We start from the raw sequence: 115343 nt of genomic DNA, 5'->3' as shown, positions 1-115343 counted from the left end.
ACGCGCGCGTCGGCCCGGTCAGCGAAGATCGTGGATGAGCTTGCCGATGATCGCGTCCACCTTGTCCGAGTCGAACGACTCCGAGCCGATCAGCAGGGTCACGGCCCGCCGGCCGTCGTCGGTGACGGCGTTACGGAATTTGTGGCCGGACTCCATATGGCCGCTGTGCCCCCAGGTGACAAAACCCGGGACGGTTTCATAGCGCTCGACTCCCAGGCCGTACCGCTCACTCGGGAAGGCGTCCGCGACGGTCTTCTTCATCTCGGCGAGCTGGGCCGGGGCCAGCAGCTTTCCGGACAGCAGCGCGGTCCAGAACGTGGTCGCGTCGGCGCTGGTGGAGACCAGCGCACCCGAAGCGTCGGCCCCGGAGGTGTTCCATTCCGTCCGGTCCACCGGTTTCCCGTCCCGGTCCACATAACCGCGCATGTCCGGCTTGGGCAGCGTGGTCCGGTCGCCGGGCCAGAAAGTGTGCCGCAGCCCGAGCGGTTCGATGAGCCGCTGTTCGATCTCGGTGCCGATGTCGCGGCCGGTGATCTCCTGGACGATCAGGCCGACCAGGTTGTAATTGGTGTTGGAGTAGGCGAAGCCGCCGGGCGTCCGGTCGTCGGGCGGGGGCAGCGTCAGCGCCTGCTCGACCGTCTCCAGGGGCTCCATGTGCTCCCAGCGGTGCGCCTCCAGGTCGTCCCACGCGTCCAGGTAGTCGGGCAGGCCGCTGGTGTGCTGCAACAACTGCCGGATCGTGATCTTGCGCCCGTCGTAGTGCTCGGTGCGGACGAGGCCGGGCAGATACCGGTCCACGGTGTCGTCCAGCTTCAGCTTGCCCTCACCGACGAGCTGGAGCACGACCGTGGCCGTCCAGGTCTTGGTGTTGCTGGCGATACGGCCGTGCTCCTTGCCGACGGCCGCACGGCCCGTCCTGAGGTCGGCGAGGCCGACACCGCCGTGCCATGTGCCGCAGCGAGGGCTTTTCACCGTGACGCTGATTCCCGAGGCGCCGACATGCTTCAGTGCTTGTAGCGCGGTCTGGACGGGCCGGGTGTCGCACCGAGGTGCCGCGGCCGACGCGGCAGGCGCCGCTGTGATCAGAGAGGCGGTGAATGCCAAAGCCACGGCGCTGGTCCCGTATCGCATAACGTTCGAGGTCTCCTTCGGTACGACAGATGCGTGCAGCGCCCGGTCGGTTCCACCCCGTGTGTCGCTCGCTCGCTGCACAGCGTGGGAACTCGTTGAAACTCACTGGAACGCGCCGAAACTCGCTGGAATGTGCGTGCGGACAGCGTTACCGCTGTCCTGACCGGGTGCATGCGACGTCCGTACAGAGATTGCGCACATGTTTTGTGCGTCCGGCCAAAGGGAGACGCGCTATCGCTTCCTGGCCGTGAGGAAGGGGGCGAGACAGCGCGTAGTAGGCCACCCCGACGCCGACCGCGGCGGAGTTGGCCGGCATCACCAGCCGGCGCGCACCGGCGCGCAGGTCGACGAGGGGGCCTGGCCGCACATCTCCAGGACGCCGACCCCGGCCAGCAGTACGGCCGCGCCCAGCAACAGACCGACGGTGGCGGCACCGGTCCAGCCATAGGCGCTGCCGTTGATGACGGCCAGCAGAAGACACACCAGGGCCACCGACAGGACGAGCGCACCGGCGCAGTCGAACCGGCCGTCGGCGTCGGCGGGGGTGCGCGGCACCACCGTCATGACCAGGAGACCGGAGACGGCACCGAGCAGGGCGGTGACCACGAACAGGAGGTGCCAGTCGGCGTGCTGGGCGAGGAAGGCCGCTCCCGGCAGGCAGAGGGCGCCGCCGATGCCGACCGAGGAACTCATCAGCCCGGTCGCGGTCGGCAGCCGGTGGGCGGGCAGCGCGTCCCGCATTGCCGATGCCCAGCGGGACGGCCCCGATGGCCATGCCTTGCAGAGCGCGGGCGACGATCATCGGTACCAGGCCGGACGTGACCGCGGCCAGCGCGGAACCCGCGACCATGAAGGTCAGGCAGGCCATCAGCAGGCGGCGCTTGCCGTACAGGTCTCCCAGACGGCCGGTGACCGGGGTCGACACGGCCGCCGCCAGGAGGGTGACCGTGGTGGCCCAGGCCGCGTCCCGTGCCGAGGTGCTGAGCAGGTGCGGCAGCTGGGCCACGATCGGCAGCAGGAGTGACTGGATGACGGCGACGCACACGCAGGCGAAGGCCGGCGCGGCGATCGTGGCGGCGTCTCCGCCGCGCCGGTGGGAGTGCGTGTGGGTGTCCGGGGGAGTGGCGCCGAGCTGGAAGGTCGCGGTGGGCGGTGTCATGGTGCTTCCGAGGGGGCGTGAGTGGTGTGGTGTGCGGCTGGGCACGTTCAGGCGTCGGGCCGCACCCGTCACACGTGCGACCCGATCCCTGAACGTGCTGGTCTAGGACCGGCGGGCCCTGTCGAGTGCGGCCGGGGCGGCGCCGAGCCACCAGTCGGGGTCGGCGGTGCCGTCGGCCGTGGTGCCGTCGCGGCGTACGTAGTGCCGTACGTCCCGGCCGGGCTCCCGCAGCGCTCCGTTCAAGGCGCGTTCGACCCACTCGGCGCCGAAGCCGAAGATCTCGGCGGCGACCCCGCCCAAGGGGTGGAACTCGTTCTCGTAGACGCGCATCTCCTTGGGGGCCCGGATGCGCTCATAGGTGGCCAACGCCTGCTCCAGCGGCGTCAGTTCGTCGAACTCGCCGATGCCGAGCAGTACCGGCCGGGTGAGGCGGGTGACGAGGTCGCCCAGCGGCATCAGCGCGGCGAGTTCCCGGTCGAAGCGCTCCTCGTCGCTGAAGCCGGACATGTACATGTAGTTGTGCTTGAAGGTGGGCTGGGCCCGGCCGAAGATGGTGTCGAAGTCGCCGGTGACGGCCTCGAAGGCGGCCAGCGCGGCCAGGCGCGGGTCGGCCGCGGCCGCCCGCAGGCCCCAGTAGCCGCTCATGCTGATGCCGAACATGCCGATGCGCCGGGCGTCGACCTCCGGCAGGGCGGCGAGGTGGTCGATGCAGCGGCTGATGGCCCGCTCGTAGTTGGTCAGGTCGACCGTGAGGCCGTTGGCGCGGGTCTCTCCCTGGCCGGGGCCTTCGATGGACAGGGCCACGATGCCGTGGGACGTGTAGTGGCGCTCCGCGGCCTGGAGGTAGTCCTCCTTGATCATGTCCATGCCTGGCCCGAGGATCACCGCGGGGGCGTCGCGCACCGGCCCGGCCGGCAGGTGCAGCAGTGCGTAGAGGTGCTGCCCCTCGAAGTCCAGCACCACGCGGCGCACCCGGTCCCCGCGCAGGCTGCCGAGGCGGGCGACGCAGTGGTCGGTGTGTGCGCGGAAGGCTGCCTTGCGGGGGTCGTCCGCGTCGAAGACGGAGTACTGGGCGCGGCCCCACATCACCGCGGCACGCAGGTAGAGATCGGCGGCGGTACGCGCGAAGCCCTCCCGCTCGTGGTGGGCGGCGCGCCGCTCGGCCTGGCCGGCGACGGTCGCCCAGGCCTTGGGGAGCATGGCTCCGCTCTTGACGAGCGCGAAGACCTTGTCGAAGTCGGCGGGGTCGTGGCCGAGCTGCTCCATGGTGCCCTTGGCCTCGGGGTGCAGGGCGTCGAAACCGCCCTGTGCCAGCGCGATGTCCAGGCTCCAGCTCTGGCCGGTGGAGCGTGCGGTCATGGGACGTCCTCCTCTGTGGCGGCAACGCGAGACATCAAAGTAAGTACTTACCTTCTTTTCATTAAGTACTTACCCTAAGATGTCTGTCAACCGCAGCCTCGCCCGGAGAGAGACGCCGCATGCCCCCTCGTCACCCGCAGACCGACTCCGAGCGCAAGCTCGCCCTGGACGAGCTGGCCCGGGCCGCCTACAGCCTCAGCGCAGCCGACGCCCGACTGCGGGGCCGCGCCACCCGCACGCCGGGCGCACTCTCCCTCACCCACGCACGCGCCCTACGGGTGCTCGCCCAGAACGGCCCTCTCTCCATCCGCGAACTGGCCGCCGCGACGGAGACCACGCCCCCCGGCGCCACTCAACTGGTCAACGGCCTTGTCGCGGCCGGCTACGTCACCCGCGAACAGGTCCCGGGCCGCAAGGCCGTCGCCGTCACCCTCACAGCCAAAGGCCGAGAACGCCACGACGAACGCCAGGCGCTCCTGCAACAGGCCCTGGACACCGCCCTCGCCGACTACGACGCGGCCGCGCTCGACTCGGCGGCGGAGGTGCTGCGACAACTGTCGGTCATCTACGACCGGCTCTGACGCGGCCGCGCCTTGCCGGGGCCGCTTCCAGCCATCAACTCCGCCAGTTCCCCCTGGTAGGGAAACGACCCGGGTTCGTAGCCGCACCACGGTTCCTCGGCGTGCGGGTCGCCGGTGACGGCGTGGGCGCGGGAGCGGGAGCCTCCGCAGAGGTGGCGGAACTCGCAACGGCCGCAGCGGCCGAGGAGTTGGCCGGGGTCGCGCAGGGCGGTGAAGAGGTCCGAGTCGCGGTAGATCTCCGTCAGGGGGCGGGTACGTACGTTGCCCGTCGAGAGGGGGAGGAAGCCGCTGGGGTGCACGGTGCCGGTGTGGGAGACGAAGACGAAGCCCCGGCCGGCGTTGACGTCCAGGGGAGGGCGGCGGGTCCGGCGTGGGCCGGTGCAGAGGTTCAGTTCTTCGGCGCGCCGGCGGAGTTGGCGGTACAGCGGGCCGAGGTGGAGGGCCTGGACGTGGTTCGCGCCCTCGGCTGTCAGAATCGCGCGTTGCAGGGCGACGCGGCGGAAGTGGTGAGCTTCGGTGGTCTTCACGGGTACGGACAGGCCGACGTCGTAGAGGAAGTTGAGGACGTCCTCGGTTTCCGCCGGGTCGAGTGCGGCCAGCCGGCTGCCGCGTCCGGTCGGGACGAGGAAGAAGGCGCTCCACAGCATGACCCCGTGTTCGCGGACCAGGGCCGCGGTCTCCGGCAGGTCGTGCAGGTTGTGCCGGCTGACCGTGGTGTTGATCTGGACCTTCATGCCCAGGCGGCGGGCGGTGTCCCAGGCGTCCAGGGTCCAGCGGTAGACGCCGGGGACACCGCGGAAGCCGTCGTGGAGTGCGGCGGTGGAGCCGTCCAGGCTCAGGGACAGGCCCACCGCCCCGGCCTCGTGCACGGCGCGCAGGTTCGGTGCGGTCAGGGTCGGGGTGCCCGAGGGGGAGACCGCGACCCTTACCCCGGTCCGCGTGCCGTAAACGATCAGTTCCAGCAGATCGGGGCGCTGGAAGGGGTCGCCGCCGGTGACGACGAACAGGGGAGCCGGCCGTCCGAAGGCGGCTACCTGGTCGATCAGGTCTTTGGCGGCCTGGGTGTCCAGCTCGCGCGGGTCACGGCCGGGGGTCGCGGTCGCCCGGCAGTGCAGGCAGGCCAGCGGGCAGGCGCGGGTCGATTCCCAGATGACGATGAACGGTCTGTCCGCCACCGCCTGGTGCTGCCGGCGGACCGGGCGGGCGCCGGTCACCGGGGCGGACACGGGACGGGACGGGCGGCCGGCCGCCGGGGCGGACACGGGGCGGGGCGGGTTGCCTGCCGCCGGGAGTGGTCGTACATGAGGGGTACCTCCGGTGTGCTCACCCCCAGCATGCGGCCGGGGAGGCGTCCGCCGCCGGGGGCGGGGCGGCCCCGGCGCAGGGTCGTTGGTCCCGTGTGGCCGAAAACATTCGGGGTCCTGTGGCCCTGCGGCGCGGGACGCTTCGCCCACCGTGCCCCGCACAACCCCGAATTAGGTTCTGTTGCATGGAGAACAAGAAGCTCAGCGGCCCGTCGGCGGCTGATGAAGCACGCGGCTGGCCGCTGGCCGGCCGGCGGCTGCTCGACCGCCGTGAGGTGAGTGACGACGGGCGCGCCGTGTTCGGCACGGGGGACCCGCGGTGGGAGGGCTTCTACCGCGACCGCTGGGCCCACGACAAGGTCGTCCGCTCCACCCACGGGGTCAACTGCACCGGGTCCTGCTCGTGGATGGTCTACGTCAAGGACGGGATCATCACCTGGGAGCACCAGGCCACCGACTACCCGTCGATCGGTGCCGACTGCCCCGAGTACGAGCCGCGGGGCTGTCCGCGCGGCGCGTCGTTCTCCTGGTACACCTACTCGCCCAGCCGGGTCCGCTACCCCTACGTACGCGGCACGCTGCTGAAGATGTGGCGGGAGGCGCGCCGCCGGCTCGGCGACCCGGTGGCCGCCTGGGCGGAGATCACCGGGGACCCGGCCAAGGCCCGCGCGTACAAGAAGGCCCGGGGCAAGGGCGGGCTGGTGCGCGCCGACTGGGACGAGGTGGCCGAACTGGTCGCCGCGGCCCAGGTGCACACCGTCAAGACGTACGGTCCGGACCGGGTGGCCGGGTTCTCGCCGATCCCCGCGATGTCGATGGCGTCCTTCGCCGCGGGGGCGCGGTTCCACTCGCTGATCGGCGGCACCCTGCTGTCGTTCTACGACTGGTACGCGGACCTCCCCGTCGCCTCGCCCCAGGTCTTCGGTGACCAGACGGACGTGCCGGAGGCCGCCGACTGGTGGAACGCCGGGTACCTGATCATGTGGGGCTCCAACATCCCCGTCACCCGGACCCCGGACGCCCACTTCCTGACCGAGACGCGTTACAACGGCACCAAGGTCGTCGCCGTCAGCCCCGACTACGCCGACAACGTCAAGCACGCCGACGAGTGGCTGGCGCCGCACCCGGGGACGGACGGAGCCCTGGCGATGGCGATGGGGCACGTCATCCTGCGGGAGTTCCTGGTCGACCGCGGCACGCCCTACTTCGAGAACTATCTGCGCCGGTTCACCGACGCCCCGTTCCTGGTCACGCTGCGCGAGCGGGACGGCGATGTGGTGCCGGACCGCTTCCTGACGGCGGCCGACCTCGGCGACACCGACGAGAACGCGCGCTTCAAGACCGTCCTGGTCGACCGCGGCAGTGGGCGGCCGGTGGTCCCCAACGGGTCGCTCGGCTTCCGCTGGGGCGAGGAGGGCAAGGGCCGGTGGAACCTCGAACTGGGCGATACGGAACCGGAGCTGAGCCTGCTGGAACGGGCGGAGGACACGGCCACCGTGGCGCTGCCGCGCTTCGACGAGGGGCCCACCGAGGGCGGTGACGTGATGGTGCGCGGCGTCCCGGTCCGCCGGATCGGCGGCCGGCAGGTGACCACCGTCTTCGACCTGATGCTGGCCCAGTACGGCGTGCGCCGCCCCGGGCTGCCCGGCACGTGGCCGGCCTCGTACGACGACGCCTCCCAGCCGTACACCCCGGCCTGGCAGGAGACCGTCACCTCGGTCCCCGCGGCCCAGGCGGCCCGTATCGCCCGGGAGTTTGCCCGCAACGCCGAGCGCACCGAGGGCCGCTCGATGATCGCCATGGGGGCCGGTACGAACCACTGGTTCCACTCCGACACCATCTACCGCGCCTTCCTGGCCCTCACCACCATGACGGGCTGCCAGGGCGTCAACGGCGGTGGTTGGGCCCACTACGTCGGCCAGGAGAAGGTCCGGCCCGTCACCGGTCTGCAACACCTGGCGTTCGCCTTCGACTGGCAGCGGCCCACCCGGCACATGGCCGGTACGTCCTACTGGTACCTGGCCACCGACCAGTGGCGTTACGAGGCGTTCGGACCGGACGAGCTGGCCTCCCCGCTGGGCGAGGGGCGGTTCGCCGGCCGCGCCACCGCCGACTGTCTGGCCCAGGCCGTCCGCATGGGCTGGACCCCCGGCCACCCCGGCTTCAACCGCAACCCGCTGGACCTGGCCGACGAGGCGGCTGCCGCGGGCCGCCCGGTGGCCGAGCACATCGTCGAGGAGCTGACGTCCGGCTCCCTGCGTTTCGCCGCCGAGGATCCGGACGACCCGGCCAACTTCCCGCGCGTACTGACCGTGTGGCGGGCCAACCTGCTGGGCTCCTCCGGCAAGGGCAACGAGTACTTCCTGCGCCATCTGCTGGGCACGGATGCGGCCGTGCGCTCCGAGGAGACGCCGCCGGAGAAGCGGCCCCGGGAGGTCGTCTGGCACGAGGAGGCCCCTGAAGGCAAGCTCGACCTCCTGGTCAGCATGGACTTCCGGATGACCTCCACCGGGCTGTTCGCCGACGTCGTGCTGCCGGCCGCCACCTGGTACGAGAAGGACGACCTGTCCAGCACCGACATGCACCCCTTCGTGCACGCCTTCACCCCGGCCATCGCGCCGCCCTGGCAGGCACGGACCGACCACGACACCTTCCTGACCATCGCCGACCGCTTCAGCGAACTGGCCGAGGAGCACCTCGGCACCCGTACCGACGTCCTGGCCGTGCCCCTCCAGCACGACACCCCCGACGAGATGGCCCAGCCCGGCGGCATCGTCGCCGACTGGAAGGCCGGCGAGTGCGCGCCGGTTCCCGGGCGCACCATGCCCAGGCTGGTGACCGTCGAGCGGGACTACGCGGCGGTGGCGGACAAGATGCGCGCCGTCGGCCCGCTCCTCGACCGGCTCGGGACCACCACGAAGGGCGTCACGGTCCGTCCGGACGAGGAACTGGAGCGGCTGCGGCGGACCAACGGGGTACGGCGCGGCGGCGCGGCGGACGGCCGGCCCTCGCTGGCCACCGCGACAGACATGTGCGAGGCGATCCTCGCCCTGTCCGGCACCACCAACGGAAGGCTGGCCACCGAGGGCTTCAGGGCACTGGAGGAACGGACCGGCACGGAGCTGGCGCACCTGTCCGCCGAGCGGGAGGCGGAACGCATCACCTTCGCCGACACCCGTGTCCAGCCGCGCTCGGTGATCACGTCCTACGAATGGTCCGGCAGCGAGACCGGCGGCCGCCGCTACTCCCCGTTCGTCATCAACGTCGAGCACCGCAAGCCCTGGCACACCCTCACCGGCCGTCAGCACTTCTTCGTCGACCACGACTGGATGGCCGAACTCGGTGAACAACTTCCGGTCTACCGCCCCCCGTTGAACACCGCCAGGCATTACGGCGACGAGCACCTGGGCGAGGACGGCCGCGCCGAGGTGACGGTCCGCTACCTCACCCCGCACTCCAAGTGGTCCATCCATTCCGAGTACCAGGACAACGCCTACATGCTCGCGCTGTCCCGCGGCGGCCCGGTGATCTGGATGAGCACCGCCGACGCGGAGAAGATCGGCGTCAAGGACAACGAGTGGATCGAGGCGTACAACCGCAACGGCGTCGTGGCGGCCCGCGCGGTGGTCACCCACCGGATGCCCGAGGGCACGGTGTACATGTACCACGCCAAGGACCGCACGGTGAACGTGCCGAAGACGGAGGTCAGCGGCAAGCGCGGCGGGATGCACAACTCCCTGACCCGGCTGCTGCTCAAGCCGTCGCACCTGGCCGGCGGCTACGCCCAGTTCACCTACGCCTTCAACTACTACGGCCCCACCGGCAACCAGCGCGACGAAGTCACCGTCATCCGCCGCCGCGGCCAGGATGTGGAGTACTGACATGCGCGTCATGGCCCAAGTGGCGATGGTGATGAACCTCGACAAGTGCATCGGCTGCCACACCTGCTCGGTCACCTGCAAGCAGACCTGGACCAACCGCACCGGCGTGGAGTACGCCTGGTTCAACAACGTCGAGACCAAGCCCGGCGTCGGCTATCCCCGCCGCTACGAGGACCAGCGGCAGTGGAAGGGCGGCTGGGAGCTGGACCGGCGCGGGCGCCTGGTGCTGCGTTCCGGCGGCCGCCTCAAGCGCCTGGCCTCCCTGTTCTCCAACCCCGACCTGCCGGCCATCGAGGACTACTACGAGCCGGTCACCTACGACTACGACAACCTCGTCAGCGCCCCCGCCGGCCAGGACGTGCCCGTCGCCCGCCCCCGCTCGGTGCTCACGGGCAAGCCGACCGCCATCACCTGGGGCGCCAACTGGGAGGACGGCCTCGGCGGCGCGGCCGAGACGGCGGCCGGCGACCCCAACCTGAGCGGCGACCTGGCCGAGAAGGTGAAGTTCGAGTTCGAGCAGACCTTCCTGTTCCACCTGCCGCGGCTGTGCGAGCACTGCCTCAACCCGGCCTGCGTCTCCGCCTGCCCGTCCGGGGCGATGTACAAGCGGGCCGAGGACGGCATCGTCCTCGTCGACCAGGACCGCTGCCGCGGCTGGCGGATGTGCGTCACCGCCTGCCCGTACAAGAAGGTCTACGTCAACCACGCCACCGGCAAGGCCGAGAAGTGCACCTTCTGCTTCCCGCGCATCGAGGCCGGACAGCCCACCGTCTGCTCCGAAACCTGCGTCGGACGCCTGCGCTACCTCGGCCTGGTGCTCTACGACGCCGACCGGGTCGGCGAGGCCGCCGCCGTGGCCGACGAGCAGGACCTGCTGGACGCCCAGCGGAACGTCTTCCTCGACCCGGCCGATCCCGAAGTCCGCGACGCCGCCCGGCGGTCCGGCATCCCCGAGGACTGGATCGACGCCGCCCGCCGCTCACCCGTACGCGCCCTGATCAGCGAGTACAAGGTGGCCCTGCCGCTGCACCCGGAGTACCGCACGCTGCCCATGGTCTGGTACGTGCCGCCGCTGTCCCCGGTCCTGGACGCCGTCGGCGAGGCGGGCGGCAACGCCGAGGACCCCGACCACGTCTTCGCCGCCGTCACCCGGCTGCGCATCCCGCTGGACTACCTGGCCAACCTCTTCGCTGCCGGAGACACCGACGTCGTCGCCGGGGTCCTGATGAAACTGACCGCGCTCCGCAGCCACATGCGGCAGCGCACCCTCGGCGAACAGGGCGACGAGAGCGCCCTCAAGGCCGTCGGCCTCACATCCGCGCAGGCCGAGGACCTGCACCGGCTGCTGGCCGTCGCCAAGTACGCCGACCGGTACGTGGTCCCCGCAGCCCACCGGGAGGACGCCGCCGCGCTCAGCGCGATGGAAGACCGCTGCCCCGTGGAGAGCTCCGACGCCCCGTCCGGCACCGACCGCAAGGTCATGCTCGGGATTCCGGCCCTGCGGCGACGCACCACCACCTCCGACAACCTCGCGGGAGACACCGCATGAGCACCCTGCGCACGCGCATCCGCCCGGCGGCCGGGCGCGGAGCCCGCCCCGGCCCCGAAGAGGCCGCACAGCGCGCGCTCCTGCTGCGGCTGCTGTCGCTCCTGTTGCAGTACCCGGACGCCGAACTGACCGCAGAACGGCCCGCGCTGGGCGCCGCCGTGGACGCGCTGCCGCCCTCGCCCGCTGCCGACGAGCTGGCTGCCTTCACCACCTGGTTCGCGGCCCAGCCCGCCGAGGCACTGGAGAGCCACTACGTGGAAATCTTCGACCTGCGCCGTAAAAGCAGCCTCTACCTCACCTACTACTTGCATGGCGACACCCGCCGACGAGGCATGGCCCTGCTGACCCTCGCCCAGACCTACCGGGCCGCCGGCTGGAGCGCCGACGGCGGCGAACTCCCCGACCACCTGCCCGTCGTCCTGGAATTCGCCGCACTGGCCGGCCCGCGCGCGGGAGAAGCGCCGCTGCGCCGCCACCGGCGCGGCCTGGAACTCATCCACCACGCCCTGTCCGACGTGCGGTCCCCCTACGCCGGACTGCTGACGGCGCTGCTGTCCCTGCTGCCGCCGGCCAGCGACGCGGAGCTGGCGGAGGTGGCGAAGCTGGCCGCCGAAGGGCCGCCCGCCGAGGACGTCGGCCTCGACCCGTACAGCGGCACCGGCTTCGCCCCGCCCGGCACCTTCGTACCGCCCACACCGGCCCAGCCGACGCTGATGCCCCCTCTGACCGGTCCCATGGATTCGGATGCCCGCCGATGAGCGCCTCCAGCAGCCCCCTCACCGCGATGAACGGCACCGACCTGCTGCTGTGGGTCGCCGTCCCCTACATCTGCCTGGCCGTCTTCGCCGTCGGACACGTCTGGCGGTTCCGCAAGGACCAGTTCGGCTGGACCAGCCGCACCAGCCAGCTGCTGGAACACCGCTGGCTGCGCTGGGGCAGCCCGCTGTTCCACCTCGGCGCGTTCGCCGTGATCGCCGGACATGTCGTGGGTCTGGCCGTCCCCGCGTCCTGGACCGAGGCGGTGGGCATCGGCGAGCACACGTACCACACCGTGGCGGTCGCCCTCGGCTCCGTGGCCGGTGCGGCCATGGTCGTGGGCCTGGGCATGCTCAGCGCCCGCCGCCTGCTCGCCCCGCGCATCCGCACCCGGACCAGCTCCAGCGACAAGATGCTCTTCCCGCTGCTGGCCGCCACCGTGCTGCTGGGCATCGCCGCCACCGTCGTCCACAACATCGCCGGCGGCGGATACGACTACCGCTCCACCGTCTCGGTCTGGTTCCGCGGACTGTTCCTGCTGCAACCGCAGCCCGTGGCCATGTCCGGCGCGCCCCTGCTGTTCCAGCTGCACGCCCTGACCGCGTGTCTGCTGTTCGCGGCCTGGCCCTTCACCCGCCTCGTCCACGTGTGGAGCGCCCCCGTCGGCTATCTGCGCCGCCCGTACCTGGTCTACCGGCGGAAGACGGCCACCCGGCCGTACGACCGGCACTCCGGCGTCCCCGCCGGTGCCCGCCGCGAGCTGACCGGACCCAAGGCGCCCCGGTAACACCGCCTTCCGCGAGGGCGCTCGCGACGAATGGCCCGTCCCCCGATGGGCGGGTTCGATGAAGCGGAAAGACGGGAGCCGCGTGAAGGCGGCGGGATGCAGATCCCGCGCCGGACGGCTTCCGGAACGACTCGAACGAGAGGTACCCGATGTGCCCGCTTGAGGAATCCGTCCGCGCCGTGCCGGCGCAGGCGACAGGCCGCACTTCCCCGGCCGGCCGCCCGGCGATCATGCTCACCCTGGCCACGCTGGGCTTCGCGGTGAACTTCTGGGCGTGGGCGCTGCTGAGCCCGCTGGGCCCGCGCTTCAAGGAGACCCTGGCGCTCAGCTCGTTCGAGCAGTCCCTGCTGGTGGCGGTGCCGGTCGTGGTCGGGTCGCTGGGCCGGATCCCGGTGGGCGCGCTGACCGACCGGTTCGGCGGCCGGGTGATGTTCCCCCTGGTGTCCGCCGCGACGATCGTGCCGGTGCTCTACCTGGGCCTGTTCGGCCATTCCTCGCTGGTCGCCCTGCTGGTCGGCGGGTTCTTCCTGGGCATCGGCGGCACGGCCTTCGCCGTCGGCGTGCCGTTCGTCAGCGGCTGGTACCCGCCGGAGCGGCGCGGGCTGGCGATCGGCGTCTTCGGCGCGGGTATGGGCGGCACCGCCATCAGCGCGCTGACCACCGTCAAGCTGGTCGACGCGCACAGTATGGCCAACCCGTTCCTGATCACCGCCGCGGCGCTGGCCGTCTACGCCGTGCTGGCCGCCGTACTGCTGCGGGACGCGCCCGGCCGTACCGTACCGACCGAGCCGCTGGCCCGCCGTCTCGCCGACACCTCCCGCCTGTCCGTCACCTGGCAGGCTTCCGCCCTGTACGCCGTGGCGTTCGGCGGCTACGTCGCCTTCTCGGTCTACCTGCCGACCTACCTGAAGACCGGTTACGGACTCGGCCAGGCCGACGCCGCCAACCGGATGGCCGGCTTCGTCCTGCTGGCGGTGGCCATGCGTCCGGTCGGCGGCTGGCTGTCGGACCGGCTGGGCTCGGTCCGCGTCCTCGCCGGATCGCTGGCGGTGGTCGTCGTGGGGGCCGCCGTGCAGTCGGCGACCCCGGCGCTCGCTCCGGTGGGCACCATCGCCTTCCTGGCCATGGCCGCCGCGCTCGGCGCGGGCAGCGGTGCCACCTTCGCCCTGGTGGCGCAGCTCGCCCCGGCGAACAAGGTGGGTTCGGTCACCGGCGTGGTCGGCGCCGCGGGCGGCCTGGGCGGGTTCATTCCTCCGCTGGTGATGGGCGCGATCTTCAGTGCCTCCGGGAGTTACGCCCTGGGCCTGCTCCTGCTGGCCCTGGTCTCGGCCGTCGCGCTGGCGTTCACCGTCACCCGGGTCCGGCGGGACGCCGCCCGTTCCGGCACCGCCGCGGGCACCACGTGAGCGCGCCGACACCCCGTCATCTCGATGGCGGAACCGGTGCGGCGAATCTCCGACGGTCCCTTGAACGTCCCTGAAACCCCCTCAGAAAGGCAGCGCCTCCCGATGAACGCCACCAGCGTCCCGCGCCCACGACCTGCCTCCGCGCCGCCCGGTCCGGAGGCGGCCCGGCCGCACGTCGTGGTGGTCGGCGGCGGCATCGCCGGACTGGCCGCCGCCGCTCGCCTCAGCGGCGTCGCGGAAGGCGCCGGAACCGGCTGCCGGGTGACGCTGCTGGAGTCCGCGGACCGGCTCGGAGGCAAGCTCCTGAGCGGTGAGGTGGGCGGCGTCCCCGTGGACCTGGGCGCCGAAGCGGTGTTCGTCCGGCAGCCGTCCGTCCTGGAACTGGCCCGGGAGGCCGGGCTGGGGGACGAGCTGGAGCCGCCGGTCACGACGGAAGCCTCCCTGTGGACCCGCGGCGCGCTCCGCCCCCTGCCCCGGGGCCACCTGATGGGCATACCCGCCGACCTCGACTCCCTCGCCGCTTGCGGCGTGCTGTCCGACGACGGCCTCGCGCGCGCCCGCCAGGACCTGTCGCTCCCGCGTACGGAGGTGGGCGACGACATCGCCGTCGGCCGGTACGTGGCCGCCCGGCTGGGACAGGAAGTGGTCGACCGGCTCGTCGAACCCCTGCTCGGCGGCGTCTACGCCGGGCAGGCCGACCGCATCTCCCTGCGTGCCGCCCTGCCGCACCTGCTTCCCGTCGCCCGCGAGGAGCGGTCCCTGCTGGAAGGCATCCGCTCCCTGCGGACACCGGCGCCCGCCGCGCCCAAGTCCGGGGCGGCCGCGCCCCCGTTCCGGAGCGTACGGGGCGGACTGGGCCGGCTGCCCCTGGCCGTCGCCCAGGCGTGCCGGGCCGCGGGCGTGGACATCCGCACCGCCACCGCCGCCCGCGCGCTGCGCCGTACCGGACACGGGTGGCGGCTGACGGTACGGAACACAGGCGGCGAACAGCGGCTCGAAGCGGACGCCGTGGTACTCGCCGTACCCGCGCCCGCCGCCGCCCGGCTGCTGGCCGACGAGGTACCGGCCGCGGCCGCCGCGCTGCGCACCGTCGAGTACGCCGACATGGCACTGGTCACCCTGGTCTACGACCGGACGGACCTGCCGGACGGCCTGCCGGGCAGCGGCTTCCTGGTCCCGCCGGTGGACGGGCGCCTCATCAAGGCGGCCACGTTCCTGACCGGCAAATGGGCGTGGCCGGGCCGGTGCGCGCCCGGCAAGGCCGTGGTGCGCACCTCGGTCGGCCGGCACGGGGAGGACACCGCCCTGCGCCTCGACGACAAGGAACTGGTGGCCCGTTCGCGCACCGAGCTGTCCGCCGCGACCGGCTTGACGGCCGTCCCGTACGCCACCGCCGTCACCCGTTGGGCCACCGGTCTGCCCCAGTACACCGTCGGCCACGTCGCCCGGATGGACCGCGTACGGGAGCACGTGGGACAGCTCGGCACGCTGGCGGTCTGCGGGGCCGCGTACGACGGTGTCGGCATCACCAGTTGCGTCGAGAGCGCTCAGCGGGCGGCCGAAGCGATCACGGCGGAACTCGGCGCCCGTCGCCGAGGGTGAGGAATTCCGGCGCCGTACTCGTGGTGAGGTCGCCCCGCTTTGCGTGGACAGTGACCTGTAGTCGCTAGCGGCGAACCGATCGCGATGCGAATGGGCGGGCGTGCCCGGAAGCGGAGCGGCGCGGTGAGTACCGCACCTATCCGGACCAACGCACGGGCCTGGACGGCACGCTGACCGAGGCGCTGGTGAACAGCCGCCGCTTCTTCACCAGGGTGCGGGTGTCGGACGACGAGCGCGCGCTGTACCGGATCGGCGGGCGCGCGGCGGACACCTTCTGCCGGGACCGCTGGTCGCACGACAAGGTGGTGCGCTCCACGCACGGCGTGAACTGCACCGGCTCCTCCTCGTGGAAGGTGCCCGTCTGGTACACGGACCTGCCCGTCGCCTCGCCGCAGGTCTTCGGCGACCAGACGGACGTCCCCGAGTCCGGTGGCTGGTGGGACGCCGGTTACCTGATCATGTGGGGTTCCAACCTGCCGGTGTCCCGCACCCCCGACGCGCACGGGATGGCCGAGGCCGGCTACCGGGGCCAGAAGGTCGTCGCGGTGGCCCCGGACTACGCGGACGACGTGAAGTTCGCCGACGAGTGGCTCTCCGCCCGGCCCGGCACCGACGGCGCGCTGGCCATGGCCGACGAACTCCCCGACCACCTCGCCGTCGTCCTGGAATTCGCCGCGGCCGAGCCCGAACCGGGCCGGCGCCTGCTGCTGGACCACCCGCTCGTCCCAGCCCTACGAGAACCGCCTGCTGCGCATCGGCAGCCCGCTGTTCCACTTCGGCATCCTGCTGGTGGCCGTCGGCCATGTCGTCGCCCTGTTGATCCCGCACGGCTGGAGCGAAGCCGCCGGAATCACCGAGCACACCTACCGTGTGACCGCCGTCGCCCTGGGCACCGTCGCGGGCGTGTGCACGCTCGGCGGACTGGCCGTCCTCGTCTGCCGGCGGCGCACCGTCGGCCCGGTCTTCAGCGCCACCACACACAACGACAAGCTGATGTACGTCATGCTCACGCTCGCCCTGGTACTGGGGCTGACCGCCACGGCGGACGCCAACATCGCCGGCGCGGGGTACGACTACCGCACCACCGTCTCCCCCTGGTTCCGGTCCATCTTCTCCTTCCGGCCCGACCCCGCCCTGATGAGCGGCCTGCCGCTGCTGTCCCAGCTCCACGTGCTCAGCGCGCCGGCCTTGTTCGCCGTCTGGCCGTTCACCCGGCTCGCCCACCTGCTCACCGCGCCCCTGGGGTACCTCACCCGCCCGTACATCGTCTACCGCAGCCGGGACGCGCAACTCGGCGCACGCCCTCCCCGGCGGGGCTGGGAACGCGTCCGGTGAACCGCGGGACCTTCGGCCCTTCCGGAGCGGGGGCCCGGCAGGACCCGGGCCGAAGGACCGGCAAGAAGGGCCGACCGGCCCTGGCTCTTCGGCCCTGGTGTGCGGCAGGCTGCACGTGGCACCGCCCGCGGGGGCGGGCCGCACCAGGAACATCGGAGCTGTGTGATGACGGAGAACCCTGCCGACGCCCGGACGAAGGCACCGGTCAGCGTCTTCCTGCTCGACGACCACGAGGTGGTGCGCCGCGGCGTGCACGACCTGCTGGACGCCGAACCGGATCTGACCGTGGTGGGGGAGGCGAACACCGCCGAACAGGCGCTGGTGCGCATCCCCGCCCTGCGCCCGCAGGTGGCGGTCCTGGACGTCCGGCTGCCCGACGGCGACGGGGTGAGCGTCTGCCGCGAGCTGCGCTCGCGCATGCCCGACCTGGTGTGCCTGATGCTGACCTCCTTCGACGACGAGGAGGCCCTGCTGGACGCGATCATGGCGGGCGCCGCCGGGTACGTGCTCAAGCAGATCACCGGCACCGACCTGGTCAACGCCGTACGGACGGTGGCCGCGGGCCAGTCGCTGCTGGACGCCGGCGCCACCGCGCGCGTCATGGCCCGGCTGCGCGGCGAGACCCACCAGGAGGAACCGAAGCCGGGCCTGCCGGGGCTGAGCGAGCGGGAACGGGAGATCCTGGCGCTGGTGGGCGAGGGGCTGACCAACCGGGAGATCGGCAAGCGGCTCTACCTCGCGGAGAAGACGGTCAAGAACAACATCTCCCGCCTGCTGGCCAAGCTCGGCGTGGAACGCCGGGTCCAGGCCGCGGTCATCGCCGCCCAGGCGCTCGCCGCCGTCCCGGAGCCCCGCACAGGGGCTGCCTCCGCGGCGCCGCGCGCGGGTGGTCCGCGGGTCTGAGGGGGCGACGGTTCCCGGTGCGTGAGCGACGGGAACGGTGCAGCCGGCGGGGACGACGGAGCTGTCGGGGCAGGTGAGGCCAGTGGGGCCACTGGATCGGCAGGACCGGCGGAACCGTCGGGGCCGACGGACCGACGGGACCGGCTCCCCGACCGGACGGCGTGACGCCGCGCGCGGCCGGGGACCGGTCACTCCCGCGTGCGCCGTAACGGCTCTCCGTACGGGCCACCGTTGTCACCCTCGCGCGCGACGAGGCGGCTGACCACGCCCACCACCCCGTCCACCCGCCAGGTCAGACCGATCGCGGCCGGGATGTCGTCCTCGTGCGCGAGAGTCCCCCGCAGGGTCACCAGACCGTCCCGTACCGACACCCGTACCTCGTCCGGCGGCACGTCCAGGGCACGGCCCAGCACCTCGCCGACCACCTCCACGAGGATCTGCTCGTCCGGCCGCAGAAACACCCGCAGCAGGTCCCGGCGGGTGGTGATGCCGATGAGCCGGTCCTCCTCGTCCACGACGGGCAGCCGGTCGACGTGCCGGCGTTGCATGAGGCGCGCGGCGTCCGCGACGCGGTGCTCCGGGTGCACGGTGACCGCCGGTGTCGTCATCACGTCGCCCGCGGTCGTCGCCCCGTCGGCCGCGCGGGGGCCGGCCGGGCGGCGCGGTACCGGGTGCGGCGGCCACGCGGCCGGACCTCCGGGCCGGTCACCGGGGAGCGCGGGCAGGTCCGTACGGGACACCACCCCCATGACCTTGTCGTCGCCGTCCACCACCGGCAGGCCGCTGATCCGGTGGACGTCGAGCAGCCGGGCCAGCTCCTTGGCCGGGGTGTCCGGGCGGGCCTGTACGACCTCCCACGTCATCACCTCGGCCACGGTGCGGTTCTGCACGGCGGTACCTCCCCTCCTTCGGTGCCTCACGGAACCGGCCTCCGGGCCGGCCGCTTTCTCCCCGCCGGTCGAGTCTCGCCGAGGCCGGAGCCCGGGAGCAGGGCCCATCCGCCTCCGTCCGAGGGCCACTCGCCCCCGATACGTCACATGGCACCCCGGCACGTCGTCCGTCACTCCCGAAACGTCCCGCGCGCGGCTTGCGCGGGAGCGGGCGGCCACCGGGGTCCGATGGCGGTGTTCGAACAGGGATACGCTGGCCGGGTACGGCGGGCGACCGAAGAAGGAGGGCCGGTGGGCACGCAGGAGCCGTTGTCGCGGATGCCGCAGATGCGACTGGACGAGTTGCTGGAGGAACTGCAGGCACGCATCGACGCCGCGCGCGGCACCCGGGACCGGGTGCACAGCCTCCTGGAGGCCGTGGTCTCGGTCGGGCGGGAACTGGACCTGCCCCAGGTGCTCCGGCGTATCGTCGAAGCCGCGGCGCTGCTGGTCGATGCCCAGTACGCGGCGCTGGGCGTGATCGGCCCGGACGGCAAGCGGCTGTCGCAGTTCCTCACCGTCGGCCTGACCCCCGAGGAGATCGCCGCGATCGGGCCGCTGCCGGCCGGCCACGGCCTGCTGGGCGAACTGATCCGTCACCCCGAGCCGTTGCGGCTCTCCGATCTCGGTACCCACCCGTCCTCGTACGGGTTCCCCGCCCACCACCCGCCGATGCGCACCTTCCTGGGCGTGCCGATCCGGGTACGGGACGAGGTCTTCGGCAATCTGTATCTGACCGACAAGCGTGGCGGGCACGACTTCGACGCGGAGGACGAGTCGGTGATCTCCACGCTGTCGGTCGCCGCCGGTGTGGCCATCGACAACGCCCGGCTCTACGAGGGCGCGCAGCGTCAGCAGCGCTGGCTGAAGGCGGGCGCGGAGATCACCAACAGTCTGTTCTCCGGCATACCGCGCCTGGAGGTGCTGGAGCTGATCGCCCGCCGGGCCCAGGAGATCACCCGGGCGCAGCTCGCCGACGTCTGCGTCCCGATGCACGACACCGGAGACCTGGTCGTCGAGCTGGCGCTCGGCGGGCACGGCGAGAAGCGCCGCGGTCTGGTGGTGCCGGTCGACGGCACGCTGTCCGGCGCCGCCCTCACCGCCGGGAGACCGGTCACCACGTCCGCCCTGGCGGGCGACGACCGGTACGCCGCCGGGCCCCGGCGGTTCGACGGTCTGGGCCCGGCGGTGGCCGTGCCGTTGGACAGCGAGGGCGGCAGCGCCCGAGGCGTGCTGCTGCTGGCGCGCGCCGAGGGCGAGGCGGTGTTCACCGAGGGGGAGCTGGACCCGCTGCACGCGTTCGCCGGGCAGGCGGCCCTCGCCCTGGAACTGGCCGAGCGCCGGCGCGACGCCGAACAGCTCGCGCTGCTGGAGGACCGCGACCGGATCGCCCGCGACCTGCACGACCTGGCCATCCAGCGCCTGTTCGCCACCGGTATGACGCTGCAGAGCGCCGCCCGGCTGGTCGAGCACGCCGGCGCCGCGGAGCGGGTCACCCGGGCGGTGGGCGACCTGGACGAGACCATCAAGATCATCCGTTCGACGATCTTCGGTCTGCGGGTCAGGGAGGAGGACGCGGGCCCGAGCCTGCGGGCCCGGGTGGCGCGCGCCGTGGGGGAGGCCGGCACGGCGCTGGGCTTCCCGCCCCGGCTGAGCATGGAGGGCCTGCTGGACACCGACGTGCCGGCCCAGGTCGCCGACCACGTCGTGGCGGCCCTCACCGAACTGCTGAGCAACGCGGCCCGGCACGCGCACGCGACCCGGGTCGAGGTGGCGTTGCAGGCCACCGGCGACGAGGTCGTGCTGACCGTGACGGACAACGGCAGGGGCATCCCGGAGGGCGGCCGGCGCAGCGGACTGACCAACCTGGCCGAACGGGCGGACCGGGTGGACGGGACGATGGAGCTCCGTACGCCCGACGACGGCGGCAGCCAGGTGGTGTGGCGCGCTCCGCTGGCCGCGGGCGTTTGACGGGCCGTCGGCCGCCCTGGCCCGGGCCCGGTTCAGGGCCCGCCGACGGCTGACCCGTTGCTTGCCTACCTGAGATCCACGGGCGTCGTCGGCGCCCCCTTCTCCCGTACGGCGGCGAGCAGTTCGGGCAGCTGCGGCGGCCACAACGGCTCGGTGGTGGCGGACAGCTCGTCCGGCGACCTCCAGCGCCACCGGAGAATCCCGTCCGCCGCGTGCACGGCCACGAGGTCCCCGACCGGGTCCCGGCGGGGATTGCGGGCGAGGACAATCCGCTCATGCTGACGGACCGGCACCCGGCCCGGGTGAAGTCGTGTCATGGTGCGGGGGACCTTGATGCCGGTCCACCCGGCCTCCTCACGCAGTTCGCGCCCTGCCGCCTGCGGAGGTGACTCGCCCGGGTCCAGACCGCCGCCGGGTGTCGCCCAGTGGACGCCGACTTCCTCGTTGTCGTACCGGAACACGAAGACCGCACCGGTCGGATCGAGGACGGCGGCTCTGGCTGCTCTTCGGGGAGTGCGGGGTCATGCGCATCGCGTCAGCCCTTCCCTCGCTATGGCGTCGAGGGAGGCCTCATGGTCGGCAGCCTGCACGGCGCACCTCTTCCCGGCCGCGGCAGCCGGGCCTGGTAGCGGCCCGGCAGCCGACACCATCTCGTCCTGACCTCCTGACCAACCGCACGGCATGGGCCCATGACCGGCGCTGGGCCGGCCAGACACCTGTCATGCTCGATCACGGTGGCGAGGAAGTCCCGCGCGATCAGGTCCGCCCCGGCGACATCATCCACTACGAGCAGGCCGGCGACAACGAGGAGATCGGCAAGGGCAACACCCACCATGCCGCCGGCGGCCCTGCACGCACTGCCTTGTGGGTACCCGTCCTGGTGGCCCTCGGCATCGCAGGCCTCGTCGTCCACGACGCGGCGGAGAAAGCCCACCTGAAAGCCGCATGGGTACATTGCGACGACACGGCAGCACACCGTTGAGAGGCCGGCGTGGCGGCGTCGTAGTGGCCTCCGCTCTCCTGGGGCTCCTGCCGCTGCTGGCCCAGGTCGTCATCGTGTGGCACCTGCACCAGCCAGCCCCTGGCGGCACCATCAGCTGTGTGTGATCCACCGCCGTTCGGCGCCGTGGCGACCTGGGTGTACGGCCGAGCAGATGGCGTGGACGACTTCGGAGCCGAACAGCGTCTTGCTGCGAGGCTGTGCCAGTCGCCGTCGCCGTCGCCGTCGCCGTCGCCGTCGCCGTCGCCGTCGCCGTCGCCGTCGGTGGCTCCGGCGAAGGCGGTGGCGTTTCGGGTGCCGCCGTTGTGCCACGTCAGCTTGCCTGTGCGCTGCCAGGCGGGACGGGGGCACCCAAGACGCTGTCCACGAGCAGTCCGGTGAGGATGCGGGCGGCGGCTTGGGAACCCCGCCTGTGCCGTTTCGTCACCGACCCGGACACGTGCGCTTCTCATTCGCCGCGGTCCGACGCCGCGGAGGGCGCGCGCTGAGGCCCGCTCCGGGCGTGGCGGTGCCGTTCGCCGTCCTTCGCCGTGCGCAGCGCCAGCAGGTGGCGGACGAGGGCGAGTACGGCGAGCAGGGCGACGAGTGCGCACACGCCTCGCCAGCCGGCCTGTCCCCAGACGCGTACACCGAGCCAGGAACCCGCGCTGCCGCCCAGGTAGGCGCAGGTCATGTAGGCGGTGTTGAGTCTGCTGCGGGCGTCGGCGCGTACCGCGTAGACGCGTACTTGGTTGGCGACCATGCCGGACTGCATCGTGACGTCGAGGAGCAGGGTGCCCAGGACCAGGGTGGCCAGTCCCAGGGCGCCGCCCCGGGCCCCGGCGGTGAGGACCGCCGCCGAGACGAGAACGCCGAGCAGGCAGACGAGGTTCACCGGATCGGGGCCGTGGCGGTCCACCAGGCGGCCGGCGAGCGGGGTGCAGAGCATGGTCGCCGCGCCGACCAGGGCGATCAGTCCTACCGCTCGGGCGTCCAGCCCGTAGGCCGGGCCGGCGAGCAGGAGGGCCAGGCAGGTCCACACCGCGGAGAACCCGGCGAAGACGGTTGCCTGGTAGAAGCACGAGCGGCGCAGGCCCGGTTCGGTGCGCAGCAGACGCAGCGGCTCGGCCAGCAGGGACCCGTACCGCTGACGGGAGGACGGAGTCGTGGCCGGTACCGCGAACGCCAGGACGCCGGCCAGGAGCAGGGCCAGGACCGCGGCGACCAGGTAGGGGGCACGCCAGCCCAGCCATTCGCCGAGCGTGCCGCTGAAGGTCCGGGCCAGCAGCATGCCGCCGGTCGATCCGCTCAGCAGGGTGCCGAGCACTGCTCCCTGACGGTCGGCGCCCACGGAACCGGCCACCAGGGGACCGATGATCTGCGCGCCCACCGTGGTCAGACCGACCAGGGCGCCGGCGGCGACGAGGGGCGGCAGCGCCGGCGCACAGCCCGCGGCGAGCAGGGCCAGGCCCGTCAGGGCGAGCAGGGTGACCAGGAACGGGCGGTGCGGCAGCCGGTCGCCGAGCGGGACGAGCAGGACCGTACCGGCCGTGTAGCCGATCTGGGTGGCGGTCACCACCACGGCGGCCGCGTCGGGCGGCACGTGCAGTCCGGAGGCGACCAGCGGACCGATGGCCTGCGGGAAGTAGATGTTGCCGACCGCCACGGCACAGGTGACCGCCAGGAGGAGGACCGTCCGACGGTTCATTCTCCGGTCCCCCGGGGGAGACCGGCCATCCTGGCCGCGCCGATGCCGCATTCCGCCCCGGCGGCAAACGCCGCCCACCGCCCAAGAGTTGTGCAGGTCATGGGTGAAAGTCCACGGCATCGACGTCGCGCCGCCAATCGATGTAGCGTACGGCTTAATGATCAGCTTCGTGCTCGGCGTCGAAGACCTCGCGGACACCCGGTTCGCCCTGTCGCCCCTGCACGAGCCCCTGTTCAGCCTGCGGGTGCTCCAGGACCCGGGCCTGTCCGCGCTACATCTGCCCTGGCGCAGGTCCGTACTCGGCAAGCTGGGCGCGCTCGACACCGGCCTGCTGATGTCCTTGGTCGCGCAGCGGCGCACCCTCCCCGACTTCCTGACACCGAACCCCACGAGCTTCACCCCGGCCTTCGAGGAGCAACTGGCCCTCGTCCGCCAGGTGTCCGCCGCCCGGGTCCGCCACGACCTGCTGCTCACCCACGCGCCCGACCCGCTTCCCGAGGCCCTGGGCGACGTCCCCCTCGCCGACGACGCGTCCCTCGCCGCTCTCCGCGACGCCCTCTGCGATCTCCTACGGCAGTACTGGCGCATCGCCGTCGAGCCGCTGTGGCCGCAGATCCGGCTGGTGCTGGAAGCCGACATGACCTACCGCGCCCGCCGGCTCGCCCTGGGAGGCGCCCGGCTGCTCTTCGCCGGCATGCACCCGAATCTGCGCTGGCAGGACGGCGAGCTGTACATCCACCAGATGATCAGCCGGCACCGGGTGGAGGCGTCCGGCCGGGGGCTGCTGCTCCTCCCGTCCGTCTTCGCGCACAAGCCCGCGCCCCCGGTCGGTCCGGACGAGGCGCCGAGTCTCGTCTACCCCAGCCGTGGAGTGGCCACCCTGTGGGGTCCGGACGTGCCGGTCGTCAGCTCGGCCGCTCTCGTGTCCCTGCTCGGCGCGGCCCGGGCCAGGCTGCTCAGCCTCCTCGAAGAGCCGCTGCCGACCGTCGAGCTGGCCCGCCGCCTGCGGGTCACCCCGAGCGCCGTCTCCCAGCACCTGCGCGTCCTGCACGCCACCGGACTGGTCACCCGGACCCGGGACGGACGGCATGTGCTGTACCGGAGGAGCGCGCTCGGCGACCGGCTCACGGGCACCGCCGAGGGAGCGCCGGCCGACGACCGCTGAGCGGCGGCCGGAGCCGGGTACGGGCCCCGCCCGGCACCGGGCCTCGTCGCCGGGAGCCGCCGCCTCACCTCCTCGCGCAGCCCTCCACCGTCCTTGGCCGTCCCTCGCCGCTCGCGGCGTACACCGCGACCGCGGGCTGCGCCACCAGCCGGAAACCGGTGACCAGGTCGGGATGGATACGCAGCACGCCGTTCATGGTCTGCGCCACCCACGGCCGCAGCAGATCCTCGTAGCGGGCCACCTGCGCCGGATCGGCCACCAGTTGGGCGAACCCGGTGACGATGACGCTCCAGCCCAGGCGGGTGTGCGGATCGATGGCATCGGCCTCGTACGCGACCACCAGGCCCGCCTCGCCCGCGGGCGGCGCGATCGAGGTCAGGGTCGCCCCGTCGTTGAGCCGGACGACGATGTCCTCCCCGTCGAGGAGGTGATTGACCGGGCGGATGGCCGGCAGGGCGTTCTGGGTGAACACGAGCCGGCCGAGCGGGACACTGCCCAGCAGCCGCAGTGATTCCTCCCGGGGCAGCTGCTGCATCCCCCGGGCCGCCGGCTCACGGCGTACCTCGACATGCTGTGTGTCTTCGTCGTTCATGCTGCACACTCTCTGCTCCGGCGGCGCTCGTCCGGGCACTCGTTGCCTGACTGCCAGCCTCTCCGGAGCGGGCTCCCGGCGACAGGGCCGAACGGGCCCTGGTACGGGCCATTTCGGCGGTGACCGCGGGAGAGCCCCACCTCGTGAGAGCCCGCGGCCGGGGCCGTGCCCTCACGGGTGAGGCACCACGGCCACCGGGCACGGCGCGTGGTGCAGCGCCGCGTGCGCGACCGCGCCGATCTTCCGCAGGTCGTGACGGCCCGGGCTGCGACGTCCGACGACCAGGAGCGAGGCCCGCGCGCTGCCGGCCAGCAGCACCTGTCCCGCGCCACCCATCTCGACGTGCTCGACAACCTTCACCTGGGGAAAGCGCTCCCGCCACGGCCGCAGGGCGTCGGCCAGCCGCTTCCGCTCCAGCGGCTCCAGGCCACCGGCGTCGTCGGCCGCCCGCATGGCTTCGCCGCCCCACACCAGGACCGGCGGGATGTTCCAGGCCCGTACCGCCCGCAGGCCCGCCCCCTGAGCCGCGGCGGCTGTGAAGGCGAACTCCAGCACCGGCCCGCTCTCCCGCTCGTCCTGCACCCCCACCACCACCTCGTCCCTAGGCTGCTCCGCCTCCTCAGGGCGCGGGCTGCGCACGAGGACCACCGGCGAGGCCGCCTGCCGCAGCACGTGCAGCCCCACCGAGCCCAGCAGATAGCCGACCAGCGTGCCGTGCCCGCGCGAGCCCAGCACGAGCAGGTCCGCCGCGGCCGCCTCGGCGATCAGGGCCGGTACGGTCTCGGCCGCCAGGATCTCCCTGGTGACGGGCAGCGCGGGGAAGTCCTCCGCCACCCGGTCGGCGGCCTCCCGCAGCACGCCCGCGGCCCAGCGGCGCTGCACCTCCTCGTCCGCCGCGACCGGCACGTCCAGGGGACGCCAGATCCACGCGTGCACCAGCCGCAGCCGCGCTCCGCGCCGCGTGGCCTCGGCGGCGGCCCAGCGGGCGGCGGCGAGGCTGTGGTCGGTTCCGTCCAGGCCGACGGTGACGATGCCGGGCATACGGGCCTCCTGAGGAAGGAACGGAAGTACGTCCGCCCCCCCACTCTCGGGGCACGACGGGCACCCCGGGCACGGCCCCAAGGTCCCGCCCCCGGGGACCAACGGCCTTCCGGCGCGCGGGCCACCGCCCGCCGAGGGCCCTTCGGCCTCCGGTTCGGGACCAACGCCGACCTCGGCGGACGTGCCGCGGCAGTGCAATGGGGGCGAGTGCGGGCACCGCACTCACAGCACTTCGGAAGGCACGCACCATGACCGCGACACCCGTGGAGAAGACGACCGGCGGTACGGCTTGGGAGGGGTTCGGCGGCGGCCCGTGGCGGGACGCCATCGACGTCCGCGACTTCGTCCAGCGCCACCACGTCCCGTACGAGGGCGGCGGCTCCTTCCTCGCGGGCCCGACCGAGCGCACCACCGCGGTGTGGCAGAAGCTGCTCGGCATGTTCCCGCAGGAGCGGGCCCGGGGCGTGTACGACGTGGACACCCGCACCCCGTCCCGCATCGACGCGTTCGCGCCCGGCTACATCGACGAGGAACGCGACCTCGTCGTCGGCCTCCAGACCGACGCCCCGCTCAAGCGCGCCATCATGCCCAACGGCGGCTGGCGGATGGTCGAGGGCGCCCTCGCGGCGTACGGGTACGAGGCCGACCCGGCGGTCAAGGAGATCTACACCCGGCTGCGCAAGACCCACAACGACGGCGTCTTCGACGCGTACACCCCCGAGATCCGCGCCTGCCGCTCCGCGGGCATCATCACCGGCCTGCCCGACGCCTACGGCCGGGGCCGCATCATCGGCGACTACCGCCGCGTCGCGCTCTACGGCGTCGACCGGCTCATCGAGGACAAGCAGGCCGCCAAGGCCGAGGCGGACGCGCAGTGGCCGACCGAGGACGTGATCCGCGAGCGCGAGGAGATCGCCGAGCAGATCAAGGCGCTCGGCGAACTGAAGGCCATGGCGGCCTCGTACGGCTACGACGTCTCCCGGCCCGCCGCCACCGGCCGCGAGGCCGTGCAGTGGCTCTACTTCGGCTACCTGGCCGCCGTCAAGGAGCAAAACGGCGCGGCCATGTCGATCGGCCGCATCGACACCTTCCTCGACATCTACCTGCGGCGTGATATCGAACGCGGCCTCCTGGACGAGCAGCGGGCGCAGGAGCTGATCGACGACTTCGTGATCAAGCTGCGTATCGTACGGTTCCTGCGCACCCCTGAATACAACGAGCTGTATTCGGGCGATCCCACCTGGGTCACCTGGTCGCTGGCCGGAATCGGCGAGGACGGCCGCCCGCTCGTCTCCCGTACGACCTTCCGCGCCCTCCAGACGCTGTACAACCTGGGCCCGGCGCCCGAGCCCAACCTGACCGTCTTCTGGTCGCCGCGCCTGCCGCGCGGCTTCAAGGAGTTCGCCGCGAAGACCGCCGTCGACACCTCCGCCCTCCAGTTCGAGTCCGACGACCTGATGCGGCCGAAGTACGGGGACGACACGGCCATCGCCTGCTGTGTGTCGGCCATGGCGGTCGGCAAGCAGATGCAGTTCTTCGGCGCCCGCGTCAACGTCGCCAAGGCCCTGCTGTACGCCATCAACGGCGGCCGGGACGAGGTGACCGGGAAGGCCGTGGTGGCGGGCTTCGAGCCGGTCGAGGGCGAGTACCTGGATTACGCCACCGTCGCCGAACGCTACGACGCGATGCTGGAGTGGCTGGCCGAGACCTACGTCCACGCGCTGAACGTCATCCACTACATGCACGACAAGTACGCCTACGAACGCCTCGAAATGGCCCTGCACGACCGCACCGTGCTGCGCACCATGGCCTGCGGCATCGCCGGTCTGTCCGTCGCCGCGGACTCGCTGTCGGCCCTCAAGTACGCCCGGGTGCGCGCCGTCCGCGACGCAACCGGGCTGGTCACGGGCTACGAGACCGAGGGCACGTACCCGGCGTACGGCAACAACGACGACCGGGCCGACGCGATCGCCAGGGACATCGTCCACACGTTCATGCAGAAGGTGCGCAAGCACCCCACCTACCGGGGCGCCGTGCACACCCAGTCGGTGCTGACCATCACCTCCAACGTCGTCTACGGGAGGAAGACCGGCGCCACACCGGACGGCCGTCCGGCGGGCGCGCCCTTCGCGCCCGGCGCCAACCCGATGAACGGCCGCGACGAGCACGGCTACCTCGCCTCCGCCCTGTCGGTCGCCAAGCTGCCGTACGACGACGCCGAGGACGGCATCTCGCTGACCAACACCATCACTCCGGACGCGCTGGGCCGCACCGAGCAGGAGCGGATCGCGAACCTGGCGGGTGTGCTGGACGGCTACACGGCCGGCGGCGGCTTCCACATGAACGTCAACGTGCTGGACAGGGCAACCCTGGAAGACGCCATGGAGCACCCCGAGAAGCACCCGCAGCTGACGATCCGGGTGTCCGGCTACGCGGTGAACTTCGTCCGGCTGACGCGCGAGCAGCAGCTCGACGTCATCAACCGCACCTTCCACGGAGCCCTGTGATGGCCCCCGAGACCGCGGTACCCCTCGCCGGAGCGAGAACGGCCCCGGCAGCCGCGACGCCGGCCGGTGCGGTCGGGCACCGGCCGGTCGCCGGCTCGGTGCACTCCTGGGACCTGTCCACGGGCGTCGACGGGCCCGGCATCCGCTTCGTGCCGTTCCTGGCGGGCTGCCCCCTGGCCTGCCTGTACTGCCACAACCCCGACACCTGGAAGATGCGCGACGGCAAGCGGGTACTGGCCGGCGACCTGGTGGCCGAAGCGGCGAAGTACCAGGCGTTCATCCGGGCCGCGGGCGGCGGCGCCACGCTCAGCGGCGGCGAACCACTCCTCCAGCCCGTCTTCGCCGGTGAACTCCTGCACCGCTTCAAGCACGAACTCGGCCTGCACACCGCCCTGGACACCTCCGGCTACCTCGGCGTCCGTGCCACCGACGCGCTGTTGCGCGACACCGATCTCGTGCTGCTGGACATCAAGGCCTGGGAACCCGCCCTCTACCAGAGGCTCACGGGTCGGCAACTGCGCCCGACCCTGGACTTCGCCCGGCGGCTGGCCCGGCTGGACAAGGAGGTGTGGGTACGCTTCGTCCTCGTTCCGGGGCTGACCGACGCCCCCGCGAACATCGAGGGCGTGGCCTCCTTCGTCGCCTCGCTCGGCAACGTGACCCGGGCCGACGTACTGCCTTTCCACAAACTCGGCGCCTCCAAGTGGGAACGCCTGGGGCTTGACTTCACGCTGCGGGACACTCCGGTTCCCACCGCGCCGGAAGTGGCGGCCGCACGCGGGATATTCGAGGAATACGGCCTGCCGGCAGTGTGAAACCCGCACTTTCCGTCAGCCGAACCGCACACTCGCAAAAGCCGCCGCGCGCGGCGCCTGCTTTCCCGGAGCGAGCGGGACGGCCCGCCCCTTGCACTTCTTGCCCGAGAAAAGGACGGCCGGTGTCTTCGTGGCGTTGCGGGCACCGTGGGCCCGCTGCTGCATCGTCAGGCACCGGCCGTTCGGCGGATTCTCGACCAGGTACGACTTGCCCTCCGGGCCCAGCCAGATGAACGACCCCTTCGCGGCGGACGCCTCGCCCGTGAAGAGGGTCGCGGCGAAAGTGAGTCCCGCGAGAGCTACGGCGACTGGACGGAAGACACGCATCGTTCATCCTCTTTCTGGAACGGTTTCCGGAACGGCCGGCCGGGCCGGTCTGTGTCCGGTCAACGACGCCCAGCGGTGTCCGACACGCCTGATACGTCCCATCGGGCCACCCGGGCGCCCGCACCGCCCTCCGTCCCCGCAAGCCCGGCGCAGGCGTCGTAACGGGCGAGCACGAGGCGGGCCATGGCGTCCTGGGCGCCGAGGGGGCGGGCGGTGATCACGCACCCCGCCCGGCCGGCCTCCACGCCGAGGCGGTCGGAGAAGCGGCCGGAGGCCATCAGGTAGGGCACCACCGCGATGCGGGTACGGCCGTCGGCACGCAGGTCAGCGACCGTACGGGCCAAGGACAGGCTGTCCGCGGCACCGTCGCACAGGACAGCCGGCCGTACCGGAACGGGGGCGCCCCGCCGGCCGCGCAGTGCCGCGCCCAGGTCCCGGGCGGCGGTGCGGCAGCTGTCGTTGCCGCCCGGACGACGCGAGCCGGCGGCGGCCAGGACGACGGCGTCCGCCGGAAAACCGGCGCGTGACTCGGCCTCCCGGAGGCGGTGCGCGAGTGCCTCGATGAGCAGCGGATGCGGAGCCAGCGGTTGCGCGGCGCGAGCGGGCCCGAGCAGCGCGGGCAGGTCCACGGAGAAATGAAAGCCCGTGCCCAGCAACAAAGGCACCACGATCGCGGGCACGCCGTGCAGGGCGGCCACAACTTCGTCGACCGTGGGACGGTGAATGTCGAAGAACGCGGTTTCCACCCGCAGCGCCGGACGCAGTGCGCGCACATGCGCCAGCAACTCGTATGTTTCCGTCTGCGCCCGGGCCTCGCGACTGCCATGAGCGGCGGCAATCAGTACAGGGAAAAGGGAGGCCATGCGGTCACGCTAAGCGCGCCCGCCCGCCGTCGTAAGGAACTGCTGGTCCCGGCTGCACCGGGACGACAGGCCCTGGTCAAAGGGCCGTTCGGCGCCGGGGGCGGGTGCGCGGCGGGCATAGCCTGAAAGCGCTGCGGCCCGGGAAGGCGGCGGGCTCGGGCGGCAGCGGTGGAAAACGGAAAACCGCGTCCCGTCGCCAAGCAGCTGGCAGGAGTGCTCTCATGGTGTCATCCACCGACCGGCCCACCCTTGTTCTCGTCGGTCACGGAATGGTCGGCCAACGGCTGCTGGAAGAACTCGCTGCACGGGACGCGCTCGCCGGACCGGACGGCCGAGGCGGGCCGGACGGGCCGGGCAGCCCGGGCGGCGGCGGGCGATGGCGCGTCGTGGTCCTCGCCGAGGAAGAGCGCCGCGCCTACGACCGCGTCCACCTCTCCTCGCTGTTCACCGGGACCACCCCGGAGGAACTGAACCTCGCCGACCCCGGCTTCTTCGCGCAGCACGACATCACGCTGCGCCTCGGCGACCCCGCCACCGCCGTCGACACCGCCGCCCGTACGGTGACCACGCGCCGGGGCGCCACGTGGCACTACGACGCACTGGTCCTGGCCACCGGCTCGTACGCCTTCGTGCCACCGGTCCCCGGCCGCGACGCGCCAGGGTGCTTCGTCTACCGCACCGTCGAAGACGTCCGCGACATCCAGGAGGCGGCGCGCGGCGCCCGCACCGCGGCCGTCGTCGGCGGCGGGCTGCTCGGCCTGGAGGCGGTCGGCGCCCTGCGCTCGCTCGGCCTGGAGACCAGTGTGGTGGAGGCCGCGCCCCGGCTGATGCCCGGTCAGGTGGACACGGGCGGGGCCGACGTCCTGGCCCACACCGTCGAGGCGATGGGCGTCCACGTGCACACGGACGCGGCGATCACCGAGGTCTGGACCGGCGTGGACGGCCGGGTGCGCGGCCTGTCGCTGTCGGACGGCAGCAGCGTCCAGGCCGACATCATCGTCTTCTCCGTGGGCGTACGGCCCCGCGACGAACTCGCCAGAACGGCCGGGCTCGACGTCGCGGACCGCGGCGGCATCGTGATCGACACCCGGTGCCGCACCTCGGCGCCGGAGGTCTACGCCCTCGGCGAGTGCGCCCGCGCCGCCGACGGCAACGTCTACGGGCTGGTCGCGCCCGGCTACCGGATGGCGGAAGCCCTGGCGGACACCCTGACCGGCAAGGAGGGCAGCTTCACCGGCGCCGACACCTCCACCAAGCTCAAACTGCTGGGCGCGGACGTCGCCTCCTTCGGCGACCCCTTCGCCCCGGACGCCGGCGGCTCGGTGCTCTGGGCCGACTCCGGCTCCGGGGTCTACAAGAAGCTGGTGCTCGGCCCGGACGGGCAGCTGATGGGCGGCATCCTGGTCGGGGACGCGGACGCGTACGGCACCCTGCGGCCCCTCGTCGGCGCCCGACTGCCCGGCCCGGCGGCCTCGTTCCTGCTGCCCGCCGACGCGTCGGGCCCGGTGGACACCACCGCGGTGCTCCCGGACGACGCGGTGATCTGCTCGTGCAACGGGGTCACCAAGAAGACGCTGCGCGACGCGGTGCGGGGCGGCGCGCACGACCTGGCCGCGGTGAAGAAGCGCACCGGCGCCGGCACCCAGTGCGGCGGCTGCGTCGGCGCCGTCACCTCCATCATGGAGGCGCAGCTGGCGGCCGAAGGCGTCGAGACGGGCCCCGGCGGCCTGTGCCCGGACTTCACGCAGACCCGCCGGGAACTGTACGAGATCATCCGGGTGACCGGCACCGACAGCTTCTCCCGGCTGGCCCGCGAGTACGGCGTACCCGGCCCGGACGGCAAGCCGCCGCACGGCTGCGCGGTCTGCCGCCCGACCGTCGCCTCGCTGCTCGCCACCCTCGGCCCGGAACTGGGCCTGCACCACATCCTGGACGGCGAGCAGGCCGCGCTCCAGGACACCAACGACCTCTTCCTCGCCAACCTCCAGAAGGACGGCACCTACTCCGTGGTGCCCCGCCTGCCGGCCGGCGAGATCAGCCCGGAACACCTCGTCGTGCTCGGCGAGGTCGCCCGCGACTTCGGCCTCTACACCAAGCTCACCGGCGGCCAGCGGATCGACCTGTTCGGTGCCACCGTCGACCAGCTCCCGGACATCTGGCGCCGGCTGGTCGACGCCGGTCTCGAATCGGGCCACGCGTACGGCAAGTCCCTGCGCACCGCGAAATCCTGTGCCGGTTCCCGCTGGTGCCGCTTCGGGCAGCGCGACTCGGTCGGCATGGCCGTGGAGCTGGAACTGCGGTACCGCGGCCTGCGGTCCCCGCACAAGCTGAAGCTGGCGGCCTCCGGCTGTGTCCGCGAGTGCGCCGAGGCGCAGAGCAAGGACGTCGGCGTCATCGCCACGGCCAAGGGCTGGAACCTCTACGTGGGCGGCAACGGCGGCGTCAAACCCCGCCACGGCGACCTCCTCGCCCAGGACCTCGGCGACGAGGAACTGATCCGGGTCGTCGACCGTTTCCTGATGTTCTACATCCGCACCGCGGACCGCCTGGAGCGCACCGCGGCCTGGCTGGAGCGGATCGACGGCGGTGTCGGACACGTACGGGACGTCGTCCTGCACGACTCCCTCGGGCTGGCCGACGAGCTGGAGTCCCAGATGCAGCGGCACGTGGCGGCCTACCGCGACGAATGGCAGGCCGTCCTGGACGACCCGGCGAAGCTGCGCCGCTTCACCAGTTGCTTCCCCGCCCCGGCCGGCCCGGCCGCGCCCGGCCACGTCCAGGTCCGTACGCACGAGGGCGAGTGGCAGTCCGTCTGCCTGCTGGAAGACCTGGAGCCGGGGCGCGGCATACCGGTCCGTGTCGGCGACGAGGCGGCAGCGGTCGCGCTCTTCCGCTCACCGGACGGCGAGGTCTTCGCCGTCTCCGACACCGACCCCGTCTCCCGGGCCGGTGTCATCTCCCGCGGCATCTACGGGGCGGTCGACGGAGTCCCGGTGGTGACCTCACCCATGTACAAGCAGCGCTTCGACCTGCGTACCGGCGCCTGCCTGGACGACGAGAGCCGGCACCTGCCCGTGCACGCGGTCCGGGTGCTGTAACCCGGCGGAGACGCTGACCGGGCCGGGCGCCCGGGTGGGGCGGGACGCTCCCGCCCCCTCGGGCGCACGCCCCGCCCCGGAATGCGCTCTCCGCGCGCCTGCCGTTCGCCTTTCGCGCCCCGCGTTCCCTGGCGTCACCCGCCGCCGTTCTGGGCACTGTCCGCAGTGGATCACTCGCACCGGGTCACCAGCCCGGTGCATCGCCCGAAAGGAACCCGACCCACCATGCGTCTTGCCCCACGCCTCACCGCCGCCCTCAGCGGTCTCGCCCTCGCCCTCGGCGGCGTCGTCGCCGCAGCCCCGGCCGTCCACGCGACCCCGCAGAACTGCTTCTACTACGTGATGGAGCAGCATCCCGACGCCGACCCCGAGGTGGTCGAACGAGGCTGTCTCCTCGGCGCCAAGGGAACCAGGGAGAGCCACCGCGCCTGCTACATGGAGCTGCGGCGGGCTTACGTCCCCGCGAAGATCGCCTACGACGGCTGCCGCCGCGCCGGCCAGAAGTAGCGGACGGGCGGACCCGGCCCGTCAGGGAGCAGGCGGATCACGGGCCCAGGGGCTACCGGAGCACCCCTGGGCCCGGCTTTTCGTGGGCCGGCGGCCCGGGATCAGCAGGCGCCGTGCAGCCGGGACAGCAGACGTTCGTGCGTCGCGGTGAAGTGCTTCCGTCCGGTGCCCGCCGCGATGTCGTCGGCGTCGGAGGCGGGCGGGGGAAGCGCCGAGATGAGGGACTGGACGGGGCCGGGGTGGTCGAGGGCGTGGAGGAGGCGGGCGAGGGCCTGCTCGCGGGCGTACGCGGTGCCGCCGAGTGCGGGACCGGCGAGTTCCTCGTGGCTGAGGACGCAGACGGCGGGGTGGTGCAAGAGCCATTGGCTGCGGCGCGCTTCGCGCATACCGGGGAAGCCGGGGTCGGTGAGGGCCAGGGTGATCTTGGCGTCCAGGGTGGGCTGCGCGGCGAGGATGTCGTGGTAGACGAGGTGTCCGGGCGGCGAGCCGTGCCGGTCCAGGGGCTGGGACAGGGCGTGGATCTGGCTGATGACGCGGTCGCGGAGGTCACGGTGGTGGAAGACGATGGGCGGCCGGCCGTCGGCGTGCCAGGCGCGCAGGAGCCCCGCGTCCACCGTGTGCAGGTCCAGGCCGGTGAGGTACCAGCAGCCCCGGCCCGGCAGCAGGCCGAGCAGTTCGGCTTCCGGCAGGCCCGCCAGGCGGGCCTCGATGTCCGGGGCGACGGAGGAGGCGGGCGTCGTCGGCTGGCCCAGACGCATCCACCACACCCGCCACAGGGCGCTGACCGCGTCCTGGAAGGCGTTCTGCAGGGCGGAGTTCCGGATCCGGTCGGCCGGGTTCAGCAAAAGCGCGGCGCGGTCGGCGCCGTAGGCCGCGCGCAGCAGCGGGTAGACCTCGCCCCGCCCGAGTTGTCCGGCCGGGGTGCGCGGGTCGCCGCTCATCGTGCCGTACGAGGTGTAGCCGAGCGCGGTGGTGACGTCGGCCAGGAGCGGGGTGCCGCTGCCGGGCAGCGAGACGACGATCAGCTGGGGCACGGCCATGGAACATCTCCGTCCAAAGGAAGGCAGAGCGGCCGGAAGGCGGCTCCGGGGAGTCGTCGGCCTGGCGGCGGGCGGCCGGGTGGGCCGGGCGGTCGGGCGGAGCGGTCGGCCGGGCCACCGCGCCGGGTGATCAGAACGGCCCGGGTGCCGGGACGGATGCACAGGTGGTGAGCAGCAGGTCCTCGTAGACGTGGTGCCGGCGGCCGGCCGTGCGGTGGCGCAGCAGCCGGGCAGCGTGCTCGTACGCGCCGGCTCCGGCCAGGGCACGGGCGAGGGTGTCCTGGATGATCTCGCGTTCCATCCGCACCCCGCCGATCCGCCGCATGCGCTCGCCCAGCGCGCCGAGCAGACCGGCCGCCGCCGCGGGGCGGCCCGCGGTGAGCTGCGCCAGGGCCTGGACCACCGGCGTCAGGACGTCGCGGAAGTCGGGCCGGTGGTCGGCGGCCGTACGGTAGGCCAGGGCGTGCAGGTCGTCGGTGGCCGCTTCGACGGCCAGGGCCAGGGCGAGATGGAAGGTGGGGAAGACCTCCGCCGTCCCGCCCGGCGCGGCGAGCAGGGCCCGCACCTGCTCCACGTCGCTGCGCCCGGCCGGTGTCTGTCCGGCCAGCAGCAGCCGCCAGTTCACCCCGGCCCGCATCCCCACGTCGCCGCGCTCCAGCGCCGTGTCGGCCCGTCGGCGTGCGTCGGGGAAGTCGCCGCAGGCGATCGAGTGCAGCGCGGCGTGCCAGTTCAGGTGCCGCGCCTGTACGGCGTGCGGGTCCGCGGCGAGCCATTCGTCCAGGTGCTCGACGCCGGCGCGGCCGGCACCCAGTTCGTGCTCGGCGTGCGCGAGAGCGTGCACGGCCACGCCCGAGCGGGGGTGGATCTCCAGCGCCTGCCGGGCCAGCCGGTGTGCCTCCCGTACGCGTCCCTGTTCCGCCCTGGTCATGGCCAGCCAGCCCGTCCAGGCCCAGCTGTCCGGGCCGGCCAGCGCCGACTGCTCCTCGACCAGGGCGTCACCGTGAGCGCGGTAGGCGGCTTCCCCGCAGGCGGGAAACGCGCCGAGCAGCAGGCCGGCCACCTCGTCGGCGGGCCACCGGGCGAAGTGCGCGATCAGGTGGTCGGCGGTCAGCCGGAACTGCCGGTGGGTGTGGAGGTACACCCCGTACACCAGGCTAGCCGCGCACTCGCCTGCCGCCTGCGCGTCCCGGTGCGCGACCACCAACTGGTCCTTCAGCGCCACGTCGGTCAGGCTGTCGGAGGTCGCCAGGGTCAGCAGCGCCCGTGCCACACCGTTGCCCGGGTCCTCGGCCGTCCACCGCCGCAGCAGGGGCAGCGCTCGCCCGCTCAGGGCCAGCAGCTCGGTCACCGCCTGGTCCTGCAGCCACGTACCCGCCGCCACCTTCACCGCAGTCACTTCCGCCGCTGCCATTTCAGCCGCCGCCATTTCCGCCGCCGTCCGCCCGTCTCGCCGTAGCCGTTCCGCCAGGTCGGATGGCTGACATGCAGCCCGCACGCCCGCCGTCCCCACCACGCCACCCGAACGCCGTGCTCACGTGTCCACCGCACTTCTCCTCTGTCCGTGACGGTAATCCCGGGCCCGCATCAGCCTGGCTGGTCCCCCCTTTCCCGGCCCACACGCGGATCAACGATCCAACCCGGCCCACGACACGTGCTCATTCATTGCGAGCCAGCCGGAAAGGCGATACGTCAGGCAGGCGAAGCCTTCCGCGACGGAAGGCATTGTCATACCCGCGGCGGTAGCCGCAGTTGGCGAAGTAGTAGGTCATTGCAGGGCTGCGTGACATCCGGACAGCCGCCCGTCGGCAGGGAGAACGCGCCGGTGGAGCCGGTGAGAAGGGTTCTGCCGGAACGAGAAGTGGCCACCATGCCCTCCCGGGACGAGGCGGACGGTGTTCGGCCCACGGAAGGCGAAGCAGATCATATGTAGGCTGTGCGGCCTCATCTCAGCAGGCATTGCACGAAGTTGACACGGCACTCGAAGCGTACGACGGGTTTGCTTGTCGGCCATCGGACGCTCTGCTCTCACTTGCTCTCTTCGCCGTTCACATTCGGCTGCCCAGAGATCGAGAGATTCGCGCGTCCGAAGTGTGCGACGGCGACACAAAAATGAAGGCGACACAAAAATGCATAAGAGAGGTTTGATCAGATGAAACGGAGACCGTTGCCGAAGAGGTCCCCATGGGGTCTCAGGGGTGTACCCCGAGCGGTCAAGGGAGCGTTCTGGCAGCGTGGCGTGGGTGCCACGCTGCTGTCCGTGTCGCTGCTGGCGGGGGTTCTGGGAACTGCGCCCGCCGTTGCGGACGAAGCCGTTGACCGGGACAACGCGCTCTTCATGCGCGGGCAGGTAGTTGACTACTGGACGGATGGCGGTACCGGTATCAAGGCGGCGGCGGAGCAGGCGCTGCTGGGCACGGACGAGGACATCGAGAAGTTCTTCGCCGAGAAGGACAGCATTGAGTTCGACGACGACTATGTGGCCGCCAGCCGGATGATCAGCGCCGGAGGGCCTGGACTCGGCGAGGCGGCCAAGAATGCCCTCAAGGCCAGCAAGCGCGACAATCCGGAGCCCTTACGGACCTTCCTGAGGGAGGGCTGGCAGGCGCCGTTGCGGCAGGACAACGAGGTCGAGGCCTCCAAGGTCATCAACTTCGGTGGCTACGGGGTCAAGGAGGCCGGTAAGGCGGCGCTGCGGGGCGGTCCGGAGGCGGTCAGTGCGTTCCTGGACAAGGGCCAGTACGCGGCGCGGCGTCAGGACAACGAGGTCGAGGTCTCGGCGCTGATCAACTCCGGTGGCCCGGCGGTCAAGGCGGCCGGGAAGGTGGCGCTCAAGGGCACGGCGGAGGACATCGCCGAGTTCCTGGAGATCGGGCAGTTCACCGCGCGGGCCCGTGACGAGGAGCACGCGACCATCGCCGAGCTGGCCGAGCAGGCCGCCAAGGCCGGTAAGCGGGCCGAGGACGAGACGGACAAGGCCAAGGACGCCTCCGACCGTGCGGTGAAGGCCGCGGAGGCAGCCAAGGAAGCCGCCGCTGAGGCGGCCAGTCAGACCGAGCTGGCCAAGAACGACTCGAAGCGTGCGGCCGTCAAGGCCAAGCAGGCCGCGGATGCGGCCCGGGGTGCTGCCGCGGCGGCCCAGCAGGCCATCGGTGCGGCCAACGCCGCCAACCGGGCGGCGCGCATCGCCGCGATGGCCGCCGCGCAGACCGCGGCGGCCGCCGCCAACGCGGCGAACGCGGCCAACGCCGCCTACAACGCCTCCATCGCCGCCGCCTCCGATGCGGGCAAGGCCGGGCACGCCCGGGACATGGCGAAGAAGGCGCACGACGCGGCCAAGATGGCCCGTAACTCCGTCGAAGCCGCCAAGAAGGCCAGCGCGGCCTCCCGGGCCTCCGGTGATGCGGCCCGGGCGGCGCTGAGCGCCAGCGACAACGCGGACTCGGCCGCCGACTCCGCCGAGCGCGCCAACCGCTTCGCCGATCAGGCCGGGGTCCACTCCGGCGAGGCCCGGAACGCCGCGATCGAAGCGCGCCGGCACGCGAATGAGTCCCGTCGGGCGGCCAACGCCGCCCAGGCGCTGGCCTACCGCTCGGCCGACGCCGCCGACGGGGCCCGGGCCGCCGCGGAGTCCGCGGCCAACCACGCGGAGAAGGCCGCGCTGGCGGCCGACGAAGCCGCCAAGCACGCGGGTGAGGCCGCCGACGCCGCGGCGGAGGCCACCAAGCACGCCAAGGCTGCCGAGGAAGCCGCCAAGGCGTCCGACGCCGCGGCCGCGGCCGCTACGAAGGTCTTCGACATCGCCCGCGCCACCGAGGCCGAAGACCTGGCCACCCGCACCGCCGCCGCCATCGAAGAAGCCCGGACCAGCAAGGCCCAGGTCGGCGAGCTGACCTCCGCCTCGGCCGCCGCCGCGGTCGAGGCCAAGTCGCTGGACGCCACCGCCGCCGAACTGGCCACCGAAGCCGCCAAGCCCGACGCCGACACCAAGGCCCTCGCGGCCAAGGGCCGGACACTGGCGATGCAAGCGCTGAAGCTGCGCGGCCCCTGGAGCCAGGAGGCGGCCACCCGGGCGCTGTCCGGCTCCGACGAGGACGTACTGGAGTACCTGCGCAGCGGCTGGCACAAGGCCGGGCTGGAGGAGATCCGCGAACGGGTCTTCCAGCTGAGCACCCAGAGCGAGTACGAGGTGGTGCGCACCGGTGCCGCCGCGGCGTTGAAGGGCTCGGACCAGCAGGTCAGGGACTTTTACACCACCGGTCAGTACGAGGTGGCCGTCACCGACCTGTCGGTGCGCGTCTCGCAGATCAACAACGCCGGCGGGCCGGGCGTCAAGGAGGCGTCCAAGGTCGCCCTGCGCGACGGCCGGGGCAAGGTGCTGGCCGCTTTCATCGCCACCGGCCAGTACGCCGCCCAGCACTCGGACGAGGCGGTCGACGCCTCCAAGCTGGTCAACACCGGCGGGCCGGAGGTCAAGGCCGCAGCGAAGGTCGCGCTGGCGGGTCCGGCGGAGGAGGTGCACGACTTCGTCGCGCTCGGTCAGTACATGGCCGACCGCAAGGACCAGCTCGCCGCCACCCACATCGCCCAGGTCCAGTCACTGGTCGCCGACGCCCAGCGCGTCGCCGCCCAGGCCCAGCACAACCGCTGGATCGCCGCCGGCGCAGCCGCCGAGGCCAACCGTGCCTCCGACGACGCCGCCAAGGCCGCCGCCGAAGCCAAGAAGAACGCCAAACTCGCCGACGGCTACCGCATCGACGCAGACAGGGCCGCCGACAGCGCCGAAGCCAGCGCCGCCCAGGCCGCCAAATCCGCCAAGGTCGCCCGCAACGCCGCCGACAACGCCCAACGCGACGCCGCCGACGCCGACCGCTCCGCGGCCCGGGCAGAATTCTCCGCCAACTACGCGCGGAATTCAGCCTTTGCCGCCGATGCGGCTGCCGATGAAGCCCGTGAATCCGCACTGGAGGCCGGGAAGAGCTCGGACGAAGCCTCCGCTCTCGCTTCCCAGGCGTGGGGTGAGGTGAAGAAGAAGCGGGAGGCCGAGGAGGCCGAGGCGCGCCGTAAGGCCGAGGAGGAGCGCAAGCAGAAGGAGAAGGAGCAGTCCGAGCAGAAGATCTGCTACGAACACCCCACCCGCGAGACCGCCGTCCTGCCCTGCCTGGCCGCCGGCGGCAAGCTCAAGCAGATCGAGATCGACCCCACATTGAAAGCCATCGTGTGGGAACTCGCCGACATCGACACCGCTTTGAACTGCGTGAAGGACCCCAATCTCGTCGACTGCGGGTCCTTCGTCATCGGCGTCACCCCCTGGGGCAAGGGCGCCAAGCTGGCTGGCAAGTTCATCAAGGCAGGCAGCAAAACGGCTGAACGCATAGCCAAGGGCACGCGGGCCGGGAAAGCAGCTCACTGCTTCCAATGCTTCCCGGCCGGCACCAAGGTGCTCATGGCCGACGGGTCGACAAAAAATATCGAAGCAGCGAAAATCGGCGACTCGGTGCTCGCCACCGATCCGGTCAGCGGAAAGACGGAACGTCATGCGGTGACCGCTCTCGTCATCACTGAGCACGACAAGCAGTTCAACGAACTCACCATAACCACCCCGCAGGGCGCCGGACACCTCACGGCTACCGGCGAGCACCCGTTCTGGTCTCCCTCTCGGGGGGACTGGGTCGAAGCCTCCCGGCTTCGGCCCGGAACGACACTTCGCACTTCCGATGGCGGCGAGACCAGGATCGAGGAGAATCGCTCCTTCGCCGGCAACGCGAGAACGTACAACCTGACAGTCGCGAACCTGCATACGTACTATGTGCTGGCCGGTGCCACGCCAGTCCTTGTACACAATTCCACCTGCTCCATGTCGTCGGCCATCGGAGACGACTCTCTGCTGACGAAACTCGCGGAGAAGTCGGTGAAGAACGATGAGGTTCAGGAGGATCTGGACAAGCTCTTCAAGCAGTTGGCCCAGGGGAACATGAACCCTGGGATCGGCGGCAAGGCGCTCAGCGGTACGGATGTCACCTATGCGCGTGGCTCCAACGGTGGCCGACTGTTCTTCAGGAACGTCAGCGGCGGCATCCAGATCGTGGGGAAATCGGACAAGAAGTACGAGAAAAGGGTCATAGCGAGGTTGATGCAGCTTTATGGAAAATAGTCCATTTTACACCATAAAGGAAGCCCAGTTCGACGTTACGTTCATCCTGGGCGCCGATGACGACAGCGATACCGTCGAGAACATCGACGCCGAGGTCGTACTGGCCGACGGAACCAGATGGAGCGCCACGTTCCTCACGCTTCACGAGATCTCCCGGATCATGGATCGCTGGTCCACGACGGGGGAGAGCTTGCACGGCGCATATTTCCAATGTCCGGACCTGGTGATCACCCGAAAAGGTGGGATCGATGCGATGGTCGATGTTCTCCGGGAGATGATCGAGACAGGTGGTCCGGAGGGAAAGCTCGGCAAGCTGACCTAGTGACACGCATCGTCCGCCGGTCCGAAAGGAGCAGGACAGAGGCGGACCGGCGGGTGCGTTCTCCCGTCGGGTAGAACGTCACCCCGGCAGGACTCCTCGGGGGGTGAAGGGCCCGGTCCTGGCCCTTCACCCCCGCCCCGGAGGCACAGGCCGGGAACCGTCACGTGACCAGGCGCAGCCAGGCCTCCGCGAGTGCGGCGTGACCGGCCGGGGTCGGGTGGACGCCGTCCTCGGCCCAGTACTCCGGGCCGGTCGTCGTGGCGAGTTCGGTGAACATGCGGTCGGCCGGGAGCAGCTGCGCCTCGTAGGCGCGGGCGAGTTCGCGTACGGCCTGGATCTTCGGGTCCAGGTCGGCGCGCCATCGTTCGCGCTCTTCCGGCCCGATGCGCGCGGTACCGGCTCCGGCCTCGACGACGCCGTGGACCGGGAGCAGGAACGGTTCGACGAGGATCAGCTCCGTGCCGGCCGCGGCGAGGGGCGCGAGCAGGCGGTCGTAACCCGCCGCGAACTCCTCCACGGGAATCACGTACCCCTCCGGGTCCAGGGTGTGCCAGCCCATGTCGTTGACGCCGACGAGGATCGACACCACGTCCGGGCGCGCGTCGAGCACGTCCGTCTGCCACCGGGGTTCGAGGTCCCGTACCTTGTGGCCCGCGATCGCGGAGTTCAGCCAGGTCACGGGCCGGTCCGGGTGCCGCAGGCCCCACTCGCCCGCGATGCGCAGCGGGTAGCCGAAGCCGAGGCCGTCCTCGCTCGTCAGCCGCCGGCTGTCGGTGATCGAGTCGCCGGTGAACAGCACGGTGGCTCCCGGGCGAAGGGTGATCGTCATGGGTGCTCCTGGAAGAGAAGGGCGGAGGGAACGAGGACTTGGGCGGTTCAGGCTGCCGGGATGCCGAACCACTGGTCGGCGGCCCGTTCGAACGCGTGCGGGTCGAAGCCGCGACCGCCCGCCCAGGCGACGATGCCGTCCGGGCGGATGAGCACGGCGTCCAGGCCGAGGTCGTTCTTCGCCGTCCCGGCTGTGTGACGCAGGCGGCCCGGCCGGCCCGTCGCCGCATCGCGCAGGCGGCGTTCGGTGCTCAGATCGAGGGCGACACCGCGTCCGTCCCGCAACAGCTCCCCGAGCCGGGTGCCGTCTTCGAGGCGGAGGTCCGGGGCGCTGCGGCCGGTCAGCGGGTGCTCGCCGCCGAGGTCGTAGCGGATCGACGCGCCCGACACCTTCGCGAACACCTGGGTCGTCCCGTCACGGGTTCCGAGCAGGTCGCGCAGCACCGACTGGATGGCCCGGCCGTGCGGACCCGGCCGCATCACCGCCGTTTGGGCGCGTGTCCAGTCGAGCACCGCCGCGCCGACCGGGTGCCGTTCGCGGGTGTAGGTGTCGAGAAGTCCGTCCGGCGCGTGCCCGTGCACGGTCGCCGCGAGCTTCCACCCCAGGTTCACGGCGTCGCCGATGCCGAGGTTGAGCCCCTGCCCGCCGAGGGGGGAGTGGATGTGCGCGGCGTCGCCCGCGAGCAGGACGCGCCCGAGCCGGTAGACCGTCGTCTGCATCGCCCGGTCGGTGAAGTCCGAGACGAGACGGACGTCGCTCAGCGTCACACCGGTGCCGGACACGCGGCGCAGCACCGTCTGGAGGTGGTCGAGAGAAGGCCGCCGCGAGCGGTCGAACGCACCGCCGTCGAAGTCCGTCATGCCGATGTACTCCTGGGCGGGCATCCGGAGGTACATGCCGGCCGGCGTCAGGTTGAACCCGGGAGCCAGCTCGTCGGGGCCGGCGACCGTGGCGAGCATGACGTAGCCGGTGAACAGCGGTTCGGTGCCGACGAACGGGAATCCGGCGAGCCCGCGCACCGTGCTGCGTCCGCCGTCGCAGCCGACGAGCCAGCGCGCCGCGTACGGGTGCTCGCCGGCGTACGCGACCACGCCCTCGTCGTCCTGCGTGACGGCCGAGACCGTGACACCGCGCCTGATCTCCACGCCGAGCCGGGACGCCCGCTCGGACAGCACCGCCTCGATCGTTTCGAGGCTCGTCAGCATGCCGCCCGCCGCCGGGCCGGGAAGCCGGAACGGCAGGGCGTCGAAGTCGACCTTGGCCGGATCGAGCATCATGCCGGCGAAGTGGCCCACGCCGGGAGGGGGAGAAGATTGGTCCGTTGCGGGTGCTGCGCCGGGGCGCGTGCCTGGGGCGTCGTGTACGCCCGACCTTGTGTGCAGCGGGTCCAGCATCCCGCGGCGGTAGAACGCCTCGACCGACGCGGCGGACAGGCCCCGCATCCCGAGCGGGGCCGCCTTCCACGGGGAGCGGGGCTCCGGCTCCCGTTCGAGCACCAGGACGGAGCAGCCTGCGAGGCCGAGTTCGCAGGCAAGGAACAGGCCTACCGGGCCGGCGCCCACAATGAGTACGTCATGCATGAGGTTTCCTCGTCTTCGGGATGTCAGGCATCGGAAGACTGCCGCCGGTCACTCACACGGGGCGCACACGGCGCTGACAGCCCTGCACAGGGCGTTGACGCTCCGAGTGCAGGCATCGCCCGAGTCAGGCGGCCCCGCCCTGGCCGTGTCAGTAAGTCGGGGCTCTGGTCCGCCAGTAAGCGGCGACCAGGAGCACGCGGTCCTCTCATCCGGCGACCAGCAGTTGCGGGACAGCCCTCAGGGTTCGTCGGTGTGCGCGAAGTCGGGAGAGAGGCCGGTGTCGCGGCGCGGGCAAGGCGCGTCGGCGACACCGGCCGGTCCGCTCGGGGGTGTTCGGCCGTGGCTTCGGCGGCGAACGCGAGGTTCGCGAAGTGACGGAGCGGAGCGGCCGGGTGGGGCAGGCCCGCATGCGTACGCCCTTGAGTCACCCCGACGGAACCTGGATGCAACAGGCAATTCCACCTGCAAAAGTAAGTTGCTGCATACTTTTGCGGGTGGGGTTGCGCATTCGGTGGGCCCTGGCGTTGTGGGGGCTTTGAGGATGGGTACGGGAACACCGGCCGACGGCGACTTCGGCGCGCTCCTGCAGCGCCTGCGCAAGAGCGCCGGGCTCACGCAGGAGGAGCTGGCGCAGAGCGCGGGGGTCAGCGTGCGGGCCCTGTCGTACATGGAGCGCGGACGCTCGCGGGGGCCGCAGCGCCGGACCGTGCAGGCCCTGGCCACGGCCCTGCGCCTGAGCCCGCAGGATGCGAGGGAACTGGAGCGCCTGGCGAGTCTGGGCCGGCCCCGTCGGCCCCCTACGACGCAGGCACTGCCGCCTGCTGCCGTACGGGACGCCGTGGCACCCACGAGTGCGCCCGATCTGCTGCCACGCGCGCCGCGCGGCTTTCACGGGCGGGCGGCGGAGCTCGCCGCGGTGTCCCGGGCCGCCGTGGGCGAGGCGCCCGTCTGTCTGGTCGTCGGGCCCGCCGGGGTGGGCAAGACGGCGCTCGTGCTGCACTGGGCCCACCACAGCCGCGCCGCGTTCCCCGACGGGCGGCTCCACGCCGACCTGCGCGGCTTCGGCGACCAGGGCGAGCCCTCTTCCATGGAGGTGCTGCGCGAGTTCCTGCTGGCGCTCGGTGTGGCGCACGGCCGGATACCGGAGTCGGTGAACAGCGCGGCCGCGCTGTTCCGGTCGCTGGCCGCCGACCGCCGGCTCCTCGTGGTGCTCGACAATGTGCGGGACTCCGAGCAGGTCAGAGTGCTCCTGCCCGGTGGAAGCCGCTGCGTCACCGTCGTCACCAGCAGACACCGGCTGCCGGGGCTGATCGTCACCGACACCGCCCGGCCCGTCGCCGTGGACGTGCTCGGGCCGGCGGACGGCACGATGCTCCTGGCCCAGGTACTCGGCGCCGAACGGGTCCGCGCGGAGCCGGCGGCTGCGCGACGCCTGGCCGAGCTGTGCGGCGGACTGCCCCTGGCGCTGCGGGTGGCGGCCGCCCGGCTGGCGCAACGGCCCACCTGGCCGCTGAGCGCGATGGCCGCCGAACTGTCCGACGAGACACGCCGGCTGAGCCTGCTGGACGTGGAGGACACCAGCGTGCGAGCGGCGCTGCGGGTGACGCTGCACCAGCTCCCGGAGCCCGTCGTCCGCCTGTTCGCGCATCTCGGCCGCCACCCCGGCACGCACGTCGACCGGTATGCCGCGGCGGCCCTCGCGGACACGGACCCGGCAGCCGCCGAGACCGGTTTGGAGCGGCTGGCCGTCGCGCACCTCGTCACGGAGACGATGCCCGGCCGCTGGTCGATGCACGACCTGGTGCGGCTCTACGCACGGAGCCTGGACGCCGGGCCCGATGCGCTCAAGCGCGTGCTCGACCACTACATCGCCACGGGCCTCGCGGCGGTGGCCGCGGCCGAGCCCGGCAACGAGGAGTGCTTCCCGCTGCCGAAGGACTACCTGCCACCCACCGCCGTGCGCACGTTCGGCGACCGGTCCGCCGCCGTGGCCTGGTACGCGGCCGAGAGGGACGACCTCACCCTGGCGGTGGCCGCGGCGCGCGCCGCCGCACTGCACGGCAGGACCTGGCGGCTCGTCATGACGCTGTGGCCGCTGATCGTGTGGCGCGTGCGCGACGGCTGGGTACCGCTCCTTGAGACCGCGCTCGAAGCGGCCCGGACCGACGCCGACCGGCACGGCGAGTCACGGGTGCTCAACGTCCTCGGCTGGATCCTGATCGAGGAGAAGCGCGTCCCGCAGGCGCTCACCCACCTGGAGGCCGCCCGCGCCCTCGCCTCCCGGACCGGGGACACGGTGGCCGAGGCGAACGCCCTGATCGTTCTGGCCATGGCACAGGCGGCGCTCGGCAGCCTGGTCGAGGCCGCGCAGGGATGCGAGCGGGCGGTGGAGCTGGCGCGCCAGGCCGGCGACCGGACCATCGAGAAACTGGCCCTGCAGCACCTCGCCCGCCACTGGGCCGACGCCGCGAAATGGCACCAGGCCCTCGACACCGCGACCCAGGCCCTGGCTCTCCACGACCGGCCGGACACGACCGACATCCCCCGGACCCTGCTGCTCATGGTGAGAGGGGAGGCGCTGCTGGGGCTCGGGGACGAGACCGAGGGCATCAGGCAACTCGACGCGGCGGCCCGGGAAGCGGAGTCCTCCGGCTACGACGACGGAGCGGTACGGGCGCTCGGCGCACTGCTGCGCGTAGCGGCCGACGCGGGCCTCCAGGCACGGTACGACGCGGCCCTCGCGCGGCTCACCACCCGGACGTGAACCGCTGATTCGCCGCTCCCGGCCGCCCCCGCGTGCGCTACCGCCGCCGTCAACCGGCTCACCACTCCGGCCAGGTCACCCACGCACCGTCACGTTCCACAGAACGAGCACCGGAGCCCGCAGTCGGTGACACAGCCGCCCGCCCCGCCTCGGGAACTTTCCGGCCTGCGCGCGAAGATGGGCGGATGGGCAGGGGCAGGGGCAGGGACGGGAACGGGGATGCGCGGCTTCGCGTGATGCTGCTGGGGGCCGGTGCCTTGCAGGTGTCTCGCGGTGGCACGGTCCTGCCGGTCGCGGGGGCGCGGCTGCGAGGGCTGACCGTACGGTTGGCGCTCGCCGGCGGGCGCGCGGTCGAGCAGGGGGCCCTGGTGGACGCGATCTGGGCCGATGACCCGCCTGGAGGGCCTGCCCACGCCCTCCAGGCACTGGTCTCGCGGCTGCGCCGGGCCCTCGGCGCGGCCGGCGCCGTGGCGCGGACCGCGGGCGGCTACCGGCTGGACGTGGCCGAGGCCGACGTGGACGTACTGCGGTTCGAACAGCTCGCCGCCGCCGGACGGGACCGCCTGCGCGCCGGTGATCCGCATGCCACGGCGTCCGTGCTCGGCGAGGCCATGGCGCTGTGGGGCGACCGCCCCGGCACCGAGCCGGCGGCCGTCGCCGCGGTGACGCCCGCCGCCGCGACCCGGCTGGCCCACACCTCGGCCGAGGCCGTGGCCGACCTCGCCGACGCCGAACTGTCCCTGGACCGTGCCGACGCGGCCGCCGCCCGCCTGACCGCCTTGCTGGCCGAGCAGCCCGTCCACGAGCGGGCGGCCGCGCTGCTCATGGACGCGCTCGCCGCCCAGGGCCGCCAGGCCGAAGCCCTGGCCCTGTACGAGCGGGTCCGCGTAACCCTGGCCGACGGTCTCGGCGCCGATCCGGGGGCCGCTCTGCGCGAGCGCCATCTGAGGCTGCTGCACGCCGCCGAGCAGCCGGCCCCGGACGACGTACGGACCAGACCGGGACATCTGCCCGCGCCGCTGACCAGCTTCGTCGGGCGCGCCGACGGCCTCGCCCGGATCGAGGCGCTGCTCGCCGCCGGGCGCCTGGTCACCGTGACCGGCCCCGGCGGCGCCGGCAAGACCCGGCTCGCCGTCGAGGCCGCCCGCCGCCACCGGCACGCGTACCGCGACGGCGCCTGGATGATCGACCTCGCCTCGGTCACCGAGCCGGCCAAGGTCGGCGCGGCCCTGCTCGCCGGGACCGGGATACGCGGCGGCGCGCCGGCCGAGGCCCGGGTGCGGGCGGCCGACGACGAGCTGGACGTTCTCGTCGACCGGCTCGGCGGCCGGGAGAGCCTGCTGCTCGTCGACAACTGCGAGCACCTGATCGACGCCGTGGCCCGCCTGGTCGCGGCCCTGCTGCCCCGGTGCCCCGGGCTGCGCGTGCTCGCCACCAGCCGCGAACCTCTCGCGGTCGACGGCGAGTCACTCGTACCGCTCGGCCCGCTCGCGCTGCCCGGCCCGGACGACGGTGTGGAGCAGGCCCGGCGGGCGGCGGCGGTACGCCTGTTCACCGAGCGGGCCGCGGCGGTGCGTCCCGGCTTCGCGGTCGACGCGGTGACCCTGCCGGAGGTCCGGCGGGTGGTCCGCAGTCTGGACGGGATGCCACTGGCCCTCGAACTGGCCGCGGCCCGGCTGCGGACGCTGTCCCTGCCCGAGCTGGCCGACGGGCTCCGCGACCGGTTCAGGCTGCTCACCACCGGCAGCCGCGCCGCGCTGCCGCGGCACCGTACGCTGCGCGCGGTCATCGCCTGGAGCTGGGACCTGCTGAGCGCACACGAACGTACGGTCGCCGAACGCGTCTCGGTCCTGCCCGGCGGTGTCACGGCGGCCGCGGCCACCGCGCTCCGCGCCGGAACCGCGGTGCCGGCCGCCGAGGTCCCCGAACTGCTCGCCGCCCTGGTCGACAGGTCCCTGCTGCACTTTGCCCCCGTCCCCGGCCGCTACCGCATGCTGGAGACGCTGCGCGAGTACGGCACCGACCGCCTCGCCGCGGCAGGCGACCTCGACGCCGTCCGCGACCTGGCCGCCGGCCACTCCGCCGAGCTGATGGCCCGGTACGACCCGCAGCTGCGCGGGCCCGGCCAACTGGCGGCCCTGCACGTCATCAGCGACGAGTACGACAACACGCTCGCCGCCCTGCGCCGACGGTGCGACACCGGCGACGCCACCGGCGCGGTCGCCCTGGCCCTGCGGCTGGCCTGGTACTGGCAGATGCTCGGCCGGCACCGCGACGCGGCCTACTGGCTGGGCGAGGCGCTGGCGGTGCCCGGCGGCGTACCGACGCCCGACCGTGCCTGCGCCCACGCGATCCACCTGCTCAACCGGTTCGTCACCCGGCCGGGGAGGACCGCGGGGGAGGCCGCGGCCGACCGGTCCGAGATGCACGAGGTGGCCGAGCGGCTGCTCGCGTACCCGGAACTGCCCGCCTCCTACGGCGCCCTCACCGCCCTCCCGCTCGTGTTCCTCCAGGAGGGGAAGAGCACGCCCGCGATCATCGGGCAGCTGGCCGACGGTGACGACGTGTGGCTGTCCGGACTGGCCCGCATGTTCCGGGCCCAGTTCGCCGAGAACGCGGGCGAACTCGACGCGATGCGCCCCGACGTGGAAGGAGCCCTCGCCTGTTTCCGGCAGGCCGGCGACCGCTGGGGCCAGGCCGTCACGCTGCCCTTGCGCGCCCAGCTGCGGCAGTACGACGACGACCTCGACGGCGCGCTGGCCGACCTGCGCGAAGCCCGTTCGCTGGCGGCCGGGTTCGGCTCGCTGAGCGTCGGTGACGAGGTCTTCGGCGACCTGCGCTGGATCGACCTGTACCTGCGGCGCGGCGACACCGACCGGGTGATCGCGACCATCGACTCGGCCCGGGAGCGGGCGCGGCGCATGAGCGCGCCGGAGATGCTGTTCCTGGTCGACGCGTGGGAAGCCGTCTTCCGGGTGCGGCGCGGCGACCTGGACCGGGCGCGGGAACTGCTCGACGGAGCCGAACGGGGCCTGCACGGCGGCACCCTGTTCCCCGGCGACCACGCGCGGACGCTGGTCGGCAGCGTACGGGCCTCGCTCTGCCTGGAGACGGGGGACCTGGCCGGCGCGGAGAAGGCGCTGGCCACGGCGTACGCGGCTGCGCTGGCGGCCCGGGACCTGCCGATCCTGTCGCTGGTGGCGGTGCAGGCGGCCGCGCTCGCCCAGGCACACGGGCGGCAGCACCGGGCCGCCGTCCTGCTCGGCGCCGCCTCCCGGCTGCGCGGCGCCCACGACCGTACCGACCGGCAGGTTCGCGACCTCACCCGCCGAGGGCGGGCCGCGCTGGGCGAGGACGCCTTCGCCGCGGCGTACGGGACGGGCTGGGAGCTGGACGGGAAGACGGCCGTGACCACGGTTGACCCGGACCGGCTGCGCCGGGAACGCGGGGCGGCTCGTCCGGAGCACGGGTGAACTGGCCGGCGCGCGCCGTGTCCTGACAGGTGGCGGTACGTCAGTCATGTCGGTCACGCGTGCGGCGGGGAGCGGTGCTCTCCGACATCTCGGAGAAGGCCCCTGGTCGTCCCGGGTGTTGGCCAAATGACGTCACCGATCAAGAACCTGACGGCCGTGACTGTCGTCTCCCAGCGTGAGATCAGTCAGGCGGGCACCGGTCGGGCGAACGCACCGGTGCGCCGTGCCGTGGGGAGCGGTCCGGCCGTGACCTGGCTGAAGGAAAGCGTGAGGAACCTCTAGCATTGTCGACTCGGAGGAAGATTCCGGTGCAGCTCGTGGCCAGACATGCGGAGCGGCGTGAGTTCGACGGACTGGTGACTTCGGCCGCCGTCGGGCGTGGTGGGGCCGTCGTGGTGGCGGGGGAGGCGGGCATCGGCAAGTCGGCGCTGGTCGACGCCGTGGTGCAGGCGCTGGACGGGTTCGAGGTGCTGCGGGCCGCCGGTACGGAGTTCGAGCACGACCTGCTCTACGCGACGCTGCACCAGCTGTGCGCCCCGGTCCTGGCATACCGGCGCGGACTGCCCGTGGTGCAACGCAGGGCCCTGGAGGCGGTGTTCGGCCTCGGCGCGCAGACCTCGCCCGACCCGTTGACGGTCGGCCTCGCCGTCCTGGGACTGCTGCACGAGGTGGCGAAGGACGCGCCGGTCTGCTGCGTGGTGGACGACGCCCAGTGGATCGACGACGCTTCGCGGCGCGTGCTGGTGTTCGTGGCCCGGCGGGTCTCCGCCGAGCGGATCGCGATGGTCTTCGCCACCCGCGACGCCGGCTCGCCGTCCGGCTTCGCCGAGCTGCCGCGGATGCCCCTCGCGGGCCTGGACGACGAGGACGCCCGGACCCTGCTGGGAGCCGCGACGCACATCGGGCCGGACGCCGAGGTCATCGACCGCATCCTGGCCGAGGCGCACGGAAACCCGCTGGCGCTGCTGGAGTTCGCCCACCACGCGGAACCGTTCGGCGTCCCCGGACCCCGGCGCTTCCGGGCCAGTGTGGTGGACACGCTGGAGGAGCAGTTCGTCCACCGCTTCGAGCGGCTGCCGGACGCGACCCGGTCGCTGGTGGTGCTCGCCGCGGCCGAGCCGGTCGGCGACCTCGACCTGCTGCGCAGCGCGGCGCGGCGCCTCGGGCTGGACGCCGCCGGGCTCACCCACGCGGAGAACGCCGGACTGCTGGTCCTGGGGCCGCTGCTGCGCTTCCGGCACCCGCTGGTGCGCTCCGCGGTCTACGCCTCGGCCACCCCGGAGAAGCGCCGGGGCATGCACGGCGCCCTCGCGGCGGTGACCGACCCGGAGACCGACCTCGACCGCCAGGCGTGGCACCGGGCCCACGCCGTCATCGACGCCGACGAGGACATCGCCGCGGAGCTGGAACGGTCCGCCGACCGGGCCCGGCTGCGCGGCGGATTCGCCGCGGCCGCCGCCTTCATGGAACGGGCGGGGCAGCTGACCCCCGCGCCCGACCGCCAGGCCGGGCGGCTGCTCGTCGCGGCCACGCTGCGCTTGCAGGCGGGAGCGCCCGATGCGGCCCGCGCACTGGTCACCCGCGCGGAGCGGCGCCGGATGGACGACCAGGGCCGCGCCAAGGCGCGCCTGCTGCGGGCCCGGATCGAGTACCAGCGCTCCCACGCGCCGCAGGCAACGGCCCGACTCGTCGACGCCGTGACGGAGTCGGCTCCGCCCGATCAGGCGCGGGACACCTACCTGGAAGCGTTCGCGTCGTTCATGTACAACGACATCCACCCGGGCCTTCTCCGGGACCTCGGCGCCCGGATCCGTGAGCGGGCGCCGCGGCGGGAGACCGCCGGGCCGGCCGATCTGCTGCTCGACGCGCTGCTGGACCAGGCCATGCTGCCCGTGGAGCGGGCGGTGCCCGCGATGCGCGACGCGGTGACGGCGTACCGTGCGGCCGACTCCTCGCCGGGCCCGTGGCGGATGAACCTGCTCTGCCAGGTCGCCATCGATCTGCGGGACGACGAGGCGGCCGAGGAGATCGCGGACCGGCAGGTGGACGAGGCACGGAGCCAGGGTTCCCTCGCCTCGCTGCCGCAGGCCCTGCGGTACCAGGCAGTCGCCAGAGTGTCGGTCGGCCGGTTCGACGAGGCGGCCGCCAGCCTCGGCGAGGCCCGGGCCGTCGACGAGGCGGCCGGCACGGTGCCCCTGCTGGGGCCCGAACTCGTCCTGACCGGCTTCCGCGGTGACGAGGAACGGTTCGCCGAGCTGCGGGAACTGGTGGGACGTGAGGGCCGGCCGTTCGAGGCCGCCGGTGAGCACTACGCCAGGGCGGTACTGCACAACGGGCTCGGCAACTACGATGCGGCACTGGACGCCGCGCTGACGGCCCAACGCCGCCACCAGGCAGGCTCGTACTCGATCTGGGCCGTCTACAGCGAACTGGTCGAAGCCGCCGCGCGCGCCGGACGCGCTGCGGACGCGGCCGTGGCCATGGAACACCTGGAGGCGCTGGCCCGCGCGAACCCCGTCCCCTGGGCCGTCGCCGAACGCCTTCGGGCTCAGGCCCTCCTCGAACGGGGCGACGACTGCGAAACGTTGTACCGGCAAGCCATCGGCCAGTTCACCCGGACCCGGGTACGGGTGCTCCACGCGCGCGCCCGTCTGACCTACGGGGAGTGGCTGCGCCGCGAGAACCGGCGGGCCGAGGCCCGCGACGAACTGCGGGCAGCGCACGACATGCTCTCCTGCATCGGCGCCCGCGCCTTCGCCGAGCGCGCGGCCCGCGAACTGCGCGCCACCGGCGAACAGCCGCGCCGGCACGGCGAGGACCCCCTCGGCCTGCTCACCGCGCAGGAACGGCTGATCGCCGGGAAGGTCGCCGCCGGAGCGACGTCCAAGGAAGTGGGCGTGATGCTCTTCCTCAGCCCGCGCACCATCGACACCCACCTGCGCAACGTGTACCGCAAACTGGGCATCTCCTCGCGCCGCCAGCTCCGCGAGATGTCGCTGTGACGCCCCGGCGCCACGGCACGTCACCACGACGTGCGCGACGGGCGCGACGGCCACGCCGTACACGAAGGCGGCTTCGACGGGGTGACGTACCACGGCCCGTTCAGGACTGGTCCCCACCGGACCGCCCGAACAGCTCGATCTCGGCGATGGCCACCTGCTTCTCGGCGGACGCGGCATGGGCCGACTCGACGGTGAACCGGACTTTGGCGGCCTCACCGACACGGAAGGACCGGCGTTGCTCGCCCGCACCCGGGTCCAGGGTGAGTTCACGGGTCGTGATCTGCCCGTCCCGGCCCGTGATCGTCGCCGTGATCCGGTGCGGCAGGGCGGACCGGTCGAGCTGATCGGCGCGGGTGGACGTCCCCGGCGTGATGATGACGTCGAGCAGCCGCACCGGACGGGAGAACTGCATCTCCACCCACTCGCCCTGGCCCGACTGCGCCACCCCGGGACCCCACCAGGTGTTGTTGAGCTTGTCGATGACCAGCTTCGGCCCGTGGCCCGGGTAGGAGCGGGAGGCCCGGATGTGGTCCGGCTCGACCGGAGCCCGTTTGGCGAAGTGGTCGCGGGTGGCCTGGATGCCGTCGGGCAGGTACAGCACCCCGAAGATCACCAGCGTCACGGCGACGGCCAGGGTGATCCAGGTGCCGACGCGGTCGAAGGCGCGGCGCAGTCGGGGACGGTCACCGGCCCAGGGGGTCTCCTGGCCGCCCGGGCCGAAGAGGCGGCGCCACCAGGGGCGGCGTCCGGGCGCGGGGGCGGTGGCGCTTTCGGCGAGGGGCATCGCGCAGCGGTTGCAGAAGTGGCGGTCCGGGTGGTTCGGCGTGGCGCACCAGGAGCAGGGCGGGCCGTGTTCCGCTCCCTGGGGACCGGGGGCGCGTACCTGGGGCCGTCGGGTGTCGGGGCGTCCGGGCAGGACCGGTGCCACGGCGGGGGAGGGGGCGGCAGGGGTGGCCTCGTGCTCCGGGACGGGCACGAGGAGGGAACGGGCGCGGTCGGCCGGGTGGCCGTTCCCGGTGGCGTTTCCGGTGCCCGGGCCGTTGGGGCCGTTGGAACGGTGCGGGCCGTGCGGGCCGTTCGGATCGTTCGGGCTGTTGGAGCTGCTCGGACCGGCCGGCCTCTCCGGAGGGAAGCCGTCCTGCGCCGAGGGCAGGGGGATACGGGGGTCGGTGTCCTCCAGGTCCGGGCCACCGGACGCGGCCCCGGCCCCGGACGCGGCCCGGGACGCGGCCCCGGCCCCGGACGCGTCGGCCGCTCCGGCACCGCCGCGACTCCCCCTGTGCTCCGGAGCCGGGCCCGAAGGACGGTGCCCGCTCAGGGAGGCAGACGCTCCCGCTACACCCGAGCCGGCGGGGCCCGTGGCCGTGGCCGTACCGTGCCCCTCGGCCCCGTCACCCTGCATCGGCGTCCGGTACGGCTCCGTACCCTGCGAGCCGTGGGCCCGGCCGGCAGCACCGGCCCCGGCAACCGCCGACGGGCCGCCACGGCCACCGGCCGAGTCCCAGCGCAGGACGGCTCCACAGGCATCGCAGAACGACTTCCCCGGCTCCGCGCGGGTGCCGCACTCACCGCAGTCCGGCGTGCTCATCTCTCCGTGGTCCTTTCGACGGTGGTCACCGTGACGGTGTAGGGCATGTGCGCGGGACGGGCCGCGGCCACGAGCGTGTCGAGGCGGTAGGTGTCGGCCGGGGCGGGGTCGGGCAGCCGCAGGACGACATGCAGATGGGGGCGGGCGCTGCCAGGGAAGGGGCCGCGCGGTCGCGCGCTCCAGGCGGCACCGCCGCTCTCCGTGATCTCCGGTTCGGCACCGAACGCCAGGCGTACGGCTTCCGACAGGCCGCGCCGGGTGCCCCGGACCCGGTGCAGGGCGACCGCGGCGGCCACGGCGGCGCGCAGCCGCGGCTCGGGTTCGGTGCCGTCGGTCTCGGCGCCCACCCAGGTGCCCAGCCACCGGGCGAAGTCGGCCGGGGTGAGCGCGGGGTCGAAGTAGGTGTCCAGACAGTCGAGCACGTTCAGGACCGGCGCGAGGACGTCGTCCAGCCCTCCGACGAAGCGCTGGGCGAGATCGTCGTCGGCGAAGACGGCCGGGAGCATCATGCCGATGGGGGCGGACGAGCCCAGGCCGTCGACGGAGCCTCTCATGAGCGCCCTCCCGGGCGCGCCGGCCGCGTCACGACCCGTCCCCGATCACCCGTACACGGTGGTCGAAGGAGAAGACCAGGGCCGGCGCATCGAGATCGATACGGTCGGTCGGATCGCCGCGCCGGCCGGTCAGCGGGTCGGCGGGGTGCAGCACGACCTCGTCGACCAGTTCCACGCCGGGGACGCGTTGCAGCACGGCGAAGACCTCACCGGCCTGGACCGGACGGCCGAAGGGCCAGCCACGGCCGTCCGTGCCGCCCGTGAGCGGGTCCAGGTGACGGTAGAGGGCGTCGTGGGCCTGACGCCGCACCCGGTCGGTGTCGGTGCCGCGGAAGGCGTGGACGGTGGCGACGACCGTGACGCCCTGGTAGTAGGGCGGGCCGACCGCGAGCCGGGTGCCGATGAGGCGGCGCTCGTCGAGATGGCGGGTGATGCGGCCCAGCAGGCGGTCGCCGGGGACGAGTTGCTCGAAGCGGAGCCGGCCCCCGGGGTCGGGCACCGCCTGCGGTACGACCAGCACCCGTACCGCGTAGGACCCGTACTCGTCCCGCTCGCCTTCCAGACAGGTGATGCGGGCGGTCTCGGGCGCGGCGCGGCGGGCGAGTTCCTCGTAGTCGCGCAGGGTGACGGCGCGTTCCTGGGCGCGCAGCGTGATCGGCGCCCGGACCTTGGCCTCCTCGACGGTCTCCCCGTCGACCCCGCCGCGGGCCGCTTCCCCGTTGACGACCTCGGAGACGTACGGGATGGAACTGCGCAGGACCCGTACGGCGCCCCGGGTGACGTTGCCGGTGCGGCCGCCCCCGGTGCGGTACCGGCGGGCGCGCACGACCGCGCCCTTGGGGGCGACCATGCCGTACTGGCGCAGGGTGCCGTCCGCCTCACGGACGGCGGGGCCGAAGGCGATGTCACCGGTCGTGGCGTCGAGGGTGATGTGGCGGTCGTCCGGCCCGGACGCGGCGAAGTGCGGGACGACCTGCCAGTCCTGCCAGCCGTCGTGCTCGGCGGTCTGGAGCAGCAGGGGCGGGTCGTCGCCGACCACGGGCGTCTGGGCGAGCCGCCGCCGCTGCCCGGGCAGGCCGGTGGATTCGCCGAGTGCCTCGTCGTGCACGGTGGCGGCGTGCACGACGCGGGTGGTGCCGCCGATGGTGCAGGCTTCGGCGGACCGTACGGTCGGTGACGTGGTGTAGAAGGGCTGGCCGGGCAGGGGCTCGGTGACGCGGCAGCGCAGCCAGCCGGCCTCGTGGCCGGCGTTGCGGGACAGCGTGTGCCCGCCGGGGACGTGCAGGACGACGTCGCCGGCGCGGTTGAGGCCGCCGGTGCCGTCGCGGTCCAGGCCGCAGGGCTGCCAGCCGTCCTCGGTCCACGCCTCCCACACCAGGGGCGGCTGCCGCGGGTCGACGCCGACACCGTCCACCCGGCTGTCGAGTTCCAGGGCGACGGCGCAGTGCGGTACGGCCGCCGTCAGGCCGATCAGCATGCAGTCGCCGGGGCCGGGCACGTCGGCGAAGCACCGTACGTCGGTGCCCTCGGCCAGCGCGGCGGTCCGGTCGGTGACGGGCTCGCCCCGCTGCTGCGTCACCAGGCGGCTCAACGCGCTGGGCACGATGGCCAGGTCGCGCTCGGTGGCGAAGACCACCGCCTCCTCCTGCTCCGTGCGCAGGGTGGCCACCTCGGTGCCGACCGGCACCGGCACGGCCTCCTCCTGGGGCGCGGACAGCCAGAAGGTGACGTCCGTACGGGCCGCCGTCGGCGGGAACAGGGTGACCCCCACCAGGTCCAGGAAGGCCAGATGGTTCTTCTCGGGCACCCGGTTGAGGCGGTAGACGATCTGGTCGGCCATGTGGGCGACGGTCTCGACGAGGGTGACGCCCGGGTCGGAGACGTTGTGGTCGGTCCACTCCGGCGCGCGCTGCTGGATGTAGCGCTTGGCGTCGTCGACGAACTGCTGGAAGCGGCGGTCGTCGAGGTTGGGGGAAGGCAGGGACATCAGGCGTCGCTTTCGGAGGAGTCGCCGGAACCGTCGTCGGAGCGGCCGCCGCCGGGGCCGTCCTCGTGGGAGGGGATGACGTAGAAAGGGAAGACGAGACTGCGCGGGTTGTTGGTCCCGCGGATCTGGTAGCGGATGTCGATGTACAGGACGCTGCGGTCGGCGCCGGTGGTCACCTGGACGTCGGTGACCTCGATGCGCGGCTCCCAGCGGTCCAGGGAGGCGTACACCTCGTGCTGGATACGGCCCGCGGTCTGCTCGTTGACCGGGGCGAACACCAGGTCGTGGATGGCGCAGCCGAACTCGGGCCGCATCGGACGCTCGCCCGGCGCGGTCGCCAGCACCAGCCGGATCGCCTCCTCGATCTCCCGCTCGCCGCTGACCAGCGCGATACCGCCGGTCGGCCCGATACGCAGCGGGAACGACCACCCGGAGCCGACGAACTGTTCGGCCATCAGAACCACACCCGCCTTCCACGGACAGAGAGACAGACACCACTACGCGCACCGGTCCGGAGGACGCCGCTCACCCCGCCATCGGCAGAGGTGGTGTGACAGCGGCGAAGAAGAGCGGGGACGAGATGGTGGTCTTGGCGCCGTTGATCATGTTGGCGACCGAGGTGAGCTGGAGGGAGCCGCCCGCGGTCAGGGTCGCGATGCCGCCCGCGGTCATGTTCAGGGCCCCTCCCGTGGTGAGCCCGATCTGTCCCGCGGACCTGAGGTTGATCAAGCCGGTGGAGTCGACGGTGAGCGCGCCGCCGCTCCTGATGCTGAGCAGGCCACCGCTCTGCAGGCTCAGCCGGCCACGGGCGCTCAGCGTGAGGTCGGTCCCGGCTTCCACCGACACCGATCTGCTGCCCTTGATGGTGACCGACCCCTTGCTGTCCACGACGATCTCGGTCTTCGTCCGGTCCAGGCTGACGGTCAGCCGCTTGTCGCCGGACGTCAGCCGGACGCCCTGCCTGCGGCCGCCGGTCTTCTGGCTGAGCAGGTCCATACGGTTGCCGTCCCGGTCGGAGACGGTGTGCCGGCTCGCCTTCTTGCGTACGGTGTCGTGCAGCGGCACGTCACCGACGACGGTCGGCTTGTCCTTGCCGTTGTAGAGGCCGCCGATCACGAACGGGTGGTCCAGGGCGCCGCGGTCGAACCCGACCAGCACCTCGTCGTTGACGTCCATCGGGAACACCCCGCCGCCCCCGAGACCGCCCAGCTGCACCGTCCGCGTCCAGTCGCTGACGTAGGTGTCGTCCAGCCAGGGGAACCGCAACTTCACCCGGCCCTGCTTGAGCGGGTCGTTCACGTCGGTGACCAGGGCGTTGGCCACACCCGGCAGCCTGGGTCCGGTACCCGTGCCGCCCCCGCCGGAGGCCAGCCCGAACAGCGAACGCCACTGCCGGCCGCTGACGGTCACCCACGACTCGTAGTGCTTCCCGTCGCCGAAGACATGCCGTACGGACGTCGCCGTGTACTTCCCCTCGAAGGGTGCGCCGGTGTCCGAGAGCGTCACCGGCACCCCGGGCCGCAGCCGGGTGTTGCCCAGCACCACGATCTCCACCTCGGCGAAGGCCCCGGTCACGTCGTCGGCGAGGGCATCGGAGGCGAACCGCACCTCGGCCGACTTGTCGTACGGGGTCGACGTCTCGACCAGCTTGCCCGCCTTGAACCTGCCCGCCGCCTTGCCGGGCGTCTCGCCGATGGCGAAGCCGGGATTGTCTTTGGCGGGCGAGACGGAGCTGAGCGCCTTCTTCTGGGTGACGTCCCAGCCGCGCGCCTCCACCTTGCCGACCTGGTCGGCGGCGGTCACGGCGGCCCGCAGCCGCAGGATGTCGATGCCGGCCTTCAGTTCGAGCGGATCCTCGCCGTCCATGCTCGCCGCGGGCGCGCCCGAGGCGGGCTTCGGCTTGACGAAGCAGAACCTGCCCTTCGCGTCGATCGACATGACGGACTCGTTCTCGTCGGCCAGCCGCGCCAGGAAGTCCCAGTCGCTGACGTTGGACTGGCTGATGAACTCGTACACCGTCTTCGTCGACTGGATCGTGCCGATCGGCACGCCGTCCTGCGCGGCCAGTTTCCTGGCGATGTCGGAGGCGGACTGGTTCCGGTACGCCGCCACCCGGCGCTGGCGCATGAGCCGGTGCCCGAAGTCGTAACCCCGGATGATGGTGAAGGTGCCGGTACCGTCGTAATCGGCTTCGAAACCGGTGATCTCGCCGGTGAGCAGCGTGTCACCGGCACCTTGGCCGTCGGTCACGGTCGCGATGGTGACCGGGGTGCCGAACGTCGCCCCCAGCCGGCTGATCATGACCCGGTAAGGGTCGCGGAAGGTCAGTTCGAAGGCGGCGGGGACCCCGGCGCCCTGGTCGACCCAGCCGTCGACCAGGGCCTCCACGGCGTCGTCGGGCAGTTCGCCGCCGATGGAGACCTGGAGGACGGCGGACGTGGCGGGAGCGAGCATCAGTGCCGCACCTCCTCGGCGGCGGGCAGGACGAGTTCGGTGCCCGTGGGCAGCCGGGACGGGTCGTCGATGCCGTTGGCCTCGGCGATCGCCCGCCACGAGGCCGCGTCCCCGTACTCCCGCCAGGCGAGGGACTGGAGCGAGTCACCGGCGACGACCCGGTGCACTCGCTGCGCGGTGAGCGCGCCCGACGTCGGGTTCTGCCGCCGGGTCTTGCGCGGAATCTCGTGCAGCTGCATCCGGCAGGTGGCGCGGATGGGGACGCCGGTGGTCCCGAACAGCGTGTACGAGGCTTCGACGGAGCTGACGTACGCGGTGAACCGGGCCGTGGAGAAGGACCCCCACTGGAACACCACCCAGGGCGGGGAGGGTTTCTTGGCCGCCGAGCTCTTGGCGGTCACCACGCAGCAGCTCAGCAGCGCCGCCACCTTGTTCAGCACCGTGTTGCTGGTCGGCCGGTCGGAGGAGTCGAGGAAGACCTCCAGGGACATCGCCCGCGGCTGCGACCCCATGAACTCCGGCCGCGCGCCCTTGCGTACGGCGATGGCCGGCGTCACCTTCCACTGGGCGGCACGGCTGAGGGACAGCTGCGCCGGGTTGAAGTCGAAGCCGAACGTCTTGATCAGCGCGCCCGGGCTGGTGCCGGTGCCGAGCGGCGGCTCGTGGATGGCGAGGGTGGCCCGGACCAGGCTCTTGCCGGCGCCGTTGCTGCTCTTGGGCATGGGGTGGTCTCTTCGTTCCTCGGTCGGTCGGCGGTCTTCAGTCGGTGAACCCGTGGTGGGCGATCTCCAGGACCTCGGTGGCGACGGCTGGACTGGCCGGGTCCAGGGCCGGGCCCTGCCAGCTGACGGGCAGCACGTCGATCAGGCCCCACCGCGCGACCTCCGAACCGTCCGCGCGGAGCGCCGTGATCTGGGCGGTGGGCCGCTCGATGCCGGTCTGGACGGAGGAGATCCACTTGGCGACCTTGGTGGTGTCCGGGGTGAGCGGACGGGTCAGCCGGATGGTGGAGAAGGTGACCCGGGTCGGCAGCCGCCAGACGAAGCCGTTGTTGCCGCCCTCCTGCCGCTGCTCCGTCTCCACCTGCGACGACAGCCCGTCGCACCCGTTGAAGTAACCGAGGCTCTCGCCGTCGATGGTGAGGGTGAACCAGAGGGACGAGCCTGGGTCCTGGCGGGACATCGAGGGGCCTTTCTGTCAGAGCGGTCAGAGGTACGGGACGGGGCGGGAGGCAGGTCGCCCGCCGGTCACTGGCGGGGGTCGCGGAGTCTGCCGATCCGCTCGCGGTCCATCCGCAGTTCGGTGCGGATCAGCCGGGTGACGCGGCCGATGATCCGGTGCACCAGTTCGTCGAGCTGGAAGTCGGTCAGGGCGCGTGGGTCGAATGCGGTGGCGGAGGGGTCCGCGGCGTCGGGTCGGGGTGTGCTTTCTGCTGGTCGCTGCCTTGGAGGGTGCTGCCTCGGAAGGGGCTGTCCTGGAAGCTGGCGCTGTGGAAGTGGGTCGTACGGGGGGAGGGCATCGGCGGCGGAGGTGGCCGAGGGGGGCACGTACGGGGACGGGGTGTACGAGGGTGGGGGCTCGGCGCGCCCCACAGTTGTGGGGCGGTGGTGTGTCCGGGGCCGGGGCGGTGTGGCCCCGGCGGCGGACGTGCCGGTGGCCGATTTGGGGGCACGCTGGACGGCCAGGGGGAGTGGAGGCAGGGGCTGGGTGGGCGGGGTGTTGTTGGTCCTGGAGGCGCGGGGCAGTGGGGGTCGGGGTGCTACTGGGGGCGAGGCCGGAGGCGACACCGGAGGCGATGTCCGGGGTGCTGTCGGGGGTGGCGCCAGGGGAGGCGCCGGAGGTGGTGCGAGGGAGGTCACGGGGAGGGGGCGAGGAGCGGTGGTGGGGCGGTGTGGTGTGGGGCGCTGCGGGGTGGGGTGGTGCAGTGGTGCGCTCTTCGGAGGCGTGGCGCGGCGCTGGACGTTGACGGGGGAGGAGGCAGGAGCGGAACGCGCTGGAGACCGTGGGGCGGCCGGAAGCCTCCCGGCCGGGGGCGCGGGGAGCGGGGAAGGAGCGGGTGCGGCTGCTGCTTGGGGCGGGGGGAGGGCGGGAGGGGGAGCGCCCGTGGGGGGTGAGGGTGTGGCCAAGGGGATGGCGTCCGCTGGCGCGTTGATGACCGGGGCACCCAGTGGTGAACGGCGCCGCGCGGTCACTGGCGGAGCGCTCTGGCTCACGGGCGTTGCCTGGGGGGAGCGTGAGGTGGGGGCCAGCGGTGGGGTGAGGGTTGCAGGAGTGGGGTTCGTCTGGTGGCGGGGCGTAACGGCGGGCTGCACAGAGATTTCGGGCGTACGCGACGCGCCGGCCGTGGTGGGGGGAACGGCGGTCGGCGGCGCGGGCATCGGCGTCGCCGAGACCGGGGCGCCGAGGCCGGTTGCGGCGACCTTACGGGTGACGCTGCGCTGAACCGGCCGGTGGGGCACGGGTGGGCCGGGGGCCCGGTCAGGGAGCGGGTCCGGCACGGTACGGGACGTGGCGGACGGAGCTGAGCCCACGGCGGGGGAAGGCGCCGAGGACGGAGGAGCAGGAGGAGCAGGAGGAGCAGGGGGAAGGTCTGGGGCCGGACGCGGTGCGTCAGAGCTGGTCGCCGAAGGCGCGGTGGGTACGGCGTGGTCGTCGGCGACCGGGAGCGGCCGCGTCCCTTGAAGTGATCGCTGCACAGGGGGCATTGCGTTCAGCTGACTCGAAGCCGAAGCCGAAGCCGAAGCCGAAGCCGAAGCCGAAGCCGAGCCCGGGGCCGGTACGGGGGCCGAGGCCGAGGTGGTGTCCTTGGCCGCGCCGCCGACCGCAACCGGGCGAGCGGGCGATGTCTGTTCCGAGGGCGTGACAGGCCGGGGAGCGGCGCCTTGTACCTCCGGGAGTGCGCGGGCGGGGGCCGCCGAGGTGTCGGTGTCGGTGCCGCGCGGGGCGGGTGCCGGAGCGATAGGTGGGTCCTGTATCGGTCCTGTTGGCGGACCGGCCGGTGGGCCGTCATCGCTGGGCGACGGCGACGGCGACGGCGATGGGGATGGGGATGGCGATGGCGATGGCAGCGGCGACGGCAGCGGTGATGGGGAGGGCGATGGCGACAGCACCGTACCGGTGGGAGGCGCTACCGGGGCACGGTCGCGGGGGGCCGCTGCCCGCTGTACCGCGGCGCCGGTTTCGACCCGCCCAGGCGCTGTACGCCGGCGAGTTGCCGTGATTTCACCGGCCGAGGCCGGGGCGCCGGCTGTGCTGCTCTTCGGTGACGGCGCGGGGCGGCTGGGGGTTTCGCGCGGGGCGGCCGCTCCGGTTCCTCCTCCGCCGTCTCCGGCCGGTGCGGCCGTCCCGGACTCCCTACGGGTGCCGACCGGCTCGCGCGCGGCCTCCGCGACGCTCGTCTTCGCCTCCGGCGTCGGCGCAGCCACCGCAGTACTCGCCGAAGCCCTCAAGTCCTGCCGAGCCACCGGCAGAATCCGCCGTCGCACGACGCCTGGCCCGGTCGGCGCCTTGGTCAGGGGCAGCCGGGACGGAGCGGGCGGAGCGGGCGTCACACGGACACCGCGAGCCTTGAGCGGGACAGGCACTGGTGCCGTTGGTGTCTCCTGAGGCGCGGAAGAAGCAACCGGAGCCGAAGACACGGCGGACGGAGTAGAGGACACGGCGGGTGCGTCCATGAGTGCCGGTGATTCGGCAGGGAGCGCCGGCCGGGCGGCCGGGGCAACTGCCGGCCGCCCCCGCGTCACCGCTGCCGCCCGGGCAACCGGGGTGGCGGCAGCCCCCGTACCCGGATTCGCCCGGGCACCAGTGGCGGCCGTGGCAGCAGGCAGGGACCGGCGAACGCCGCCGGAAGGCCGAACCGCCGGAGTCCGCGGGCCCGAAACGACCGGCCCGGCAGGCTTCTCAGTCCCAGCAACACCAACAGAGCCAGCAGCCTCCACAGACCCGACAGGCTTGACGACCTTTCCAGCCCGAACCTCCCGGCCTCCGGAAGCCGACCCCACTCCAACCCCAGCCCCACCCCTGGTCCCAGCGCTTGCTCCAGACCTAACGCCACTCCCCACCCCCACCGTCCCCAAAGTCCGCAACGGAACCACAGGCCCCCGCCGCCCAGCAGGCTCCGCCGGCGACGGCGACCCCGGCGCCCACGGCAGCGTCCTCGACGGCCGTTCCAGCCCTGTCACCGGCCGGGCCGTGACGGTGACCGCCCCCGGAAGCAGCCCGGAGGGAGCGGTGTCGAGAACGCCGATGCGCGTGCTCGCCGCATCCGTGAACGACGGGTTCTGCCAGGTCGGCAGCCGCTTGCCGAACCCGGCGTCCGCGACCTCGGCCCGGCCGTCGGTCACGGACCGCTGGATGGCCGGCAGCGTCCGCCAGGCGGTCACGGACGGCGTACCGTCGCCAGCCCGACGGCCCGTGTCCTCGGGAGCGTGCCGCGCCTCCGTACCCCCGCCGTCCCCACCGTGCTCACGACCGCCCCGGCTCCGTAGCCGCTCCAGGAATCCCATGGTTCAGTCCTCCGCACCGGCGCGCGTCACGAAGGACGCGATCCGGTCCGTGAAGCCGCGGCGGTCGTGGTGTTCGAGGTCCAGGATCGTCTCCAGGTCCCAGTGGAAGTGGAAGGCGACGTACGCGATCTCCTCGTGCAGCCGGTCGGTCGCGTACGTCACGATTCCCCCAGGCGGCTCCCGCCGAGTTCCACCTCGAACGGTTCGGAGCAGTGCGGGCAGTCCACCGCGGCGCGGGTGTGGCCCTCGGCGTTGATCTGGCGGTAGAAGTCCTGGAGGAACGCGAGGTCGGAGGCGAACATGTTCTCCACGATCCCGTCGTGCACCATCGGCAGCGTGCCCAGCCGGGTGACGACCCGGCCGAGCAGGACCACCGACAGGTACGCGGGGTTCTCCTGGACCCGGACGTCGCGCAGCGGGACCAGTTCGTCCCGTGCCGTGGACAGGCGCATCACGCCGTCCCGGTGCACGGTGCCCGCCTCGTCGACGTAGCCGCGCGGCAGTTGGAAGGGGAACTCGGTGCGCAGGCTGCGCGGCGCCGCGTCGGCCGGAGCCGTGGCGGCGGGGGGCGGAGCGGGGGCTTCCGTTCCCGCCGCCGCGGCCCGGGGGACCGGTGGCGCCGGCGCGGCCGTGCCCGCGCCCGGCGCACCGGCAGCCGTGCGCCGCATCATTCGATGACCAGCTCTTCGAAGACGATGGTCACGGTCTCGGAGAGCACGGCGGCCTCGCCGGCCTTCAGCGTGCTCGCGTCGATCTTGCTGCACCAGGCGTTGCGCAGGTTGTAGCGCTTCACCGGGTTGTCCTCGTAATCCATCATGATGATGGAGGCGTTCTTGCGGGCCGTGCTCATCCGCCCGTTGATCGAGTCGTTGATCCACTGCGTGAACGAGGACGACTGGGTCATGCCGCGTACGACGGTGCACTGCCCGTTCTTCTGCACGCCGGGCAGAATGTTGATGTCGACCTTGCCCTGCGCGGTGTTCTGCGGGCTGACGATGACGTCCTGTTCGATGGTGAGGCCGCTGACCTCCGAGAGGTACTCGACCATCACCCCGTCGATCTGCAGGCCGAAATTGTGTGAGGTGAGGGAGTCACCCTGCATGAGTGCCATGGGTTCGCCGTCCTTCCGGGCTCGGTGGCGGTGGGCTGTGAGTGGCTGGTACGGAGGCGGGCGGCTTACTCCTCCAGCTCACCGCTGCCGCTGGAGAACTGCGACAGCCGGAAGATCACGAACTCGGCGGGCTTGACGGGCGCGACACCGATCTCGCACACGACCCGGCCCAGGTCGACCGACTCCGGCGGGTTGGTCTCCTCGTCGCACTTGACGTAGTACGCCTCCTGGGGCCGCTGGCCGAAGAGTGCGCCGCTGCGCCACTCGGTGACCAGGAACGCCGAGATGTTGCGCCGGATACGGGCCCACAGCGCGTGGTCGTTCGGCTCGAACACCACCCACTGGGTGCCGATGAGGATCGACTCCTCCAGGTAGTTGAAGTACCGGCGGATGTTCAGGTAGCGCCACTCGGGGTCGGACGAGAGGGTGCGGGCTCCCCACACGCGCACGCCGCGGCCGGGGAAGGCCCGGATGCAGTTGACGCCGACGGGGTTGAGCAGGTCCTGTTCACCGCGGGTGATCTGGAGTTCCAGGTCGACGGCACCGCGTACGACCTCGTTGGCGGGAGCCTTGTGCACACCGCGCTCGGAGTCGTTGCGGGCCCAGATGCCGGCGACGTGGCCGCTGGGCGGGACCATGCGGGCCTGGCCGGTCGCCGGGTCGAAGGACTTGATCCAGGGGTAGTAAAGCGCCGCGTACTTGGAGTCGTAGCCCGCGGTCTCCTGGCGCCACACCCGTATCTGCTGGGCGTTCAGGCCGGGCGGCGGGTCGATGACGGCCACCCGGTCGCCCATCAGCTCGCAGTGGGCGATGAGCCCGAGCTGGACGGCCTTGACGGCCTCCAGGTCGATGGCGCCCCGCTGGTAGGCGGCCATGAGGTCGGGCACGGCCACCATGGAGATCTGGTCGACGGCCTCCAGACCGCCGAAGCCGGTGCGGTCGGCGGAGTCGCCGAGGTACTGGGCCGGGCCGGGGTTCGCGGTGGTGTCCCGCTGCGCGGGCACGGGCGCGGTGGCCGGGGCCGGGGCCGGCGGTGCGGCGAGGGTGACGGTCTGGTTGTCCGGGCGGGCGAGCTGCGCCGCCGGCACGGCCTCCGTCACGGTGATGAGCTTGGAGCGCTCCTTGACCTGGGTGACGACGTAGGACCGGTTGCCCTTCTTGGCGCTCACGTCGAACGTCTCGACCGGCTTGTCACCGTCCCTGACGACGAGCTTGAACCGTTCGGCGGGGCCTTCCCCTTCTGGATCGGCGACCTCCACGGTCAGCGGGCCGGCCGTGCCCTGGGCGAGGGCCGCCACGGAGAAGGTGCCGAGCTGGCGTGGCTCGGCGGCGGGCAGCTGCGCCGTGGGGGCCGAGCCGGTCACCGCGGCGGAGGACGCGCCCTCGCCGGAAGCGCCTTCGGCGGCACCGCCGATCCGCACCACGTACGCGGCGGAACCGCCGTTGTTGAAGAAGCCGTAGACGGAGTGGGCGAGGTAGTACCCGTCGGTGAAGTCACCGAAGGAGGCCACGTACTGGGTCCAGTTGGTCACCAGCGTCGGCTCGTTCAGGGGCCCGGCCGGTGCGAGCCCGACGAAGGCCGCCACGGAGGTGCCCACGCCCTCGATGGGACGCGAACCGCTGGCCACCTCCTCGACGTAGACGCCGGGCGACAGGTAGGACGGCATGCTCTGCTCTCCTCGGAATACGAGACGGGACGTCTCCACCCTCCGGTACGGCCCCCGCCGCCGAAACGTCCTCAGGTGCCGGGCCCTGGGCAGTGCCGCTGCCCTCAAGGGCGTGGGGGCGTGCCTCCCCGGCCGGCCGGTGGCGGCCCGCCGCCCGGGACACCGGAGCCGCCGGGCGCGCGGCGCCGGCACCGCCGGAGAGCGGGGCGCCGGACCGCCGGCCGAGGGCACCCGGCACCGCCCGTCCGGGCAGCCGGGTCTGCCCGGAGGGCTCGTGACGGTGTCCGCCGCCTCTCCTAGCGTCGTGGCGTGAGCCCTTGGACTTCTTTGGAACCCGCTTCCGCGACCGTCAGCCCCGGCAGCAGCACCACGGTGCGGCTGCGGGTGCGCAACACCGGAGACATCGTCGACGAGTACCACTTCGAGCCGGTCGGTGATCTCGCCCCCTGGACCACCGTGGAGCCGCAGGCGCTGCGGCTCTACCCGGGGACGACCGGCACGGTGGACCTGACGTTCGCGCCGCCGCGCACGCCGGACGCGACGGCCGGCCCGAATCCGTACGCGGTACGGGTCACGCCGACGGAACATCCGGACGCCGTCACCGTCCCCGAGGGCAACCTCACCATCACCCCCTTCACCGAGGTGCGCGCCGAGCTGGTGCCGCCGACGGTGCAGGGGCGGTTCCGGGGGCGGCCGCGGCTGGCGGTGGACAATCTCGGCAACACCAAGGTCACCGCCTCGCTCAGCGGCAAGGACGCCGGCGAACGGCTGTCGTACGAGATCCAGCCGGGCAACGTGCAGATCGAGCCGGGCCGGGCCGCCTTCGTGAAGGTGACGCTGCGGCCCCGGCAGATCACCTGGTTCGGCTCCAAGCAGGAGCAGCCGTACGCGCTGGCCGTACGGCGTTCCGGTACCGAGCCGGACGAGGTGGCCGGCACCTTCGTGCAGCGCGGCGTCCTGCCGGGATGGCTGGCCACCACCTTCGGTCTGCTGCTCGCACTGACGATCGCGTTCGTGACGATCTGGCTGGCGTACCGGCCGCAGGTGCGGAGCGTGGCGCGGGAGAAGCTGGAGAAGGCCGGCCAGATCGCGCCGCCCAGCCCGTCCGCACCGATCAGCAGTCCACCGCCCAAGGCGGAGAACAAGCCCAGCCAGGAGCCGGAGAAGCCCGGCGGCGGAGAGGAGAAGCCGAAGGACGGCGGGGGCGGCGAGCCCGAGAAGAAGCCCGAGGAGCGCACCGCGGCCACCGCGGTACGCGAGCTCGTCGCCCGCGGCGCCGGCCGGCACATCTGCTACCGCGCCTTCGTCCAGGACGACGGCTGGCAGGAGCCGGTGTGCGACGGGGCCGAGGCCGGGACGGTGGGCCAGGGCAAGCCGGTCAAAGCCCTCAACATCGCGGTGTCCGGCGCCAAAGGCGTCACCGGCGCGTCCGCCTACGTGGGCGAGGGCTGGCGCAAGGGGGACGCGTGGCAGAAGGAGGACGACGCGACGGACATGGTCCTCGGCAGCACCGAGAGCGCCGACCCTCCCCTGGAAGGCTTCACCCTCCAGGTCTTCGACGGCTCGGTGTGCCACGAGGCCCGTGTGAAGGACCAGGACTGGACGGGCAAGCTGTGCACCGAGCCGGGCAAGTGGAGGTACGGCGGCAGCCCCATGGAGCTGAACCTCCAGTTGGAGGCGGTCCGCTTCACCGTGTGACCACGCGCCGGCCGGGCGAGCAGCCCCGCCGTGTCACCAGCTCGTCTCGTCCGGGACCAGCCGGCCCGCCTTGCGGTACTCGCGGCGGGCGCCCTCCCGCAGGTCGCCCGCCGCGACCGGCTCGTCCCGGCCCGCCGCGAGGTAGGCGGCGGTGACCACCGCGCTGCGGATCGAGCCGCCGGCCAGTTCGAAGTCCTCGGCCAAGGACTCGACGTCGACGTCCTCGGCGCGGGGCACGTGCGACAGGCCGTGCCGCCACAGCGCGAGACGCTGTCCGGCGTCCGGGAACGGGAAGTCGACCACCTGATCGAGGCGGCGGGTGAACGCGTCGTCGATGTTGGCCCGCAGATTGGTGGTCAGCAGGGCGGTGCCGTCGAAGGACTCCAGGCGTTGCAGCAGGTAGGCGCTCTCCAGGTTGGCGTACCTGTCGTGCGCGTCCTTGACCTCCGAGCGCTTGCCGAACACGGCGTCGGCCTCGTCGAAGAGGAGCACGGCGTCCGTACGGTCGGCCTCCGTGAAGATCCGTTCGAGGTTCTTCTCGGTCTCGCCGACGTACTTGTCCACGATCGAGGACAGCTGGACCACGTACAGATCGACCCCCAGGTCGGCGGCGATCACCTCGGCGGACAGCGTCTTGCCGGTGCCGGACTCGCCCGCGAAGAGGCCGAGGACGCCGCGGCCGCGGCCGCCGCCGGCACTGAGCCGCCAGTCGCCGAGCACCCGGTCGCGGTGCCGGGCGCGCAGGGCGAGTTCGCGCAGCTGGGCGAGGGGCCCGTCGGGCAGGACCAGGTCGTGCCAGTCCACCGCGGGCCGGATGCGGCGAGCGTGCCGTTCGAGGCCGGAGGCCGACTGCTGCCGCGCGGCGAGCTGGACGTGGGCGGCGGTGAGCGCGGTGCCGTCGAAGGCGGCGAGCGCCGTCGCTGCCCGGGCGGCGCGGACGATGTGTTCGCCGCCGAGATGGTACGGCGCCACGGTGGCGGCCAGGTCGAAGCCGTCGGCCGCCGGCCCCAGCGCGGTACGCCAGGAGGCCGTGCCCCCGGCCGGCCGCCGGGGAGCCTGGAGCACCAGCGGGTCGTGCGCGGACCACTGGGGATCGTACGGACGGGAGTCGGTCAGCAGCACGGTCACGTCGGTGGCCGCGGACAGCTCGGCGACCATCGGCCCCGGGTGCTCGGGCAGACCGTCCACCACGGCCGCCCGGCCGGTCAGCCGCGCCTCCCGCAACAGCTCCGGGACGTGGTGCGGTGGTCCTTGGAAACGCAGCGCGTCCACGCCCGCCTCGTGCAGCGCGGACGCGAGGGCCGCCAAGGCATCGCCCGCACGGTGCTCCCGCAGGTAGACGGTGAACGGCCCGTCGCCGAGGCGCGCGGCCAGCCGCCGTACGAAGGCCGCGTCGTGTTCCGCACCGGGCAGCGGCTCCGGCATCGGATGCAGCAGCCCGAGGAGTGCGGCATCCGGGATGTCGTCACCCAGCAGATGGGCGGTGAACCGGTCGGGTACGGACAACGAACGGGTCAGAAGCGGTCGTTCGGGCTCCTCGACGGTCAGCAGTCCGAGGGCGCGCAACGGCGCCGAAAGGTGGAACCGGGCGCGCGCCTCCGGCAGGTGCGCGGGCAGCCCGCACAGGTCGAGGGCGAGGCCCACGGTGGCGCGGCGGCGGCTCACGTCGTCGTTGAGGTAGCCGTACAGCGGCTCGAAGGTGCGGTCGAGGTCGGGGGCGAGGGCGATGAGGAGCACGGCGGTGTCCAGCTCGGTCAGCCGCAGCCGGGCGGCCGTACGGGCCAGACGGTCGTCGGCGTCCGGCGGCCACTCCGCCGATGCGTCCGGTGCTGCGTCCGCTTCCCAGACGCTCTCCGGCACCGCACGCGGCCAGGTGCGCAGCAGACGGCCCACGGCGTCCTCGGACAGGTAGAGGCCGCGCAACGGGTCGTCCGCGGTGGGATCGCCGGCGGAGCGGTGTTCGACCAGCGCGGTCACCGCGTTCCGCAGCTCCGCCAGCCGGCCGAGGAGCGCACGCGCCGGACCGGCCGCCCCAAGAACCCCGGAAGCCGTGGAGAGAACGTCGTCCAGGGGCGAGGTACTGCTCACGTCTGCTCCTTGCGGCGGGCCGCCGCCTGCTCGTGTGCGGCGCGGGCCTCCGCGATCTGACGGGGCCGGTGGCCGCGCTCCTCCGACCGGGGCGGGCCGCCGTCCGCACCGCGTACCCGGACCACCGCTCCCTCCGTGACCGGGGGCCCCGCGTCGTAGTCGGGGAACGCCGGGAACGGCACGGTCACCGCGACATCCAGGGAGGGCTTGAGCTCCCCGCCCAGCGCCGACCAGATGTCGGCCAGGGAACGGGCCTCCGACTGGCTGCCGCTCACCGTCACCGGTACCGCCAGGCCGAGGCGCCCGAGTGATTCCGGAAGCTCCTCGGCGGCGAGCAGTTCGTGCGGCAGCAGGGTGGCCAGCACCGCGGACAGCAGCCGGTGTTCGTCCTGCGGTGTCTTCGTCCAGGCCGTCACCAGGTAGGAGAGCTGGAACCAGCGCGGCGCGCGACGGCGGCGTACGACGATGTCGCGCTCGTCGCGCAGCGCCGTGCGTCCGCGCTGCCGCCGGGCCATGTCCTCCCGTACGTCGTACAAATAGGCGTTGACCACCGGCGCGTTGCGCCGCGCCGCCCAGTCACGGGTGGGCACCTCGAAGGACACGTCGATACCGGCCCCGGCCAGAGCCCCGCCGCCGATGAGCCCCTTGAGGACCTCGTCCACCTCATGAATCACTTACGTGCTCCCACCTGCCGGCCGCCCCGCCGTCCCCGGCATCGGCGCTGCGCGGCCCTGCCGCCGGTCGCGTCGGCTGTGCGCGGCCCTGCTGCCGATCGTGGCCCCTGTGCCGTCCGGGGCGCAGGCACGCCGGGGACGACGGCGGGGCAGTGCTCGTGCCCCAAGGACCGCGCCCGCCGTCCGTCCGGTCAGATGTAGCCCTCGCGGAGGGCGTACGCCACCGCGTGCGAGCGGTTGCGCAGGTGCAGGCGGGTGGTGAGCCCGTGCATGACGTTCTTGACGGTGCGTTCGGAGTACGACAGCTTGGTGGCGACCTCCGAGGTGTCGAACCCCTCGGCGACCAGCCGCACGACGTCCACCTCGCGCGAGGTGAGGCCCAGGAAGGACCCCGGCTGGTCGGCGCCGCCCCGGTGCAGGCGGCCCACCTGGCTGATGAGCCGGCCCAGCAGGTCGGCGGGCAGGTCGCCGCCGCCCTCGGCCGCGGTCAGCACCGCCTGCACCAGCCGGTGCGCGGTGGCCTCGCGGCGCCACACGATGGCGCCCGCGCCGCACTCGATGACGTCCAGCAGCTCGTTCTCGCGGATGGTCCCCACGACGAGCACCACCCGCGCTCCCTCGCTGCGTACGAGCCGCCGCAGCCGGGCGAGCGCCGCCTCGTCGAGTACGTCCTCGACGAGCACGGCCACGGTGGCGGAACCGGCGTCCTCCCCGAGATCGACCTCCGGGTGGCGGCGCAGCTGGCTGAGGACCCCCTCACGGCTGATCGGGTCGGGTGCGGTGACCGCCACCCGCACCCGCCGCGCGGTGGGTACGGAAGCCGTGGCGGCCGGAGGCGAGCTGAGCACGTGATTCCCCTGTCCTGTTCACCGGCGCGTCCCCATCCGTCCGGAGCCGGTACGTGACTGCTGTACCGACCATGCCGCCGGAAGGGGAATCACCGCGTCGGCGAGAACTACGTAGCCGGGGCCTTACGTAATCCCGCGCCGGACGGGGCGGGGGCGCCCCGGGGACCGAGGCGCGGGGTGCCGCCATCCGGGCCAGGCTTCCGGACCGGCCCGGCATGGCGGCGGCGTGCCGGTGCGGTGCGCCGGGATGCTGGTCCGGTGTCCGGACCAGGCAGGAGGAGCCGTGGACGACCCCAGCCGCCGAGGAGACCGGAGTCCGGCACCCGCCGGCGCGGTCCACACCGTCCCCGGCGGGTCGGGAGTCATCGGCATCGGGCTCGCCGCCGTGCTGACGGCCGCCCTCGCGCAGGGTTCGTGGCAGTGGTTCGCCACGTACGTCGGCGTGACGCTGCTCGCGGTGATCCTCTCCTTCTACCGGCTGCCGCCGTGGGCCCCCGGCCTCCGCCGCGCGTACATCGCGAACCTGACGGCGTTCTCGCTGGTCGTCGGCCTGTGCGCGGCGATCACCCTGGCCCCCATGATGCAGCGCTGGGCCTGGCTGTTCCCGATGCCGGGCACCCGTGACCGGTGCCCCGCGCTGGGCAGCTACGAAAGCATCCGCACCGAGGCGGCGCTGGCCGGCCTGGCCGGCCGCGACGGCGCCGCCCTGGCGCACGCCCAGGACGTCAACAGTCAGGCCGCCGTGGCCGACTGCCTGTCCGCCACCACGACCCTCTGGCTGCCGGTGTACGCGGCCGGGGCGGCGGTGCTGGTGGGGTTGGGGGCATGGGCCTTCGACCGGGCTCGCGGCAGGGCCCGGGGCTGAATCCAAGTCTCCCGCAGGACACGCACGGTGGCGCCGATTATGCTCGGCCGACTGTTGCTTGCCGAGACACGCGCGGCTCCTGGAACAGGCGAGCCGACGCCCCGCCGGGCGCCGTCGCGTGCGGTCGGGGAGGAGACCCCGTATGCCGAGGCCCCGTATGCAGGACCGTGCCCCTCGTTCCCCCGCACACCGTGCCCGTCGCTTCCGCCGCTGCGCGGGTACGGCGGTGTCCTTCGTCCTCGGCGTGACCGCTCTGACGGGACCGGCACAGGCCGCGGAGCCCGGCCACCAGGCATCCGCGGAGCACCCGTCGACCCGCCGGGCCCTGGGCCGGTTGGTGGCCGAGGTCCGCCTGCCCGGCGTGGCCGCCCAAGCACGCGACGAGCACGGAGTGTGGAACGGCACGGCCGGAGTCGCCGACCTCGGCACCGGACGGGAGCGCAGCGCCGCCGACCACTTCCGGGCCGCCAGCGTCACCAAGACCTTTCTCGCCACCGTCGTCCTGCAACTCGAAGCCGAGGGGAGACTCGGCCTCGGCGACAGCGTGGACCGGTGGCTCCCGGGCGCGATCCGCGGCAACGGCAACGACGGCCGCCGGATATCCGTACGCCAGGTGCTCCAGCAGACCAGCGGGCTCTACAACTTCAGCGACGACGCCGCGCTGAAGGAGCGCTACACCGGCGCGGGCTTCCTCAGACACCGCTACGACACGTTCGCTCCCGACGACGTACTGCGTGCCGCGCTCCGGCACCGGCCGCTGTTCGCGCCGGGCAAGGGCTGGGCGTACTCCAACACCAACTACCTCGTCGCCGGAATGATCGTCGAAAAGGTGACCGGCCACTCCTACCGCCACGAGATCGAACGCCGCATCCTGCGCCCGCTGCGGCTGCGCGAGACGTCCTTTCCCGGCACCGACCCCACGCTGCCCGGCCCGCGCCCCGTCGCGTACTCCACGCTCTACGTCCAGGACCCGCACGCCGCGATCCACGACGCGACGGACTACAACACCACCATGTGGGCCGGGTCGGCCGACATCGTGAGCACCACCGGGGACATCGCCCGCTTCCTGGCCGCACTGCTGCGCGGCGACCTGCTGCCGGCGGCACAGATGCGGGCCATGCTGCACGCGGTACGCCTGCCGGAAGAAGCCCTCCCCGACCGGTACGGACTCGGGCTCATGGGCCGCGAACTGTCCTGCGGCGTGACGGTCTGGGGCCACGACGGAAGCCTGCACGGTTCCCTGACGCACGCCTACGGCACCGTGGGGGGCCGGCACCTGCTCGCCTTCAACGTCAACGGTGACTGGCTGACGCGGCAGACCGTGCAGCGGTACGAGGACGTCGGGGAAGCGGAATTCTGTGGCAGGGCGCCGGGCACGACGCCCCCTGAGAACCACGGACGGTAGTGCTCGAAGTCCGGCGGCAGTGGCACAGGCAGCCCTCGGCGGGCCGGGCGGCCGCCGACACGTCGCCCGGCCCGCCCGTCACCGCCCGGACACCGGCAGCAGGTGACCGCGCAGCGGCACGACGAGACAGCCGCGCAGACGCTTGGTCGTCTCGTGGCCCACGCCGTAGTCGATCCGGTCGAACTCCTTGCCGGTGACGTACATCAGCGGCGCGTAGTACGTGGCCGCCAGGTGCGCGTACGGTGTGGCGCGGCCCTCCTCGGTGGTGCCGGCGTAGATGTTCTGCAGGATGCGGTCCTGGGCGACGAACAGCGCGTGGGCCAGGAGGCGGCCCTCGCGGACGACCGAGTACAGCACGAGGTCGTCGCCGAACGCCTCGATCAGGGCGCGCAGCCTGCGCCGTTCGCTGTCCTCGTCCGCGGGCTGGCCGTAGTGGCGCAGCAGGCAGCAGCGCGCGGCCACCACCTCGTCGAACCGGGGCCGCGGATCCTCGCGGACCACTTCGCCCCCGGCCTCGGCCAGCCGGCGCAGCTGCCGCAGGATCTCGGCCCGCCGCCGGTTGCGCGGCCCCGAGTGGTAGTCGTCCCAGTCCGCCCAGCCGATCTCCAGCACCGACCTGGAGGTCAGATCGAAGCTCGCGCCGCCGAGCGCCGTGGTCACCGGGTCGAGCACGGCGGCGCCTTCGGGGGTGGTGTAGAGCACGCACACCGTCGCCAGCCCGGCGTCCCGCGCGTGGTCCAGCACCGCGGACAGACAGTCGCGTACCGCGTCCGGGTGCCGGCCGGCCGGACCGACCGGGTCACCGAGGTAGCCGGGGGCGGACAGCACCACGCTGGGGAGCATGTCCTCCGCCGCGCCGCCGAGCTGCGGGGCCACCGGCCCGTCGGCGTGCGCGGCGGGGAATACTTCGGGGTCGGCGCGCAGGATCGTCCACGGGTTGTACGCCTCGTAGGCGCCCGGCTCCCCGACCACCGCGCCCACGAAGCCGAGCGCGGCACCGTCGTCGTCCTCGTGCAGCACCATCAGGGGCTTTCCGGGCAGCCGACTGAGCATGATGTCGATCCAGCAGGCGCTCTGCACCGCGGAGCCGGGGTGCAGCCGGCCCCAGCGTGCGGCGTCGAAGTGCGCGGAGATCTCGGTGCGGGGCATTCCTCTCCTTCGTTCGGTCGTGGGCCGGTCCTCGCGGACGGGTCAGCGGGGGGCCAGGTCGGGCTCGGCCGCGGGGACGCCGGCCGGCGGCTCGGCCTTCAGGCCCCGGATGCTGGGGGCGAGCAGCGCCGCGAGACTGAGCAGGACGGCCGCCGCGCCGGCCACCATGGCCGCGCCCTGTGCGTCCATGGTGGTCACCAGCGGGCCCATCAGCAGCGTGCCCAGCGGGATCAGGCCGTCGAACCCGAGGAACGACAGGCTGCCCACCCGGCTGGTGAGGTTCTCCGGCACCCGGTCCTGGAGCAGGCTCGGGTAGAGGGAGTTGAAGACGTGCAGCCCGATGCCGTACAGCAGGGCGAGGGCCAGCGCCGGGACGCCTCCGCCGAAGAATCCGACGGCGGTCAGCGCCGCCGCCATCATCAGCAGCATCGCGAACATGCTGGTGCCCAGCCGCTTGACCGTGAGCCGCATCAGGATCACGGCGCCGATCAGCGCGCCGACGCCCTCCAGCGCGTAGAAGACACCGAGTGACTGGGCCTGGCTGGTGCCCTCCGGGGACATGATCAGCGGAATCGGTACGTCGAGCACACCGGCGAAGACGGCGTTCACCAGCGCGCCGACGCCCAGAAAAATCAGCAGCCAGGGCACGCCCCGTACGTAGTGCAGCGCCTCCACGATGTCCCTGCCGAAGCGGCGCAGTTGCTCGCCCATCGGCTGACGCGGCTCGTCGGCCGCTTCTCCGGTGGTCACCGGCCGGGCGCCGGTCACGCCCTTCGGCCGGACCATCAGCAGGATCCCGGAGAACAGGAAGGTCAGCGCGTCGAAGGCGAACGTGGCGGGCGCCCCGACGAACCCCACCAGCAGACCGCCGATCAGCGGCCCGCCGATCAGCCCGAACTGCATGCTGACCGACAGCGCGGAGTTCGCGGAGACCAGCTTGTCCCGCGACGTGATCTCCAGCATGTACGAGAACGAGACCGGCATGAAGAAGCCGTCGGCGATCCCGATGAGCAACGAGAGCGCCACCAGGAGCAGCGCGCTGGTCGTCCAGTACGTGGCGGCGGCGATCAGCAGCAGGACGACCACCCGCGCCACGTCGCACACCACCAGGACCCGCCGCCGCGCCTTGGTCCGGTCTCCCACCGCCCCACCGACCAGGTAGAACAGCAGCGAGGGCACCAGCAGCGCGGCGGTGGCGGCGGCGAGCACCGACGCCGAACCGGTCACGGTGATGAGGTGGGTGGCGAAAGCGATGCGGAAGGCGTAGTCGCCGACCAGGGACAGCGTCCGGGCCGCCCAGAAGCGGCGGAACGCCGGCTGGGCCATGATTCCCCGGTGTGACTGGGGAGCGGAGCTCACGGGGGACTCCCTAGGTAGAAACGATTCGGGACAGCACGATTCGGGACAGAAGGCCGACCGGACCTAGAAGGCCCGGCCCGACCAGGCCCACTGGGGCCGGAACGGTTCGAGGAGCGGCTGGATGCCGGGCGCGCACCGCTCGTCGCCGAACGCGCGGAACAGCTCCTCCGCGAGGTCGAGCAGCCAGGGCAGCGCCTCCTCCTGCGGCAGCCGGTCGGCGAAGAGCACCTTGTCGCACTGGGCGAACAGCGCGGGCGCGCCGGAGAGTTGGGCGGCGGTCGCCGACCTGGACAGCAGGTGCTTGGTGCCGTACGTGATCCGGCCGAAGGCGTTGAGACCGGAGGTGAGAAGCGCTTCGGCGGCGCCGCGGCACATCAGTTCCCGGGCCGGGGACGGGAGCACCGTGGTGTCGGCCAGGAGGCTCATCGTGTCGACGAAGGCCAGTGCCGCCGCCGAGGCGCGCACGAGGTCCGCGTCGATGCCCTTCCTGATCTCGTCCAGGCGGTCGGCGTTGGACAGCGGCCGGCCCGTGCTGACCCGCTGGACCAGCCGCAGTTCCAGGCCCTGGAGGTTGGCCAGGTCGGGCAGTTCGCCGCCGGTGGCCGGCCGTACGGCCTGCTGCACCAGGGCGATCGCGTCCTCGCTGACGTACTCGATGTTGACCATCAAGTCGCCCGCCATGCCGTCGAAGCTGTCCCCGAAGATCGAGGGATGGTTGGTGGTGCCGGGCACCCCACGCGCACCCGGTCCGGACATCAGGACGAGGATGTCCAGGTCCGAGGTCGGGTTGGCCTCGCCGGTCGCGTAGGAACCGGCCAGCATGACCACGTCGCCGGGCCGGTCGTCCACCAGAGCGGCGATGCGCTCGTGGGTGGCGCCTTGCCGGCCGAGTGCGGCCTGTACCGCGTGGGGGAGGGCGTCCAGAAGGGCAGGGTCCATGGTGGTGGCTCGCTTCTGCTCGGAGGTCAGGGGCGGGTGAGGGCCGTACGCAGCCGGTGCAGGCCGTCCTTGAGCTGGTCGGCGGGCAGTGCGAAGGAGAGCCGCAGATGGCCGGGGGCGCCGAAGGCCGCGCCGTCGACCACCGCCACCTCGTGCCGGGCGCGCAGCCAGCCGACGATGTCCTCCCGTGCCTGCGGCGGGGCGCTGTCGGCCAGCCAGCCGCGCAGGTCGGGGAAGAGGAAGATGCCGCCCGCCGGGCGGGCGCAGCGCACTCCGGGGATGCCGGCGAAGGCGTCGAGGGCCAGGTCGAGGTGGGTCGCGAGCCGGGCGCCGAGCTCCCGGCGTCCGGGCTCCCCGGTGGTCAGCACCTGCTGCGCGATGTCCTGGACCACTCCGCTGGCACCGCCGATGAGGTGGGAGGCGGTGGCCGTGATCCGGCCGGCGGTGTCGGGCCCGGCCACGGCCCAGCCGAGCCGCAGGCCCGCCAGCGCGTGGCTCTTGGTGACCCCGTCGGTGAGCACCACGTGGCCCGGCAGTTCCGGGTAGAGCTGGGTCACGGAGGGCGCCGGCTCCTCGTACAGCGCGACACCCCGGTACACCTGGTCGAACAGCAGGGTCAGCCCGCGCTCCGCCGTCCACTCGGTGATACCGCGCAGCTCCTCGTCGGAGACCACCGCGCCGTCGGGGTTGCGGGGGGAGTTGAGGATCAGCATGGCGGTGCGCCCGGTCGTCAGCCGCGCCAGCGCCTCCAGGGACGGAGCGCCCTGGCCGGGCTCCGTGGGCACGGGCACCGGCGTCCCGCCGGCCATCTCGACGAGCCGGGGGAAGCTGGCCCAGTACGGCGTCGGGAGCAGCACCTCCCGGCGGTCGCCGCGCAGGACGGACAGCAGGGCGGTGAAGATCGCCTGCCGGGCACCGGGGGTGACCACCACCTGGTCCGGGCCGAACCCCGCGGTCCCGCCGTCCGCCGCGTAGGCGGTGATGGCCTCGCGGAGCGCCAGGTCGCCGGCGGGGGAGCGGTAGGGCTGGTCCGCGCGGCGGGCGGCGGGTACGGCCCCCGGCTCGTGCTGGGCGACGCGGATGTCGCCGGTGGAGAGGACCACCACGTTGCCGCTCTGGTCGGTGACGGCGGTGGGAGCGAGTGTGGTCATCGGGCGGCTCCGTCGGGCAGTACGCGGCCCACCCGGCCGGCGAGCAGGGCCGGGTCACCGGCGAGAGCGTCCCGGACGAGTTCGGCGACCCGCCGGCGGCTGCTGGCCTCCGCCTCCTCGGACAGGAAGGCCCGGTGGCTGGTGAAGACGGAGTGCGGGTGGTCGAGCACCGGCTTCCAGCGCGGGTCCTGGTGCGGGTTCTCCGGGGCGAAGACGTCCAGTCCGGCTCCGGCGATCGCGCCCTCGTCCAGCGCCTTGCCGAGCGCCTCCGGGTCGATGAGCTTGCCCCGGGCCGCGTTGACCAGGAAGGCGTCGGACTTCATGGCCCGCAGCTCGGCCTCGCCGATCAGGCCTTCGGTGCCGGGGGTGAGCGGGCAGTGCAGCGTCACCAGGTCGGACTCGGCGAGGAGTTCTTCCAGCGTGTCGACGGTGCGGGCGCCGTAGCCCTCGGCGAGGTCCCGGCCGATGTAGGGGTCGTACACCAGCACCTGGCCGTAGAAGGTGCCGAGCTTGCGGGCGACGGCCCGGCCGATCCGGCCGAAGCCGACGATGCCCAGGGTGCGGCGGCTGACGCGGCGCGGCGCGCCACCGGCGTAGATGTCGAAGGTGCCGCCGGCCAGGGTCACGTGCTGCGGCACCACGTGCCGTTCCAGGGCGAGGGCGAGCGCCGAGGTGTGCACGGCGACCTCGTCCACGCAGTAGTCGGGCACGTTGAAGCCGGGCAGGCCGCGCTCCGCGAGCAGGTCGGCGTTGAGGTTGTCCACGCCCACGCCCTGCCGGACCACGACCCGCAGCCTGTCGCCCGCCGCGTCCAGCAGGGCGTCGGTGACCTGGCAGCGGTACACCACCAGGGCGTCGGCTCCGGCGGCGCGTTCCAGCAGCCGGTCGTCGGTCAGGACGTAGCGGCCGTCCTCGTGCGGAGCGGTGAGCAGTTCGACCTTGTCGCCCAGGACATCGCGCTCGACGGTGGCCAGGGAGAGGTCCTGCCGGCCGTCGGCGACCAGCCAGGCGGGGTCGGTGTACAGGACACGCTGTGCGTTCATCGCGCGGCGCCTTCCGTCAGTGAGGGCCGGACGAACCGGCCGAGGACGTCTTCGGGGGTGAGCGTGCAGGGGTTGTTCACGGCCCGGCCGGAGTGCAGCGCCTCGGCCACCACGCCGGCCCAGTCGTCGGCCGGCAGGGCGAGGTCGGCGAGATCGGCGGGGTAGCCGCCGGCCTCCAGGAGGTCCGCGAGCAGTTCTTCCGGCTCCCGGCCGGTGTGCGCCCGTACCATCCGGCGGATCTCGGCGACCCGCCCGTGCAGGACGCGGACACCGGGCGGCGGGCACTCCCGGGAGGTCGCCGCGGCGTGCCGGCCGATGAGCCAGCGCAGGTGCAGGGCCACGGCCACACCGTGCGGCAGGCCGAGCCGGCTGGTCAGCGCGTACGACAGGGCGTGGGCCGCGGTCGTACGGGTGACGTCGATGGCCGCCCCGGCGAGGGCAGCGCCCAGGGACAGGTCGTGCCGTACCTCGGCCGGCCGTCCCGTGTCGGCCAGCTGCCGCAGCGCGGGGAGGAGGGCGTGCAGCGCCTCCTCGGCCCACTCCAGGGACTGCGGGGTGGCGGTGCGGGCCCAGGAGGACTCCACGGCCTGGCTGAAGGCGTCGAGCGCGCCGGCCACCGTCGTCGGCACCGGCACGGTCGCGGTCAGCTCGGGATCCACCAGGACCACGTCGGCCCGGGCCCCGTCCGTGTCCAGGGACAGCTTGCGGCCGTCCCGGTACAGGGTGGCGAACCGGGTGAGTTCGCTGCCCGAACCGGCGGTGGTGGGCATCAGGACCAGCCGTCCCGGGCGCTTCCGGAAGACCGGGTCCGGCGTGCCGAGACACTCCGCCGGGTCCGCGTCCTGGGCGGCGAGCACGGAGGCGGCCTTGGCCACGTCCATGCTGCTGCCGCCGCCGATGCCGACGACGGCGTCGGGGCGCAGCCGGCGGATGACCCGTACCGCCTCCTCGATGTGGCCGAGCTCCGGATTGGGCCGTACGTCGCCGAAGTGGTGCACCTCGTACCCGGCCCGGCCGGCCCGGGTGAGGCGGGCCGCCGCGCCGGTGGCGTACGACGGCCCGTGCACGAGCAGCACGCGCCGGGCGCCGGCGCCGGCCAGCACGGCGTTGAGCCGTGCCGCGGCGCCGGTCCCGAAGAACGCGGCGGGGTGTCCTGGCAGCCGTCGCAGTCCGGCGACGGCCGCGGGGGGAACCGTACCGGTCACGACAACGGCACCTGCCCCGCGGTCAGTTCCGCGCTGAACCGGCGCGCGATCTCGGGGACGGTGACGGCCCCGGAGGCCCGTTCGCCCGTCGCGCCGCCCGCCCGGCCGCGGACCACCAGGAGCGTGGGCCCTTCGGCGCGGAAGGCGTCCTGGATCGCGGGCCGCACCGCCGCCGTGGAGTCCACGTACCGCACCCGCCGGTAGCCGCTGCCCCGGGCGATGGTGTCGAACTCGGTGGTGCTCGCGGTGGTGGCCTGCCCGCCGGTGGAGTCGTAGACCTGGTTGTCGAACAGCACGTGCACCAGGTTCGGCGGCGCGAAGTGCCCCACCGTGGTGAGCGCTCCCATGTGCATCAGCACCGAGCCGTCACCGTCGAGCACCACGAACCGTTCCGACGGGCGGGCCAGGGCGGAACCCAGGGCCAGCGAGGCCACATGGCCCATCGAACCCTGCATGTAGAAGTTGCGCGGCCGGTCGCCATGGTTGAACAGCGAGCGGGACAGATAGCCGGTGGTGGAGAAGACGAACTCCGGGCCGACCTCGGCGAGCACGGCCTTCACCAGGTCGTCGCGGTCGGGCAGGCCGCCGTCGGCGGGCCGTGTCCCCGCGTCCGGCGTACCGGCCACCTTCTCGTCCTGCACCGCCCCCTTGGCCACCAGGACGAACGCCGGCCGCCCGGAGGCGAGGACCGGCCGGGTCTTCTCCAGGACCTCGTCGAGGCCCGGCCCGTCCGGCAGGAGCATCCGGTGCGGTACGTCGAGGGAGTCCAGCCAGTCCGGCACGACGCGGCCCATCCAGTGGTGCTGGGGCTCGCCGCTGGAGGCCTTGGGCCAGCCGCGCATGCTGACGAACACCAGCACCGGGATCCGGTAAGGCAGGACCAGCGAGGTCAGCGGGTTGACGAGATTGCCGAAGCCGGAGTTCTGGGCGATCACGGCGGCCGGCCGCCCGGCCAGCCGGCTGCCGGCCGCGGTGGCCAGCGCGGTGCCCTCGTTGGCGGACGGTACGTAGTGGATACCGGGCCAGTGGCCCAGCTCGCTGATGGGGCCGCCGAAGTACGAGCAGGGCACTCCGGCGACCAGACCGATGTCATGGTTTTCGAGCGCGGTGACGAACGCCTTGGAGGTCGTGGTCACGGCGCGGTCCGGAAGGCCGCGGTCATGCCCTGCAGCGCGAAGATCTCCGGCATGGTGGCGATGTCGGCGTCCACGGCCTCGGCGCGGCCCTCGGCGCGCAGCTTGCCGAGCACCTCGCGCACGCTCTTCACCGCGGCGCGCATGCCCTGGTTCGCGTAGATGACCAGGCGGTAGCCCGCGTCGAACAGGGCCTTCTCCTCCACCGAGGCGTAGGTGGTGGGCACCGCGACCAGCGGTACGTCGCGGTCCCAGGCGTCGCCGAGTTCCAGGATGTCGTCCGGGCGGCGGCTCTTGCTGTGGACCAGCACGGCGTCCGCACCGGCGTCCGCGTACGCGTGGGCGCGCTCCAGCGCCTCGGGTACGCCCTGGCCCGAGATGAGCGCCTCCGTACGGGCGATCAGCAGGAACCGCTCGTCCTTCTGCGTCTGCTTGCCGGCCTCGATCTTGAGGGCGAACTCCTTGGTGGGCAGCAGGTCCTGACCGGCGTCCGCGAAGCTGTTGATCTTCGGAAACAGCTTGTCCTCGATGCACATCGCCGCGATGCCGGCCCGCTCGTACCGCTCCACGGCGAACGCCACGTTGAGCGGCCCGCCGAACCCGGTGTCGCAGTCGGCGATCACCGGGATGTCGATGATCGCGTCCATCGCCTCGGCGGCCGCCAGGAACTGCGTCATCGTCACCAGGCTGGCGTCCGGCAGGCCGTAACTGGCCGACACCTCGAAGCTGGAGCACCAGACGGCGTCGAAGCCCGCCTGCTCCACCAGCTTGGCGCTGAGCCCGTCGTGCGCGCCCACCGCGGCCACCGGCCGGGGGCCGGCGAGCAGCTCACGCAGCAGTGCGGACTTGTTCGTGGTGGTGTTCTCAGACATGTCAGTTGCCTTCCTTGCTGTACCAGAGCCGGTCTTCGTTGACATAGCGCTCGATCCCGCCGTCGGGCATGGCGCCGAGGGCGTACCGCACCTCGGGCAGCACGGCTCCCGCGATGCGCAGCAGCAGTACGCGGGCGGGGGCCGCCTGCGGGTCCGCGCGGACGAGGGAGAGCGGGACCTCCGGCATGACGTAGGCGGAGTCGCCGGGCTGCAGTTCCTCGTCGTACTGCTCCCCGTCGGCCTCCCAGCGCAGCCGCACGGGCTGGTCGCCGAGCACGTAGAGGTAGCTGTGCTGGTAGGTGGAGAGCCAGGCGGTGTCGTCGGCGGAGCGGGCCAGCACCTCGGTCTCCAGCGCCGTGGTGTGCGGGTGCGAGGCGTCACCGGCGAGCTGGGTGAAGCGGTAGGCGGGGGCGTCCGCCGGGTAGTTCCAGCGGTGCGCGGTCGCGGACCGCTGGACGACCACACCGCCGTCCGTGCGGGTGCTCGGCGGCAGCAGGTCGCGCTCGGAGACGCCGAGGGCCTCCGCCAGCGCGGCCCGCTCGGCGTCGGACGGCGGCCGGTCCCCGGCGACCAGCGCCGCCAGGTGCCCGGCGGGCAGCCCGCTGCGGCGTGCCAGCTCCTCGACGGTGACCGCCCTGGCCTCCAGGAAGGAGCGCAGCAGCGCGGCCGGCCCGGCTTCGGTGGACAGCTTGGCCCGGTGGGCGGCGGCGTTGCCGAGGATGGCCAGTTCGCGCTGGGCGTCCCCGACCAGGTCACCGCCGTAGGTGAGGGCCAGGATGTACGCCGGTTCGTCGGTGGACCGCGCGGTGAAGGAGTGCGGGGCGAACGGCAGCCCCCACACCGAGTCCCCGGTCTCCATCGGCACGCAGACACTGCGGTCCTGCCACCGGTAGTAGTAGTTCACGGGGCCGACGAAGTAGGTGAACTGGTAGAGCAGATGACCGCGGTTCCAGCGGACGGCCGGGTTGTCGGCATCGTTGTCGTCCACCGGCTGGAGCATGCGGATCCACTCGGGGCGGTACGAGGCCACGCGGGACATCGCGGTGTCGCGGTACTCGTAGTAGTCGTCGCCGCCGCGGGCCAGCACCCGCGAGGACGCCTCCGACTCCTTGGCCCGCATCACCCGGACCCGCCGGGAGGTGTCGTCGTGGCCGGGCAGCAGGTCGCGCTCGTTGAGCGGCCAGACTTCGGCCGCACGGCCCAGCAGGGCCAGGTCGACGGGCTGCGCACCGCTGGTGAGACCGGCGAAGGTGCCGGGGGCGAGGCCGAGGTCGGCCTCGGCGGCGGTGTCGTCGCGCTTGAGATCGTTGGCGGCGGCGCGCAGCAGCGCTGCCGCCCGCCGGTCGAAGGCAGGGTCCGGTACGGACATGGTGGGCCTTTCCTCTGACGTTTGCGTGCGCGGGGGCGGGGGTGCCCCGCGGCGGGGCCGGGCGGGTGCGCGGGGTCAGCGGCGCACGGCGGCACGGACCAGCGGCTGGGCGTGCAGGCCGTAACGGGTCTTGAACTCGTCGTTGCGGCGGCCGCATTCGAGGACCTGCCGCCCGGAGGCCATACCGGCCTCCAGTTCGGCCGCGAACAGCACGTACTGCGGGCTCCAGTTGAGTTCCCGCGGGTACAGACAGCCGCCCGCCCAGGCGTGCATCCGGGTGCGGTCGTACAGGCACAGGGAGACGGCGAGCAGTACGCCGTCCAGATCCACGCGCAGGATGCCGCAGTCGGGGCCGAGGGCGTTCACCAGGGCGGCCAGCCGCTCCGGCGGGTAGTAGCCGGGGGCGTGCTTGTCCGCGGTGGCCTCACACAGGTCCAGTACGTCCTGGTCGAGTGCTTCGGACCCCTGGCGCAGGGTGATTTTGGCACCGGCGTCGCGGGCCCGCCGCGCGAACTGGCGCAGGGTGCGGCGGGAGGGGCGGCTCACGGTGGTGAGGTGCTCGTCCAGGGTCGCGGGACCGCCGGTGAGGGGCAGGCGGTAGCGCGGCACGGTGGACTCGGTCGCCACGCCGGTCTCCGTGAGCAGACGGGCCAGTTCGCCGTCGGCGGCCACATTGGCCAGCCCCCAGAGGTCCACGTCGCAGCTGTCGGCCAGTTCACCCAGCGCGGTCCAGAACGTCTCCACCAGAGGGGCGGTCAGCGGTACGCGACTGGGCAGCACGGTGTCGTAGCAGTGCCACACATGCCCCATCAGCACCGTGAGCAGAGCGTCGGACCCCGGGCCCGAGGCGAACGGGTCACGGGTGTGCTGGAGATACACCGGCAGCACCGCGACCGGTTCACCGGCCGCCTCCTCGCGTGCCACCAGGTAGCGGGCGCGGGACGGCGAGGTGAGCGGCAGCTTCTCCACGCTGCACAGGAAGTCGTAGCTGTAGAAGACGGGCGCACCGCACGCCTCCACCAGCGAGGTCCAGGACCGGCGGCCCACCTCCTGGACCGAGTCGGCGACCGACACGGTCCAGGAGGCGGTACGGGTGCCGATCACCTGGCCGCTTCCACGCTCGCCCGCAGGGGCGGGAAGTGCAACGACGAGCCGAGCACCACACGCTCCCACTCGTCCAGGGTCACGCCCGCCCGGCGCAGCCGCTCCTCCGCCCAGGCCATCCGCAGCTCATCGCGCCACTTCGGGGTGAAGTCGCAGCGCACCACGTCGGCCAGGTCGGCGGAGAGCCGGTCGCCGAGGACGGCGGCCAGCCGGTCACCGGCGCCGGGCAGGCCCAGCTGGGACGTGTCGGCGAACTCGGCGGTGATCTGCTGCCGTACGGCCGCGGGCAGCTCCTCCCACAGCGCGCCCACCAGCCGGGTGCGCACCGAGGCCAGGACCTGCTCGAAGTCGCGGGTCTCCGGGTTGCCCGGCGTGTTCAGCCGGCACAGCTGGTCGATCTCGGCGGCGACCTGCTCCGGATCGCCCGCGTGCTCCGGAGTCAGACCGAAGACCGCGGCCTCCCGCTCGGAGTCCTCCGGACCGTCGGAGCTGTGCATCACGCTCATGGCGCTGTTGATGGCGTCGAAGTCGCGGCGCAGCGTGCCCAGTTCGGCGTCGGTCGGGTGCTGGTAGCCCTTGAGCTTGGCGAGTTCGGCGTGCCGGCCGTCGCAGCGGCAGATCAGGGCGACGGTGGGGCCGAGCCCGAGGACGGCGTCCACCAGACGGTAGCGCCAGGTCTGCCACTGGCCCGCGATGAGGTCCGAGTACAGGTCGTCGATCAGCTCCGGGTCGGCCTGGAGGGCACGGGCCGCCACCGGGGGGAAGCCCTCGTCCCGCAACCGCCGCACCAGGTCGCCGTGCCGGCCCCGGTGGACGATGTCGGAGCTCAGCAGGACGAACACGTGTCGGGACCAGAAGTCTTCAGCAGTCACGGACGCTGCCTTTCGTGGGGTTGCGGTAAGGCGGAGCCGTCGACGGCGTTCCGCTCCGGCAGGACAGGGGCGGCGGCGTGGTGCCGCACCGGACAGGCGTCGGGGGCGGCGACGCTGTCGTCGTCCGGCAGCGTGTACTGCCGCCACTTGAAGTCGGTGGAGGTGTCGCCGTCACCGAGGGTGGGGTGGGGGCCGATCCGGTCGTAGCGCGCCAGGCCCTCCCGGACCCGGCGCTTGGCGGCCTTGCCGGCCACCGTGCTGCCGCCGATGCCCTCGAAGACCCGCCGGACCTGGAAGACCAGGGTCAGGCACGGTCCGAGGTCACGGCTGCGGCGGTCCTTGTAGGCGGGGCTCGCGGCGAAGATGAACCACGGCTCGCCGTCGAAGCACCACTGCCAGCGGGGGTCGGAGGGGTCGGCGGGCACGTCGGCCGGCCAGGGCTCGGTGTCGTACGCCCGCAGTTCGTCCAGCAGCGTCCAGAACCGCCGGTGGTCGTCCGCGAGTTCCGCTCCGGGAACGGCCGGACCCACGAAGACGATGAGGGTCTGCCGCTTCGGCCCCTGCCAGGCCCGCTGCCGGTAGGCCCGCAGGGACCGGGCGAGCGCGGCCGGGCCGTGGGTGTCCGGGTAGCGGGTGTCGACGGCGCTGAAGGAGTTGTTGCCGCGCTGCTGGCCCTGCGTCCCGAAGTAACAGGGATAGGGCGGCTCTTCGGCGAGAATCCGCTCGGTGAAGACGCTGTGCGCTTCCGGGACCCAGCCGAAAGGCTCGTCGCCGGAACCGGAGCGCGACACCTCGGAGTCCCTCCATAGATAGCTTTCCAAAGAACGCTCCGAAAGGGTCGTTGGAGAATACTGCGAGCCGCGCCGCCCGAAGGTCGAAAGAGAGGTGCTGGGGCGGGGCTCGCCGCGCAGAACAATCACAACAGCGCTCACTCGGGACTGTCAAGACTTCACTTCCCCAAAGGATTTGCTAGAGGGAAGACCAACTGCCTGTCAGGGAAATCTGACGCCACCGCGAATACCCCGTCCCTCGCGCGTACGCGTACGGTACTGATCGCCACCACCGCCATGACCAGCGGCGCCGCGCCGCAACGAGCGGTACGCGACTCGGGTACACAAGGGCAGCGCACGCTGCCCGTTGGTCCCGGATCGGCCGCCGGCCCTTTTCACCAGCGCCATCGTGACTAGGGTTTTGGCTCATCCGCACAGCAGCCGACGAACACCCGGCCGACGCCGGTACCGGACATTGACGAGAGTCCGCCGAGCCCCCGGGACATGTCCCGGACCAGGTTGCTCCGACCACGTTGTTACCACCACGGGCAGACGGCGTCCGGGCAACCGGCCCACACGACAGGGCATCGAGCCGAAAAAGGTTGTGCAATGACATCGCAAATCACGGGGAATGCACCGGCGGCGCCCCAGGAAAAGCAGCCGGTCATTTTGCTCGACCGCCTCGGCTATTCCTCGTACCGAGGCCCGGACGGCCGTCCCTTCCTGCCCGCGGACCGCTGGGAGGTACGGCTGGTCACCGCACTGGAGCGGACCGGTGAGGCCGTGGGCGCCGAGCTGGCGTCCGTCGTCGGTGTGCCCGGTGTCGAGCCCGCGCCGTTCGCCGAGGCGGTCCGCTTCCAGCACCGCTGGGGCGGCCGGCCGGCGGACCGCCTGGTGGCGGTCACCGAACGCTTCCTGCTGCCCGCCGCCGAGCTGCGCGAAGAGCTGGGCATCCCCGGCCAGCGGGTCGGGCAGGCGCTGCTCTTCCGCGACAAGGTGCGGATGAAGGAGCATCTGCGCGACCACGGCATCGCGGTGCCGGACTTCGCCCCGTTCTCCCGGGAGGCCGCGCTGGCGCTGCTGGACAAGTACCGCCGCGTGGTCGTCAAGCCGCGGCTCGGCGCCGGTTCCAGCGAGATCCACCTGCTGGACGACGTCGCCGGGCTCGACCGGTTCGTACGGGACCACGCCGGCCGGCTGGCGGAGTTCGAGGTCGAGGAGTTCGTCGACGGGCAGCTGTACCACGTCGACAGCGTGGTGCAGGACGCGCACGTCACGTCGGCGGTGGCCGGCCGGTACGTGGACAGCACCATGTCCTACCGGCGGCTGGAGCCCTGCCGTGACGTCGCCGTGCCCGACGGCCCGCTGCTCGACGCGCTGCTCGCGTTCGACCGGGCCGTGCTCGCCGCGTACCCGGGCTTCACCGGGGTGGCGCACCACGAGGTGTTCATGTCCCCCTCGGGCCCCGTGTTCTGCGAGATCGCGGCGCGGGCCGGGGGAGGGGGCATCCTCGCCGGCTTCCGGTCACGTACCGGGGCCAACCTCGACGAAGTGATGCTGCGGGCCCAGTTGGAGGGCAGCGTGCCGCACGTCCCGGCCCCCGACTCCCACCTGACCGGCTTCACGGCCCTGTACGCCGAGCCCGGCCGGGTCCTGCGCACCCCGGAGGTGCCCGACGAACCGTGGATCACCGAAGCGCAGATCCTGGTGCGGGAGGGTGATCTGCTGGCCCCGCCGGCCAGGTACAGCGACGCGGCGGCCATCGTCTCGGTGCGCGGCGACACCGAGGCGCAGGTCATGTCCAGACTCGCGGCGCTGGCCGAGCGCATCAGCATTCCCACGGCGGCGGAACCGCTGTAGGGCGCCGCGCGGCCCGGCGCGGTGCCGTCGGGACACCGCGCCGGGCCGCTCGGTCACGTCAGCCGCGCGCCGCCGGCTGCTCCTCCAGGTACCGGGCGTACCGCTCCAGCCCGGCCCGTCCGTCCGGCACGAACGGCCACTCCGGGTCGGCCAGGCGCGCCGTCAGCTCCTCCCAGGTCATCCACCAGCCCTCGGCGACCTCGCTCGCCTGGTGCACCACCGGGCCGTGCAGGTCCGGGTCGTACTCGGCCACGTACACGCAGGCCAGGTAGTTGGCGTGGTCGTCGGCGAACCAGTAACGGAAGCAGGGACGCACCGGGCAGCCGCGGACGCCGAGTTCCTCCGTCACCTCCCGCTCGGCGGTCTCGTCCGGGTCCTCCCCGGCGGCCACCACACCGCCGGCCCAGGCGTCGTGCATGCCCGGGTAGACGTCCTTGGTGTCGGTACGGCGGTGCACGTACACCCGGCCCTCCGGGTCGCGCAGCAGCACCTGCGTCGCGCAGTGCGGCAGGTTCTCCGCGCGCATCCTGCTCCGGGGCGCCGAGCCGACGACACGCCCGCTCAGATCACCCTCGGCGTAGAGGGCCACGATTTCTTCCACCACTCGGTTCAGCTTCCTCTCAGACCGTGCCGGAACGGATGGCATGGGCAACGGCGTGTGTGCGGTTGCGCAGTCCCAGCCTGGCCAGCATCGTATGGATCGCGTTCTTGATGGTGCGCTCGGAGTACCCGAGTTCCTTGGCCACCTCGCCGGTGCTCCAGCCGTCGGCGAGCATCCGCAGGATGTTCATCTCCCGCGTGTCGAAGCCGGCCGCGTTCAGCCGGTGCGGCTCCAGGATGTCGCGCTGGAGGTGGTGCAGCAGCGTGACCAGCGAATCGGCCACCCCGGTGCGCTGCCGTCGGTCGCAGACGGCGTCCGCGATCGCGCCCAGATCGCTCTGGGCCCGCGGCAGTACGTCCGTCAGACCGTGCGCCACGGCGCGCATCAGCTGGTACTCCGACATCGAGTCCGCGACCAGGATCAGCCGCTGGGAGGGCCGTTGCCAGGCGTCCCGCTGCCCCAGCCGGGCGAGCGCCTCGTCGGTCCCCTCGGGTGACACCAGGATCAGGACGACGTCCGCCTCCCGCAGCCGGTCGTCGCCGACGACCGAGATCAGCGGGTTGCTCCGCAAGAAGGCGACCGTGCCGTCGAGGGTGATGGGGTCGTCCGCCAGCACGACCACGCTCACCGGGTCCGTGCTCCGCTCCGTACCGGCGGGCCTGTCGCCCCGGTCGGTGGGGGGCCGCAGAGCCGCGAGGTGGGTCGCACCGGCGACTCGGGACGACCGGCCGTCGGGCGGCGGGACCGCCATCGCGCGGGCCGGTCGGCGGGTGGGTGATTCCGGGTCTGGCCGGGCACCGCTGTGCGACGGTGCCGGCGAGCCCGATGGGAGCGTTTGTTGCATCTTGTCTTGCCTTCCGTACCTTGCACGGCCGCGCCGGGGGCGGGCCCTGGTGAGGGTCGTCCGGGCGGTGCGGGGACACGCCGGACGGGCTCCGTTCCTTGTCGAGCTGCTCATGGGAGGGACGGGGTGTCCCGGGAGGAATGCGACGCGGCGACCCGCGGCGTGGCGTACGCGCAGGCCGGTGGGCCCGCCGCGTGAGCACTCACGTCGGGGCTGCCCCTGCTGTTGTCCGCTGCATTGCTCGCCTTCCCCTCGTGCCGACTGCGGTCCGTGGAAGTTCCGTCAGGAGCCGGCCGGAGGAAGGCACTCCTCCGCTTGCTCACCCACGGTTTCTGCGCCGGTCATCGTGCGGCACGTTCCTTGCGACAGACTGGTCGGGATGTTGGCGGTTCCTTGTCGGTGTCTTGAGGTGGGCGCCGCGTCGCTGCCGGAATCCCTGTGCGTTCCTTGTCGTTTGCTTGTCCTTCACTTGCCGGAGACCCGTCGGTGATCTTGGAGGATGCCTTTTTCTGTGCCAAGATCCGATTTCAGGCCGGCCGCGAGGTGCCGGCCCTCTTTTCAAGCGCCGCCCGGCGCGAGAACGATTGAGAACGAGATGCCCGAACCCCCCATAGCGAGTCCTTTACGGAGCGAGGGTGCCGACGTTCCCCGGCTGAGTGTTCTGGGCACCATGTCCGTACGGCACGAGGGGCGTGACCGGCCGCTCGGACCACCGCGCCAGCGGGCCCTTCTCGCGCTGCTGCTCGTCCGCCTGGGCCGGGTGGTGCCCACCGAACTGCTCGTCGAGGAGCTGTGGGGCCAGGAGCCGCCGCGCCACGCGGTCGCCACCCTGCAGAGCTACGTCTCGCACCTGCGCCGCGCCCTCGACCCCGCGGCCGCCCCCGAGCGCGCGCCACTCCTGCGCCACCGCTCGCCGGGGTACGTACTGGAGCTGGACCCGCAGGAGATCGACGTATTCCGGTTCGAGCACCTGGTGACCGAGGGGCGGCGCCTGCTCGAAGCCGGTGACCCGGGCGGCGCCCGCGACCGGCTCACCACCGCGCTCGGCCTGTGGCGCGGCTCGCCGTACGCGGAGTTCGACGCGCACCCCTCGCTGAACGACGAGACGAACCGGCTGGAACAGCTCCGGCTCTCGGCGGTGGAGGCCGGCGCGGAAGCCCAGTTGGCGCTGGGGGCGGCCGAGGAAGTGGCGGCGGGCCTCGAAGCCGAGGCCCGCCGCCACCCCGCGCGCGAGCGTCTGGTCGGCCATCTGATGACGGCGCTGTCGCGGCTGGGGCGCCAGGCGGAGGCCCTGGAGGTGTATGAGCGGACCCGCCACCACCTGGCCGAAGACTTCGGGGTCGGCACGACGTCCGAACTCCGCCGGGTCCGCACGTCGATCCTCCGCCAGGACCCGGAGGCGCACGGCACCGGACTGGAGGGCCCGCCCGCCCACCGCCCGGACTGGGTGGGCAAGGAACCGCCGCCGCACGAGGCGGCGAGCACGCTCCGCGGCCCCGGGGCGGGGCCCGCCGAGGCGGAGCGGCCGGCGTACCCGGCCGGGCACCCGGAGACCGAAGGGCGCGGGCACGGTGCGGCGGCCGACGGTCACACGGGCACACCCCGGGCGCCCGAACGGCGCGAGGAGCCCGTCGGCGGCACCCGCGAGGAGCCCGTCGGCGGCACCGCCGCCCCGTCCCCGTTCACCGGGCGCGGCCAGGAACTGCACCGCCTGACGGCCGCCGCGGCGAGCGCCCTGGTCGGCCACGGGCCCGTGGCCGCCGTCCTGGGCCCCGCCGGCGTCGGCAAGACCCGGCTGCTCCTCGAACTCGCGGCACGTCTCGAAGCGGACGGCGGTCCCGAAGTGGTGTGGGGCCACTGCTTCCCCGGCGAGGGCGTCCCGCCCTACTGGCTGTGGACCCAGGTCCTGCGGCGGCTCGCCCTCACCCGCGCCGACGCGTTCTCCCGGGTCGCCCAGCCCTTCGGCGCCCTGCTCACCCCCCTCCTGCCCGAACGCCCGGCGGCCGACGGCCCCGACGGGACCGGCGCGGAATCCGACTGGGGCCAGGCACGTTTCCTCACCCACGACGCGGTGTGCGAGGTCCTGCTCACCCTGGCCCGGCAGAGCCCGTTCGTCCTGTTCCTGGAAGACCTGCAGTGGGCCGACACCGCCTCGCTGGAACTGCTCAGGCTGCTGAGCACCCGCCGGCAGGGCCAACCGCTCGGCATCGTGCTGACCGCCCGCGAGTTCGAAGCCGAGTCGGACGACTCGCTCCGCCGCACCCTCTCCGAAGTCCTGCGCGGACCGCGGACGGAGACCCTGCGCCTGGGAGGGCTGTCCCGGCAGGCCGTCGCCGCGCTCGTGGACGCCCAGGCCGGGCCGGGCGTGGACCCGGAGGTCGTGGAGGTGCTGCACCGGCGGAGCGAGGGCAACCCGTACTTCGTCATGCAGCTGCTCTCACTTCTCGGGGACGCGCGCAGCCTGCACCGGTCCGACGCGGTCGCCGTACTCCTGGCCCGCGTCCCGACCGGTGTGCGGGACGCGCTGCACCAGCGGTTCGACGCCCTTCCCGAGCCGGTGCTGCGCGTCCTGCGGGTGTGCGCCGTCATCGGTACCGAGGTCGACACCGACCTGCTGAGACGCTCCGTCCCGGCCGGCGAACCGGTTCCCGCCGCGCTGGAGACGGCGATCCGCGCGGGCCTGCTCGCCGAGGACCCGCACCACCCGGGCCGGCTGCACTTCGCCCACGCCCTGGTACGGGAGACGCTCATCGAGGAGCTGCCCTCCGAGGACCGGCAGCGGCTGCACGCCCGGGTCGCCGAGGCGCTGTGCGCCCGGGGACGGGCCGGGCGGGAAGAGATCGAGCGGGTCGCCGACCACTCGTGGCAGGCCAAGGACGCCGTCCCCGTCGAGCGCGCTCTTCCCAGACTGCTGCGCGCCGCCGAACAGGCCGAACAGCAATGGGCCTACGAGCAGGTGGAGATGTGGCTGCGCCGGGCACTGCACCTGGTGGGCCTGCTCTGCCCCGACGACCCGTCGGCAGTCCGGCTGGAGCAGCAACTGCGCATCCAGCTGGGCCAAGTACTGGCGACCACACGTGGCTACGGCCACCCGGAGGCCGAGTCGGAATTGACCCACGGCCGGGCGCTGAGCGCGGTCACCCATGCCCCCGAGGACCCCTCGGTCCTGTGGGCGCTGTGCGCGGCGTACCTGGTCACCGGCCGTTACGAGGACTCGCGGCAGTTCTCCGGGCTGCTGCGGGAGATGCGGGAGTCCACCGGTGCGCCGGTGGGATGCCTGGGCGCGGCGTACGGCGAGGGCATCGTGCTGCACGTACGCGGCCGGCTGACCGAGGCGCTCAGCGAGCTGGAGTACGCGGTCGCCATGGCGGATCGTTTCGCCGGGGAGGGGCACGCCCTGGCCCGCACCTTCCAGCACGACCCGCGCGTCTCCTGCCGTTCCTACAACGCCTTCACCCACTGGCTGCTGGGCAACCGGCGCACCGCCGGAACGCGCCGACGGGAGCTGCTGCGCCTGACCAAGTTCGAGAGCCGCCCCTCGGACCGGTGCTTCGCCCTGTACGCGGACGCGGTGGTGGCCGCCTGGGAGGGCGACGCGGCAACGGCCCGCTCCTCGGGCGCGGAGGGCGTACGGCTGGCAGGCGAACACGGACTGCTCTACTGGAAGGCCCTGCTCGGCGTACTGAAGGGCTGGGGCCTGACCCACTCGGGCCAGGAGGACGAAGGCCTCGGCCTCATGCACGTCTCCCTTACCGAACTGCGCAGCAGCAGAACGTACTTGCGCCACCCGCTCCACCTGGGCCTGCTGGGCCAGGCCCAGCAGCACGCAGGCCGTACCGAGGAGGCCGAGGCCACCTTCCGCGCTCTCCTGACCGCCGTGGAACACCGCAACGAACACGTCTACCTCCACTCCTCCCTGCCGGCCACCAGACTCCTGCACACCCTGCTGGGACGCACCGCGGCGGAGGCGGTCACGGGGGGATGAGGGCGACGGCGGACGCCCGGCCGAAGCACGAAAAGGCCCACCGGCGTGACGGAAAGGCCCACCGGCATGACGGAAAAGCCCACCGGAGTACCTGACTTCGGCGGTCCGGACGTGTTGTACGGGATCAGGGCCGCCGCCGTCCGCCTGACGGGGTGATCGTCACTCCATCGTAGGAATTGCGGACCACTGGCGGGGGGTGGGCAGCCGGAACGGCGGTCTTCGGCGGCGTGGATCGGTTCACTGGAAGCTCCTGGGTGATCGGAAGATCGCATCGGAACGGGAGTGAGGGAGTGCCGGAGATGCCGGAGCAGGAAAAGGGAACCGATTCCGCGGGTACGGAGTCCGCTGGTACCGAGCCCGAGGGTGCCGGCCCGTTCGGCCGGCACCCCGCCGCCGGGCTGGAGGACGTGGCCCTGCTCGCCGTGGGCCTCGCGGATGTCGCACTCGAACGGCTGCGTCGCGCCGCGGACCGGGGCCAGCAGCTGCTGCGCCGTTCGGACCTGCGGGAGCTCTTCGCCGACGGGGTGAACGATTTGCGGGCCCGCGGCGAACTGGCGTCCCGCCGGGTCACGCCGGACACCGAGAACTACCTCGAGGTGATGGCGTGCCGCGCGGTGAAGCGGGCCGAGGCGGCCGAGGTGTCCGGGCCGGCCCATGCATGACGCGGCGGGATTCAAGCGGCGCATCGACGCGTACCTGTGCCGGCTCGCCGACGAGGAGGAAGCCGAGCTGCTGCGCCTGTCCGGCGAACTCGCCCCGGTCTGCGAGCAACTGCGCAGTGCGCTGACGAGCGGGAAGCGGCTGCGCGCCGCCTTCCTCTACTGGGGCTGGCGGGCCGCCGGGCAGCCGGACTGCGACGGCGTGATCAAGGCCGCGGCCGCCATGGAGCTGGTGCACGCGGCCGCGTGCACCCATGACGACATCATCGACGACAGCCGGTTGCGACACGGCCTGCCGACGGCACATGTCGCCTTCGCCGCGGGCGGTGTCCGTACCTGGGAAGCCGCGGACGAGCGGCCCGGCGCGGGCCGCCAGGACCGCTCCACCGCGCTCGCGATGATGCTGGGCGACCTGCTGATGGGGTATGCGGGCAAGGTCTTCGCGACCTGCGGCCTGCCCGGCGCCTACGTGGCACGGACGGTGCCCCTGTGGTCCGCGCTGCTGCGCGAGACCGTCGCGGGGGAGTGCCTGGAAGTCCTGCGCACCGGCGGCGCCTCCGGTGTCGCCGAATCCCTGGAGGTCGCCCGGTACAAGACGGCCAAGTACACCGTGGAGCGGCCGTTGCACATGGGCGCCACGCTCGGCGGCGCCTCCCGGGACGTACTGGCCGCTTTCACCGGATACGGACTGCCGCTGGGCGAAGCCTTCCAGCTCCGCGACGACCTGCTGGGCACCTTCGGCGACCCGGACCGGACCGGGAAGTCGAACCTGGACGACCTGCGGGACAGAAAGCCCACCGCCCTGCTCGCGCTGACCCGTTCCCTCCTCTCCCCGGACGACGGGCGGCTGCTGACCAAGACCCTGGCCGCCGGCCCGGGCCTGGACGAGGACGGCGCGGCGACCGTACGGGAGCTGATGGAGCACTGCGGTGCGCGGCAGCGCGTCGAGGACATGATCGGGGAACGGATCGCGCGGTCCCGGGCGGCGCTGGACTCCGTAGCGCTGCCGGCGGACGCCCGCTCGGTGCTCGGCGCACTGGCGGCTTCGGCGGCCGACCGGTCCCTGTGAGGGCAACGAGAGAGATGAGGATGTCGTGACCGCTGAGACCAAGGGAATCACCGGGGCTACGGGGACCACTGAGGCCGCTGAAGCCGCTGAGACCACCGCGCGATACACCGAAGCGACGCTGGACGAGCTGCGGAACCAGGGCGACCCGCTCGCCGACGAGACGGTGGCGGCCATGTTCGAACGGGGTGAGGTGTCGGACTTCAACACCCTCATGCGCTTCTTCACCACCGCCGGACACCGGCTGCCGGAGGGCCTGCCGCAGTCGGCGGCGTCCTACCTGGAAGCGACCGGCATGCCTCCGGCCTGGGTGGACTGGGACATCATGGAGCGGGCACGGCTGTTCTTCATGGACAACGCCGCGCACATCAACACCGGCCTGTCCTTCGCCGCCATGCCGGCCACGTACGCCGTTCCGCGCGTGGCCGAACTGCTGGCCTCCACCCACTCCATGGACTACCCGTCGCGCCGGATGGCGAACACCGGGCAGTTCGTCACGTACCTGATGCAGACCAACGCCTTCGAGGAGGGCAGCAAGTTCATCCCGGCCGCCCAGAAGGTGCGCCTGCTGCACGCCGCGGTGCGCCACCACCTGACGCGGTCCGGGCGGTGGGACAGCGAGCGGGACGGAGTGCCGCTCTGCCAGGAAGACATGATCGGCGGGCAGATCTGCTTCTCGATCCTCGTCCTGGACGCGATGCACCGTCTCGGTGTCCACATGAGCGAGGAGGGCGCGGAGGCGTACTACTACGCCTGGCGCGTCGTCGGCTCCATCCTGGGCTGCGACATGGCGGCGGCGCCGGACAACCTCACCGAGGCCCGGGCCTACGCCGACCTCTACCTCCTGCGCAACCTGGGGCCTTCGGAGGAGGGCGTACGGCTGAACAACCAGCTGATGCGGATGTACGAAGACGTCGTCCCCGGCACCCTGTTCGACCCGATCGTGCCGGCCACGATCCGCTACCTCGTGGGCGACACCATCGCCGGCTGGCTGCAGATCCCCCGGAGCCCGTGGGACACGGCGGCCAAGGCCGTGCCGCTGGTCCTCGGCGTGCTGGAAACCATCGAGGACAGCAGCCCGCTGGGGGAGTGGGCCTTGGACAAGGCGGGCAGCCTGGTCTCCGGCTTCGAACTCGCCTCCCTGACCCGCGGCCGGGTGATGCAGTACGCCATCCCCGAGGAACTCAAGTCCGACTACGGCCTGCGGTCGCAGCAGGCACGCAACCAGCGCTGGGTGCCGCCCGCTCCGACCTCGGTGGGAGCGAACTGACATGAGCGCGCACAGGACGGTGCTGTCATCGCTTGGAGCCTGGCAGCAGCGTCGGTGCGCGGTCGGCCCAAGTCCTCAACCGAGGAAGCCTGCCCGCTCCTCCGCTTGCCGACACACCTGAGGGTCGCAACCGGACGTCGGGAGCGGGCAGGCTCCGGCGTAGTGCGAGGACGACGGCCTTCCGGGGTGGCCGAGGTGTTTCGGGAAATGGGCCGGTGAGGCGCGGGGGACGGCGGGCCGGGGACGTTCCGGCCCTGGCTGCGGGGCCTCCTGGGAGCGGGGAGGAGGCAGGGGCCGGCGGGTCCGGACTCGGCTGGATCCGTCGGGTTTGAAGCTTCCGTTCTGGTCGGGCAAACACTTTCGCATTACCTTTAACTCTTCTTGTTGCGGTGACGATGTGCTCCCCCTCCGGTACCGACACCACAGGACGAGCCATGGCGGATGACTTACGGTTCCACGTTCTCGGGCCTCTCTGTGCCCACCGGAACGGTGTCGGGGTACCGGTGGGCCCGCCCCAGCAACAGGCGGTTCTCGTGGGACTCCTGCTGAGTGGCGGGAAAGCCGTGCCGATGAGCGGGCTGATCGAAGCCGTGTGGGGTTTTCAGCCACCGAAGCGGGCCGTGACGACGATCCGTACCTACGTCTGGCGGCTCCGCAAGCTCCTGGAACCGCAGGAAGCCGTGGACCGGTCCGTGCTGCAATCGGCCGGTGACGGCTACCGGCTGGCCACCGACTCCTCCGCGGTGGACGCCGGAAGCGCCCAGTCCCTGATGAAGCGGGCCGTCGAACAGCGGAGGGCGGGCCGGACACAGGAGGCCGGGCGGCTGCTGTCGGCGTCCCTGGACCTGTGGCGGGGCGAGCCGCTGAGCGGCGTGCCGGGCCCGTTCGCCGCGCGGCAGCGGGCACGTCTGGAAGAGCTGCGGATCGCTACGCTGGAAGAGCACTACGACCTGGCGCTGGAGTCCGGGCGCGACCGGCTGGTCGTACCGGAGCTGACCGACCTGGTGGGGGCCTACCCGCTGAATGAACGGTTCCGATGTTTGCTCATGCGAGCGTTGTGCGGTGTCGGGCGGCAGACCGAGGCCCTGGACGTCTACCAGGACATACGGAAGCTGCTGTTGGAAGAACAGGGAATAGATCCCGGTGCCGAGCTCATCGCTTTGCAACAGCGCATCCTCAGTGGTGTCCCTCCCACGGACTTGCTGCACGGTGACCCGGACGGGAAGCCGGACCGTCCGGCCGACCTCACGGTCCCGGTCGGGTCGAGGAGATGCCGTGTGCCGCCTCCCGCCCAGCTTCCGGCGGAGGACGTGGGGTTCGTCGGCAGACAGGCCGAGGTTTCCCACCTGTGTGCGGCGCTGACCGACCCGGCGCGGAGCGCACCCGCCGCCGTGGGGATCTCGGGGGCGGCCAGCGTCGGCAAGACCGCGCTGGCCCTGCACACGGCCCATCGGGTGAAGTTCGCCTTCCCGGACGGCCAGTTGTACGCCGACCTCCGCGGTGCCGCCAAGGTGCCCGCCGACCCGTCCGCCGTCCTGGCCGGATTCCTGCTGTCCATGGGCGTGCCGCACCAGGTCGTTCCCGACGGCCGGGACGAACGCCGCGACCTCTTCCGTTCGATGCTGGACGCGCGGCGGGTCCTGCTGGTGCTGGACGACGCGCGAGACGCGGAGCAGCTCCGGGACCTGATGCCGACGAGCGTCCGGTGCGGCGTCATCGTCAGTGCGCGGTCCCACCTGCCCGGCCTCGCCCTGTCGGAGCGGGCGGGCCTGGACAGGCTCAGCCTCGACGAGGCCGTCGCTCTGACGGAGAAGACGCCGGGGCGCGGCCGTGTCTCCGTCACCGCTGCGCCCGACGGGCCGGTCGGCCGGGACCACCGGCACCTGATGCCCGATCAGCTCGCGCCGCTGGGCCGGCTGACGGCCACCGGCGTCCCGGACTTCACGGTGCGCAGCGCCGCGGCGGTGCTGATGGTGGACGAACCCACGGCGGGGCGCGTCCTGGAAGCCCTCAGAGCGGACTCACTGCTGGGCTCGTCCGGGCCCGGACGGTATCGCGTACGGTACGTGGCCCGCTCCGTGGCCGGCGCACGGCTCGGCCGGCCCGACCAGGCCGAGTCGGACCGTGCCCTGCGGGGGCTGCTGGAGCACCTGCTGGCCACGGCGTGCAACGCGTTCGCACTGGCGGCGCCCGGGGACCCCGTGCAGGACGCCTTTCGTCTGCGGGCCCCCGTGGGGCTGTCCTTTCCCGACTTCCGGCAGGCGCGGGAGTGGGTCCGCAGCGAGGTCCCCACGATATCCGGCGCCGCGCTGCAAGCGGCGCGCCGCCCGGCGGGGGCGGCGGAAGAGCTGTTGCCGCGTGCCGTGGACCTGCTCATCGCCGTGTCCCCGTTCGCCGGGGCGGTGGGGGACGAGCGGTTGCGGGCCGCCGTCCCCCCGCTGGTGCGCGCGGCCGCGAAACGGAACGAGCCGCGGACGCTGGGGCGGGCCCAGTTCCTCTACGCGGTCACCGCGTACCAGACGGGATGGCTGACCGAGGCGCGGACCTACGCGGACCTGGCGATCAACTCCGCCCGCCAGGGCCAGGATCCGTTCATCGCGCGGCAGGCGCTGCACGGACTCGGAATGCTGGCACGGGCCCAGCGGCGTTTCGACGAGGCCGTGACGCATTACGAGAAAGCCGCGGCCATGGCCAAGCGGTGGGGGCACCTTTCCGGGGAGGCGACTTCCGCCATCAATGCGGCGCTGTGCCGGGCCCTGGCCGGGTGGGCGGACGACGTACCGCCCGATCAGGACAAGGCGCCGGAGCGATGGCAAGCCGTGGAGAATGTTCCCGGGCACGCCTGCGGATTGTGCTGAGCCGCGAGACGGCATACGCCGATGCCGTACTGCTGGAGCGCACACCCCGCCGCGCGGTGGCAGCCGGCCGGACCGCGCTGGAACACGGTCTCACGCCAAAGGTTCTTGGCCCGGTGCACCGGGCCCCGGCCGGGAACTCGCCACCGCGGCGGCTGCGAGCGCCAAACAGCCGATCATGATGAGTATTCCGGGAAGGGTGGCCTTTTCCGATCCGGCGACGGCCGTGGCCACGAGCGGGCTGAAACTGGCGATCGTCGCGCCGACCTGATACGTCACGGCCAGTGCCGAATAGCGCTGCTGGACGGGGAACATCTCGACCAGGAAGGAGGAGAAGGCGCCGTACACCGCGGCATGACCGACACCCATGGCCAGGACAAAGGTCATGACGACCAGCCACGGCTCTCCCGAAGCCAGCCAGTAGGGCGCGGGAACCGCCAGGAGGGCGCAGACCGCGTACCCGGACAGAATGACCGGGCGACGGCCCCACCGGTCGGACAGCGCCCCGCACACCGGCAGCATCAGAGCCTCGGCCAGCGCGCCGGCCGCCAGTCCCAGCAGCAGGACCGAGCGGGCGGTGTGCTGCTGTCCGGCGGAGGCCGCGGTGAAGAGCTGGACCGTGAAGGTGCTGACGATCACGGCGAGACCGAGTGCGGCCAGGGCGCCGCGCACCACCTTGCCGGGGGTGTTCCGCAGCACTTCCCGGACCGGCAGGGCCGCCACCGCCGTCGTCCTCTTCGCCCGCACGTACTCCGGGGACTCCGCCACCTTCCGGCGTACGACCACGCCCAGAACCACCAGGGCGATCGAGGCGAGGAAGGGCAGGCGCCAGCCCCAGGCGTGGAGCTGCCGCTCCGGCATCCGGAGCACCAGTTCGATCACGGCGGTGCTGCCCAGCAGCCCCAGCGGGAACCCGGCCGCGGGAAAGGAGGTCCACAGGCCTCTGCGTCCCGGCGGGGCGTACTCCGCGCTCATGAGTACGGCTCCGCCCCACTCTCCGCCGATGCCGATGCCTTGCAGGATCCGTAGGGTGACCAGCAGCGCGGGCGCCAGGATTCCGGCCTGCTCGTAGGTCGGCAGCACACCGACCAGAAAGGTGGCGAGGCCCATCACGAGGAGCGTGAGGGCCAGCATGTTCTTGCGCCCGACGCGGTCTCCGAAGTGCCCGATGAGCACGCCGCCCAGCGGCCGGGCCACGAACCCGGCGGCGTAGGTCGCGAACGTGGCCAGCATGGTCGCCGTCGAGGAACTCCCGGGGAAGAACAACGGCCCGATGATCAGCACGGAGGCCGTCGAGTAGAGGTAGAAGTCGTACCATTCGATGGCGCTTCCGATGGTGCTCGCCAGGAGGACCTGCCTGGTCGTGGAGCCGCTGGTGCGGACGGCTACGGACTTCGTCGCGGTGGTGGCCGGCGAAGCATTCAAGGGAACTCCTTCCGGGAACCGGGAACAATGCGACGGCCGGGCGCGGTCGCCGGCCGGAATCCCGGGGCCCGGGGAAAACGCGGGATCGGCTGTCGATATCGCCTGTCCGTACGGTCGGCGAAACCGCTGCGGCGCGTGTCACCGGTTTTACTCCGGTTTCCGGCCGACTGTCCAGAGAGCCCGGGGCGCCCTTGCCGGAGACCGGCCGGCCATGGCTTAATCCAGGAAATGTCCATGGACCGTGGAGAGTTACGTGAACGCTCACCCGGAAACGCCTGACATCTGGACCGCGGACGACGGTTCGGAAGTAATATGTCTGCGTCGTTGGAAAGGCAGCTGGGACGCGGACGACCGGCATGCGAACTTCAAGTCGGACGTCCTCGCCTACGGACTGCTCGACCCGCTGGAGACGGTGCGCGGCATGTCCCGCAACCTGGACATCCCCGTCGGCGCCATCGTGCGGTACGTGCTCGCCAAATGGGCCACTGGAGGGAGCGGCGGCCTCCTGGAGATCGGGCCGGTGATGGTGCCCCGGCTCTGGGAGCCGATCGCGGCGGCGGAGGAGAAGGACGACGACGAGGAACGGCTCCGGGCGTATCACCAACTCCGCCAGATGATCTCGTGGTTGAAGGTCCCGCTGGACGACCCCACGGTGTATCCGCCGCAACGCGACTGACAACAGCGGCTCCGGAGCACCCGAGCGCCGTATCACCCCGCGTTTTCAGGGCCGACGAAGGCTGGAGGGCCGAGTGGAACGGACCGGTCGATACGGTGGCACGGTCGGGCTGCGCCTTGCCACGCGCCAAGCCGCGCCGAGCGACTTGGGCGGTGACGGCTGGGTGCCCCGCACCGCCGCGCACCACGAGGAGGTGGCGGCCGGAACACTGTGGCACCGGTGCGGTTACCGGTCGGAGGTGGCCCCGCTGCGGGAAGTGGTGCTCGCCCGGCCGCCGGACAGCCTGGAGGCAGCCGGTGACGCGCCCCGCGGCCACCTGATGTCCGCCAGGGTCGACCTGGGACGGATACGGGAACAGGCGGACGCGGTGGCCGAGGCGTACCTCCGGCACGGCGTGACCGTCCACATCGTCCGGCCCCCCGCCCACGCGGGGCCCAACCTGATCTTCATGCGGGACCTCTTTCTCGCGACACCGCAGGGTGTGGTGCTCGCCCGCCCCGCATCCGCCCAGCGAGCAGGCGAGGAGCGGTTCGCGGCAGTCGCCCTGGCCGCCCTCGGCGTCCCCCTGCTGAGGACCCCGGCCGGCACGGCCACCTTCGAGGGCGCGGATGCCCTGTGGCTGGGGAAGAACACGGTCGTGGTGGGCTGCGGCTTCCGCACCAACCCGGAGGGCGCGGCGGTCGTCCGCGACGAACTGGGGCGCCAAGGTGTGCGGACCGTCGTCGTACCGCTCGGCCCCGGGGTGCAGCACCTCCTCGGCTCCCTGGTCTTCGTCGACCACCGGCGCGTACTGCTGCACGCGGCGGCGGCCACCGCGGAGTTGCGCGCCCTGTTGTACGAGCACGGGTACGAGGTGATCGAGCTGCCGGCGGAGGACGAGGTGGTGCGGAGGCGGGCCATGAACCTGGTCACGCTCGCGCCGGGGGTCGTGCTGATGCCCGCCGGCTGTCCGGACACCCGGCGGCGTCTGGAGGCAGCCGGCCTGCACGTGGACACCGTGGAGGTGGGGGAGTACGTGAAGGCCGCGGGAGCCCTCGGCTGTCTCACCGGCATTCTGCTGCGCGACGACGCCGGCACGCCGGCCGGGAGGAGGCCGTGAACCGGAACGCGGTCTCGGTGGCCGTCATCGGCGGCGGAGCCAGCGGAACCCTGGCCTGCGTCCACCTGCTGGAGGCGAGCGCGGCGGCCCGCCGCCCGGTGCGGATCTCGTTGATCGAACCGTCCGACGAGCTGGGCCGCGGCACCGCCTACGCGTCGCGCGATCCCCGGCACCTGATGAACACGCCGATGGAACGTTCCGGCGCGTGGGCCCACGACCCCGGACACCTCGTCGCCTGGCTGAGACGCCGGGAACCGGACACGCCCGCCGGCCATTACATGCCGCGCGGTACGTACGGCGCCTATCTGGCCGACACGCTGCGCGAGACCCGGGAGCGCACGGCGGAGACCGGGCAGCTGTGGCACGTACGGCGCCGTGCGCGCCGGGTGCTTCCCGGCCTCCCGCGGCCGGTGGTGGCGCTGTCCGACGGCCGGTGCGTGGCGGCGGACCATGTCGTGTTCGCCATGGGGAACGCGGCCACCTGGCGCGATCCGTTCGCTTCGGCGCAGGCGGGACCGCGGTACGTGCGCTCTCCCTGGCACAGCGGCTTCCCGGCGGTGGCCGACCACTCCTCGGTGCTGCTGCTGGGCAACGGACTGACCGCGGTGGACATCGGGCTCAGCCTGCTCGGCAGCTCGGTGGGCGTCCGCGTCGACGCCGTGTCCCGGCACGGGCTGCTGCCCCGGCCGCACGGCTCCGGATGCTCGCACGGAGGGCACCCGAACGTCGTGGGCGCTCTGCTGGCGGACGACCGGCTCACCCTGGCGCGGCTCGTGAGCACGGTCCGCTCCGAGATGCGCAGGAGCCCGGAATGCTGGCGGGAGATCATCGACGCGCTGCGCCCCTGCACCGGCGAGCTGTGGGGCCGGCTCGACGCCGACGACCAGCGGGACTTCCTGGGGCGCTTCGGTACGTACTGGGACGTGCACCGTCATCGGCTGCCGCCGGTCACCGCCCACCGGCTCGGACGCGCGCTCGGCTCGGGCCGCCTGCGAGCCCGTAAGGGACGGGCGGCCTATCTGCGCGCGTGCCCGCGCGGGGTCGTCGCCGGGCTCGACGTCGGTGCCGGGGCGGTGCCCGTGCGCTACGACTGGGTGATCAACTGCACCGGTTTCGGGCGGGACATCACCGGTTCGGCCGATCCGCTGCTGAGCTGGCTCTTGCGGGACGGACTGGCCGTCCCCGACGCCCTGCGGCTGGGTATGGCCACGGACCGTCGCGGACGGCTGCTCGACCGCGCGGGGCGGCCCGACCCGGCCCTGCTGGCCATCGGCCCGCTGCGGCGGGGCTCGCAGTGGGAGACCACGGCCATCGCGGAGATCCGCGCGCAGGCCGCACAGCTCGCGGACGACATCCTCGGCTCACCGCCCGCCGGGCCGGCCGAGGCCCTTCACCACTCCGGCCGGGCCTCGTCGCTCTGACGGCAGGACAGGGTCCGGCCGTGCAGCTCGTCGGGGTCGGCGGCCAGGTCGTACTGTTCCACCCGGTCACCGCCGATCTGCCAGATGACCTTCTGGCGGCTGTCCCCCTCACTCAGCCGGATCGACGCCAGGGGCAGCAGATCCGGGTAACGCCCGTCCGACCGCCGCTCCTCCGGGTGGTACGTCTCGGAGTAGGCGGGCCGGGCCGCGGGCGCCTGCTGACCGAAGAACTCGGTGAGTGAGCTGCCGTCGGGTCCGTCCTTGTACGGGTCCAGACCCAGCAGCTCCAGAATGGTGGGAGCGATGTCCACCAGCCGGACCTGTTCGGTGATCTCGCGGCCCCGGGGCACGTCCGGCCCGCCGATGATGAGCGGGACGTGCTGCGTCGTGTCGAACAGCAGGCACCCGTGCCCCTCCTCGTAGGCGTGGCCGAGTTCGCCGGAGTGATCGTTGGGGTACCAGCCGGCCAGGTCCTCCCCGTGGTCGGAGAAGCACACGACCAGCAGGTCGTCGAGCGGGTGCCCGGCCTTTTCCAGCCTGCGGAACAGCAGTTGGAGATAGTGATCGCTGTACGCCACCTCGCCCTCGTAGGGGTTGGCGGCGTCCGGGCAGAAGTCCTCCGGGGGCTCGTACGGCCAGTGGGCGTCGAAGAAGTGCGCGAACAGGAAGAAGGGGCCCTCCTGGCGTTCCGCCCAGGCGGCCGCGCGGTCCGCCACCAACGGGGCCCGCTTGAGCGCCAGGCCGCGCAGCTTGACGTCGTTGACGGTCAGGGGGTCACTGCCGTCGGGCAGGCGGGGGATCTCGTCGTCGTAGTGGTCGAAGCCGCGGTCCATGCCGTACCACCGGTTGAGCCCCGGGCAGGACACCACCGCGCCGGTGGCGTACCCCGCCGCTTGCAGGCGCTCCGCCAACGTCGTGGTGTCCGCCCGCAGTTGCTCGCGCAGCAGATGGCGGATGCCGTGCCGGGCCGGCTGCAGTCCGGTGAACACACTGGCATGGCTGATCGGGGTCAGGGGGGCGGACGAGATGGCCTGCCGGAAGGTCGTACCCCGTCGGCGCAGCGCCTCGATTCCGGGCATCTTCCCGGAATAGGCGACGTCCGCCCGAACGGTGTCGAGGGAGATGAGCACGAGACTCGTCACGGTTGGCGTCCTTCCGCTTGACGCGTAGATCCGCTGTTGATCGGCTATTGACTGAACGTGCATAGACTGGTGGGCGACCTTGGAGGAGTGCTTCTGAGGAGGTCGCTGTTGCAAGACCTCGGCAATGTGCGCGAACCCGGACCGGCCGAAGACTCCCTGCACCTGGTGTCATTGAAGGAACTGCGCAGCTCGAATGATTCCCCTCGTTCCGGCGGACTCAACCGAGAGCACGTGGAACTGCTGCTCGCCTCCGGAGCGAGCCTTCCCCCCATTCTCGTACACCGTCCCACCATGCGGGTTCTGGACGGAATGCACCGGCTCCAGGTAGCGGTCCAGCGTGGCGACCGGACCATCCGCTGCACATTCTTCGACGGTTCGGAGGCGGACGTCTTCGTCCTGGCGGTGGAGAGCAATGTGCGGCACGGGCTGCCGCTTTCGCTGGAGGAGCGCACCGCCGCGGCGACACGCATCGTACGGTCGCACCCCCATCTCTCCGACCGGTCCGTGGCCCGGGTGAGCGGTCTGTCCCCCAAGACGGTCGCGGCCGTCCGGCGGCGTTCGAGTGAGGAAATTCCTCAGTCGAACGCCCGTATCGGCAATGACGGCCGGACCCGGCCGCTGGACATGTCGGAGCTGCGGAAGGAGGCCGCCCGGGTGATGACGGACCACCCTGGCATGCCGCTGCGCGAAGTCGCCACCACGGTCGGGATATCCCTGGGTACAGCACACGATGTGCGTGAACGTCTGCGTTCAGGCCGGGACCCGGTGCCGGTGCGCTATCGTGAAGTCTCCGCTCCGGCGAGCAAGCGGAAGAACGCGGCCGGGCGCCCCACGCCGCAGTTGGGAGACCGCAAGCCGGCGGGGAAGACCACCAACGGGCAGCCCCTCCAGGATATTTCGGAGCTGCATCGCACCCTCAAGAAAGACCCGTCGATCCGTTTCACCGAAATGGGTCGGACGCTCTTACGGCTGTTCGACGCGCAAGAGCTGCTCATGGAGGCGGGTGGCCACCTCGTGGACGGTGTCCCGCCGCACTGGGCGGAAATGGTGGCCGAACTCGCCGACGGCTGTGCGGATTCATGGCGTGAATTCGCCGACCAGGTGCGCCGGATCGTGGTGTCGCACGATCAGCAGGCCAGCGGATAAGGACACATCACCTGGCAACTAGGGAGTACTCATGGCACAGAAATCCTTGGCGCTGGAGTTGTACTCGAATGCCGACGAGGCCGTCGACCAGCGCTATATGCGGCAGATGCGTGAGCAGGACGACGAGCCGGTGCCCACGGATCCCTCCCTCCCGAGCTTCACCCTGGTCGTCGGCCCGTCCCCGTTCAGCATGCCGCGCGGCTGGGAGTTCTTCCTGACCTCGCCCTACGAGGGCGCCTCCTACATCTCGACGGTGCTGCACAACGCCGGCTTCCCGGTACGGATCGTCGACGTGCGGTACGCGCTGAACCCGCTCAAGACCGCCTACGACCAGATCGTCGGCCAGACCGACGTGCTGGGCGTGTGCACCTTCGAGGACAACTTCCCGTTCTGCCGGGAACTGATGCAGATGGTCCGCGACGCGGAACCGGACGTCCCCATCATCTGCGGCGGATCCCTGGTGACCTCGGTGCCCCATGTGTTCATGGAGAGCACGGCGTGCGACGTCGCCGTGATCAGCGAGGGCGAGATCACGATCCTCGAACTCATGGAGAGCTTCGCCGCCGGCAAGTGGGAGCAGGACCTGCCCAACGTCCGGGGCATCTGCTACCGCACCCCCGAGGGGGAGCCCAAGCGCACCCGGGCCCGCGGCCAGATGATGGACCTGGACTCGCTGCCCAGGATGCGGCTCGACCTGTGGCCCCAGTACCACAGCCCCATGGGGATGCAACCGCAGATCATCTCCTCGTACAGCCGCGGCTGCAAGATGGACTGCTCCTTCTGCTACCGCACGACACCCCAGGTCAGGGCCAAGTCCCAGGAGAAGATGGACCGGGACATGGCCTGGCTGAAGGAGCAGTACGGCGTCGACTTCTGCTTCTTCGTCGACCTGACCTTCAGCTCCCACCGCCGGCAGACGATAGAGATCTGCGACGCCATCAAGGACCACGACATCCGCTGGACGTGCCTGACCCGGTGCGCCGACATGGACACCCCGCGCATCACCGCCATGCGGGACTCCGGCTGCGACATCATCCTCTACGGAGTGGAGTCGCTGGGCACGGAAGTGCTCCGGGAGGCCCGCAAGGGCAGCAGCGAGAACCTGACCGTACGGGCGATGCGGACCACCTTCGAGAACGATGTGCGGTTCGGCTCCCTGCTCATCGTCGGCCTGCCGAACGAGAGCAACGAGTCCCTCAACCACATGGTCCAGTTCGCCGAGACGTACAACCACGTGACCCGAGTCAAGTACCTGTCGGCCATGCCGGGGACCACGGTCTACAAACAGGCCATCGCCTCCGGGCTGATCCGCTCCGAGATCGACCACCTCAACTGGCTGTCCATCGAACAGGCCCTGCACGAGGACGAGTTCCTCAACATCAGCGGACTGTCCGAAGGCGCCTGCCGCGACGCCTACCAGCGCATCTACGACGCCTACCAGCCCGGGCCCGTCATGGACTTCAAGCACTACCCGGAGAACTTCTGGTACTTCCACCCGCAGCCGCACGACGGCCTGGACCGCTCCACGTCCTACGCCGGAACCGGCTGGCGCGAGAAGTGGAGCTCGGCGGCCGGCGGGCTGGCGCCCGGATCCGGGCGCTTCACCCTCGACCAGTGCGCCTCCCCCGAGGTCGCCGCACTCGGCAGCCGTCTCATGCCGAGCGGGGCCGAGATGATGCGCCGCGCCGCGGCCCTCGGTGGCGCATGAAGACGACGCCGGGGCCGCAGAGCCCGATCTTCATCATCGGCACCGAACGGTCCGGGTCGAACCTGCTGCGCCTGATCCTGGACGCGCATCCACGGATCTGCGTCCCGCACCCGCCGCACTTCATGCGCTACCTGGCCACGCCCGCCGGCTCCTACGGCGACCTGACCGTCGCGGCCAACCGCCGGAAGGCCGCCGAGGACGCCGTAGGGCTGCTGCGGCGGCACATCCACCCCTGGCAGCACACGATCGACCCCCGGCGCGTGGTGGAGGAGGCGGCCCCCACCCTGTTCGGGGTGGTGGCCGCCGTGTACGACCAGTACCGGGAGGCCGAGGGCGCCGCGCGCTGGGGGTGCAAGAGCACCTTCATGGTGGACCACGTGGACGAGGCGCTGGCGCACTTCCCCGAAGCGCGCTTCGTCTGGCTGGTCAGGGACCCCTGCGACGTCGGTTCCTCGGCCAAGCGGTCCATCTTCGGCTACAGCCACCCCTACCGCATGGCCCAGCTGTGGCGACGGCAGCAGGAACAGGCCAGGGCCGCGCTGTCCAGGTGGGGGCCGGAGTCGGTCCATCTGCTGCGCTACGAGGACCTGGTCTCGCGCCCACGGGAGGAGATCGAGCGGCTCTGCTCCTTCCTGGCCGAGGAACCCCACCCGGCCATGCTGGAACACCACCGCTCGCCGGCCGCCCGTCACACGGCCGGCTGGGCCGAAGCATGGCGGAACGCCGGGACACCGGTCACCACCGACCGGATCGGCGCCCACCAGGCCGGTCTGACCCCGGGCGAACGGTTGCTGGTGGACAAGGTGACGGGGCCGCTGAAGAGCGGCCTCGGCTACCCCGTCCACCCCGACGCGCACGCCTGCCCCACCCCCTCCCCGGTGGAGCTGGCCGTGCGGTCGGCGGCCCTGCGGCTGCGGGTGGAGTTCCGGTCGCTCAGACAGGACCGGAACTACTCCCTGCGGCTCGGCAGGGACGTCTATGTGCGGTGGTTGCGTGTCAGGGCGCACGCCCGGGTGCGGCTCCGGCGCCGGCCGGCCCTGACCGCACCGCTCGCCGCACGACGCAGTACGGCCTGACAGCCACCCGGCCGGCCCCGAGCGCGGGCGGCGCCCGCGGGTGGTGACGTAACCGGAGAACACGAAAGGGAGGTCCTTCCTTGCCGATCACGCGAGATGACGTGACCGAGCACTTCAGAATGCGTGCCGCCACCTACGACCGGTCCAGTTCCTGGTGCACCGACCAGGGGCTCGGCGAGATCGTCCTCGGCCTCGGCTCGCCGGCCCCCGGCGACCGGGTCCTGGACGTCGCCTGCGGCACCGGTCTGGTCTCCCGCCTCTTCGCCGGGCGGGTGGCCGAAGTGGTCGGCCTGGACCTCACCGCGGAGATGGCGGAGCAGGCCGCGCCCTTCCTGGACCGGCTGGTGGTGGCGCCGGCCGAGAAGCTGCCGTTCGACGACGGCGAGTTCGATCTCGTGGTGTGCCGGCAGGGCATGCAGTTCATGGACCTCCCCGACGCCGTCGAGGAGATGGTGCGGGTCGTGCGCCCCGGCGGCCGGGTCGTCCTGGTGAACCTGTGCGCGTACGGGCCGCACGACCGGGACACGTACTTCGAGATCCTCCGGCTGCGCAACCCCGTCCGCCGCCACTTCTTCCTTCCGGAGGACCCGGCGGACCTCCTGCGCGGGGCGGGCTGCGACCCGGTGCGCACCCGCCGCCACATCTCCGCCGAGGACGTGGACGTCTGGTCCGACAACGGCGCCATCGGCCAGGAGCGGCGCGAGGCGATCCGGGCCGCCTACCGGGACGCCACCGAGGAATTCAGGTCCCTGCACGCGGTCCGGGAGGCGGCCGGCCGCATCGTCGACCACATGCTGTTCGTCGTGGCGGCGGGGACCAAGCCGGCCGCGACGGGCGGCGGAGCCGGTGAGGAGCCCCATGACACAGCCGAGTGAGAGCCTGGCGGCCGAACTGCGCGCGGTGTTCGCGGCGGAGGCCACCACCGCGCTGCGCTACGCCTACTTCGCGCAGATAGCCGAGACGGAAGGCCACACCCAGGTCGCGGAGCTGTTCACCGACCTGGCCGACAGCATCGTGTGCGCCGCGCACGGTCACCTCGACGTCCTGCGCGACGTCACCCCCGCCACGGGCTTCCGGGACGTGGGGGACACCCCGCTGAACCTGGCCTCGTCCGTGACGGCCGCGCTGGAGCAGTCCGGTGAGGCCTACCCGCGTCTGACCGCCGCCGCACTCGACGAGGGCGGCGCGGACCTGGCCAGCTGGCTCACCACGCTCATGGCGCTGAAGAAGAAGCACACGGCCCGGCTCGACGCCGCGCTGCAGGAGATGTCCCGGCACTCGGACGAATCCGCCGGTGACCCCGCACTCACGGGAGCCCGCCATGACCGATGATTCGCGGACGGCCGCGGCCGTCACCTACGACGCATCGGCGATCATGGTCTTCTCCGGGCTGGAGGCGGTACGCCGCAACCCTTCGATGTACATCGGCTCCACCGGTCCCGACGGCCTGCACCACCTGGTCTTCGAGCTGCTCGACAACGCCGTCGACGAACACGAGGCGGGCCACGCCCGCGAGCTGTCGGTCACCCTGCACACGGACGGCTCCTGCACGGTGGAGGACGACGGGCGGGGCATCCCGGTGGACGTCCACCAGGACACCGGCCGCCCGGCGTGCGAGGTCGTCCTCACCACCCTCCACGCGGGCGGCAAGTTCGGCGGCTCGGCCTACAGCCGTTCGGCCGGACTGCACGGCGTCGGCGTCTCCTGCGTCAACGCCCTGGCCGAGTGGCTCCGGGTGGACATCCGGCGGGACGGGGTGCACCACTACCAGGAATACTCCTGCGGCGAACCCCTGATGGAGCTGACGAAGGCCGGAGCGGCGGAGGGCAGCGGCACCCGCGTCACGTTCCGGCCGGACGCGCGGATCTTCGACGCCTGCGCCTTCTCCGTACGGACCCTGACCGAGCGGTTGCAGGAGATCGCCTTCCTGCACCCCGGACTCACGGTCGCGCTGGCGGACGAGCCGACCGGCACCCGGGCCCGCTTCTCGTTCGCGGAGGGGGTACGCGGCTTCCTCGCCCACCTCAACCGGGCGGCCTCCGTGGTCCACCCCGAGCCGATCGTGGTCGACGCCACCGGCGACCACAGCGCCCTGGAACTGGCCTTCCAGTGGACGGAAGGCTACACGGAGGAGATCCGCAGCTTCGTCAACGGAGTCCGCACCGACCAGGGCGGCGCCCACGTCGACGCGGTCCGCTCGGCACTGGCCCAGGCCATCAACCGCTACGCCACCGCGCGCGGCATGCTGGACGCGCACCTCGGGGAGCGCATCACCTCCGTCGACGTCCTCGAAGGGCTCACCGCCGTCGTCTCCTTGCGCATGGACGACCCGCGCTTCGACGGGCAGACCAAGAAGCGGCTGCAGAACCCCGAAGTGGGCCAGGTCGTCCAGGAGGCCGTCGACAGCGAGTTCAGCCGCCGGATGGAGAAGGACGAGGAACTGGGGCGGCGGATCGTGGCCCGGGTGCTGGACGCCACCCGCGCCCGGCTCGCCGCCCGGCTGGCCGGCCGCACCGCCCGCGTGCAGCGGCGCGATCTCGCCATCGACTACACCGTGTACCAGCGGCAGTTCGGTATCCGCTCCCGCAACTGGCACGACTCCTGCGCCTGGCTGACCGACGGCGACCTGCTCGCCCGGCACGCCGCGCTGTGCGAGGTGCCGGCCGACGCCCGGATGCTCGACGTGTGCTGCGGCAGCGGTGTGGTGGGCGCCTCCTTCAAGGACCGGGTCGGGGAGACGGTCGGACTGGACATCACCCCCGAGATGGTCGCCCTGGCCTCCACCCGGCTCGACCGCGTGGACCAGGGCACGGTCTACGACCTGCCCTATCCGGACAACTCCTTCGACCTGGTCGTCACGCGCGAGGTACTGCACCTGCTCCCGCAGCCCGAGCGCCCGGTGTCGGAGATCTTCCGGGTCCTGCGGCCCGGCGGGCAGTTCATCGTGGGGCAGATCGTCCCGTACGCGGACGAGGACGCCTTCTGGATGTACCGCGTCTTCAAGAAGAAACAGCCGCTGCTGCACCAGATGTTCCGTGAGGAGGATTTCCGCTCCCTGCTCCTCGGCGCCGGATTCCAGGACGTCCGGATGACCGAATATCTGCTGTGGGAATCCATCGACCAGTGGATCGACACCCACGAGACCACCCCGGCGCATCGCCGGGAGATCCAGCGGCTGTTCTACGAAGCGCCGCGCGAGGTGCGTGAAGCCCACCCGTTCGAGGTGCTGGCCGACGGGTCCATCAACGACCAGTGGCGCTGGTGTGTCTATTCGCTGCGGAAACCGCGGTGATGGCCGGATGACCACGCATTCTGTCAGTGCGCCGCAGGGGCTCGCCACGTTGCACGAACGCCTGGAAGCGCTGCGGCCCCTGCGCGGCCCTGCCGTGCCGGATTTCCTCGGCAGGGTCGGCGAGGTCGTGGTGCTCGCCTGCAGTTCCCGCGGTGGCTCCAGCATGGTGGCCGAGATCCTCCGGTACTCCCGTGAGCTGCTGCATTTCCAGGCGGAGACCAATCCCTTTCTCCGCCTGGCCGGGCTCGGCCACCCGGAGAGCCGTACCGGCTCCGACGCGCTGGGCGCCGAGCACGCGACCGCGTTGGAACCCTGGGCGCGTTCGGTACTGGCCGAGGAAATGGCGCGGGACGCGGGGAGCGCGGCCCAGGAGCGCGACGAGAACCAGGTCTGTGCCGACATGGCCTGGCGGCTGATCGTGCAATGGCCGGAACTGCCGCTGGAACCGCTGGAACTCGTCGAGACGGTCCGTCGCGCGTGGCGCGCACGTCCGTACCGCCGGTCCGCGGACGCGCCGGAGGGATCCCACGAGGCCAGGTGTCTGCTGGCCGTACTGGAGGAACTGTCCGAGCGGGGCCTGCCGGTCGATCCGCGGTACTACGACCTGCCGAAAGAAGCCGAGCGCGGGAATCCGTTCGTGGACACCGGACCACGGGCGCCGGGGGACTTTCTCGTGGAGGAGCCACCGTTCGTCGTGGCACGTCCCTGGCGCCGGGCGGACGCCGCCGACCTGCACGACAAGCCCCTGGTCGTCAAGACACCGAGCAATGCGTATCGCCTGCCTTTCCTGCGGTCGCTCTTCCCCAACGCTCGCTTCCGGGTACTGCACCTGACCCGGAATCCGGCCGCTTCCGTCAACGGTCTCTACGACGGGTGGCGCCATCATGGTTTTCACGCGCACCGGATGGAGAAACCGCTGGGCATTCACGGGTATGCCGAGCAGAACGAGGACAACCAGTGGTGGTGGAAGTTCGACCTCCCACCCGGCTGGGAGGAGTACACCGGCGCGCCACTGGCCGAAGTCTGCGCGTTCCAGTGGCGCAGCGCCCACGAGGCGGTGCTCGGTCATCTCGGCGACGCTTCGATCGACCGTATGACCGTCCGTTTCGAAGACCTGACCGCGGGCTCGGCGGGCCGGATCGCCTCTTTCGAGAAGATGGGCGAATGGCTCGGTGTCCCCCTGACCGGTGCATTCCGAAGGGCGGTGCACCACGGCATCCGGCCGGTCGTGGCGACCGCACGTCCGCGAGGGTGGCGCTGGACGGAGCGCGCGGCGTTGATCGAGCCGGCCATCGGCCGGAAAACCGCGGACATGGCCGAGCGCCTCGGCTATCGGGACCGGTCGGAATGGAGATGATGCCGCTGGCCACGTGGCTGGCCGGCTACATCCGC

Annotated in this window: 86 protein-coding genes and 3 pseudogenes (1 of these 89 running past the window's edge); 42 read left to right on the top strand and 47 right to left on the bottom strand. The window is 72.4% G+C overall.

The window, feature by feature from the left end; all coding sequences use genetic code 11:
- Nucleotides 1-18: 18 nt before the first annotated feature.
- The 4 genes and pseudogenes from JXZ78_RS01635 to JXZ78_RS01625 all read right to left on the bottom strand — a co-directional run bounded on the left by JXZ78_RS01635 (nucleotide 19) and on the right by JXZ78_RS01625 (nucleotide 3649).
- Nucleotides 19-972, bottom strand: coding sequence for a serine hydrolase domain-containing protein (locus JXZ78_RS01635; protein ID WP_238782610.1), 954 nt, complete (start codon nucleotides 970-972; stop codon nucleotides 19-21).
- A 474-nt stretch (nucleotides 973-1446) separates the two neighbouring features.
- Nucleotides 1447-1872 (bottom strand): MFS transporter, encoded by a 426-nt coding sequence (locus JXZ78_RS40975; RefSeq protein WP_050502131.1) that lies wholly within the window; start codon nucleotides 1870-1872, stop codon nucleotides 1447-1449.
- A gap of 70 nt (nucleotides 1873-1942) precedes the next feature.
- Nucleotides 1943-2290 (bottom strand): annotated as a pseudogene (locus JXZ78_RS40970) (MFS transporter); the annotation flags it as partial.
- A 102-nt stretch (nucleotides 2291-2392) separates the two neighbouring features.
- Nucleotides 2393-3649: an alpha/beta hydrolase gene (locus tag JXZ78_RS01625; protein WP_030018448.1), complete on the bottom strand. Its 1257-nt coding sequence runs from the start codon at nucleotides 3647-3649 to the stop codon at nucleotides 2393-2395.
- Nucleotides 3650-3768: 119 nt separating this feature from the next.
- Between JXZ78_RS01625 and JXZ78_RS01620 the strand changes: the two genes are divergently transcribed.
- Nucleotides 3769-4230, top strand: coding sequence for a MarR family winged helix-turn-helix transcriptional regulator (locus JXZ78_RS01620; protein ID WP_030018447.1), 462 nt, complete (start codon nucleotides 3769-3771; stop codon nucleotides 4228-4230).
- Here JXZ78_RS01620 and JXZ78_RS01615 read toward each other — a convergent pair.
- Entirely contained in the window at nucleotides 4215-5456 is a 1242-nt protein-coding gene (locus tag JXZ78_RS01615) for a TIGR04053 family radical SAM/SPASM domain-containing protein (RefSeq protein ID WP_050502195.1), read from the bottom strand. The two genes, JXZ78_RS01620 and JXZ78_RS01615, sit on opposite strands and share 16 nt — an antisense overlap.
- Before the next feature lie 263 nt (nucleotides 5457-5719).
- Between JXZ78_RS01615 and JXZ78_RS01610 the strand changes: the two genes are divergently transcribed.
- The 9 genes and pseudogenes from JXZ78_RS01610 (at nucleotide 5720) to JXZ78_RS01570 (ending at nucleotide 17753) form a co-directional block, all read left to right on the top strand.
- On the top strand, nucleotides 5720-9415 hold the full coding sequence (locus JXZ78_RS01610) for a nitrate reductase subunit alpha (RefSeq protein ID WP_030018445.1): 3696 nt from the start codon (nucleotides 5720-5722) through the stop codon (nucleotides 9413-9415).
- Nucleotide 9416: 1 nt separating this feature from the next.
- Nucleotides 9417-10964, top strand: coding sequence for a nitrate reductase subunit beta (narH, locus tag JXZ78_RS01605; RefSeq protein ID WP_030018444.1), 1548 nt, complete (start codon nucleotides 9417-9419; stop codon nucleotides 10962-10964).
- Entirely contained in the window at nucleotides 10961-11722 is a 762-nt protein-coding gene (gene narJ / locus JXZ78_RS01600) for a nitrate reductase molybdenum cofactor assembly chaperone (protein WP_030018443.1), read from the top strand. Before narH ends, narJ begins: the two co-directional genes overlap by 4 nt.
- Nucleotides 11719-12507, top strand: coding sequence for a respiratory nitrate reductase subunit gamma (narI, locus tag JXZ78_RS01595; RefSeq protein ID WP_238782609.1), 789 nt, complete (start codon nucleotides 11719-11721; stop codon nucleotides 12505-12507). The genes narJ and narI (JXZ78_RS01595) overlap by 4 nt, the downstream gene beginning before the upstream one ends.
- A gap of 230 nt (nucleotides 12508-12737) precedes the next feature.
- Nucleotides 12738-13913, top strand: a complete 1176-nt coding sequence (locus tag JXZ78_RS01590) for an MFS transporter (RefSeq protein WP_238782631.1) — start codon at nucleotides 12738-12740, stop codon at nucleotides 13911-13913.
- Nucleotides 13914-14015: 102 nt separating this feature from the next.
- Nucleotides 14016-15515, top strand: a complete 1500-nt coding sequence (gene hemG, locus JXZ78_RS01585; RefSeq protein ID WP_030018440.1) for a protoporphyrinogen oxidase — start codon at nucleotides 14016-14018, stop codon at nucleotides 15513-15515.
- A gap of 158 nt (nucleotides 15516-15673) precedes the next feature.
- A pseudogene (locus JXZ78_RS01580) lies at nucleotides 15674-16147 on the top strand (molybdopterin-dependent oxidoreductase); the annotation flags it as partial.
- Between the two features lie 112 nt (nucleotides 16148-16259).
- Nucleotides 16260-16850: a respiratory nitrate reductase subunit gamma gene (narI, locus tag JXZ78_RS01575; RefSeq protein WP_078624014.1), complete on the top strand. Its 591-nt coding sequence runs from the start codon at nucleotides 16260-16262 to the stop codon at nucleotides 16848-16850.
- 165 nt (nucleotides 16851-17015) lie between these two features.
- A complete protein-coding gene (locus JXZ78_RS01570) occupies nucleotides 17016-17753 on the top strand; it encodes a response regulator (protein ID WP_030018437.1) in 738 nt (245 codons plus the stop codon).
- Nucleotides 17754-17941: 188 nt separating this feature from the next.
- Here the strand turns inward: JXZ78_RS01570 and JXZ78_RS01565 are convergent, their stop codons facing one another.
- Nucleotides 17942-18643: a CBS domain-containing protein gene (locus tag JXZ78_RS01565; protein ID WP_030018436.1), complete on the bottom strand. Its 702-nt coding sequence runs from the start codon at nucleotides 18641-18643 to the stop codon at nucleotides 17942-17944.
- 291 nt (nucleotides 18644-18934) lie between these two features.
- On the opposite strand from JXZ78_RS01565, the gene JXZ78_RS01560 reads away from it, so the two are divergent.
- Nucleotides 18935-20653, top strand: coding sequence for a sensor histidine kinase (locus tag JXZ78_RS01560; protein WP_030018435.1), 1719 nt, complete (start codon nucleotides 18935-18937; stop codon nucleotides 20651-20653).
- A 65-nt stretch (nucleotides 20654-20718) separates the two neighbouring features.
- Here the strand turns inward: JXZ78_RS01560 and JXZ78_RS01555 are convergent.
- Nucleotides 20719-21153 (bottom strand): annotated as a pseudogene (locus JXZ78_RS01555) (NUDIX hydrolase); the annotation flags it as partial.
- A gap of 221 nt (nucleotides 21154-21374) precedes the next feature.
- On the opposite strand from JXZ78_RS01555, the gene JXZ78_RS01550 reads away from it, so the two are divergent.
- Nucleotides 21375-21635, top strand: a complete 261-nt coding sequence (locus tag JXZ78_RS01550; RefSeq protein WP_030018433.1) for a hypothetical protein — start codon at nucleotides 21375-21377, stop codon at nucleotides 21633-21635.
- A 466-nt stretch (nucleotides 21636-22101) separates the two neighbouring features.
- Here the strand turns inward: JXZ78_RS01550 and JXZ78_RS01545 are convergent, their stop codons facing one another.
- Nucleotides 22102-23340, bottom strand: coding sequence for an MFS transporter (locus JXZ78_RS01545; RefSeq protein WP_050502128.1), 1239 nt, complete (start codon nucleotides 23338-23340; stop codon nucleotides 22102-22104).
- 157 nt (nucleotides 23341-23497) lie between these two features.
- Between JXZ78_RS01545 and JXZ78_RS01540 the strand changes: the two genes are divergently transcribed.
- A complete protein-coding gene (locus JXZ78_RS01540) occupies nucleotides 23498-24505 on the top strand; it encodes an ArsR/SmtB family transcription factor (protein ID WP_030018431.1) in 1008 nt (335 codons plus the stop codon).
- A 64-nt stretch (nucleotides 24506-24569) separates the two neighbouring features.
- On the opposite strand, the gene JXZ78_RS01535 is transcribed toward JXZ78_RS01540, so the two are convergent.
- Complete coding sequence (locus JXZ78_RS01535) at nucleotides 24570-25097, bottom strand: pyridoxamine 5'-phosphate oxidase family protein (protein WP_050502127.1); 528 nt, start codon at nucleotides 25095-25097, stop codon at nucleotides 24570-24572.
- Between the two features lie 171 nt (nucleotides 25098-25268).
- Complete coding sequence (locus JXZ78_RS01530; protein ID WP_030018429.1) at nucleotides 25269-26138, bottom strand: universal stress protein; 870 nt, start codon at nucleotides 26136-26138, stop codon at nucleotides 25269-25271.
- Nucleotides 26139-26386: 248 nt separating this feature from the next.
- Here JXZ78_RS01530 and pflB point away from each other — a divergent pair, with 248 nt between their 5' ends.
- Nucleotides 26387-28645, top strand: coding sequence for a formate C-acetyltransferase (gene pflB / locus JXZ78_RS01525; protein WP_030018428.1), 2259 nt, complete (start codon nucleotides 26387-26389; stop codon nucleotides 28643-28645).
- The gene (pflA, locus tag JXZ78_RS01520; protein ID WP_030018427.1) at nucleotides 28645-29460 is read left to right on the top strand and encodes a pyruvate formate-lyase-activating protein; all 816 of its coding nucleotides are present in this window, start codon (nucleotides 28645-28647) and stop codon (nucleotides 29458-29460) included. Before pflB ends, pflA begins: the two co-directional genes overlap by 1 nt.
- 15 nt (nucleotides 29461-29475) lie before the next feature.
- Here the strand turns inward: pflA and JXZ78_RS01515 are convergent, their stop codons facing one another.
- A complete protein-coding gene (locus tag JXZ78_RS01515; protein ID WP_030018426.1) occupies nucleotides 29476-29787 on the bottom strand; it encodes a hypothetical protein in 312 nt (103 codons plus the stop codon).
- 59 nt (nucleotides 29788-29846) lie between these two features.
- On the bottom strand, nucleotides 29847-30650 hold the full coding sequence (locus JXZ78_RS01510; protein WP_078624013.1) for a sirohydrochlorin chelatase: 804 nt from the start codon (nucleotides 30648-30650) through the stop codon (nucleotides 29847-29849).
- Between the two features lie 221 nt (nucleotides 30651-30871).
- Between JXZ78_RS01510 and nirB the strand changes: the two genes are divergently transcribed.
- Nucleotides 30872-33748, top strand: coding sequence for a nitrite reductase large subunit NirB (gene nirB / locus JXZ78_RS01505; RefSeq protein ID WP_030018424.1), 2877 nt, complete (start codon nucleotides 30872-30874; stop codon nucleotides 33746-33748).
- 225 nt (nucleotides 33749-33973) lie between these two features.
- Nucleotides 33974-34255 carry a hypothetical protein gene (locus JXZ78_RS01500; protein ID WP_030018423.1) on the top strand — a complete coding sequence of 94 codons (282 nt, stop codon included), beginning with the start codon at nucleotides 33974-33976 and terminating at the stop codon, nucleotides 34253-34255.
- Between the two features lie 101 nt (nucleotides 34256-34356).
- On the opposite strand, the gene JXZ78_RS01495 is transcribed toward JXZ78_RS01500, so the two are convergent.
- Both JXZ78_RS01495 and JXZ78_RS01490 read right to left on the bottom strand, forming a co-directional pair.
- Nucleotides 34357-35295 carry a hypothetical protein gene (locus JXZ78_RS01495; RefSeq protein ID WP_030018422.1) on the bottom strand — a complete coding sequence of 313 codons (939 nt, stop codon included), beginning with the start codon at nucleotides 35293-35295 and terminating at the stop codon, nucleotides 34357-34359.
- A gap of 130 nt (nucleotides 35296-35425) precedes the next feature.
- A complete protein-coding gene (locus JXZ78_RS01490) occupies nucleotides 35426-36706 on the bottom strand; it encodes a tetratricopeptide repeat protein (protein WP_050502125.1) in 1281 nt (426 codons plus the stop codon).
- A gap of 825 nt (nucleotides 36707-37531) precedes the next feature.
- On the opposite strand from JXZ78_RS01490, the gene JXZ78_RS01485 reads away from it, so the two are divergent.
- Both JXZ78_RS01485 and JXZ78_RS01480 read left to right on the top strand, forming a co-directional pair.
- Complete coding sequence (locus JXZ78_RS01485) at nucleotides 37532-41446, top strand: polymorphic toxin-type HINT domain-containing protein (RefSeq protein ID WP_238782607.1); 3915 nt, start codon at nucleotides 37532-37534, stop codon at nucleotides 41444-41446.
- Complete coding sequence (locus JXZ78_RS01480) at nucleotides 41436-41768, top strand: hypothetical protein (protein WP_030022155.1); 333 nt, start codon at nucleotides 41436-41438, stop codon at nucleotides 41766-41768. Before JXZ78_RS01485 ends, JXZ78_RS01480 begins: the two co-directional genes overlap by 11 nt.
- 160 nt (nucleotides 41769-41928) lie before the next feature.
- On the opposite strand, the gene JXZ78_RS01475 is transcribed toward JXZ78_RS01480, so the two are convergent.
- A complete protein-coding gene (locus JXZ78_RS01475) occupies nucleotides 41929-42597 on the bottom strand; it encodes an SGNH/GDSL hydrolase family protein (protein WP_030022154.1) in 669 nt (222 codons plus the stop codon).
- A gap of 47 nt (nucleotides 42598-42644) precedes the next feature.
- Nucleotides 42645-44177 (bottom strand): FAD-dependent oxidoreductase, encoded by a 1533-nt coding sequence (locus tag JXZ78_RS01470; protein ID WP_030022153.1) that lies wholly within the window; start codon nucleotides 44175-44177, stop codon nucleotides 42645-42647.
- 541 nt (nucleotides 44178-44718) lie between these two features.
- Here JXZ78_RS01470 and JXZ78_RS01465 point away from each other — a divergent pair.
- The 3 genes from JXZ78_RS01465 (at nucleotide 44719) to JXZ78_RS01455 (ending at nucleotide 53416) form a co-directional block, all read left to right on the top strand.
- Nucleotides 44719-46941: an XRE family transcriptional regulator gene (locus JXZ78_RS01465; RefSeq protein WP_050502742.1), complete on the top strand. Its 2223-nt coding sequence runs from the start codon at nucleotides 44719-44721 to the stop codon at nucleotides 46939-46941.
- A 236-nt stretch (nucleotides 46942-47177) separates the two neighbouring features.
- Nucleotides 47178-50414 (top strand): ATP-binding protein, encoded by a 3237-nt coding sequence (locus JXZ78_RS01460; protein WP_030022151.1) that lies wholly within the window; start codon nucleotides 47178-47180, stop codon nucleotides 50412-50414.
- A 317-nt stretch (nucleotides 50415-50731) separates the two neighbouring features.
- On the top strand, nucleotides 50732-53416 hold the full coding sequence (locus JXZ78_RS01455) for an ATP-binding protein (protein ID WP_033038721.1): 2685 nt from the start codon (nucleotides 50732-50734) through the stop codon (nucleotides 53414-53416).
- A 100-nt stretch (nucleotides 53417-53516) separates the two neighbouring features.
- Here the strand turns inward: JXZ78_RS01455 and JXZ78_RS01450 are convergent, their stop codons facing one another.
- From JXZ78_RS01450 to JXZ78_RS01395, 12 genes are all read right to left on the bottom strand, one after another.
- Entirely contained in the window at nucleotides 53517-55004 is a 1488-nt protein-coding gene (locus JXZ78_RS01450) for an NADase-type glycan-binding domain-containing protein (protein WP_030022149.1), read from the bottom strand.
- Nucleotides 55001-55558 (bottom strand): phage tail protein, encoded by a 558-nt coding sequence (locus JXZ78_RS01445; protein ID WP_030022148.1) that lies wholly within the window; start codon nucleotides 55556-55558, stop codon nucleotides 55001-55003. The genes JXZ78_RS01450 and JXZ78_RS01445 overlap by 4 nt, the downstream gene beginning before the upstream one ends.
- 28 nt (nucleotides 55559-55586) lie before the next feature.
- Complete coding sequence (locus JXZ78_RS01440; RefSeq protein ID WP_030022147.1) at nucleotides 55587-57545, bottom strand: putative baseplate assembly protein; 1959 nt, start codon at nucleotides 57543-57545, stop codon at nucleotides 55587-55589.
- Nucleotides 57545-58000, bottom strand: coding sequence for a GPW/gp25 family protein (locus JXZ78_RS01435; protein ID WP_030022145.1), 456 nt, complete (start codon nucleotides 57998-58000; stop codon nucleotides 57545-57547). The genes JXZ78_RS01440 and JXZ78_RS01435 overlap by 1 nt, the downstream gene beginning before the upstream one ends.
- A gap of 70 nt (nucleotides 58001-58070) precedes the next feature.
- A complete protein-coding gene (locus tag JXZ78_RS01430) occupies nucleotides 58071-59999 on the bottom strand; it encodes a VgrG-related protein (protein WP_030022144.1) in 1929 nt (642 codons plus the stop codon).
- Entirely contained in the window at nucleotides 59999-60721 is a 723-nt protein-coding gene (locus JXZ78_RS01425) for a CIS tube protein (RefSeq protein ID WP_030022143.1), read from the bottom strand. The genes JXZ78_RS01430 and JXZ78_RS01425 overlap by 1 nt, the downstream gene beginning before the upstream one ends.
- A gap of 37 nt (nucleotides 60722-60758) precedes the next feature.
- The gene (locus JXZ78_RS01420; protein ID WP_030022142.1) at nucleotides 60759-61181 is read right to left on the bottom strand and encodes a phage tail protein; all 423 of its coding nucleotides are present in this window, start codon (nucleotides 61179-61181) and stop codon (nucleotides 60759-60761) included.
- A 65-nt stretch (nucleotides 61182-61246) separates the two neighbouring features.
- Nucleotides 61247-61546: a hypothetical protein gene (locus JXZ78_RS01415; RefSeq protein WP_033038709.1), complete on the bottom strand. Its 300-nt coding sequence runs from the start codon at nucleotides 61544-61546 to the stop codon at nucleotides 61247-61249.
- A gap of 2961 nt (nucleotides 61547-64507) precedes the next feature.
- Complete coding sequence (locus tag JXZ78_RS01410) at nucleotides 64508-64666, bottom strand: DUF6760 family protein (RefSeq protein WP_167745411.1); 159 nt, start codon at nucleotides 64664-64666, stop codon at nucleotides 64508-64510.
- Nucleotides 64663-65172, bottom strand: a complete 510-nt coding sequence (locus tag JXZ78_RS01405) for a hypothetical protein (protein ID WP_030019508.1) — start codon at nucleotides 65170-65172, stop codon at nucleotides 64663-64665. The genes JXZ78_RS01410 and JXZ78_RS01405 overlap by 4 nt, the downstream gene beginning before the upstream one ends.
- Nucleotides 65172-65615, bottom strand: coding sequence for a phage tail protein (locus JXZ78_RS01400; protein WP_030019509.1), 444 nt, complete (start codon nucleotides 65613-65615; stop codon nucleotides 65172-65174). Before JXZ78_RS01400 ends, JXZ78_RS01405 begins: the two co-directional genes overlap by 1 nt.
- Before the next feature lie 65 nt (nucleotides 65616-65680).
- Nucleotides 65681-67282 carry a phage tail sheath subtilisin-like domain-containing protein gene (locus tag JXZ78_RS01395; protein WP_030019510.1) on the bottom strand — a complete coding sequence of 534 codons (1602 nt, stop codon included), beginning with the start codon at nucleotides 67280-67282 and terminating at the stop codon, nucleotides 65681-65683.
- Nucleotides 67283-67591: 309 nt separating this feature from the next.
- Between JXZ78_RS01395 and JXZ78_RS01390 the strand changes: the two genes are divergently transcribed.
- Entirely contained in the window at nucleotides 67592-68980 is a 1389-nt protein-coding gene (locus tag JXZ78_RS01390) for a hydrolase (protein WP_030019511.1), read from the top strand.
- 33 nt (nucleotides 68981-69013) lie between these two features.
- Here the strand turns inward: JXZ78_RS01390 and JXZ78_RS01385 are convergent, their stop codons facing one another.
- The 3 genes from JXZ78_RS01385 to JXZ78_RS01375 form a co-directional block, all read right to left on the bottom strand.
- Nucleotides 69014-71050: an ATP-binding protein gene (locus tag JXZ78_RS01385; protein ID WP_030019512.1), complete on the bottom strand. Its 2037-nt coding sequence runs from the start codon at nucleotides 71048-71050 to the stop codon at nucleotides 69014-69016.
- 14 nt (nucleotides 71051-71064) lie between these two features.
- Nucleotides 71065-71742: a Pvc16 family protein gene (locus tag JXZ78_RS01380; protein ID WP_030019513.1), complete on the bottom strand. Its 678-nt coding sequence runs from the start codon at nucleotides 71740-71742 to the stop codon at nucleotides 71065-71067.
- Between the two features lie 191 nt (nucleotides 71743-71933).
- The gene (locus JXZ78_RS01375) at nucleotides 71934-72590 is read right to left on the bottom strand and encodes a helix-turn-helix transcriptional regulator (protein ID WP_050502340.1); all 657 of its coding nucleotides are present in this window, start codon (nucleotides 72588-72590) and stop codon (nucleotides 71934-71936) included.
- Between the two features lie 283 nt (nucleotides 72591-72873).
- Between JXZ78_RS01375 and JXZ78_RS01370 the strand changes: the two genes are divergently transcribed.
- Both JXZ78_RS01370 and JXZ78_RS01365 read left to right on the top strand, forming a co-directional pair.
- Nucleotides 72874-73455 carry a hypothetical protein gene (locus JXZ78_RS01370; RefSeq protein ID WP_238782606.1) on the top strand — a complete coding sequence of 194 codons (582 nt, stop codon included), beginning with the start codon at nucleotides 72874-72876 and terminating at the stop codon, nucleotides 73453-73455.
- A gap of 142 nt (nucleotides 73456-73597) precedes the next feature.
- The gene (locus JXZ78_RS01365) at nucleotides 73598-74860 is read left to right on the top strand and encodes a serine hydrolase domain-containing protein (RefSeq protein WP_238782605.1); all 1263 of its coding nucleotides are present in this window, start codon (nucleotides 73598-73600) and stop codon (nucleotides 74858-74860) included.
- 78 nt (nucleotides 74861-74938) lie between these two features.
- Here JXZ78_RS01365 and JXZ78_RS01360 read toward each other — a convergent pair whose 3' ends face one another.
- The 12 genes from JXZ78_RS01360 to JXZ78_RS01305 all read right to left on the bottom strand — a co-directional run bounded on the left by JXZ78_RS01360 (nucleotide 74939) and on the right by JXZ78_RS01305 (nucleotide 87847).
- Entirely contained in the window at nucleotides 74939-76009 is a 1071-nt protein-coding gene (locus JXZ78_RS01360; protein ID WP_050502341.1) for a GNAT family N-acetyltransferase, read from the bottom strand.
- Between the two features lie 42 nt (nucleotides 76010-76051).
- Nucleotides 76052-77368, bottom strand: coding sequence for an MFS transporter (locus JXZ78_RS01355; RefSeq protein ID WP_157851539.1), 1317 nt, complete (start codon nucleotides 77366-77368; stop codon nucleotides 76052-76054).
- A 63-nt stretch (nucleotides 77369-77431) separates the two neighbouring features.
- Nucleotides 77432-78307, bottom strand: coding sequence for a nucleotidyltransferase domain-containing protein (locus JXZ78_RS01350; protein ID WP_030019519.1), 876 nt, complete (start codon nucleotides 78305-78307; stop codon nucleotides 77432-77434).
- A 26-nt stretch (nucleotides 78308-78333) separates the two neighbouring features.
- Nucleotides 78334-79458, bottom strand: coding sequence for a pyridoxal phosphate-dependent aminotransferase (locus tag JXZ78_RS01345; protein WP_030019520.1), 1125 nt, complete (start codon nucleotides 79456-79458; stop codon nucleotides 78334-78336).
- On the bottom strand, nucleotides 79455-80501 hold the full coding sequence (locus JXZ78_RS01340) for a C-terminal binding protein (RefSeq protein ID WP_030019521.1): 1047 nt from the start codon (nucleotides 80499-80501) through the stop codon (nucleotides 79455-79457). Before JXZ78_RS01340 ends, JXZ78_RS01345 begins: the two co-directional genes overlap by 4 nt.
- A complete protein-coding gene (locus JXZ78_RS01335; RefSeq protein WP_050502343.1) occupies nucleotides 80498-81706 on the bottom strand; it encodes a phosphonoacetaldehyde reductase in 1209 nt (402 codons plus the stop codon). The genes JXZ78_RS01340 and JXZ78_RS01335 overlap by 4 nt, the downstream gene beginning before the upstream one ends.
- Complete coding sequence (gene aepY, locus JXZ78_RS01330) at nucleotides 81703-82842, bottom strand: phosphonopyruvate decarboxylase (protein ID WP_030019523.1); 1140 nt, start codon at nucleotides 82840-82842, stop codon at nucleotides 81703-81705. The genes JXZ78_RS01335 and aepY overlap by 4 nt, the downstream gene beginning before the upstream one ends.
- On the bottom strand, nucleotides 82839-83711 hold the full coding sequence (locus tag JXZ78_RS01325) for an isocitrate lyase/phosphoenolpyruvate mutase family protein (RefSeq protein WP_030019524.1): 873 nt from the start codon (nucleotides 83709-83711) through the stop codon (nucleotides 82839-82841). The genes aepY and JXZ78_RS01325 overlap by 4 nt, the downstream gene beginning before the upstream one ends.
- A 1-nt stretch (nucleotide 83712) precedes the next feature.
- On the bottom strand, nucleotides 83713-85080 hold the full coding sequence (locus JXZ78_RS01320; protein WP_238782604.1) for a helix-turn-helix domain-containing protein: 1368 nt from the start codon (nucleotides 85078-85080) through the stop codon (nucleotides 83713-83715).
- Between the two features lie 75 nt (nucleotides 85081-85155).
- On the bottom strand, nucleotides 85156-86184 hold the full coding sequence (locus tag JXZ78_RS01315; RefSeq protein ID WP_030019526.1) for a GNAT family N-acetyltransferase: 1029 nt from the start codon (nucleotides 86182-86184) through the stop codon (nucleotides 85156-85158).
- On the bottom strand, nucleotides 86181-87056 hold the full coding sequence (locus tag JXZ78_RS01310; RefSeq protein ID WP_030019527.1) for a nucleoside-diphosphate kinase: 876 nt from the start codon (nucleotides 87054-87056) through the stop codon (nucleotides 86181-86183). Before JXZ78_RS01310 ends, JXZ78_RS01315 begins: the two co-directional genes overlap by 4 nt.
- Nucleotides 87053-87847 carry a YqcI/YcgG family protein gene (locus tag JXZ78_RS01305; protein WP_050502344.1) on the bottom strand — a complete coding sequence of 265 codons (795 nt, stop codon included), beginning with the start codon at nucleotides 87845-87847 and terminating at the stop codon, nucleotides 87053-87055. The genes JXZ78_RS01310 and JXZ78_RS01305 overlap by 4 nt, the downstream gene beginning before the upstream one ends.
- A 588-nt stretch (nucleotides 87848-88435) precedes the next feature.
- Here JXZ78_RS01305 and JXZ78_RS01300 point away from each other — a divergent pair.
- On the top strand, nucleotides 88436-89686 hold the full coding sequence (locus JXZ78_RS01300) for an ATP-grasp domain-containing protein (RefSeq protein WP_167745412.1): 1251 nt from the start codon (nucleotides 88436-88438) through the stop codon (nucleotides 89684-89686).
- Nucleotides 89687-89744: 58 nt separating this feature from the next.
- On the opposite strand, the gene JXZ78_RS01295 is transcribed toward JXZ78_RS01300, so the two are convergent.
- On the bottom strand, nucleotides 89745-90290 hold the full coding sequence (locus tag JXZ78_RS01295; protein ID WP_238782603.1) for an NUDIX hydrolase: 546 nt from the start codon (nucleotides 90288-90290) through the stop codon (nucleotides 89745-89747).
- A 16-nt stretch (nucleotides 90291-90306) separates the two neighbouring features.
- Nucleotides 90307-90915, bottom strand: a complete 609-nt coding sequence (locus tag JXZ78_RS40620) for a helix-turn-helix transcriptional regulator (RefSeq protein WP_157851540.1) — start codon at nucleotides 90913-90915, stop codon at nucleotides 90307-90309.
- 886 nt (nucleotides 90916-91801) lie between these two features.
- On the opposite strand from JXZ78_RS40620, the gene JXZ78_RS01285 reads away from it, so the two are divergent.
- The 5 genes from JXZ78_RS01285 (at nucleotide 91802) to JXZ78_RS01265 (ending at nucleotide 100969) form a co-directional block, all read left to right on the top strand.
- The gene (locus JXZ78_RS01285; RefSeq protein ID WP_033037458.1) at nucleotides 91802-95116 is read left to right on the top strand and encodes an ATP-binding protein; all 3315 of its coding nucleotides are present in this window, start codon (nucleotides 91802-91804) and stop codon (nucleotides 95114-95116) included.
- A 299-nt stretch (nucleotides 95117-95415) separates the two neighbouring features.
- The gene (locus JXZ78_RS01280; RefSeq protein WP_238782602.1) at nucleotides 95416-95778 is read left to right on the top strand and encodes a polyprenyl synthetase; all 363 of its coding nucleotides are present in this window, start codon (nucleotides 95416-95418) and stop codon (nucleotides 95776-95778) included.
- Nucleotides 95771-96844, top strand: a complete 1074-nt coding sequence (locus JXZ78_RS01275; protein WP_030019534.1) for a polyprenyl synthetase family protein — start codon at nucleotides 95771-95773, stop codon at nucleotides 96842-96844. Before JXZ78_RS01280 ends, JXZ78_RS01275 begins: the two co-directional genes overlap by 8 nt.
- A 46-nt stretch (nucleotides 96845-96890) precedes the next feature.
- Nucleotides 96891-98111 (top strand): oxygenase MpaB family protein, encoded by a 1221-nt coding sequence (locus tag JXZ78_RS01270; protein ID WP_050502368.1) that lies wholly within the window; start codon nucleotides 96891-96893, stop codon nucleotides 98109-98111.
- A gap of 395 nt (nucleotides 98112-98506) precedes the next feature.
- Nucleotides 98507-100969, top strand: coding sequence for a BTAD domain-containing putative transcriptional regulator (locus JXZ78_RS01265; RefSeq protein WP_078624156.1), 2463 nt, complete (start codon nucleotides 98507-98509; stop codon nucleotides 100967-100969).
- 90 nt (nucleotides 100970-101059) lie between these two features.
- Here JXZ78_RS01265 and JXZ78_RS01260 read toward each other — a convergent pair whose 3' ends face one another.
- Nucleotides 101060-102391, bottom strand: coding sequence for an MFS transporter (locus JXZ78_RS01260; protein WP_050502348.1), 1332 nt, complete (start codon nucleotides 102389-102391; stop codon nucleotides 101060-101062).
- Nucleotides 102392-102671: 280 nt separating this feature from the next.
- On the opposite strand from JXZ78_RS01260, the gene JXZ78_RS01255 reads away from it, so the two are divergent.
- From JXZ78_RS01255 to JXZ78_RS01245, 3 genes are all read left to right on the top strand, one after another.
- Nucleotides 102672-103067 carry a DUF6027 family protein gene (locus JXZ78_RS01255; RefSeq protein WP_030019538.1) on the top strand — a complete coding sequence of 132 codons (396 nt, stop codon included), beginning with the start codon at nucleotides 102672-102674 and terminating at the stop codon, nucleotides 103065-103067.
- Between the two features lie 163 nt (nucleotides 103068-103230).
- Entirely contained in the window at nucleotides 103231-104166 is a 936-nt protein-coding gene (locus JXZ78_RS01250) for a dimethylarginine dimethylaminohydrolase family protein (protein WP_238782601.1), read from the top strand.
- A complete protein-coding gene (locus JXZ78_RS01245) occupies nucleotides 104163-105587 on the top strand; it encodes an FAD/NAD(P)-binding protein (protein ID WP_050502349.1) in 1425 nt (474 codons plus the stop codon). Before JXZ78_RS01250 ends, JXZ78_RS01245 begins: the two co-directional genes overlap by 4 nt.
- Here the strand turns inward: JXZ78_RS01245 and JXZ78_RS01240 are convergent.
- On the bottom strand, nucleotides 105557-106729 hold the full coding sequence (locus JXZ78_RS01240) for a sulfatase (RefSeq protein ID WP_030019541.1): 1173 nt from the start codon (nucleotides 106727-106729) through the stop codon (nucleotides 105557-105559). The two genes, JXZ78_RS01245 and JXZ78_RS01240, sit on opposite strands and share 31 nt — an antisense overlap.
- 108 nt (nucleotides 106730-106837) lie before the next feature.
- Between JXZ78_RS01240 and JXZ78_RS01235 the strand changes: the two genes are divergently transcribed.
- From JXZ78_RS01235 to JXZ78_RS01200, 8 genes are all read left to right on the top strand, one after another.
- Entirely contained in the window at nucleotides 106838-107875 is a 1038-nt protein-coding gene (locus JXZ78_RS01235) for a ParB/RepB/Spo0J family partition protein (RefSeq protein WP_238782600.1), read from the top strand.
- 31 nt (nucleotides 107876-107906) lie between these two features.
- Nucleotides 107907-109583 carry a B12-binding domain-containing radical SAM protein gene (locus JXZ78_RS01230; RefSeq protein WP_030019543.1) on the top strand — a complete coding sequence of 559 codons (1677 nt, stop codon included), beginning with the start codon at nucleotides 107907-107909 and terminating at the stop codon, nucleotides 109581-109583.
- Nucleotides 109580-110659: a sulfotransferase family protein gene (locus tag JXZ78_RS01225; RefSeq protein WP_063726061.1), complete on the top strand. Its 1080-nt coding sequence runs from the start codon at nucleotides 109580-109582 to the stop codon at nucleotides 110657-110659. Before JXZ78_RS01230 ends, JXZ78_RS01225 begins: the two co-directional genes overlap by 4 nt.
- Nucleotides 110660-110739: 80 nt before the next feature.
- Entirely contained in the window at nucleotides 110740-111534 is a 795-nt protein-coding gene (locus JXZ78_RS01220; protein ID WP_238782599.1) for a class I SAM-dependent methyltransferase, read from the top strand.
- On the top strand, nucleotides 111518-111991 hold the full coding sequence (locus JXZ78_RS01215; protein ID WP_050502351.1) for a ferritin family protein: 474 nt from the start codon (nucleotides 111518-111520) through the stop codon (nucleotides 111989-111991). The genes JXZ78_RS01220 and JXZ78_RS01215 overlap by 17 nt, the downstream gene beginning before the upstream one ends.
- Nucleotides 111981-113951: a methyltransferase domain-containing protein gene (locus JXZ78_RS01210; RefSeq protein ID WP_050502352.1), complete on the top strand. Its 1971-nt coding sequence runs from the start codon at nucleotides 111981-111983 to the stop codon at nucleotides 113949-113951. Before JXZ78_RS01215 ends, JXZ78_RS01210 begins: the two co-directional genes overlap by 11 nt.
- 7 nt (nucleotides 113952-113958) lie before the next feature.
- Complete coding sequence (locus JXZ78_RS01205; RefSeq protein ID WP_030019547.1) at nucleotides 113959-115308, top strand: sulfotransferase family protein; 1350 nt, start codon at nucleotides 113959-113961, stop codon at nucleotides 115306-115308.
- Nucleotides 115305-115343, top strand: the start of a protein-coding gene (locus JXZ78_RS01200; protein ID WP_030019548.1) for an adenine phosphoribosyltransferase. The gene runs 501 nt beyond the window's last position; only the first 39 of its 540 coding nucleotides appear in the window; the start codon lies at nucleotides 115305-115307; its stop codon lies beyond the right edge, outside the window. The genes JXZ78_RS01205 and JXZ78_RS01200 overlap by 4 nt, the downstream gene beginning before the upstream one ends.

Source organism: Streptomyces monomycini (assembly GCF_022271435.1).
Classification (GTDB): domain Bacteria; phylum Actinomycetota; class Actinomycetes; order Streptomycetales; family Streptomycetaceae; genus Streptomyces; species Streptomyces monomycini.
This window is presented reverse-complemented; position numbering and strand designations above follow the sequence as displayed.

Excerpts from the sequence above, each read along its gene's own strand:
- JXZ78_RS01610 (WP_030018445.1), top strand. The coding sequence starts at position 5,720 with ATGGAGAACAAGAAGCTCAGCGGCCCGTCGGCGGCTGATGAAGCACGC.
- JXZ78_RS01480 (WP_030022155.1), top strand. The coding sequence starts at position 41,436 with ATGGAAAATAGTCCATTTTACACCATAAAGGAAGCCCAGTTCGACGTT.
- JXZ78_RS01625 (WP_030018448.1), bottom strand. The coding sequence starts at position 3,649 with ATGACCGCACGCTCCACCGGCCAGAGCTGGAGCCTGGACATCGCGCTG.
- JXZ78_RS01510 (WP_078624013.1), bottom strand. The coding sequence starts at position 30,650 with ATGGCCTCCCTTTTCCCTGTACTGATTGCCGCCGCTCATGGCAGTCGC.
- JXZ78_RS01470 (WP_030022153.1), bottom strand. The coding sequence starts at position 44,177 with ATGCATGACGTACTCATTGTGGGCGCCGGCCCGGTAGGCCTGTTCCTT.
- JXZ78_RS01545 (WP_050502128.1), bottom strand. The coding sequence starts at position 23,340 with ATGAACCGTCGGACGGTCCTCCTCCTGGCGGTCACCTGTGCCGTGGCG.
- JXZ78_RS01210 (WP_050502352.1), top strand. The coding sequence starts at position 111,981 with ATGACCGATGATTCGCGGACGGCCGCGGCCGTCACCTACGACGCATCG.
- JXZ78_RS01365 (WP_238782605.1), top strand. The coding sequence starts at position 73,598 with ATGCCGAGGCCCCGTATGCAGGACCGTGCCCCTCGTTCCCCCGCACAC.
- JXZ78_RS01325 (WP_030019524.1), bottom strand. The coding sequence starts at position 83,711 with ATGTCTGAGAACACCACCACGAACAAGTCCGCACTGCTGCGTGAGCTG.
- JXZ78_RS01300 (WP_167745412.1), top strand. The coding sequence starts at position 88,436 with ATGACATCGCAAATCACGGGGAATGCACCGGCGGCGCCCCAGGAAAAG.
- JXZ78_RS01285 (WP_033037458.1), top strand. The coding sequence starts at position 91,802 with ATGTCCGTACGGCACGAGGGGCGTGACCGGCCGCTCGGACCACCGCGC.
- narI (WP_238782609.1), top strand. The coding sequence starts at position 11,719 with ATGAGCGCCTCCAGCAGCCCCCTCACCGCGATGAACGGCACCGACCTG.
- JXZ78_RS01265 (WP_078624156.1), top strand. The coding sequence starts at position 98,507 with ATGTGCTCCCCCTCCGGTACCGACACCACAGGACGAGCCATGGCGGAT.
- JXZ78_RS40975 (WP_050502131.1), bottom strand. The coding sequence starts at position 1,872 with ATGCGGGACGCGCTGCCCGCCCACCGGCTGCCGACCGCGACCGGGCTG.
- JXZ78_RS01275 (WP_030019534.1), top strand. The coding sequence starts at position 95,771 with ATGCATGACGCGGCGGGATTCAAGCGGCGCATCGACGCGTACCTGTGC.
- JXZ78_RS01440 (WP_030022147.1), bottom strand. The coding sequence starts at position 57,545 with ATGTCCCTGCCTTCCCCCAACCTCGACGACCGCCGCTTCCAGCAGTTC.
- JXZ78_RS01430 (WP_030022144.1), bottom strand. The coding sequence starts at position 59,999 with ATGCTCGCTCCCGCCACGTCCGCCGTCCTCCAGGTCTCCATCGGCGGC.
- JXZ78_RS01340 (WP_030019521.1), bottom strand. The coding sequence starts at position 80,501 with ATGAACGCACAGCGTGTCCTGTACACCGACCCCGCCTGGCTGGTCGCC.
- JXZ78_RS01205 (WP_030019547.1), top strand. The coding sequence starts at position 113,959 with ATGACCACGCATTCTGTCAGTGCGCCGCAGGGGCTCGCCACGTTGCAC.
- JXZ78_RS01400 (WP_030019509.1), bottom strand. The coding sequence starts at position 65,615 with ATGGCACTCATGCAGGGTGACTCCCTCACCTCACACAATTTCGGCCTG.
- JXZ78_RS01535 (WP_050502127.1), bottom strand. The coding sequence starts at position 25,097 with ATGAACGACGAAGACACACAGCATGTCGAGGTACGCCGTGAGCCGGCG.
- JXZ78_RS01425 (WP_030022143.1), bottom strand. The coding sequence starts at position 60,721 with ATGCCCAAGAGCAGCAACGGCGCCGGCAAGAGCCTGGTCCGGGCCACC.
- JXZ78_RS01230 (WP_030019543.1), top strand. The coding sequence starts at position 107,907 with ATGGCACAGAAATCCTTGGCGCTGGAGTTGTACTCGAATGCCGACGAG.
- JXZ78_RS01515 (WP_030018426.1), bottom strand. The coding sequence starts at position 29,787 with ATGCGTGTCTTCCGTCCAGTCGCCGTAGCTCTCGCGGGACTCACTTTC.
- JXZ78_RS01345 (WP_030019520.1), bottom strand. The coding sequence starts at position 79,458 with ATGACCACACTCGCTCCCACCGCCGTCACCGACCAGAGCGGCAACGTG.
- JXZ78_RS01460 (WP_030022151.1), top strand. The coding sequence starts at position 47,178 with ATGCTGCTGGGGGCCGGTGCCTTGCAGGTGTCTCGCGGTGGCACGGTC.
- JXZ78_RS01350 (WP_030019519.1), bottom strand. The coding sequence starts at position 78,307 with ATGGACCCTGCCCTTCTGGACGCCCTCCCCCACGCGGTACAGGCCGCA.
- JXZ78_RS01530 (WP_030018429.1), bottom strand. The coding sequence starts at position 26,138 with ATGCCCGGCATCGTCACCGTCGGCCTGGACGGAACCGACCACAGCCTC.
- JXZ78_RS01320 (WP_238782604.1), bottom strand. The coding sequence starts at position 85,080 with ATGTCCGTACCGGACCCTGCCTTCGACCGGCGGGCGGCAGCGCTGCTG.
- JXZ78_RS01550 (WP_030018433.1), top strand. The coding sequence starts at position 21,375 with ATGCTCGATCACGGTGGCGAGGAAGTCCCGCGCGATCAGGTCCGCCCC.
- JXZ78_RS01225 (WP_063726061.1), top strand. The coding sequence starts at position 109,580 with ATGAAGACGACGCCGGGGCCGCAGAGCCCGATCTTCATCATCGGCACC.
- JXZ78_RS01590 (WP_238782631.1), top strand. The coding sequence starts at position 12,738 with ATGCTCACCCTGGCCACGCTGGGCTTCGCGGTGAACTTCTGGGCGTGG.
- pflA (WP_030018427.1), top strand. The coding sequence starts at position 28,645 with ATGGCCCCCGAGACCGCGGTACCCCTCGCCGGAGCGAGAACGGCCCCG.
- nirB (WP_030018424.1), top strand. The coding sequence starts at position 30,872 with ATGGTGTCATCCACCGACCGGCCCACCCTTGTTCTCGTCGGTCACGGA.
- JXZ78_RS01465 (WP_050502742.1), top strand. The coding sequence starts at position 44,719 with ATGGGTACGGGAACACCGGCCGACGGCGACTTCGGCGCGCTCCTGCAG.
- JXZ78_RS01405 (WP_030019508.1), bottom strand. The coding sequence starts at position 65,172 with ATGCGGCGCACGGCTGCCGGTGCGCCGGGCGCGGGCACGGCCGCGCCG.
- JXZ78_RS01570 (WP_030018437.1), top strand. The coding sequence starts at position 17,016 with ATGACGGAGAACCCTGCCGACGCCCGGACGAAGGCACCGGTCAGCGTC.
- JXZ78_RS01395 (WP_030019510.1), bottom strand. The coding sequence starts at position 67,282 with ATGCCGTCCTACCTGTCGCCCGGCGTCTACGTCGAGGAGGTGGCCAGC.
- JXZ78_RS01490 (WP_050502125.1), bottom strand. The coding sequence starts at position 36,706 with ATGGCAGCGGCGGAAGTGACTGCGGTGAAGGTGGCGGCGGGTACGTGG.
- narH (WP_030018444.1), top strand. The coding sequence starts at position 9,417 with ATGCGCGTCATGGCCCAAGTGGCGATGGTGATGAACCTCGACAAGTGC.
- hemG (WP_030018440.1), top strand. The coding sequence starts at position 14,016 with ATGAACGCCACCAGCGTCCCGCGCCCACGACCTGCCTCCGCGCCGCCC.
- JXZ78_RS01360 (WP_050502341.1), bottom strand. The coding sequence starts at position 76,009 with ATGCCCCGCACCGAGATCTCCGCGCACTTCGACGCCGCACGCTGGGGC.
- JXZ78_RS01215 (WP_050502351.1), top strand. The coding sequence starts at position 111,518 with ATGACACAGCCGAGTGAGAGCCTGGCGGCCGAACTGCGCGCGGTGTTC.
- JXZ78_RS01500 (WP_030018423.1), top strand. The coding sequence starts at position 33,974 with ATGCGTCTTGCCCCACGCCTCACCGCCGCCCTCAGCGGTCTCGCCCTC.
- JXZ78_RS01435 (WP_030022145.1), bottom strand. The coding sequence starts at position 58,000 with ATGGCCGAACAGTTCGTCGGCTCCGGGTGGTCGTTCCCGCTGCGTATC.
- JXZ78_RS01450 (WP_030022149.1), bottom strand. The coding sequence starts at position 55,004 with ATGAGCACGCCGGACTGCGGTGAGTGCGGCACCCGCGCGGAGCCGGGG.
- JXZ78_RS01540 (WP_030018431.1), top strand. The coding sequence starts at position 23,498 with ATGATCAGCTTCGTGCTCGGCGTCGAAGACCTCGCGGACACCCGGTTC.
- JXZ78_RS01280 (WP_238782602.1), top strand. The coding sequence starts at position 95,416 with ATGCCGGAGCAGGAAAAGGGAACCGATTCCGCGGGTACGGAGTCCGCT.
- pflB (WP_030018428.1), top strand. The coding sequence starts at position 26,387 with ATGACCGCGACACCCGTGGAGAAGACGACCGGCGGTACGGCTTGGGAG.
- JXZ78_RS01475 (WP_030022154.1), bottom strand. The coding sequence starts at position 42,597 with ATGACGATCACCCTTCGCCCGGGAGCCACCGTGCTGTTCACCGGCGAC.
- narJ (WP_030018443.1), top strand. The coding sequence starts at position 10,961 with ATGAGCACCCTGCGCACGCGCATCCGCCCGGCGGCCGGGCGCGGAGCC.
- JXZ78_RS01420 (WP_030022142.1), bottom strand. The coding sequence starts at position 61,181 with ATGTCCCGCCAGGACCCAGGCTCGTCCCTCTGGTTCACCCTCACCATC.
- JXZ78_RS01495 (WP_030018422.1), bottom strand. The coding sequence starts at position 35,295 with ATGGCCGTGCCCCAGCTGATCGTCGTCTCGCTGCCCGGCAGCGGCACC.
- JXZ78_RS01445 (WP_030022148.1), bottom strand. The coding sequence starts at position 55,558 with ATGAGAGGCTCCGTCGACGGCCTGGGCTCGTCCGCCCCCATCGGCATG.
- JXZ78_RS01620 (WP_030018447.1), top strand. The coding sequence starts at position 3,769 with ATGCCCCCTCGTCACCCGCAGACCGACTCCGAGCGCAAGCTCGCCCTG.